This window comes from Streptomyces sp. PTY087I2, assembly GCF_001687325.1.
Taxonomy (GTDB): Bacteria; Actinomycetota; Actinomycetes; order Streptomycetales; family Streptomycetaceae; genus Streptomyces.
The window spans coordinates 1-109,838 of record NZ_LZRD01000010.1; the positions used below are offsets into that span (position 1 = coordinate 1).

General features: G+C 71.3%; 114 protein-coding genes and 2 rRNA genes (1 of these 116 running past the window's edge). 62 read left to right on the plus strand and 54 right to left on the minus strand.

From position 1 onward, the window contains the following. The 3 genes from A3Q37_RS12555 to A3Q37_RS12565 all read left to right on the plus strand — a co-directional run. Positions 1-202, plus strand: a 23S ribosomal RNA gene (locus tag A3Q37_RS12555); the annotation flags it as partial. An 80-nt stretch (positions 203-282) separates the two neighbouring features. After that, a 5S ribosomal RNA gene (gene rrf, locus A3Q37_RS12560) occupies positions 283-399 on the plus strand. Positions 400-504: 105 nt separating this feature from the next. After that, complete coding sequence (locus A3Q37_RS12565) at positions 505-1,065, plus strand: GNAT family N-acetyltransferase (RefSeq protein ID WP_065482616.1); 561 nt, start codon at positions 505-507, stop codon at positions 1,063-1,065. Here A3Q37_RS12565 and A3Q37_RS12570 read toward each other — a convergent pair. The 5 genes from A3Q37_RS12570 to A3Q37_RS12590 form a co-directional block, all read right to left on the minus strand. Further along, positions 1,062-2,573 carry a type IV secretory system conjugative DNA transfer family protein gene (locus tag A3Q37_RS12570; protein ID WP_065482618.1) on the minus strand — a complete coding sequence of 504 codons (1,512 nt, stop codon included), beginning with the start codon at positions 2,571-2,573 and terminating at the stop codon, positions 1,062-1,064. The two genes, A3Q37_RS12565 and A3Q37_RS12570, sit on opposite strands and share 4 nt — an antisense overlap. 1 nt (position 2,574) lies before the next feature. Continuing rightward, the gene (locus tag A3Q37_RS12575) at positions 2,575-4,005 is read right to left on the minus strand and encodes an ATP-binding protein (protein WP_065482621.1); all 1,431 of its coding nucleotides are present in this window, start codon (positions 4,003-4,005) and stop codon (positions 2,575-2,577) included. A gap of 115 nt (positions 4,006-4,120) precedes the next feature. Next, positions 4,121-5,671 (minus strand): SCO6880 family protein, encoded by a 1,551-nt coding sequence (locus A3Q37_RS12580; protein WP_065482624.1) that lies wholly within the window; start codon positions 5,669-5,671, stop codon positions 4,121-4,123. Continuing rightward, positions 5,668-7,068 carry a hypothetical protein gene (locus A3Q37_RS12585; RefSeq protein WP_065482627.1) on the minus strand — a complete coding sequence of 467 codons (1,401 nt, stop codon included), beginning with the start codon at positions 7,066-7,068 and terminating at the stop codon, positions 5,668-5,670. Before A3Q37_RS12585 ends, A3Q37_RS12580 begins: the two co-directional genes overlap by 4 nt. Continuing rightward, positions 7,058-7,762: a hypothetical protein gene (locus tag A3Q37_RS12590; RefSeq protein WP_369691449.1), complete on the minus strand. Its 705-nt coding sequence runs from the start codon at positions 7,760-7,762 to the stop codon at positions 7,058-7,060. The genes A3Q37_RS12585 and A3Q37_RS12590 overlap by 11 nt, the downstream gene beginning before the upstream one ends. On the opposite strand from A3Q37_RS12590, the gene A3Q37_RS38330 reads away from it, so the two are divergent. After that, positions 7,746-7,904 carry a hypothetical protein gene (locus A3Q37_RS38330; protein WP_369691450.1) on the plus strand — a complete coding sequence of 53 codons (159 nt, stop codon included), beginning with the start codon at positions 7,746-7,748 and terminating at the stop codon, positions 7,902-7,904. The genes A3Q37_RS12590 and A3Q37_RS38330 overlap by 17 nt on opposite strands. 204 nt (positions 7,905-8,108) lie before the next feature. On the opposite strand, the gene A3Q37_RS12595 is transcribed toward A3Q37_RS38330, so the two are convergent. Together A3Q37_RS12595 and A3Q37_RS12600 are read right to left on the minus strand one after the other, a co-directional pair. Continuing rightward, the gene (locus A3Q37_RS12595) at positions 8,109-8,417 is read right to left on the minus strand and encodes a hypothetical protein (RefSeq protein ID WP_003968086.1); all 309 of its coding nucleotides are present in this window, start codon (positions 8,415-8,417) and stop codon (positions 8,109-8,111) included. 262 nt (positions 8,418-8,679) lie between these two features. Further along, a complete protein-coding gene (locus tag A3Q37_RS12600) occupies positions 8,680-9,219 on the minus strand; it encodes a hypothetical protein (RefSeq protein WP_255311793.1) in 540 nt (179 codons plus the stop codon). A gap of 357 nt (positions 9,220-9,576) precedes the next feature. On the opposite strand from A3Q37_RS12600, the gene A3Q37_RS12605 reads away from it, so the two are divergent. The 7 genes from A3Q37_RS12605 to A3Q37_RS12635 all read left to right on the plus strand — a co-directional run bounded on the left by A3Q37_RS12605 (position 9,577) and on the right by A3Q37_RS12635 (position 17,746). Beyond that, positions 9,577-9,975 carry a hypothetical protein gene (locus tag A3Q37_RS12605; protein ID WP_065482637.1) on the plus strand — a complete coding sequence of 133 codons (399 nt, stop codon included), beginning with the start codon at positions 9,577-9,579 and terminating at the stop codon, positions 9,973-9,975. Continuing rightward, positions 9,972-11,786 carry an alpha/beta hydrolase gene (locus A3Q37_RS12610; protein WP_065482640.1) on the plus strand — a complete coding sequence of 605 codons (1,815 nt, stop codon included), beginning with the start codon at positions 9,972-9,974 and terminating at the stop codon, positions 11,784-11,786. Before A3Q37_RS12605 ends, A3Q37_RS12610 begins: the two co-directional genes overlap by 4 nt. 218 nt (positions 11,787-12,004) lie before the next feature. Continuing rightward, on the plus strand, positions 12,005-12,328 hold the full coding sequence (locus tag A3Q37_RS12615; protein ID WP_255311794.1) for a hypothetical protein: 324 nt from the start codon (positions 12,005-12,007) through the stop codon (positions 12,326-12,328). 233 nt (positions 12,329-12,561) lie between these two features. Then, positions 12,562-14,931 carry an alpha/beta hydrolase gene (locus A3Q37_RS12620; protein ID WP_065482646.1) on the plus strand — a complete coding sequence of 790 codons (2,370 nt, stop codon included), beginning with the start codon at positions 12,562-12,564 and terminating at the stop codon, positions 14,929-14,931. After that, a complete protein-coding gene (locus A3Q37_RS12625; protein ID WP_065482649.1) occupies positions 14,928-15,515 on the plus strand; it encodes a hypothetical protein in 588 nt (195 codons plus the stop codon). Before A3Q37_RS12620 ends, A3Q37_RS12625 begins: the two co-directional genes overlap by 4 nt. Positions 15,516-15,651: 136 nt before the next feature. After that, on the plus strand, positions 15,652-16,662 hold the full coding sequence (locus tag A3Q37_RS12630; RefSeq protein ID WP_304364741.1) for a bifunctional lytic transglycosylase/C40 family peptidase: 1,011 nt from the start codon (positions 15,652-15,654) through the stop codon (positions 16,660-16,662). Between the two features lie 352 nt (positions 16,663-17,014). Then, positions 17,015-17,746, plus strand: coding sequence for a phosphatase PAP2 family protein (locus A3Q37_RS12635; protein ID WP_065482655.1), 732 nt, complete (start codon positions 17,015-17,017; stop codon positions 17,744-17,746). Positions 17,747-17,884: 138 nt separating this feature from the next. On the opposite strand, the gene A3Q37_RS35605 is transcribed toward A3Q37_RS12635, so the two are convergent. Next, positions 17,885-18,181, minus strand: a complete 297-nt coding sequence (locus A3Q37_RS35605; protein ID WP_079137768.1) for a hypothetical protein — start codon at positions 18,179-18,181, stop codon at positions 17,885-17,887. Between the two features lie 113 nt (positions 18,182-18,294). On the opposite strand from A3Q37_RS35605, the gene A3Q37_RS12640 reads away from it, so the two are divergent. Both A3Q37_RS12640 and A3Q37_RS12645 read left to right on the plus strand, forming a co-directional pair. After that, positions 18,295-19,176, plus strand: a complete 882-nt coding sequence (locus A3Q37_RS12640; protein ID WP_065482657.1) for a hypothetical protein — start codon at positions 18,295-18,297, stop codon at positions 19,174-19,176. Between the two features lie 201 nt (positions 19,177-19,377). Next, positions 19,378-19,581 (plus strand): hypothetical protein, encoded by a 204-nt coding sequence (locus A3Q37_RS12645; protein ID WP_065482660.1) that lies wholly within the window; start codon positions 19,378-19,380, stop codon positions 19,579-19,581. A gap of 114 nt (positions 19,582-19,695) precedes the next feature. Here A3Q37_RS12645 and A3Q37_RS12650 read toward each other — a convergent pair whose 3' ends face one another. Then, positions 19,696-20,100, minus strand: a complete 405-nt coding sequence (locus A3Q37_RS12650) for a metal-sensitive transcriptional regulator (protein ID WP_065482661.1) — start codon at positions 20,098-20,100, stop codon at positions 19,696-19,698. Positions 20,101-20,287: 187 nt separating this feature from the next. Here A3Q37_RS12650 and A3Q37_RS12655 point away from each other — a divergent pair, with 187 nt between their 5' ends. Together A3Q37_RS12655 and A3Q37_RS12660 are read left to right on the plus strand one after the other, a co-directional pair. Continuing rightward, the gene (locus A3Q37_RS12655) at positions 20,288-20,908 is read left to right on the plus strand and encodes a DUF47 domain-containing protein (protein WP_003968094.1); all 621 of its coding nucleotides are present in this window, start codon (positions 20,288-20,290) and stop codon (positions 20,906-20,908) included. A 5-nt stretch (positions 20,909-20,913) separates the two neighbouring features. Further along, positions 20,914-21,912, plus strand: a complete 999-nt coding sequence (locus A3Q37_RS12660; RefSeq protein WP_065482664.1) for an inorganic phosphate transporter — start codon at positions 20,914-20,916, stop codon at positions 21,910-21,912. A gap of 132 nt (positions 21,913-22,044) precedes the next feature. On the opposite strand, the gene pstB is transcribed toward A3Q37_RS12660, so the two are convergent. The 11 genes from pstB to mshD form a co-directional block, all read right to left on the minus strand. Beyond that, complete coding sequence (gene pstB / locus A3Q37_RS12665) at positions 22,045-22,821, minus strand: phosphate ABC transporter ATP-binding protein PstB (protein WP_065482666.1); 777 nt, start codon at positions 22,819-22,821, stop codon at positions 22,045-22,047. A 41-nt stretch (positions 22,822-22,862) separates the two neighbouring features. After that, the gene (gene pstA / locus A3Q37_RS12670) at positions 22,863-23,945 is read right to left on the minus strand and encodes a phosphate ABC transporter permease PstA (protein WP_065482669.1); all 1,083 of its coding nucleotides are present in this window, start codon (positions 23,943-23,945) and stop codon (positions 22,863-22,865) included. Continuing rightward, complete coding sequence (pstC, locus tag A3Q37_RS12675; protein WP_065482670.1) at positions 23,942-24,943, minus strand: phosphate ABC transporter permease subunit PstC; 1,002 nt, start codon at positions 24,941-24,943, stop codon at positions 23,942-23,944. Before pstC ends, pstA begins: the two co-directional genes overlap by 4 nt. Before the next feature lie 102 nt (positions 24,944-25,045). Continuing rightward, positions 25,046-26,182 carry a phosphate ABC transporter substrate-binding protein PstS gene (gene pstS, locus A3Q37_RS12680; RefSeq protein WP_065482673.1) on the minus strand — a complete coding sequence of 379 codons (1,137 nt, stop codon included), beginning with the start codon at positions 26,180-26,182 and terminating at the stop codon, positions 25,046-25,048. A 226-nt stretch (positions 26,183-26,408) separates the two neighbouring features. Further along, a complete protein-coding gene (locus tag A3Q37_RS12685) occupies positions 26,409-26,843 on the minus strand; it encodes an NUDIX hydrolase (RefSeq protein ID WP_065482676.1) in 435 nt (144 codons plus the stop codon). Next, a complete protein-coding gene (locus A3Q37_RS12690) occupies positions 26,840-28,030 on the minus strand; it encodes a CHAD domain-containing protein (RefSeq protein WP_065482679.1) in 1,191 nt (396 codons plus the stop codon). Before A3Q37_RS12690 ends, A3Q37_RS12685 begins: the two co-directional genes overlap by 4 nt. Continuing rightward, positions 28,017-30,266, minus strand: coding sequence for an RNA degradosome polyphosphate kinase (locus tag A3Q37_RS12695; RefSeq protein ID WP_065482682.1), 2,250 nt, complete (start codon positions 30,264-30,266; stop codon positions 28,017-28,019). The genes A3Q37_RS12690 and A3Q37_RS12695 overlap by 14 nt, the downstream gene beginning before the upstream one ends. 329 nt (positions 30,267-30,595) lie before the next feature. After that, entirely contained in the window at positions 30,596-31,603 is a 1,008-nt protein-coding gene (locus A3Q37_RS12700; RefSeq protein WP_065482685.1) for an ABC transporter permease, read from the minus strand. After that, on the minus strand, positions 31,600-32,511 hold the full coding sequence (locus A3Q37_RS12705) for an ABC transporter ATP-binding protein (protein WP_065482688.1): 912 nt from the start codon (positions 32,509-32,511) through the stop codon (positions 31,600-31,602). The genes A3Q37_RS12700 and A3Q37_RS12705 overlap by 4 nt, the downstream gene beginning before the upstream one ends. Then, a complete protein-coding gene (locus A3Q37_RS12710) occupies positions 32,508-32,990 on the minus strand; it encodes a GntR family transcriptional regulator (RefSeq protein WP_065483307.1) in 483 nt (160 codons plus the stop codon). Before A3Q37_RS12710 ends, A3Q37_RS12705 begins: the two co-directional genes overlap by 4 nt. 96 nt (positions 32,991-33,086) lie before the next feature. Continuing rightward, positions 33,087-34,010: a mycothiol synthase gene (gene mshD / locus A3Q37_RS12715; protein ID WP_065482692.1), complete on the minus strand. Its 924-nt coding sequence runs from the start codon at positions 34,008-34,010 to the stop codon at positions 33,087-33,089. Between the two features lie 271 nt (positions 34,011-34,281). On the opposite strand from mshD, the gene A3Q37_RS12720 reads away from it, so the two are divergent. From A3Q37_RS12720 to A3Q37_RS12735, 4 genes are all read left to right on the plus strand, one after another. Then, on the plus strand, positions 34,282-36,105 hold the full coding sequence (locus A3Q37_RS12720; protein WP_065482695.1) for a bifunctional UDP-sugar hydrolase/5'-nucleotidase: 1,824 nt from the start codon (positions 34,282-34,284) through the stop codon (positions 36,103-36,105). Between the two features lie 358 nt (positions 36,106-36,463). Beyond that, positions 36,464-36,598, plus strand: coding sequence for a hypothetical protein (locus A3Q37_RS37750; RefSeq protein ID WP_255311795.1), 135 nt, complete (start codon positions 36,464-36,466; stop codon positions 36,596-36,598). Between the two features lie 147 nt (positions 36,599-36,745). After that, positions 36,746-37,024, plus strand: coding sequence for a hypothetical protein (locus A3Q37_RS12730; protein ID WP_255311796.1), 279 nt, complete (start codon positions 36,746-36,748; stop codon positions 37,022-37,024). A gap of 116 nt (positions 37,025-37,140) precedes the next feature. Further along, positions 37,141-37,620, plus strand: coding sequence for a PH domain-containing protein (locus tag A3Q37_RS12735; RefSeq protein ID WP_065482704.1), 480 nt, complete (start codon positions 37,141-37,143; stop codon positions 37,618-37,620). A gap of 260 nt (positions 37,621-37,880) precedes the next feature. Here A3Q37_RS12735 and A3Q37_RS12740 read toward each other — a convergent pair whose 3' ends face one another. Then, the gene (locus A3Q37_RS12740; protein WP_065482707.1) at positions 37,881-38,915 is read right to left on the minus strand and encodes a hypothetical protein; all 1,035 of its coding nucleotides are present in this window, start codon (positions 38,913-38,915) and stop codon (positions 37,881-37,883) included. Between the two features lie 477 nt (positions 38,916-39,392). On the opposite strand from A3Q37_RS12740, the gene A3Q37_RS37220 reads away from it, so the two are divergent. Together A3Q37_RS37220 and A3Q37_RS12750 are read left to right on the plus strand one after the other, a co-directional pair. After that, the gene (locus A3Q37_RS37220; RefSeq protein WP_065482710.1) at positions 39,393-39,839 is read left to right on the plus strand and encodes a hypothetical protein; all 447 of its coding nucleotides are present in this window, start codon (positions 39,393-39,395) and stop codon (positions 39,837-39,839) included. Positions 39,840-39,859: 20 nt separating this feature from the next. Continuing rightward, positions 39,860-40,498: an HAD family phosphatase gene (locus A3Q37_RS12750; RefSeq protein WP_065482713.1), complete on the plus strand. Its 639-nt coding sequence runs from the start codon at positions 39,860-39,862 to the stop codon at positions 40,496-40,498. A 100-nt stretch (positions 40,499-40,598) separates the two neighbouring features. Here A3Q37_RS12750 and A3Q37_RS12755 read toward each other — a convergent pair whose 3' ends face one another. The 4 genes from A3Q37_RS12755 to A3Q37_RS12770 form a co-directional block, all read right to left on the minus strand. Beyond that, positions 40,599-41,987 carry an endonuclease/exonuclease/phosphatase family protein gene (locus tag A3Q37_RS12755; protein WP_065482716.1) on the minus strand — a complete coding sequence of 463 codons (1,389 nt, stop codon included), beginning with the start codon at positions 41,985-41,987 and terminating at the stop codon, positions 40,599-40,601. Positions 41,988-42,272: 285 nt separating this feature from the next. Continuing rightward, positions 42,273-43,403 carry a hypothetical protein gene (locus A3Q37_RS12760; RefSeq protein WP_065482719.1) on the minus strand — a complete coding sequence of 377 codons (1,131 nt, stop codon included), beginning with the start codon at positions 43,401-43,403 and terminating at the stop codon, positions 42,273-42,275. Positions 43,404-43,663: 260 nt separating this feature from the next. Then, a complete protein-coding gene (locus tag A3Q37_RS12765; RefSeq protein WP_107471527.1) occupies positions 43,664-44,410 on the minus strand; it encodes an isochorismatase family protein in 747 nt (248 codons plus the stop codon). Further along, positions 44,407-44,994 (minus strand): cysteine hydrolase family protein, encoded by a 588-nt coding sequence (locus tag A3Q37_RS12770; RefSeq protein WP_065482723.1) that lies wholly within the window; start codon positions 44,992-44,994, stop codon positions 44,407-44,409. The genes A3Q37_RS12765 and A3Q37_RS12770 overlap by 4 nt, the downstream gene beginning before the upstream one ends. Positions 44,995-45,151: 157 nt before the next feature. Here A3Q37_RS12770 and A3Q37_RS12775 point away from each other — a divergent pair, with 157 nt between their 5' ends. Continuing rightward, positions 45,152-46,147, plus strand: a complete 996-nt coding sequence (locus tag A3Q37_RS12775; RefSeq protein WP_065482726.1) for a GlxA family transcriptional regulator — start codon at positions 45,152-45,154, stop codon at positions 46,145-46,147. Positions 46,148-46,221: 74 nt separating this feature from the next. On the opposite strand, the gene A3Q37_RS12780 is transcribed toward A3Q37_RS12775, so the two are convergent. Next, positions 46,222-49,596, minus strand: coding sequence for a S8 family serine peptidase (locus A3Q37_RS12780; protein WP_107471528.1), 3,375 nt, complete (start codon positions 49,594-49,596; stop codon positions 46,222-46,224). Between the two features lie 143 nt (positions 49,597-49,739). Next, a complete protein-coding gene (locus tag A3Q37_RS12785; RefSeq protein ID WP_255311797.1) occupies positions 49,740-50,783 on the minus strand; it encodes a GlxA family transcriptional regulator in 1,044 nt (347 codons plus the stop codon). 71 nt (positions 50,784-50,854) lie between these two features. Between A3Q37_RS12785 and A3Q37_RS12790 the strand changes: the two genes are divergently transcribed. After that, positions 50,855-51,196 carry a cupin domain-containing protein gene (locus tag A3Q37_RS12790; protein WP_065482738.1) on the plus strand — a complete coding sequence of 114 codons (342 nt, stop codon included), beginning with the start codon at positions 50,855-50,857 and terminating at the stop codon, positions 51,194-51,196. A 210-nt stretch (positions 51,197-51,406) separates the two neighbouring features. Here the strand turns inward: A3Q37_RS12790 and A3Q37_RS12795 are convergent, their stop codons facing one another. After that, positions 51,407-51,880 (minus strand): spore-associated protein A, encoded by a 474-nt coding sequence (locus A3Q37_RS12795; RefSeq protein WP_065482742.1) that lies wholly within the window; start codon positions 51,878-51,880, stop codon positions 51,407-51,409. 269 nt (positions 51,881-52,149) lie between these two features. Between A3Q37_RS12795 and A3Q37_RS12800 the strand changes: the two genes are divergently transcribed. After that, on the plus strand, positions 52,150-52,791 hold the full coding sequence (locus A3Q37_RS12800; RefSeq protein ID WP_079137769.1) for a maleylpyruvate isomerase family mycothiol-dependent enzyme: 642 nt from the start codon (positions 52,150-52,152) through the stop codon (positions 52,789-52,791). A 109-nt stretch (positions 52,792-52,900) separates the two neighbouring features. Here A3Q37_RS12800 and A3Q37_RS12805 read toward each other — a convergent pair whose 3' ends face one another. Next, a complete protein-coding gene (locus A3Q37_RS12805; RefSeq protein WP_065482745.1) occupies positions 52,901-53,581 on the minus strand; it encodes a hypothetical protein in 681 nt (226 codons plus the stop codon). 365 nt (positions 53,582-53,946) lie between these two features. On the opposite strand from A3Q37_RS12805, the gene A3Q37_RS12810 reads away from it, so the two are divergent. From A3Q37_RS12810 to A3Q37_RS12820, 3 genes are all read left to right on the plus strand, one after another. Beyond that, complete coding sequence (locus A3Q37_RS12810; protein WP_065482748.1) at positions 53,947-54,879, plus strand: phosphatidylinositol-specific phospholipase C; 933 nt, start codon at positions 53,947-53,949, stop codon at positions 54,877-54,879. Positions 54,880-54,994: 115 nt separating this feature from the next. Then, the gene (locus A3Q37_RS12815; protein ID WP_065482751.1) at positions 54,995-55,441 is read left to right on the plus strand and encodes a helix-turn-helix domain-containing protein; all 447 of its coding nucleotides are present in this window, start codon (positions 54,995-54,997) and stop codon (positions 55,439-55,441) included. 32 nt (positions 55,442-55,473) lie between these two features. Next, positions 55,474-56,016 (plus strand): PIN domain-containing protein, encoded by a 543-nt coding sequence (locus A3Q37_RS12820; protein WP_065482757.1) that lies wholly within the window; start codon positions 55,474-55,476, stop codon positions 56,014-56,016. Positions 56,017-56,043: 27 nt separating this feature from the next. Here the strand turns inward: A3Q37_RS12820 and A3Q37_RS12825 are convergent, their stop codons facing one another. The 5 genes from A3Q37_RS12825 to A3Q37_RS12845 all read right to left on the minus strand — a co-directional run bounded on the left by A3Q37_RS12825 (position 56,044) and on the right by A3Q37_RS12845 (position 61,411). Continuing rightward, a complete protein-coding gene (locus A3Q37_RS12825; RefSeq protein WP_255311807.1) occupies positions 56,044-57,417 on the minus strand; it encodes a HAMP domain-containing sensor histidine kinase in 1,374 nt (457 codons plus the stop codon). A 140-nt stretch (positions 57,418-57,557) separates the two neighbouring features. Next, the gene (locus A3Q37_RS12830) at positions 57,558-58,298 is read right to left on the minus strand and encodes a response regulator transcription factor (RefSeq protein WP_030582061.1); all 741 of its coding nucleotides are present in this window, start codon (positions 58,296-58,298) and stop codon (positions 57,558-57,560) included. A 71-nt stretch (positions 58,299-58,369) separates the two neighbouring features. Continuing rightward, positions 58,370-59,422, minus strand: coding sequence for a S1C family serine protease (locus tag A3Q37_RS12835; protein WP_065483323.1), 1,053 nt, complete (start codon positions 59,420-59,422; stop codon positions 58,370-58,372). Positions 59,423-59,527: 105 nt separating this feature from the next. After that, positions 59,528-60,568, minus strand: coding sequence for a LacI family DNA-binding transcriptional regulator (locus A3Q37_RS12840; protein WP_065482760.1), 1,041 nt, complete (start codon positions 60,566-60,568; stop codon positions 59,528-59,530). Positions 60,569-60,592: 24 nt separating this feature from the next. Beyond that, positions 60,593-61,411, minus strand: coding sequence for a response regulator transcription factor (locus A3Q37_RS12845; RefSeq protein ID WP_065482765.1), 819 nt, complete (start codon positions 61,409-61,411; stop codon positions 60,593-60,595). 344 nt (positions 61,412-61,755) lie between these two features. On the opposite strand from A3Q37_RS12845, the gene A3Q37_RS12850 reads away from it, so the two are divergent. The 8 genes from A3Q37_RS12850 to A3Q37_RS12880 all read left to right on the plus strand — a co-directional run bounded on the left by A3Q37_RS12850 (position 61,756) and on the right by A3Q37_RS12880 (position 67,280). Continuing rightward, complete coding sequence (locus tag A3Q37_RS12850; RefSeq protein ID WP_065482768.1) at positions 61,756-62,631, plus strand: alpha/beta hydrolase; 876 nt, start codon at positions 61,756-61,758, stop codon at positions 62,629-62,631. Positions 62,632-62,693: 62 nt separating this feature from the next. Then, positions 62,694-62,948, plus strand: coding sequence for a MoaD/ThiS family protein (locus A3Q37_RS12855; RefSeq protein ID WP_030808526.1), 255 nt, complete (start codon positions 62,694-62,696; stop codon positions 62,946-62,948). Between the two features lie 10 nt (positions 62,949-62,958). Further along, positions 62,959-64,389, plus strand: coding sequence for a hypothetical protein (locus A3Q37_RS12860; RefSeq protein ID WP_065482771.1), 1,431 nt, complete (start codon positions 62,959-62,961; stop codon positions 64,387-64,389). A 150-nt stretch (positions 64,390-64,539) separates the two neighbouring features. Continuing rightward, a complete protein-coding gene (locus A3Q37_RS12865) occupies positions 64,540-65,229 on the plus strand; it encodes a DUF2993 domain-containing protein (RefSeq protein WP_065482776.1) in 690 nt (229 codons plus the stop codon). Positions 65,230-65,459: 230 nt separating this feature from the next. Continuing rightward, positions 65,460-65,540, plus strand: a complete 81-nt coding sequence (locus tag A3Q37_RS38335; protein WP_350310325.1) for a putative leader peptide — start codon at positions 65,460-65,462, stop codon at positions 65,538-65,540. A 172-nt stretch (positions 65,541-65,712) separates the two neighbouring features. Next, positions 65,713-66,552, plus strand: coding sequence for a sulfurtransferase (locus tag A3Q37_RS12870; RefSeq protein ID WP_065482779.1), 840 nt, complete (start codon positions 65,713-65,715; stop codon positions 66,550-66,552). Positions 66,553-66,591: 39 nt separating this feature from the next. Then, on the plus strand, positions 66,592-66,879 hold the full coding sequence (locus tag A3Q37_RS12875) for a DUF1416 domain-containing protein (RefSeq protein ID WP_065482780.1): 288 nt from the start codon (positions 66,592-66,594) through the stop codon (positions 66,877-66,879). A 143-nt stretch (positions 66,880-67,022) separates the two neighbouring features. After that, on the plus strand, positions 67,023-67,280 hold the full coding sequence (locus A3Q37_RS12880; RefSeq protein ID WP_065482782.1) for a DUF3099 domain-containing protein: 258 nt from the start codon (positions 67,023-67,025) through the stop codon (positions 67,278-67,280). A 4-nt stretch (positions 67,281-67,284) separates the two neighbouring features. On the opposite strand, the gene A3Q37_RS12885 is transcribed toward A3Q37_RS12880, so the two are convergent. Continuing rightward, positions 67,285-67,647: a DsrE family protein gene (locus tag A3Q37_RS12885; RefSeq protein WP_030590567.1), complete on the minus strand. Its 363-nt coding sequence runs from the start codon at positions 67,645-67,647 to the stop codon at positions 67,285-67,287. 106 nt (positions 67,648-67,753) lie between these two features. Here A3Q37_RS12885 and A3Q37_RS12890 point away from each other — a divergent pair, with 106 nt between their 5' ends. The 6 genes from A3Q37_RS12890 to A3Q37_RS12915 all read left to right on the plus strand — a co-directional run bounded on the left by A3Q37_RS12890 (position 67,754) and on the right by A3Q37_RS12915 (position 72,628). Continuing rightward, positions 67,754-68,569, plus strand: coding sequence for a hypothetical protein (locus tag A3Q37_RS12890; protein WP_065482784.1), 816 nt, complete (start codon positions 67,754-67,756; stop codon positions 68,567-68,569). After that, entirely contained in the window at positions 68,566-69,351 is a 786-nt protein-coding gene (locus A3Q37_RS12895; RefSeq protein WP_065482785.1) for a hypothetical protein, read from the plus strand. The genes A3Q37_RS12890 and A3Q37_RS12895 overlap by 4 nt, the downstream gene beginning before the upstream one ends. Beyond that, positions 69,348-70,235 carry a hypothetical protein gene (locus A3Q37_RS12900; RefSeq protein WP_065482791.1) on the plus strand — a complete coding sequence of 296 codons (888 nt, stop codon included), beginning with the start codon at positions 69,348-69,350 and terminating at the stop codon, positions 70,233-70,235. The genes A3Q37_RS12895 and A3Q37_RS12900 overlap by 4 nt, the downstream gene beginning before the upstream one ends. 276 nt (positions 70,236-70,511) lie before the next feature. Beyond that, a complete protein-coding gene (locus A3Q37_RS12905; protein ID WP_065482794.1) occupies positions 70,512-71,084 on the plus strand; it encodes an FABP family protein in 573 nt (190 codons plus the stop codon). Between the two features lie 91 nt (positions 71,085-71,175). After that, positions 71,176-71,652 (plus strand): Fur family transcriptional regulator, encoded by a 477-nt coding sequence (locus A3Q37_RS12910; protein WP_065482796.1) that lies wholly within the window; start codon positions 71,176-71,178, stop codon positions 71,650-71,652. A 10-nt stretch (positions 71,653-71,662) separates the two neighbouring features. Further along, entirely contained in the window at positions 71,663-72,628 is a 966-nt protein-coding gene (locus A3Q37_RS12915; protein ID WP_065482797.1) for a folate-binding protein YgfZ, read from the plus strand. A gap of 36 nt (positions 72,629-72,664) precedes the next feature. On the opposite strand, the gene dtd is transcribed toward A3Q37_RS12915, so the two are convergent. Next, complete coding sequence (dtd, locus tag A3Q37_RS12920) at positions 72,665-73,114, minus strand: D-aminoacyl-tRNA deacylase (protein ID WP_065482799.1); 450 nt, start codon at positions 73,112-73,114, stop codon at positions 72,665-72,667. Between the two features lie 115 nt (positions 73,115-73,229). On the opposite strand from dtd, the gene A3Q37_RS12925 reads away from it, so the two are divergent. Genes A3Q37_RS12925 through A3Q37_RS12935 form a run of 3 tightly spaced genes read left to right on the plus strand, consistent with a single transcriptional unit; the run spans position 73,230 to position 76,202 of the window. Then, complete coding sequence (locus A3Q37_RS12925) at positions 73,230-73,883, plus strand: ABC transporter substrate-binding protein (RefSeq protein WP_255311798.1); 654 nt, start codon at positions 73,230-73,232, stop codon at positions 73,881-73,883. A gap of 51 nt (positions 73,884-73,934) precedes the next feature. Further along, complete coding sequence (locus tag A3Q37_RS12930; protein ID WP_065482801.1) at positions 73,935-74,921, plus strand: asparaginase; 987 nt, start codon at positions 73,935-73,937, stop codon at positions 74,919-74,921. Between the two features lie 24 nt (positions 74,922-74,945). Beyond that, on the plus strand, positions 74,946-76,202 hold the full coding sequence (locus tag A3Q37_RS12935) for a GNAT family N-acetyltransferase (protein WP_065482804.1): 1,257 nt from the start codon (positions 74,946-74,948) through the stop codon (positions 76,200-76,202). A 52-nt stretch (positions 76,203-76,254) separates the two neighbouring features. On the opposite strand, the gene A3Q37_RS12940 is transcribed toward A3Q37_RS12935, so the two are convergent. After that, a complete protein-coding gene (locus A3Q37_RS12940; RefSeq protein WP_065482807.1) occupies positions 76,255-77,097 on the minus strand; it encodes an ABC transporter permease in 843 nt (280 codons plus the stop codon). Beyond that, the gene (locus A3Q37_RS12945) at positions 77,090-78,091 is read right to left on the minus strand and encodes an ATP-binding cassette domain-containing protein (RefSeq protein WP_065482809.1); all 1,002 of its coding nucleotides are present in this window, start codon (positions 78,089-78,091) and stop codon (positions 77,090-77,092) included. The genes A3Q37_RS12940 and A3Q37_RS12945 overlap by 8 nt, the downstream gene beginning before the upstream one ends. Before the next feature lie 132 nt (positions 78,092-78,223). On the opposite strand from A3Q37_RS12945, the gene A3Q37_RS12950 reads away from it, so the two are divergent. Both A3Q37_RS12950 and A3Q37_RS12955 read left to right on the plus strand, forming a co-directional pair. Next, positions 78,224-79,006: a TetR/AcrR family transcriptional regulator gene (locus A3Q37_RS12950; protein ID WP_065483329.1), complete on the plus strand. Its 783-nt coding sequence runs from the start codon at positions 78,224-78,226 to the stop codon at positions 79,004-79,006. 19 nt (positions 79,007-79,025) lie between these two features. Beyond that, positions 79,026-79,721 (plus strand): TetR family transcriptional regulator, encoded by a 696-nt coding sequence (locus A3Q37_RS12955; protein ID WP_176711406.1) that lies wholly within the window; start codon positions 79,026-79,028, stop codon positions 79,719-79,721. A 63-nt stretch (positions 79,722-79,784) separates the two neighbouring features. On the opposite strand, the gene A3Q37_RS12960 is transcribed toward A3Q37_RS12955, so the two are convergent. The 6 genes from A3Q37_RS12960 to A3Q37_RS12985 all read right to left on the minus strand — a co-directional run bounded on the left by A3Q37_RS12960 (position 79,785) and on the right by A3Q37_RS12985 (position 85,491). Continuing rightward, positions 79,785-80,594, minus strand: a complete 810-nt coding sequence (locus A3Q37_RS12960; protein WP_065482811.1) for an aminoglycoside phosphotransferase family protein — start codon at positions 80,592-80,594, stop codon at positions 79,785-79,787. Further along, positions 80,584-81,318, minus strand: coding sequence for an HAD-IA family hydrolase (locus tag A3Q37_RS12965; protein WP_065482818.1), 735 nt, complete (start codon positions 81,316-81,318; stop codon positions 80,584-80,586). Before A3Q37_RS12965 ends, A3Q37_RS12960 begins: the two co-directional genes overlap by 11 nt. A gap of 145 nt (positions 81,319-81,463) precedes the next feature. After that, positions 81,464-82,495 carry a peptidoglycan-binding protein gene (locus A3Q37_RS12970; RefSeq protein WP_079137770.1) on the minus strand — a complete coding sequence of 344 codons (1,032 nt, stop codon included), beginning with the start codon at positions 82,493-82,495 and terminating at the stop codon, positions 81,464-81,466. A 157-nt stretch (positions 82,496-82,652) separates the two neighbouring features. Further along, on the minus strand, positions 82,653-83,507 hold the full coding sequence (locus A3Q37_RS12975; RefSeq protein WP_065482820.1) for an alpha/beta fold hydrolase: 855 nt from the start codon (positions 83,505-83,507) through the stop codon (positions 82,653-82,655). A gap of 74 nt (positions 83,508-83,581) precedes the next feature. Beyond that, a complete protein-coding gene (locus A3Q37_RS12980; protein ID WP_065482822.1) occupies positions 83,582-84,859 on the minus strand; it encodes an MFS transporter in 1,278 nt (425 codons plus the stop codon). Continuing rightward, the gene (locus A3Q37_RS12985) at positions 84,856-85,491 is read right to left on the minus strand and encodes a transcriptional regulator (protein ID WP_065482825.1); all 636 of its coding nucleotides are present in this window, start codon (positions 85,489-85,491) and stop codon (positions 84,856-84,858) included. The genes A3Q37_RS12980 and A3Q37_RS12985 overlap by 4 nt, the downstream gene beginning before the upstream one ends. Before the next feature lie 137 nt (positions 85,492-85,628). On the opposite strand from A3Q37_RS12985, the gene A3Q37_RS12990 reads away from it, so the two are divergent. The 3 genes from A3Q37_RS12990 to A3Q37_RS13000 all read left to right on the plus strand — a co-directional run bounded on the left by A3Q37_RS12990 (position 85,629) and on the right by A3Q37_RS13000 (position 87,328). Continuing rightward, positions 85,629-86,105, plus strand: a complete 477-nt coding sequence (locus tag A3Q37_RS12990) for a helix-turn-helix domain-containing protein (RefSeq protein ID WP_065482828.1) — start codon at positions 85,629-85,631, stop codon at positions 86,103-86,105. 34 nt (positions 86,106-86,139) lie between these two features. Beyond that, positions 86,140-86,814: a hypothetical protein gene (locus A3Q37_RS12995; protein ID WP_065482831.1), complete on the plus strand. Its 675-nt coding sequence runs from the start codon at positions 86,140-86,142 to the stop codon at positions 86,812-86,814. A gap of 178 nt (positions 86,815-86,992) precedes the next feature. Continuing rightward, positions 86,993-87,328, plus strand: coding sequence for a DUF2516 family protein (locus A3Q37_RS13000; RefSeq protein ID WP_030581978.1), 336 nt, complete (start codon positions 86,993-86,995; stop codon positions 87,326-87,328). Here A3Q37_RS13000 and A3Q37_RS13005 read toward each other — a convergent pair. The 3 genes from A3Q37_RS13005 to A3Q37_RS13015 all read right to left on the minus strand — a co-directional run bounded on the left by A3Q37_RS13005 (position 87,310) and on the right by A3Q37_RS13015 (position 91,072). Continuing rightward, entirely contained in the window at positions 87,310-88,662 is a 1,353-nt protein-coding gene (locus A3Q37_RS13005; protein ID WP_065482834.1) for a PP2C family protein-serine/threonine phosphatase, read from the minus strand. The genes A3Q37_RS13000 and A3Q37_RS13005 overlap by 19 nt on opposite strands. 300 nt (positions 88,663-88,962) lie before the next feature. After that, the gene (locus tag A3Q37_RS13010; protein WP_065482837.1) at positions 88,963-90,048 is read right to left on the minus strand and encodes a C40 family peptidase; all 1,086 of its coding nucleotides are present in this window, start codon (positions 90,046-90,048) and stop codon (positions 88,963-88,965) included. Between the two features lie 238 nt (positions 90,049-90,286). Then, on the minus strand, positions 90,287-91,072 hold the full coding sequence (locus tag A3Q37_RS13015; RefSeq protein WP_065482840.1) for a methylase: 786 nt from the start codon (positions 91,070-91,072) through the stop codon (positions 90,287-90,289). Between the two features lie 221 nt (positions 91,073-91,293). Here A3Q37_RS13015 and mshA point away from each other — a divergent pair, with 221 nt between their 5' ends. The 3 genes from mshA (at position 91,294) to A3Q37_RS13030 (ending at position 95,116) form a co-directional block, all read left to right on the plus strand. Further along, a complete protein-coding gene (mshA, locus tag A3Q37_RS13020; protein ID WP_065482843.1) occupies positions 91,294-92,646 on the plus strand; it encodes a D-inositol-3-phosphate glycosyltransferase in 1,353 nt (450 codons plus the stop codon). 51 nt (positions 92,647-92,697) lie between these two features. Further along, positions 92,698-93,210 carry a YbjN domain-containing protein gene (locus A3Q37_RS13025; protein WP_065482847.1) on the plus strand — a complete coding sequence of 171 codons (513 nt, stop codon included), beginning with the start codon at positions 92,698-92,700 and terminating at the stop codon, positions 93,208-93,210. Between the two features lie 145 nt (positions 93,211-93,355). Beyond that, positions 93,356-95,116: a glycosyl hydrolase family 28-related protein gene (locus tag A3Q37_RS13030; protein WP_065482850.1), complete on the plus strand. Its 1,761-nt coding sequence runs from the start codon at positions 93,356-93,358 to the stop codon at positions 95,114-95,116. 16 nt (positions 95,117-95,132) lie between these two features. Here the strand turns inward: A3Q37_RS13030 and A3Q37_RS13035 are convergent, their stop codons facing one another. Beyond that, positions 95,133-96,146, minus strand: coding sequence for a phosphotransferase family protein (locus tag A3Q37_RS13035; protein WP_065482852.1), 1,014 nt, complete (start codon positions 96,144-96,146; stop codon positions 95,133-95,135). Positions 96,147-96,364: 218 nt separating this feature from the next. On the opposite strand from A3Q37_RS13035, the gene A3Q37_RS13040 reads away from it, so the two are divergent. Continuing rightward, a complete protein-coding gene (locus A3Q37_RS13040) occupies positions 96,365-97,183 on the plus strand; it encodes a hypothetical protein (protein WP_065482855.1) in 819 nt (272 codons plus the stop codon). A gap of 66 nt (positions 97,184-97,249) precedes the next feature. Here the strand turns inward: A3Q37_RS13040 and A3Q37_RS13045 are convergent, their stop codons facing one another. The 3 genes from A3Q37_RS13045 to A3Q37_RS13055 all read right to left on the minus strand — a co-directional run bounded on the left by A3Q37_RS13045 (position 97,250) and on the right by A3Q37_RS13055 (position 98,251). Then, complete coding sequence (locus tag A3Q37_RS13045) at positions 97,250-97,492, minus strand: hypothetical protein (RefSeq protein WP_065482858.1); 243 nt, start codon at positions 97,490-97,492, stop codon at positions 97,250-97,252. Next, positions 97,489-97,737: a hypothetical protein gene (locus A3Q37_RS13050; protein WP_010063563.1), complete on the minus strand. Its 249-nt coding sequence runs from the start codon at positions 97,735-97,737 to the stop codon at positions 97,489-97,491. Before A3Q37_RS13050 ends, A3Q37_RS13045 begins: the two co-directional genes overlap by 4 nt. Before the next feature lie 124 nt (positions 97,738-97,861). Further along, positions 97,862-98,251, minus strand: a complete 390-nt coding sequence (locus A3Q37_RS13055; RefSeq protein ID WP_065483339.1) for a hypothetical protein — start codon at positions 98,249-98,251, stop codon at positions 97,862-97,864. Between the two features lie 162 nt (positions 98,252-98,413). Here A3Q37_RS13055 and A3Q37_RS13060 point away from each other — a divergent pair, with 162 nt between their 5' ends. After that, positions 98,414-99,157 carry a class I SAM-dependent methyltransferase gene (locus tag A3Q37_RS13060; RefSeq protein ID WP_065482860.1) on the plus strand — a complete coding sequence of 248 codons (744 nt, stop codon included), beginning with the start codon at positions 98,414-98,416 and terminating at the stop codon, positions 99,155-99,157. Between the two features lie 122 nt (positions 99,158-99,279). Here A3Q37_RS13060 and A3Q37_RS13065 read toward each other — a convergent pair whose 3' ends face one another. Further along, entirely contained in the window at positions 99,280-100,038 is a 759-nt protein-coding gene (locus A3Q37_RS13065) for a phosphoglyceromutase (RefSeq protein ID WP_065482863.1), read from the minus strand. A gap of 225 nt (positions 100,039-100,263) precedes the next feature. Between A3Q37_RS13065 and A3Q37_RS13070 the strand changes: the two genes are divergently transcribed. Next, positions 100,264-101,592 (plus strand): MFS transporter, encoded by a 1,329-nt coding sequence (locus A3Q37_RS13070; RefSeq protein ID WP_065482866.1) that lies wholly within the window; start codon positions 100,264-100,266, stop codon positions 101,590-101,592. A gap of 484 nt (positions 101,593-102,076) precedes the next feature. Here the strand turns inward: A3Q37_RS13070 and phoU are convergent, their stop codons facing one another. Beyond that, positions 102,077-102,754, minus strand: a complete 678-nt coding sequence (gene phoU / locus A3Q37_RS13075) for a phosphate signaling complex protein PhoU (RefSeq protein ID WP_065482868.1) — start codon at positions 102,752-102,754, stop codon at positions 102,077-102,079. Between the two features lie 198 nt (positions 102,755-102,952). Here phoU and A3Q37_RS13080 point away from each other — a divergent pair, with 198 nt between their 5' ends. Beyond that, positions 102,953-104,215: a cell wall metabolism sensor histidine kinase WalK gene (locus tag A3Q37_RS13080; RefSeq protein WP_006125648.1), complete on the plus strand. Its 1,263-nt coding sequence runs from the start codon at positions 102,953-102,955 to the stop codon at positions 104,213-104,215. Further along, positions 104,212-104,892: a response regulator transcription factor gene (locus tag A3Q37_RS13085; protein WP_003968183.1), complete on the plus strand. Its 681-nt coding sequence runs from the start codon at positions 104,212-104,214 to the stop codon at positions 104,890-104,892. Before A3Q37_RS13080 ends, A3Q37_RS13085 begins: the two co-directional genes overlap by 4 nt. Before the next feature lie 89 nt (positions 104,893-104,981). On the opposite strand, the gene A3Q37_RS13090 is transcribed toward A3Q37_RS13085, so the two are convergent. After that, a complete protein-coding gene (locus A3Q37_RS13090) occupies positions 104,982-105,674 on the minus strand; it encodes a DUF461 domain-containing protein (RefSeq protein ID WP_065482870.1) in 693 nt (230 codons plus the stop codon). Positions 105,675-106,354: 680 nt separating this feature from the next. Between A3Q37_RS13090 and A3Q37_RS13095 the strand changes: the two genes are divergently transcribed. The 5 genes from A3Q37_RS13095 to A3Q37_RS13115 form a co-directional block, all read left to right on the plus strand. Beyond that, on the plus strand, positions 106,355-106,837 hold the full coding sequence (locus A3Q37_RS13095) for a CarD family transcriptional regulator (RefSeq protein ID WP_003953493.1): 483 nt from the start codon (positions 106,355-106,357) through the stop codon (positions 106,835-106,837). Between the two features lie 322 nt (positions 106,838-107,159). Beyond that, a complete protein-coding gene (gene ispD, locus A3Q37_RS13100) occupies positions 107,160-107,927 on the plus strand; it encodes a 2-C-methyl-D-erythritol 4-phosphate cytidylyltransferase (protein ID WP_065482873.1) in 768 nt (255 codons plus the stop codon). Then, on the plus strand, positions 107,917-108,441 hold the full coding sequence (gene ispF, locus A3Q37_RS13105; RefSeq protein ID WP_065482876.1) for a 2-C-methyl-D-erythritol 2,4-cyclodiphosphate synthase: 525 nt from the start codon (positions 107,917-107,919) through the stop codon (positions 108,439-108,441). Before ispD ends, ispF begins: the two co-directional genes overlap by 11 nt. 129 nt (positions 108,442-108,570) lie before the next feature. Then, positions 108,571-109,209, plus strand: a complete 639-nt coding sequence (locus tag A3Q37_RS13110) for a GNAT family N-acetyltransferase (RefSeq protein ID WP_065483342.1) — start codon at positions 108,571-108,573, stop codon at positions 109,207-109,209. Positions 109,210-109,240: 31 nt separating this feature from the next. Beyond that, positions 109,241-109,838: the 5' end (the start) of an ABC transporter substrate-binding protein gene (locus A3Q37_RS13115; protein WP_065482879.1), read on the plus strand. It continues 926 nt past the right edge of the window; only the first 598 of its 1,524 coding nucleotides appear in the window; it begins with the start codon at positions 109,241-109,243; its stop codon lies beyond the right edge, outside the window.

Consider the following 109,838-nt stretch of genomic DNA (forward strand, 5'->3'; position numbering starts at 1 on the left):
TCTGCCAAGGGCATGGCTGGTTGGCTACGTTCGGAAAGGATAACCGCTGAAAGCATCTAAGCGGGAAGCCTGCTTCGAGATGAGTGTTCCCACCCCCATGAGGGGTTAAGGCTCCCAGTAGACGACTGGGTTGATAGGCCAGATGTGGAAGCCCGGTAACGGGTGGAGCTGACTGGTACTAATAGGCCGAGGGCTTGTCCTCAGTTGCTCGCGTCCACTGTGTTAGTTCTGAAATAACGAACAGCCGTGATATTACCGGTTGGTTTGATTGTTTCATAGTGTTTCGGTGGTCATTGCGTTAGGGAAACGCCCGGTTACATTCCGAACCCGGAAGCTAAGCCTTTCAGCGCCGATGGTACTGCAGGGGGGACCCTGTGGGAGAGTAGGACGCCGCCGAACAATCTTTGTGGGGAAGCCCCGCACCGTTTTGGTGCGGGGCTTTTCTGCGTTCCGGGTGCGGGTTACTCGGTTGAACGTGCGGCTGGTGGGGGTGAGGATCGCTGTATGGACTATGTGATGCGTGTGGTGCGGGCCGACGAATGGCCGCAGGTCAGGCAGTTGCGGCTGGACGCTCTGAAGGACCCGGCGGCTCCGGTGGCGTTCCTGGAGTCGTACGAGGACTCCGCTGCGAAGCCGGATGTGTTCTGGCAGCAGCGTGCCGCCGATGCCGCGGAGGACGGGCCCGGCCGGGTACGCCAGTTCGTCGCGGAGTCGCCCCAGGGGGAGTGGGTCGGGTCGGTCACCGTACTCGTCGAGAGCCCGGACGACGAGGTGCGCTTCGGGGAGGCCTCGCCGGTGCACCAGGCGCACCTGGTCGGTGTGTTCGTCCGGCCCGAGGTGCGGGGGACCGGGGTGACCGAGGCGTTGTTCCGGGAGGCCGTCGCGTGGGTCTGGTCGCTGTCCGCGCCCCGGATGGAGCGGGTACGCCTCTACGTGCACGAGAAGAACCCGCGGGCCGCCGCGTTCTACCGGAAGTTCGGCTTCGTACCCTCCGGCCAGTGGATTCTCGCCCCGGGCGACCAGGGCGAGCGGGAGCTGGAGTACGTCCTCGGGAGGGCGAGCTAGCTGATGCCCGGGGCCGGCGCGTGCAGCTGTTCGCGCCAGCGGGCTCGGCCCTGTTCCTGGGAGCGGAGCAGCACCAGGGCGGGCATGCCCCGGGTCTCGCCGGTCGCCAGCAGTTCCGGGAGCTGGGGAAGCGGTGCCACGGCCGCGACGTCGTCCAGGACGAGCGTCATTGGTGGGTCGAGCCGACCGTCGGTTGACCGTGCGGCCATGCGGCGGCCGTGCTCGACCACGTCTGCGGCGAGCGCGGTGAGGAGGGGCATCGCGCCCGGGCGTGAGCGGGGATCCTCGATGGGGTCGCCCACCAGGTAGAGCGTTCCCCCCTCGCGGGCAAAAGATTCCAGCGCGGCCGTATCCGATCGGTTGGCCGTGCAGGCCTCGCGGATGTGCACCGAGGAGAGCGCCGAGAAGGCCCGTACGTTCAACTCCTGTGCCACCTCGCGCCGTTCCGGGTAGGCCGTGAGCGCGGACTCCAGGAGCCCGGCGAGTCCGGACGCGGCCTTGGGGTGCGTACGGAGGAGGCGTACCGGTTCGTGGGCGGCGGCCCCCGACGCCCAGCGGGCGACCTGGCGGAACGGCCGGCCGTCCACCGCCGCGGCGTGCAGCCAGCACTGGAGGAGCGTCTGCGCCGTGTCGGCCACCGCCGCGTCGATCCTGGCCTGCGGGCGTACCGGGGCGAGCAGGGCGGCGGCCCGTGCGGCGGCGGTGTCGGGGTGCTCGCAGCCGGCGGTGGGCGACCAGTGGAGGCGGGCCGGGGTGTCGCAGAGGTGGCCCGGGTCGTAGACGAGGACCGGGCCGAGCTTGGCCCGGGCGTCCTTCGTCTCGGCCCAGACCGTGGGGTCCGACGTGACGACCAGGGCGGGGCCCTCGGCGTCGTGGATCGCCTGGACGACGGTGGGGCGCCGGGCGGGTGCCGGGGCGTAGACGAGGAGGGGAGTGCGGGGGGAGGGGAGAAGCGCCGCGCTTGATTCGAGGGGAGTGGGCGTCTTCTCGGTCGGGGGTGGGGTGTGGGTTGTTGATGATGGTGTGGGTGGGGCTTGGGTTGGTGCCTGTGCTGGTGGCTGTGGCTGCGGCTCCTGTGCCTTCAAGGACCGTTCCTCGCGGCGCCGTTCCCGTACCGCACGGCCACGGGACACGACTCCGAGCGTGAACACCGTGAGCACCAGCAGCACCATCAGTTCGCCGATGAACAGGCCCCAGAACAGGCCGTATCCGGAGAGCTGGGCCGGGGGTGTCTCCGGCCAGGCGGCGGTGAGGTCCTGGGGTGCGGTGGCCAGTTCGCGCAGGGCGAGCGGGGCGCGGATGAACGTCACGCCGGCCGGCCAGGATCCGTGGGCCAGGAGCCCGGCCAGGCCGGTGGCCGTCCAGGTGACCAGGGTGGCCGCGAGGAGCAGGGCCAGGACGCCGATCAGCAGGCCGTCCGGGATGCCGCCGCTGCCCTGGGGCCGGTCGTCGTAACCGTCGTGACGGGCGGAGCCGTTGCTCCGGCCCCGCGGTGTCTGGCGTGCCATGTCAGGCCACCGTTGACTCTGACGACTCGTTCATCCGTTGTTGGTGCTCGATCCGGGCCGCCCGTTGCTCCGCCTCCAGATCGGCGGCGCGGATGTCCTCGGGGAGCAGGTCGTCCGGGTCCGTGACCGCTGAGCCCTCGGTCATGGCGCGGTCGGTGAAGACCAGGGGGCGTTCGGCCTCGGTGATCAGGTGTTTGACGACCTGGACGTTGCCGTTGACGTCCCAGACGGCGATGCCGGGGGTGAGGGTCGGGATGATCTCGACGGCCCAGCGGGGCAGGCCGATCACCCGGCCGGTCGCTCTGGCCTCGTCCGTCTTCTGGGCGTAGATCGTGCGCGTGGAGGCCATCTTGAGGATGGCCGCTGCTTCCTTCGCCGCGGCCCCGTCCACGACGTCGCTGAGGTGGTGGACGACGGCGACGAACGAGAGCCCGAGGCGGCGTCCGAACTTCAGCAGGCGCTGGAAGAGCTGGGCGACGAAGGGGGAGTTGATGATGTGCCACGCCTCTTCGACCAGGAAGATGCGCTTCTTGCGGTCGGGCCTGATCCAGGTGTGTTCCAGCCAGACGCCGACGATGGCCATCAGGATCGGCATCGCGATCGAGTTGCGGTCGATGTGCGAGAGGTCGAAGACGATGAGGGGCGCGTCGAGGTCGATGCCGACGGTGGTGGCGCCGTCGAACATGCCGCGCAGGTCACCGTCGACGAGCCGGTCCAGGACGAGGGCCACGTCCAGGCCCCAGGCCCGTACATCGTCTATGTCGACGTTCATCGCCTCGGCGGACTCGGGCTCGGGGTGGCGCAGCTGCTCCACGATGTCCATCAGGACCGGCTGGCGGTCGGTGATGGTCGTGGTCACGTAGGCGTGGGCGACCTTGAGCGCGAAGCCGGAACGTTCGTCGAGGCCGTGGCCCATCGCGACTTCGATGATCGTGCGGAGCAGGGCGAGCTGGCCGGTGGTGGTGATGGACGGGTCGAGGGGGTTGAGGCGGATACCGCCGTTGAGGGCTGCGGTCGGGTCCAGGCGGATGGGGGTTATGCCCAGCTCCTGGGCGATGAGGTTCCACTCGCCGACGCCGTCCTCGCCCTGGGCGTCCAGGACGACGACCTGGCGGTCGCGGAAGCGGAGCTGGCGCAGGACGTACGTCTTCTCCAGCGCGGACTTGCCGTTGCCGGACTCGCCGAGGACCAGCCAGTGGGGGGCGGGGAGCTGTTGCCCGTACAGCTGGAAGGGGTCGTAGATGTAGCCCTTGCCGCTGTAGACCTCGCGGCCGATGATCACGCCGCTGTCGCCGAGGCCGGGGGCGGCGGTGGGGAGGTAGACGGCCTGGGCCTGGCCCGTGGACGTACGGACGGGGAGGCGGGTCGTCTCCACCTTGCCGAAGAGGAAGGAGGTGAAGGCATCCGACAATGCGGACAGGGGGTCTCGCATGGTGGGGGTGCCCTCTCTTGTCGCGGGTGCGGTGCAGTGCGGTGCTGTGTGTGCGGTGCGTGTTCGGTGGCGGGGGTGGCTGCGTCGGGTTGCTGCGTCGGGGGTGGTGGCCGCGTCAGCGGCGGATGCCGGTGGCGAACGGGAGCGTGTTCACGAAGGCGCGGTGGTGTTCGCGGTCGCACCACTCCAGCTTGAGATACGACTTGCCGGCGGAGGCGCGGATCGTGCGCTTGTCGCGGGCGAGCGCTTCGGGTGAGCGGGACGACACCGTGATGTACCCCACCAGGTTCACTCCGGCCGCACCGCTGGCGAGATCTTCACCCCGCTGGTCGAGCCGGCCGTGGGCGGCGATGTCGCGGGGGTCGACGGTGCGGTTCATCTTGGCCTGGCGGCTGGCCTCGGCGTCGTCGTTGGTCTTCTCGGTCAGCATGCGTTCGATGGCGACCTCGGTGGGTTCGAGGTCCATGCAGACGGCGACGGTGCGGATGACGTCGGGGGTGTGGACGAGGAGCGGGGCGAGGAAGTTGACGCCGACGGGGGTCATCGGCCACTCCTTCACCCAGGCGGTGGCGTGGCACCAGGGGGCGCGGGTGGTGGACTCGCGGGTCTTGGCCTGGAGGAACGTGGGCTCGACGGCGTCCAGTTCGGCGGGCCAGGCATTGCGCTTGGTCATGGCCTGGATGTGGTCGATGGGGTGGTCGGGGTCGTACATGGAGTGCACGAGGGAGGCGACGCGGCTCTGACCGAGCGGCTGGCGGACGCGGATGTCGGCCTCGGCGAGGCGGGCGCAGATGTCGGTGAGCTCGCGGGCCATGACGACGGCGAGGCCGGCGTCGCGGTCGAGCTTGCGGCCGCCGTGGGGGCGGGCGGCGCGGGCCATGGCGTTGGCCTCGGCGGCCAGTTCGCGGCTGTAGTGCATGCAGGCGACGAGGTAGGCGCGGTGCTGCTCGCTGGAGGTGGAGACCATGGACTGGAGCTGGTCGTAGGAGTCCTGGAGCCAGGCCGGGGACGCCTTGTCGCCGCGCTGGGCGACGTCCTTGGCGTGGGCGTCGGGGTCGGCGGGGAGGGTGCGGGCGAGCATCTGGAGGCGGGTGACGAAGCCGTCGCCGTTGGCCACGTGCTTGAGGAGGGTGCCGAAGCGGTCGACGAGGGCTTCCTGGTCCTCGCTGTCGCGGAGGCCGACGCCGGGGCCCTCGATCTCGATGGCGGCGGTGACGGTGCGCCGGTCGGCGTGGAGGAGTACGGCGATCTCGTCGGGGCCGAAGGGGGCGGCGAGCCAGCTGATCCGGCCGATGCCGGGGGGCGGGCCGATCTCGACCTCGCGGCCGTCGGCGCTGACGCCGGCTTCCATGGCGCCCGAGCGGTAGGCGGTGCCGCGGCGCAGGGAGCGCTTGAAGGTGCGGTTGATCTCGAACCACTTGTAGAAGGTGCGGCCCTTGTAGGGGACGTACACGATGGCGAGGGCGAGCATCGGGAAGCCGACGAGGCAGACGATGCGGAGGGAGAGGAGGGGGACGAGGAGTCCGCTCATCATGCCGAGGAACGCGCCGACGATGATCAGGGCGATCTCGCCGGTCTCGCGGTTCTTGCCGACGATCGCGTTCGGCCGGGCGCGGCCGATGAGATACGTGCGGCGGGGCGTCATCGTGTGGGACTGGGTCGTCAACGCCCTCCACCTCCTGTGCTCGAGTTACCTGTGGTGCCGAAACCGCCGCCGCCTCCGCCTCGGGAGGAGCGGCTGCTGTGGGGGGTGGCGGAGGTGGGGGCGGAGCCGCTGCGGGGCGAGGGTGCGGCGGAGGGGACAGATCCGCCGCCGCCCCCGCCGCCTGCGCCTCCGCTTCCGCCGGAGGTGCGGGAGCTGTGGGCGGCGACGCCGCCGCTGGCCGGGTTGGCGGGGCGGGCGCCTCCGCCTCCGCCGCTGTTCTGGTCGTTGCGGCCGCTGTGGGTCTTGATGCCCTGGGAGACGAGGGCGGCCGGGGAGCTGATGAGGGCGGCGGCCTGGGAGCCGTCGGTGGCCTGCTTGCGGTTGGTGCGGGCGCCCTGGATCTCGTCGCCGAAGCCGGGGACGAAGCGGTAGATCATGGCGGAGGCGAAGATGGCCAGCAGGATGATGGAGAGGCCGGAGACGACGGCGGAGAAGGCGTCGGGTCCGTCGCCCGCGGAGAGTGCGCCGGCGAGGCCGAGGACGATGACGATGACCGGCTTGACCATGATGACCGCGATCATGATGCCGGCCCAGCGGCGGACGTGGCCCCACATGTTCTTGTCGACGAGGCCGGAGTAGACGACGATCCCGAGGAGCGCGCCGACGTAGAGGAGGGCGGCGCGGATGACGAGCTCCAGCCACAGGATGCCGGCGGCGAGGATCGAGACGAGCGAGACGACGATCAGCATGATCGGGCCGCCGCCGATGTCCTCGCCCTTCTTGAGGGCTTCGGCGAACGAGCCGAAGAAGACGTCGGACTGGCCGCCGGTGGCGGAGGCGATGATGTCGGTGACGCCGTCGGTGGCGGAGACGATCGTGTAGAGGATCAGCGGGGTGAACGCCGAGGCGAGGACGGTGAGCCAGAGGAAGCCGACGGCCTCGGAGATCGCGGTGGTGAGGGGGACGCCGCGGATGGCTCGCTTGGCTACGGCGAGGAGCCAGAGGACGAGGGTGAGGATGGTGGAGGCGGCGAAGATGACGGCGTACTGCTGGAGGAACTTCTGGTTGGTGAAGTCGACGTTGGCCGTGGACTCGACGGCCTCGCTGAGCTTGCCGACGATCCAGGAGGCGGCGTCGGCGCAGCCTCGGGCGAGGGAGGAGAGGGGGTCGAGGGACTCCGAGGGGTCGGGAGACCCCGGCACGCTGCCGGGATCGCTCGCGCCGTCTCCCTCCTCGCAGAACTTCTTGACCTCGCCGAACAGCAGACTGCACTCTTCGTTGGCGCTCGGTGACGGCGTCGGGGTCGGGGTAGGTGTCGGGTCCGCGGCCGCGCGCCCGGCGAACGCGAGTGCGGCTGCATGCAGTCCGATCAGCGAGGCTGCCACCGAACGGAAGCGGTACTTGGGGTCACCTGGCATAAGTGAAGCCTCCGTACTCCTCTACGGCCTTGCTGATCGTGTCGGACTTCGAAGCCGCGACATCGCCGGGGACGGGGGCCGGGCCGTCGCTCTCGGAGGCGCCGGTCACCTTCCAGTCACCGTCCGACCATGACATCTGAGCCGTCCATGTCTTCCAGGTGGTGCTCACGGGCTTGGCGGAGTCCTGGCCGGACATGCCGATGAGGCCCGTGTACCAGACAGCTACCTCTGCGGTGTCGCCGTCGAACGCCAGGACCTTCGTGCCCACCGGAACGGTCCGTGAGATGAAGGTGCTGCCCTTCGGGGCATTGCCGTCGGGGTCGAGACCGAGGCGTGAGAGGAACTCGGCCGAATAGGCCCGGTCTTGAGGTGCCCGGAGTTTGTCGGCTGCCGCGGGCGAGTAGACCGTGTCGAGGATCTGGTGGCGGCTCTCCTTCGTGAACATCTCCGCCGACCCCAGCGCCACCGCATAGTTCGCCGCCGCGCTCTGCGCCCCCTGCTCGTCGTGGGCGAAACCGGAGGGGATCGTGCCGTTCTTGCCCGGGACGGGCTTGGTGCCGGTGGCTGCGGTGGGGGCACTTCCCGCGGCTCCGGAGCGCTTGGCGCCCGGGGAGGCGTCGTCGTCGCTGCCGCCGCCCCGGTTGGCGAAGGCGATGGCGGCGACGAGGAGCACGACGATGCCGGTGATCGTCACGAGGGAGCGGGAGTTGCGGGCGGGGCGGCGCGCGTTGGGGTTGCCCGGGTCGCCGTCGGGGAGGCGGGTGCGGGTCTGCCGGGTGCCGCCGAGCGTGCTGTACGGGTCGTCCCCGCGGCCCCCCTGGTCCTTGCCGCGGTAGTCGTGCTCGTCACCGGGACTCATGCCGCGTTCGCTCCCTCGGTCGTGTGCAGATCCGCGCAGGACGACGGTAGCTGTGCTGGTTGCCGCTTGAACGCGGTGTGGTGACTCGACATCAGGGAAACGCAACCTCAGCCGGTGGGCGCGACGGGCGGATGGTGGGGAGCGGGCTGGGACGGCCCGGTGGGAGCCGGCCGACGGTGGGTCAGACGGCCATTCCGTACACGATGGTGAACAGGGTCCCCAGGGAGCCGATGATGAAGACCCCTGTCAGCCCGGCCACGATCAGGCCCTTGCCCTGCTCCGCGCTGAACGTGTCGCGCAGCGCCGTCGCTCCGATGCGCTGCTTCGCGGCACCCCAGATCGCGATGCCGAGGCAGAGCAGGATGGCGATGGCCATCACCACCTCGATCATGATGCGCGCCTCGTTGCCCAGCGTCCCGAACGGCCCCCAGTCCGGAGCGATTCCGCCGATGATGGTGGTGATGTCGCCCTTCTCTGCTGCCAGGATCATGTAAGTCACCGCCCCTGTTGGGTAGTTCGCTGCCCGTGCCGTCCGGCACGGGTCGCCTTCTATCTTCGCTGATGAAACCGTGCTCGCACGACGCCTTCCCGGGTCTCTTTACCCGGATCTCGCACGTTTGACCGGTGCCGCCGCCCTGACCTGCGGCTCGTCCGCTCCTCGCGCATATGCCTGGTTACTCTGTGTATCACGCGCTGTGACCAGGAGCAACGACGGTGGCCATGGGTTCTGATGCGGTCGCAGCGTTCGCGGGTCACGGCGTGTTCGTATGCGCCGTTCGAGAGCCGCGTGTGCGCCGGTAGTAGGAGACGGTGACGGCCCCGAGGAGCGGCCCCCAGAGGACGAGCGGCTGGTAGATGACACCGACCAGCAGACGGCCGGCGGGGGTCATATCCGGGTGGGGATACGTCCACCACAGGGGCATGGCGGCCAAGATCGCCGTCAGCGCGAGGGCCCCGGCGGCGGCCGGTACGACGGCGGCCAGGGGGCGAACGGGGCGGCCGCCGATGACGGGTATCCGGCGGGGCACCGTCTCGCCCCACGGCCGTACCAGGCCGAGGGAGAGCAGGGCGAGCAGCTCGCACACGACGCTCAGGGTCAGCATCCACAGCTTGGAGCCGAGGGTGTCGAACGGTACGAAGCCGGCCTCGGTGTACCCGGACGGGAACCCGCACACCATCGTCAGCCGCCACAGCCCGGTCGGCAGCGCGAGCAGCGTGATCAGTTGCGCGGCGCGAACCGCCCACCGAGGGGGCGCGGATGTCGGGACGGGGCGTTCCTCTCGGGGTCGCATGCGTTCCATCGTGGTACGTGGGGCGTGGCTGGGCGTCAGCTTCTGTTCCTGAGTGGTCGGTTCCGCGGTACGAGGTCGGGGGCGCGGGCCTCCGCCGTGCGGCGGAGAGGGTCTCGGCCGGGCGTGCTCCGTGTGAGCGGCCGCCCTGTGCGCCGGTGTGTGCGCCGGTGTCCGCCTCCCCCTTCGTTCGGGTGAACCGGGCGGGCTCCGCGGGAACGGGAGCGCTGCTTCGACCGGCCGGGAATCACGGGGAGCGGGTGCGCAGGGGGCCGGGGTGCCGCGTGCTGACGTACGGCATGTCGCGTACGGCGGATTTGGCACAGTGCCGCTCCACGATCAGGCGAACGGGGTGAACGGGTGAGCGGTGTGGGCGGAGTGACCGTGGTCGGGCAGCCGGGCGACAGCCGGGACGGGGCGGGGGCGGCCGCCGAGGGAGGGGATCTCCGGCACAGCCGTGGTCCGTGGTTGCGGGCCGCCGGCGGGGCCGACCAGCTGGTCACGCTCCTTGGCCCCGTGAAGAGCGAACTGGAGGCGGCGCACCAGGGCTTGACCGCTGGGGCCGGAGCGCTGTCCGCGCTGGCGGAACTGGGTGCCGTACGGGCCTCGTGGGAGCGCCGGATCGCGGACGCCCGTAAGGAGTGCGGGAGCCTCGGCGGGAAGATGCGGGCGGTCGTCCAGAGCCAGACGCAGGCCAACGAGGCGGTGAAGAGCGGCTTCGACGGGGTGAAGACGCCGAGCGTCGGTGGCGTGCGGTGAGCGGACGGAACGGTGGGGCGGGTTCCGCCCTGACATGGTCGGCGTTACGTGAGGTGAAGTGCGGCGAACTGGAGCAGGCGGCGGACGGCTGGGGGCGGGTCAGCAACCGGGCGGACGCGGCCCGGGACCGTATCGAGGGCGAGCTCCTGCCGGGGCTGCGCGATACGCAGAAGGGGGAGGCGCCGGACGCGGCTGTGCGGGGGTTGCGCCGGCTGGGGACGAACTTCCAGTACATCTACACGGAGTGCGGGCTGCTGCGGACCACGCTGAACAGCCTGGCCCACGAGATCAGGGCCCAGCAGCGGGTGTTGCAGGGGGCGCTGGACGATGCGGCGGCGCTGGGGTTCACGGTGCGGGCGGACGGTTCGGTGACGTATCCGGCGGCGGGCGAGGGGCTGATCGACGGGAAGCCGTTGGCGGGCGGGACGGCGTCGGGGGTGCCGAACCCCGGCATGGCCCCGCCGACGGGCCTCGTCGCGCCCAATCCGAACGCGGGCAAGGCGCAGGACATCGCGGACCGGGTGGCGCGGGCGGTCCGTGCGGCGGCCGATGCGGACTGGCGGTACACCAGGATTCTGCGCTCGCTGAAGGCGCACGAGGGGCTGGGCGTTCCGGTGGCGACGTGGACGGACGCGGCGGCCGATGCGGCGGCGGTGCGGGATGCGGCGCGCGGGTATTTGAAGGACGCGATCCCGCACGATGCGAGTCCGGCGGAACGCAAGGCGTGGTGGGCGGGGCTGACGGACGAACAGCGCGAGGAGTACCTCGCGGTGTACCCGGACCAGATCGGGAACCTGGACGGGATTCCGGCCCTGGTGCGGGACGCGGCGAACCGGGACAACCTCCAGTTGCTGATGGGGAAGCTGGAGGGGCGGGACGACGGCGATTCGGCGACGAAGCTTGCGGCGCTGCGGGAGATCGACCGGCAGCTGCGGGCGGTGCCGGAGGCGGGGCAGCCGCCGATGTACCTGCTCGGGATCGGGGATCAGGGGAACGGGCGGGCGATCGTGTCGTACGGGAATCCGGATACGGCGCGGAATGTGGCGGCTTATGTGCCGGGGTTGAATACGTCGTTGGACGAGGAGTTTGCTGTTGGTGATTTGAAGCGGGCGCGTGACACCTCCTTGGCGGCGAGGGAGATTGACGATTCCACTGCGGCGATTGTCTGGTTGGGCTACGACGCGCCTCAGAGCCCGGACGGGATGAGCAGCTTTGCTGTTGCAGGAACGGAAAGAGCGGAGGTCGGCGGGCGGGCATTCAACGAGTTCATGTCCGGGCTGAATGTATCGAATGACCACAGCGATCCGCACATGACGGCTATTGGGCACTCGTATGGTTCGAGAACGGTTGGAGCTGCCACACAGCAGGGTGATGGGATTCCCGGGGTCGATGACATCGTCCTGGTCGGCAGTCCGGGACTCGGAGTGGACCGTGCGGAGGATCTCAAAGTGGGAAGAGATCACGTATTCGTTGGTGCCGCTGAGAATGACGTGGTGACTCACCTGCCATCCAAGAAAAATGCGTTGCTTGCTGCAGCCGGGAGCGCGCTCGGAGAGGCGGGATCACTGGCGGTAGATCTGGTTCATCAGGGAGATGGTGGCCTGTGGTTCGGAGAAGATCCGGCGAGCGAAGAGTTTGGTGCGCGGCGCTTCGCAGTGGATCCGGGGCCGCCATTGATCGGTCTTGGTCGCCCCTCGATCGACGCGCATTCGCAGTACTTCGACCCGGAGCTGGATTCTTCGTCGGCCGACAGTATTGCGATGGTTGTTGCGGGGGCTGGCCATAAGGTCAAGCAGGAGGGAGCCCGTTGAGGTGTCCGATTCTTCCTGTGGTGGTCGCCGGATATATTGCTCTGGCGACAGTAATCGGTTGTTCGGCAAATGAGGATTCAAGTATGGATATGCAAGCTGCTGCGGAACGGTCTGATGAGATTCTGGATTCAGTTCTCCAGGAGATTCGGCCGGAGTTGCGGTGGGCGCATGGGCCCACGACTGTGGGTGGTTGCGATGTGTCACGTAGGCGCGTCGTCATGACGGAAATCTCCGCCGAAAGAAGGGGGAATCTTTTAGGAGTGGTGGATCGGTTCTGGCGTAAGAGGGGGTATCACATGACGGCTATCAATAATGATGTGGATTATCCGGCCATCTATGCTCGGACTCGGGATGGTTTCGGTGTGAGGCTCCGCATCGGAGGAAAGGGGCAAGCCTTCTTTCAGGTAGACACCCCATGCGTCCGCCACTCCGAGGTCGCCCGCTCCACCAGCCCGGCCACCGCGTTCCTCGAGCCCGGGGTGGAGATCATCCCCCGCCCCAACATCCACTCCGACTTCTGGTCGGCGGGGAGCGGGTCGTGATCGGGCCAGGGTGGCTTAACTCGGTTGGTACGCAAGGGGTTTGAGCCCTGTATTGGGTCCTGGGGCCCATGTCGTGCCCCCGCCCCCTGTGGTCGCATACGTGGAGTGACCGACCTGTCGCCCGTTCCGCCCACTCACGAGGTAGGGGACTGCTCTTGTCCGGCATACGAAGAAGCGCGGTCCCTGTTGGCGTCGATGTAAGCGCTGCCGTAGCGGGTTCGGGTGGGCGGTTGATGCCCCGGCCCTTGCAGGCCACGCTGATCCTTCTTCACGTTCTCTTCGTGGCCACCCTGGTGGGTGCGATCCGGGCCCTGTCGACCGCCTCCTCGGTGGACGCGGTCGACGGGTACCTCCTCGGGTTGCTGCTCTACGCCGCGTTACCCGGGGTCGCCGTCTTCGTACTCTCGCTGTACGTCCGTCACGGCGGCGTTCGCGTCCGGTACGGGCTCCTCGCCGTGCTGGCCTGGATCGTCCTCGGCGCCCTCGCCGAGCTGAGCGGCGGGGCCGAGGGGCAGGGCATCGCGCGGCTGGTCCTGCCGGTGGCCGCCATCGTCCTGCTGTGCCGGCCCGAAAGCCGCCGGTGGTTCCGCAGCGGACCGGACCAACGCGCCGAGCAACGGCTGTTCAGCTTCGCCCGGATGATGAAGTTCCGGCGCGACGGTGGGCAGACCGCGCTGGAGTACCTCGGCCTCGTCCTGGTCGTCGTCGCTCTCGTCGGCGGGCTCATGGCCACGGGGACCGGGCAGCAGCTCACCGCGGAGATCCGCAGCGCGATCTGTGAACTGACCGGCAGTTCTTGCCCGGCCCCGGGGCGCGACGTCGTGGCCGGTGACGGCAGTGCGAGCGGGAGCGCCGGCGGGAGCGCCGGCGGCCGTGGGGACTATGGCTCCCCTGGCGCCGGTGCCGACGGCGGTGGTGGGGAAGGCGGTGAGTCCAGCCTCACCGGTGGTACCGGCAGCACCGGTACCAGCGGTGAGAACGGCACCTCCACCGGCACCTCCACCGGAGCCCCCGGCACCAGCGGCTCCACCGGCTCCACCGGAGCCCCCGGCACCACCGGTTCCACCAGCTCCACCGGAACCCCGGACACCACCACCGGAGCCCCCTCCGAAACCGCCTCCTCCGAAACCTCCCCCCAAACCGACCTCCTCACGCCGGTTGACGCGGGTAGACCCCCCGGCCCCAACGGCGGCGGCTTCCTCGACGGGTTCCTGGGGGACGGGCTGGGCGGTGACGTCCGCGGGGTCGTCGATGCTGTTCTGCGGCCCGGGGAGACCGGGCAGCGCATCGTCGATCAGTGGGCGCGCGACACCCGTGGCGCGGAACAGAAGTGGGCGCGGGGTGACTTCATCGGCGCGGCCTGGGACTGGAACAAGGCCGTCGGCGGGGCCGGCGCCGGGCTGGCGATACCCGGGTCCGGGGCGCGGGTCGACGCCGAGGTGCGGGACGCCGAGCGCGCCCACCTCAGCGCGCGGATCCCGCAGAACGCCACGCCCGCCCAGCGCAAGGCCTGGTGGGACGGGCTCTCGCCGGAGGAGCGGGAGCGGTACATCGAGCTCGTCCCGGAGCGGATCGGCAACCTCGACGGCATCCCGGTCCTCGCCCGGGACGCCGCCAACCGACGTAACCTTCCGGCCCTCATCGACAAGCTGGAGGGCGTCGACACCGACAAGGCCCGCGACCAGCTGGCCGGGCTGCGCGAGATCGAGCGGCAGTTGAACGAGAACGGGAAGCCGCCCATGTATCTCATCGGGATCGGGGACGAGGGGAACGGGCGGGCCATTGTCTCCTTCGGGAATCCTGACGTGTCGCAGCATGTGTCCGCTTACGTGCCCGGGCTCAACACCTCCCTCGACGAGGAGTTCGCCAAGAACGACCTCGGGCGGGCCCGCGACACCGCGATCGGGGCTCAGGGGTACGACGAGTCCACGGCGTCCATCGTCTGGCTCGGGTACGACGCCCCGCAGCTGCCGGACAAGGACGGGGTGGCGGGCTACTTCGCCGTCATGGGGACCGGGCGCGCCGAGAAGGGCGGGGCCGCCTACCGCGACTTCATGGACGGGATCTCCGTCACCAACCAGAACAAGGACCCGCACCTCACCGCCATCGGGCACTCCTACGGGTCCCGGACCGTCGGCGCCGCGGCCGCCCGGCCCGGCGGGATACCCGGGGTCGACGACATCATCCTCGTCGGCAGCCCGGGCGTCGGCGTCGATCACGCCGTGGACCTCGGCGTCGGCAGTGAGCACGTCTTCGTGGGGGCCGCCGCCAACGACCCGGTGACCAAGCTGCCCTCGAAGACCCAGGTCGTGGTGGGCGGGCTCGGGCTGGTCCTGGGCGGTCCCGGCGGGGCGTACATCGCCGGGGATCTCGCCGATCCGGGTGACGACGACCTCTGGTTCGGGAAGGATCCCGCGAGCAAGGCGTTCGGGGCCCGGCGCTTCCCGGTGGCCGACGGGCCGCCCCTCGTCAGCGGGAGCGGCATCAGCCTGGACTCGCACTCGAACTACTTCAGCCCGGAACGCGACGCCGTGTCCGCGGACAGCATCGCCCTGATCGTGTCGGGCAACGCCGACCGGCTCAAGATGGAGGAACCGAAGTGAGGCGAGCGAAGCGGGCCCTGCCCCCCGTCGCGGTGGTCCTGGTCCTGGCCCTCGGGGTTCCGCTGGCCGGGTGCGGGAGTGAGAGCGGTTCGCGGGGGGACACCACCAGTGCCGGGAAGGAGGAAGGCATGGACATGCAGGAAGCCGCCGAGCAGTCCGACGCCATGCTCGATGCCGTCCTGGACGGCATCGATCCCGATGTGCAGTGGGCCCATGGGCCCACCACCACCCGCGCCTGCGGGGTGACCCGTCGGCGTACCGTCATGACCATCGTCTCCGCCGAGCGCCGGCAGACATTCCTCGATCGGGCGGAGAACTTCTGGCGGAAGAACGACTACCGGATCAAGGCCGTCAACAAGGACGAGAAGTTCCCTGCGGTCTACGCGGTCACCAAGAGCGGATTCGGTGTCAGCGTCTCCTTCCGGGGGAAGGGGCAGGCCTTCCTGGAGGCCGACAGCCCCTGTGTGAAGGAGTCGAAGGTCGCCGCCCCCACCTCCGAACCGAACGGTCCCGCCTACAAGGACGTCTATCCGCTGCCCCGGCCCAACGTCCGTTCCGACTTCTGGTCGGGGGAGGGGGAATGAGACCCCGTCAGCTCTGTTACCTGTGAGCCGTCGGCGCCCCCGTGTGCTTCGGGTGCGCCGGTGGTGTGCCGCGTATGACTCGTACACACCGTCGAAAACATCCCTGAAGCGTGCCCCGATGGGGGATGGTTGAGGGGTGCGGAAATTCTGGGTGTTCGGTGGCATCGGCGTCGGCATGGTCATGTGCTTCCTGGCGCTGCTCGTCGTCGGTACGTACTCCGCCGCCGCCGGGCTCGCCGGGTCGGGGGGCGGCGGCGCCGTCGCCCTGGCCAAGGGGGCCGTGCCCGCGCGTTTCCAGCCGCTGGTGCAGAAGTGGGGCAACCTCTGTCCCGCCATCAACCCGGCCCTGCTCGCCGCGCAGTTGTACCAGGAGAGCGGCTGGAACCCGCGGGCGCAGAGCCACGCCGCCGCGCAGGGCATCGCCCAGTTCATCCCCGGCACCTGGGCCACGCACGGGATCGACGGCAACGGCGACGGCAAGCGGGACGTGTGGGACCCCGCCGACGCGATCCCCTCGGCCGCCTCGTACGACTGCGAGCTCGCCGGGTACGTGAAGAAGGTGCCGGGCGACCCGACGGACAACATGCTCGCCGCGTACAACGCCGGCGCCTACGCCGTCATCAAGTACGGCGGTGTGCCTCCTTATAAAGAGACGCAGAACTACGTCAAGATCATTCGATCCCTGGAGAAGAGCTTCGCCCGGCCCGTCGGCCGGGTCGCACCCTCCCGGCAGGCCGCCGGGGCCATCTACTTCGCCCAGAAGAAGCTCGGCACGCCGTATCTGTGGGGCGGCAACGGTACGCCCGAGCAGCAGGGGCGGTTCGACTGTTCCGGGCTGACCCAGGCCGCGTACCGGACTGTCGGGATCGAGCTGCCGCGCGTTGCCAACGACCAGTACAACGCCGGGCCGCATCCCTCGCGGGACGAGCTGCTCCCGGGCGATCTCGTGTTCTTCTCCGACGACCTCACCAATTCGCGGGCCATCCGGCACGTCGGGTTGTACGTCGGGGGCGGCTATATGATCAATGCGCCGTTCACCGGGGCGGTCATCCGGTTCGACAAGATCGATACGCCGGACTACTTCGGTGCGACCCGGGTCACCAAGGACGGAGCCGCCGCCCTGCCGACCGATCTGCCCACGGGGTGACGTCTGCCCACGGGTGACGTACGTCTCGCGCGGGCTTCCGGAGCGGCGAAGGGTGCTGACGGGCAGTCGGCCCTGGCGGGAACTCTCCGTTAAGCCTGGGCCCTGAGCTGCGACGACGAGTCACTCTTCGATAACGTCATAGTGATCATTCGGTGGAGAGCGGAACGCGCGCGACGCCCGGGCCGTTCCCTGGACAGGGAACGGGAACGCCATACGCACTGACCATGCGTCGCAGTGAAGCTGTGCGGTGCAGTGCGGTAACGGATCGCACCGGATACGGGGGTTCGACCAGGGCGGCGCGCAAGGACGCGCGTCGTAGCAGAGAAGCAGACAAGGCAAGGGGCCGCAGCAGATGGCTGGACTCGAACTCGACGGGTCGAACCCGGACGTCAGTCTGCTCTACGACATCAACGGTCTCGCGAAGGCCGCTCCCACCTGGTTCGACCGGGTCATGGAGTACGTCGGCGAGTACGGGATCATGGTCGGCCTCGTTCTGGTGGGCCTGTGGTGCTGGTGGAGCATGCGGGGGCGCGGGACGGCCGAGGACGCCGTGACGGCTGCCGCCGCCATCGTCTGGGCGCCGCTCGCCGCCGCCATCGCCATCCTCATCAACATCCCGATCCGCGGCTTCGTCGAACGGCCACGCCCCTTCAACGACCACGACGGCCTTGAGGTCCTGATCCACGGCAAGACGGACTTCTCGTTCGTCAGCGACCACTCCACCCTGGCCATGGGCATCGCCGTCGGCATCTTCGTGGCGAACCGGAAGTTCGGCTTCTATGCCATCGGCCTCGCGCTCTTCGCCGGGTTCAGCCGGATCTACATGGGCGTCCACTACCCGACCGACGTGATCGGCGGCTTCGCCCTCGGTACGGCCGTCACCCTGCTGCTCGCCCCGCTCGCCATGGCGCTGCTGACCCCGCTGATGGCGGCGGTCGCCCGCTCGCCCCGCGTCGGCTGGTTCGTCCGGTCGAAGAGCGCGGCCGTCGCGTACGCGGACGAGCGCGGCGAGGCGGTCGGCATCCCCGAGCCGCGGCCCGGCTCCCGGCGCGGCGACCCGGGGGAGAAGGATCTGGCCGCCTGAGCCTCCCGGGGGCCCTGCCTTCCCCTTCCGCTCGCTTCATCCGCTGCCTTTGTTTCCCCCAGGTGCTTCCGGCGCCTGGGGGTTCGTGCTGTACGGGCCCGGGCGCGGCGCAGCCGTACGGCGGACCCGCGCGGGGGATCAGGGCGCGGCGAGGTGTTCCGCTGCGTCGGTGCGGGCCCGGTCGCGGGATCTGCGTGCCGGGCCCGACCAGCCGCAGCTGCACCGGGCCAGGCAGAACGAGCCTCGTTCGATCGTCGTGGCGCTGTGCCCGGCGGGCGGGCCCGGAGGGGGCGCTTCCGGCAGGGGTTCGGACAGCGATGAAGACAGCGATGAAGACAGCGGTGCGGGCAGCGGTTCCGCGAGGGCGGGGGCGGTCCGGACGGGGGTGCGCGGGGCGGCGGTGGTGCGGGCCGCGGCGGGGGAATCCTCATGCACCCGTCCACGGTACTGGCCGCAGCGCCCCCGTGGCGTGACGGGGGACGGCGGCGGTCGTTATGCGGAGCGGGTCAGGGCTCGGCCGGGCGGCAGTCGTTGGGGGTTGGCAGGCGATGGTGGTGCAGCAGTACAGGGACGGAGGCGGGGCCCGTGCTGTCCGCGCCCTCGCCGCGGCCGGGGTGATCGCGGTCACCGCCGGGTGCATCGGCGGGGACGGGGGCGGCGGCGCGGGCGACGGATCCGGGCAGCGTTCCGTGGCCGCCGACCGGCCGCTCGATCTGCTCGGGCAGGCGGCGGACGTCCTCGTCGAGGCGGGCGGCGCCGAGACCCGTACGTCGATGGAGACGGCGGCCGGCGGCACGCGGGTGACGATCCGGGGGCAGGGCACGTACGACTTCCGCAAGCAGATGGGGCGGCTCCGGGTGGTGCTGCCCAAGGACGCCGCCGGCAAGGACGTCGCGGGTACGGGCAGCCACCGGCCGATCACCGAGCTGCTGGCGCCCGGGGCGCTGTACATGAAGAACCGCGGGGCCGGGGTGCCCGACGACAAGTGGGTCAGGATCGACACGACCGGGCTGAAGGACGGCAACCTCGTCACCGGCGGGGTCACCGACCCGATGGCGGCGGCCGAACTGCTGCGCGGCGCGGCCGATGTGACGTACGCGGGAAAGACCGAGCTGGCCGGGGTGACGGTGTATCACTACCGGGGCGTCGCCGACCTGGGCCGGGCCGCCCGCGCCGCCTCGCCGCAGTCACGCGGGGCGCTGAGCGCGGCGGCGAAAGGGTTCAGCAAGGACGCCGTCCCCTTCGACGCCTACCTCGACGAGGACGGCCGGCTGCGGAAGGTCCGGCACCGCTTCACCTTTTCCTCCGACGCCCGGGGCCCGGAGGTGTCGGTGGTCTCGACGCTGCTGCTGTACGGGTTCGGGCTGCCGGTCACGGTGAAGCTGCCGGACGAGGACGCCATCTACACCGGCGAGATCCGGCAGGGCTGAGGGGTGCCGGATCTCGCCGAGGCGCCGGGGCGCGGGCCGGGTGGGGGAGGCGTGGGTACCGGGACGGGCCGGGTGGTGGGGCCGGTTGGGAGGGGGCTCAAAATGGTCCGTCCGTGCCATGCGCGGCACGTGTCGCGCTCCCTAGGCTGGGATGTCGGTGTTGCCAGAGGCCGGGGACGGCCGGGAGGACGGCAGGGAGAGGTGACGCAGGTGGTGACGCTCAGCGCTCCGAACGCTCAGGACCGTGTGGCCCTCGCCGAGATCGAGCTGTGCGGCGAGCTGATGATCGCCGCGTCGGCCGCGGGCGAGGAGCGCCTCAGTCCCGACCGTATCGACGAAGTGCTCGACGTCCGGGGCGCCGAGTCCTGGGCGACGGTCCCCCGGCAGGCCGCCCGCCGGGGATGACGCCCGCCGAGGGTGACGCCCGCACCCAGGCCCGTACTCCTCCCGCGCCCGTGCCCCTCCCGCCGTCGGAACCGCCGTCGGAATCTCCGCCGGTACCGCCCGTGCGGTCGCGCATCAGGTACGGAGCAGCCGGGCGATCGCCTTCGTGGCCTCCTCGACCTTCGCGTCGATCTCCTCGCCGCCCTTGACGGCCGCGTCGGCCACGCAGTGGCGCAGGTGCTCCTCCAGCAGCTGGAGGGCGAAGGACTGGAGCGCCTTCGTGGACGCCGATACCTGGGTGAGTATGTCGATGCAGTAGACGTCCTCGTCGACCATGCGCTGGAGGCCGCGGATCTGGCCCTCGATCCGGCGCAGGCGTTTGAGGTGCTCGTCCTTCTGGTGGTGGTAGCCGTGGATGCCGCGGTCGTGGTCCGTGACGATGTCCACAGGCGCGGCCGTCCCCGTGTCCGGAGCCGCCGCGTCAGCCGTGCCCGCCGCGTCCGTCCCCGTGGTTCCGGCCCCGGTCCCGGTCGTGGTCATCTGCGTCCTCCCGTTGTCCTGATATACCCCTGCCGGGTATATCGTAACGAATCCTGCCGAAACGTGACCGGGGGTCCGTGTTGATCGCCCTGTCCGATGGGCGACACTGAAGAACGCCGGTTAGCCGTGGCCGGATGATGCGCCTAGCATCAGCCTGACCGAATCCAAAGCATCCCGAGGACCCCACGTGCGCTTTCGTCTGACCCCCAGGGAGACGAGCTTCTACGACATGTTCTCCGCCTCCGCGGACAACATTGTCACGGGCTCGAAACTCCTGATGGAACTGCTCGGGGCGGATTCTGCCTCCCGAGTCGAGATCGCGGAGCGTATGCGGGCAGCGGAGCACGCGGGGGACGACGCGACCCACGCGATCTTCCACCAGCTGAACTCCTCCTTCATCACGCCGTTCGACCGCGAGGACATCTACAACCTGGCGTCCTCGCTCGACGACATCATGGACTTCATGGAGGAGGCCGTCGACCTGGTCGTCCTCTATCAGGTCCAGGAGCTCCCCAAGGGCGTCGAGCAGCAGATCGAGGTGCTGGCCCGGGCGGCGGAGCTGACCGCCGAGGCCATGCCGGGGCTGCGGACCATGGACAACCTCACCGAGTACTGGATCGAGGTCAACCGGCTGGAGAACCAGGCCGACCAGATCCACCGCAAGCTGCTGGCCCACCTCTTCAACGGCAAGTACGACGCCATGGAGGTGCTGAAGCTCAAGCAGATCGTGGATGTGCTGGAAGAGGCGGCTGACGCGTTCGAGCACGTCGCGAACACCGTGGAGACCATCGCGGTCAAGGAGTCCTGAACCTCGTGGACACCTTTGCGCTGATCGTGACCATCGGTGTCGCGCTCGGCTTCACCTATACGAACGGCTTCCACGACTCCGCGAACGCCATCGCCACCTCGGTCTCCACCCGGGCGCTGACCCCGCGTGCGGCTCTGGCGATGGCGGCGGTGATGAACCTGGCCGGCGCCTTCCTCGGCCAGGGGGTCGCCAAGACCGTCAGCGAAGGCCTGATCGCCACGCCCGTCGGGCAGAAGGGGATGGGGATCCTGTTCGCGGCGCTGGTCGGCGCGATCATCTGGAACCTGATCACCTGGTACTACGGCCTCCCCTCCTCGTCGTCGCACGCCCTGTTCGGCGGCATGGTCGGGGCGGCGCTGGCCGGCGGCACGGATGTCATCTGGTCCGGCGTGCTGGAGAAGATCGTCATCCCGATGTTCCTCTCCCCGATCATCGGCCTGGTCTTCGGCTATCTGGTGATGGTCGGCATCATGTGGATGTTCCGGAAGGCCAACCCGCACAAGGCCAAGCGGGGCTTCCGGATCGCGCAGACGGTCTCGGCGGCGGGCATGGCGCTCGGCCACGGCCTCCAGGACGCGCAGAAGACGATGGGCATCGTGGTGATGGCCCTGGTCATCGCCGACATCGAGGGCCCCAACGACGAGATCCCCGTCTGGGTCAAGATCGCCTGTGCCGTGATGCTCTCGCTGGGTACGTACGCGGGTGGCTGGCGCATCATGCGTACGCTCGGCCGCAAGATCATCGAGCTGGACCCGCCGCAGGGTTTCGCGGCGGAGACCACCGGTGCCTCGATCATGTTCGGTTCGGCGTTCCTCTTCCACGCGCCGATCTCGACCACGCACGTCATCACCTCCGCGATCATGGGTGTCGGCGCCACCAAGCGGGTCAACGCCGTGCGCTGGGGCGTCGCGAAGAACATCATCCTGGGCTGGTTCATCACCATGCCCGCCGCGGCCCTGGTCGCCGCGCTGAGCTACGGGGCCGTCCTGCTGCTCTTCGGCTGAGCGGTTCCGGCCGGTTACACGTGTGGGTCCGCCCCCGTACTCGTACGAGCACGGGGGCGGACCCTTTCGCCTTGTGGTGGCACCGCCATGCAGCACCGCAAGGCCGTATCGGGGGCGTGGAGCCGGGGTGGCTCAGCCGAAGCGGCCGGAGATGTAGTCCTCCGTGGCCTGGACCGACGGGTTGGAGAAGATCCGCTCGGTCTCGTCGATCTCGATGAGCCGGCCGGGCTTGCCGACCGCCGCGAGGTTGAAGAACGCGGTGCGGTCCGAGACACGGGCCGCCTGCTGCATGTTGTGCGTCACGATGACGATCGTGAACCGTTCCTTCAGCTCGCCGATCAGGTCCTCGATGGCGAGGGTCGAGATCGGGTCGAGCGCCGAGCACGGCTCGTCCATCAGCAGGACCTGCGGCTCGACCGCGATGGCGCGGGCGATGCACAGACGCTGCTGCTGGCCGCCGGAGAGGCCGGAGCCGGGCTTGTTGAGCCGGTCCTTGACCTCGTTCCAGAGGTTCGCGCCGCGCAGGGACTTCTCGACGATGTTGTTCAGCTCGCTCTTGCGGTAGCTGCCGTTCAGCCGGAGGCCCGCCGCCACGTTGTCGAAGATCGACATGGTGGGGAAGGGGTTCGGGCGCTGGAAGACCATGCCGACCGTGCGGCGCACGGTGACCGGGTCGACGTTGGAGGCGTACAGGTTCTCGTCGTCCAGCAGCACCTTGCCCTCGACGCGGCCACCGGGGGTGACCTCGTGCATCCGGTTCAGGGTGCGCAGGAAGGTGGACTTGCCGCAGCCGGACGGGCCGATGAAGGCCGTCACGGAGCGAGGCTCCACGGTCATCGAGATGTCCTCGATGGCCTTGTGGCTGCCGTAGTAGGCGGTGAGGCCGCTGATGTCGATGCGCTTGGCCATGGGAAATCACTGCTTCTTTCGGGAGGTCGCTGATGGCCGCGTCAGCGACCGGTCTTCGGGGCCTTCCAGCGGGCGATGCCGCGGGCCACGAGGTTGAGGATCATGACGAAGGCGATCAGCACGAGGGCCGCTGCCCAGGCGCGGTCGTACGAGGCGGCCTCGCCGATCTTGTACTGCTCGTAGATGTAGAACGGCAGCGAGGACTGGGCGCCTTCGAAGGGGTTCGCGTTGATCAGCTGGCTGCCGAAGACCAGCAGGATGATCGGGGCCGTCTCACCGGCGATACGGGCGATGGCGAGCATGACGCCCGTGGTGATGCCGCCGATCGCGGTCGGCAGGACCACCTTCAGGATGGTGCGCCACTTCGGGATGCCGAGGGCGAGGGAGGCCTCGCGCAGCTCGTTGGGGACGAGCTTGAGCATCTCCTCGGTGGAGCGGACCACGACGGGGATCATCAGGATCGTCAGGGCGAGCGCGCCCATCAGGCCGGAGGGCTCCAGATTGGCGATCAGCATGATCGACAGGATGAAGAGACCGGCGACGATGGACGGGATGCCCGTCATCACGTCGACGAAGAAGGTGACGGCCCTGGCCAGCGAGCCCTTGCCGTACTCGACGAGGTAGACGGCGGTCAGCAGGCCGAGCGGGGCGGAGATCACCGTGGCGATGCCGACCTGCTCCAGGGTGCCGATCAGCGCGTGGTAGACGCCGCCGCTGGCCTCGGAGCCGAGCACACCGGCCATCGAGTGGGTGAGGAAGTAGCCGTCGAGGCGCTCGGCGCCGCGGACGATCGTCGTCCAGAGCAGCGAGGCGAGCGGGACGACGGCGACCAGGAAGCAGACCCACATCACGCTGGTGGCGAGGCGGTCCTTGGCCTGGCGCTGGTTCTCGACGACGGTCGTGGCGACGTAGGAGATCGCCAGGAAGAACAGGGCCGAGATCAGGCCCCACTGGATGCGGCTCTCCCAGCCGGCGGCCAGCGAGAGGCCGACGCCGAGCGCGACGGAGACGACGGCGAAGCCGAGCGGCGCGAAGCGGGGCAGGGAGCGGCTGCCGAGGCTGCTCTTCGGGGAGGGCGAGGCGGGCGACGGGCGTTCCATGACGCCGGTGGGTGCGTGGCTCATGCGTTGGCCCCCGAGTACTCCTTGCGGCGGGCGATGATGAGCCGGGCCGCGCCGTTGACCAGCAGGGTGAGGACGAAGAGGACGAGCCCGGAGGCGATCAGGGCGTCCCGCCCGAACGCGTCGGCCTCGCCGAACTTGGCCGCGATGTTCTGGGCGAACGTTCCGCCGCCCGGGTTGAGCAGGTGCAGCGAGATGAGGAAGTTCGGGGAGAGGACCGTGGCGACGGCCATCGTCTCGCCGAGCGCGCGGCCGAGGCCCAGCATCGAGGCGGAGATGATGCCGGAGCGGCCGAAGGGCAGCACGGAGAGGCGGATGACCTCCCAGCGGGTGGCGCCGAGCGCGAGCGCGGCCTCCTCGTTCATCTTCGGGACCTGGAGGAAGACCTCGCGGCTCACGCTGGTCACGATCGGCAGGATCATGATCGCGAGCAGGATGCCGACGGTGAAGAGCGAGCGGGCGACGCCGACCTCGGTCTTCTCGAAGATGTACGTCCAGCCGAAGAACTGGTCGAGCCAGAGGTTGAGGCCCTCCAGATACGGCACGAGGACGAGGGCGCCCCAGATGCCGTAGACGATGCTGGGCACGGCGGCCAGCAGGTCGACGACGTACGCGATCGGGGCGGCCAGCTTGCGCGGCGCGTAGTGCGAGATGAACAGGGCGATGCCGACAGCGATCGGAACCGCGATGACCATCGCGATGATCGAGCTGACGACCGTGCCGAAGAGCAGGACCGCGATGCCGAAGACCGGGGGGTCGCCGGCCGGGTTCCAGTCGAAGGTGGTGAGGAAGTTGCCCTCGTCCTTCGAGATGGCGAGCACCGAGCGGTAGGTGAGGAACACGGCGATCGACGCCATGATCACGAGCAGCAGGATGCCCGAGCCGCGGGAGAGGCCCAGGAAGATCTTGTCGCCCATGCGCCCGGTGGACTGGGCGCGCCCGGCCCGTTCGGGCGGGGCCGGCGGGGCCGGTGGCATGTCTATGGGTGTGGTGGAAGCCATGGTCTTTCCGGTCTGTGTGGGGGAGCCGTGGCTCCCCTGGCGGCGGTGCACCGGATGGTCGGGGCGGCCGGGCCCGGGTGGGGACCCGGCCGCCCCGGGGTGTTACGAGAGGGAGCCGATGGTCTCGCGGACCTTGGCGTTGATCTCGGCCGGGATCGGGGCGTAGCCGGCGTCGGTCAGGATCTTCTGGCCGTCGTCGGAGGCGGCGTAGGAGAGGAAGGACTTGACGGTGTCGAGCGTCTCGGGCTTGTTGCCGCTGTCGCAGACGACCTCGTACGTCACCAGGACCAGCGGGTAGGCGCCCTCGGCCTTGGTGGTGTAGTCGAGGTCGAGCGCCAGGTCCTTGCCGGTGCCCTTGATCTTGGCGGCGGCGATGGCCTTGGAGGCGTTCTCCGAGGTGGCCTGGACGGGGGCGGCGCCACCGGTGTTGATGTCCACCGTGGAGATGTTCTGGGACTTGGCGTAGGAGAGCTCGAAGTAACCGATCGCGCCGTCGACCTGCTTCACCTGGGCGGCGATGCCGGACGAGTTGGACGCGGCCTGGCCACCGGGGGCCGGCCACTTCTTCTCGGCCTCGTACTTCCAGTCGTTCGGGGCCGCGGCGCCGAGGTACTTGCCGAGGTTCTGCGTGGTGCCGGAGTCCTCGGAGCGGTGGAAGGCCTGGATGGCCTTGTCCGGGAGGTCGACGCCGTCGTTCAGCTTGGCGATCGCCGGGTCGTTCCACTTCTTGATCTTCGTGTCGAAGATCTTGGCGAGGGTCGGGGCGTCCAGCGTGAGCTTGTCGACACCCTCCAGGTGGTAACCGATCGCGACCGGGCCGCCGACCATCGGCAGGTTGATGCCCTGGCCGGTCTTGCACATCTTCTTGGAGTCGGCGACCTCTTCGGGCTTCAGCGCCGAGTCGGAGCCGGCGAAGCCGACGGTGCCCTGGTTGAAGGCGACGATGCCCTCGCCGGAGGAGGACGAGTTGTAGTTGATCTCCACGCCGGAGCAGGCGGCCATGTAGTTCTTGACCCAGAGGTCCATGGCGTTCTTCTGCGCGCTGGAGCCGGAGGCACGCAGCTGGCCCTTGGCCTTGCCGCAGTCGACGTTCGACGCGGCGGTCGTCTTCTCGCCGGTGCCGGCCGTGCCGCCGCTCGCGTTGTCGTCCGAACCGCACGCCGTGAGGACCAGGGCGCCGGAGACGGCGAGGGCACCGAGCGCGGTGGCACGAAGCCGGTTCTTGCGCTGAAGCTTCACTTTCGGGTGTTCCTTCCAGGAGCCGCCGTGGTCGTTTCGTTCTACGACGGCGTGCGATGAGGAGGGGTGCTGTGGCTTGTCGCCGCGCACCTTGTACGTCCGAAATTAGGCAGAACAGGTGAAGCCGTCGACGGGGGAGAGTGAACGGCAGGTGAACCGTGTCGGGCAGGCGGGTGCGGGGATGGTCCGCAGCGGTGGTCAGGGCGTGATCAGGTCGGTGCGGTGATCAGGGCCTGGGCAGCGCGTCCAGGAACGCGGTCAGCTGCCGTACGTCACGGGGCTGGGTGAGCCGGGCGCGGGCGGCGTCGGGGGCCAGCCAGAGGATGCGGTCCACCTCGTCGTTGGCGGTGAACGAGCCGCCGGTCGCCTCGGCCGCCCAGTAGTCGACGACCTTGGGGCGGCCGTCCACCACGTAGTGGGAGGTGGGGAGGCGGGGGCCCGGGGCGCAGTGGTGCCCGGTCTCCTCCAGCACCTCCCGTACGGCGGCGGCGAGCGGCTCCTCGTCGCGCTTGAGTTTGCCCTTCGGGAAGGAGAAATCGCCGTACTTCGGGCGGTGCACGAGGCACACCTCCACGCCGATCCCGGGTCCGGTCCCGTCCGGGGTTCGGCGCCACAGCACGCATCCCGCGGCGCGGATGAGGCCCTGCGGGTCCCCGTTCATGGGGCCGTCAGGGCCGTGGCGTACGGCCAGGTCTCGCGGAACACCGCCCGTGCCGCCTCCACCTCGTGGCGCTGGTCCGCGTGGAGCACGCCCAGGGCGTACGCCGTGGCCGGGGCGATCCGGGGGGTGCGGGCCGCCGCTGCCGCCGCGGCGGCCGCCTCCACCGCGTCCCGGTGCAGGTCGAGGGCGTGCCCGCAGGCGGCGAGGGCGGGGGCGGCGGAGCCGAGGACGACCTCGTGGGCGTACCGGTGGAGCCGCAGCAGCAGGCGGGCCTGGTGCCACGCCGCGTCCTGCGCCTCGTTGTACGGCTCGGAGTCGGCGGGCGGGAGGGCGGCCACCGCGGCGAGGAGGCGTTGCTCGGCGTGTTCGGCGGGTTCGAGGAGGGCCTCGGCGGTCCGGCTCGCGGTGCCGGGGGCCAGCGGTACGTCGGAGGCCAGGAGCGCGACGGCGTCGGCGACCGCGTGGAACCGGGAGGAGCCGAGCGCCTGGAGGGCCGCGGAGTGCGACCGGGTCCGGGCGAGGGTGAGGCGGCGTTCCAGCAGCGCCCCGGCGCGCGCGGCCCCGACCCCGAGGGCGGCGCGGCCCTGGGCGTCGGACGCGGCGGCGTCCCCGGCGGCCCTGGCCCCCCGGGCGGCGGGGACGGCGGGGCCGGAGAGCTGGTGCAGGGCCTCGCCGAGCCGGGTGAGCCGGTTCGCGTAGGCGTGTTCGCGGGCGAGTACGCCGGAGAGCCAGGCCAGCTCGGCGCGGAGCTGGTCGGCCCAGTGCGGGTCGAGGGCGCCCCGGAAGGTGTGCAGGGAGCCGCTGATCCGGCGGGCCGCGCGGCGCAGTGCGCGGGTGGCGGCCGCGGCGTCGTGGCCGCCGGATTCGGCGGGGGCGCTGTGTTCGTGGTGCAGGCGCAGGCTGCGCAGGAAGTCGGCGGCCTGCCCGCGGAGGTAGGGCGCGAGGACGGCCTCGGTGGTCAGGTCGCCGGAGGGGTGGCCTTCGGCGGCGTGGGCTGCGGTGAGGTGGCCCTCGGCGGCGCGGGCGGCGGTGGGGTGGCCTTCGGCGGCGCGGTGGACCTGCTCTTCGCCCCCGTCCGGCGGCGCGCCCGCCGTGGCGTCGGCGGCCTGGGTGTCCGCGGCGGCGTCGGTCTCCGGGGCGGGACCCGTGGTCGGCCGGGTCGTCGTCTGCTGGTCAGGGCGTCGCACGCCTGCGCCTCCGGGCGTCGATGAGCATTTCCTGGACGTGCCGCAGCGGCTGGCCGTCCGCGTCCGTGGCGTGCCGGGTCCAGTCCCCGTCGGGGCCCAGGTGCCAGGAGGAGGTGGTGTCGGCCATACCGGTCTCCAGGAGTCGGCTGAGTGCGGCGCGGTGGGCGGGGTCGGTGACCCGGACCAGGGCTTCGATCCGGCGGTCGAGGTTGCGGTGCATCATGTCGGCGCTGCCGAACCACACCTCGGGCTCGCCGCCGTTGCCGAAGGCGAAGATCCGGGAGTGTTCGAGGAAGCGGCCGAGTATGGAGCGGACCCGGATGTTCTCGGAGAGCCCGGCGACCCCGGGGCGGATCGCGCAGATCCCGCGCACCCAGATGTCGACGGGGACGCCCGCCTGGGCCGCCCGGTAGCAGGCGTCGATGATCGCTTCGTCGACCATCGAGTTGACCTTGAACCGGACGTAGGCGGGGCGGCCGGCCCGGTGGTGGGCGATCTCCTTGTTGATACGGGCGATCAGCCCGTCGCGCAGGGACTTCGGGGCGACCAGGAGGCGGCGGTAGGTCTCGCGCCGGGAGTAGCCGGAGAGCCGGTTGAACAGGTCGGAGAGGTCAGCCCCGACCTGCGGGTCCGCCGTGAGCAGGCCGAGGTCCTCGTACAGCCTGGCGGTCTTGGGGTGGTAGTTGCCCGTGCCGACGTGCGAGTAGCGGCGCAGGGTGTCGCCCTCCTGGCGGACGACGAGCGAGAGCTTGCAGTGGGTCTTCAGCCCGACGAGGCCGTAGACGACATGGCAGCCCGCCTCCTCCAGCTTGCGGGCCCACTTGATGTTGGCCTGCTCGTCGAAGCGGGCCTTGATCTCGACGAGGACGAGGACCTGCTTGCCGGACTCGGCGGCGTCGATCAGGGCGTCCACTATCGGGGAGTCGCCGGAGGTGCGGTACAGCGTCTGCTTGATGGCCAGCACGTCCGGGTCGCCCGCCGCCTGCTCCAGGAAGGCCTGGACGGAGGTGGAGAACGAGTCGTACGGGTGGTGGAGCAGCACGTCCCGCTCGCGCAGGGCGGCGAAGATGTCGGGCGCGGACGCGGACTCCACCTCGGCCAGGTCCCGGTGGGTGCCCGCGATGAACTTCGGGTACTTCAGCTCGGGCCGGTCCAGCGAGGCGATCGCGAAGAGCCCGGTCAGGTCGAGCGGGCCGGGCAGCGGGTAGACCTCCGCGTCGGACACCTTCAGCTCGCGGACCAGCAGGTCCAGCACGTACGGGTCGATGGACTCCTCGACCTCCAGCCGCACCGGCGGGCCGAACCGGCGGCGCATGAGCTCCTTCTCCAGCGCCTGGAGCAGGTTCTCCGCGTCGTCCTCCTCGACCTCCAGGTCCTCGTTCCTGGTGACCCGGAACATGTGGTGCGCCAGCACCTCCATCCCCGGGAACAGCTCCTCCAGGTGCGCCGCGATGACGTCCTCGATGGGGACGTACCGCTGCGGGGACGCCTCCAGGAAGCGGGTCAGCAGCGGCGGGACCTTGACCCGGGCGAAGTGCCGGTGGCCGCTGACCGGGTTGCGGACGACGACGGCGAGGTTGAGGGAGAGCCCGGAGATGTACGGGAAGGGGTGCGCGGGGTCGACGGCCAGCGGGGTCAGGACCGGGAAGACGCGCTGCCGGAAGAAGGTGAACAGGCGGGCCTGCTCCTTCTCGGTCAGGTCCGGCCAGCGGATCAGCTGGATGCCCTCGTCGGACAGGTCCGGGGCGATGTCCTGCTGGAAGCAGGCGGCGTGCCGGGCCATGAGCTCGCGCGAGCGGGTCCAGATGAGGTCCAGGACCTCGCGGGGCTGGAGGCCGGAGGCGGAGCGGGTGGCGACGCCGGTGGCGATGCGGCGCTTGAGGCCGGCCACCCGGACCATGAAGAACTCGTCCAGGTTCGAGGCGAAGATGGCGAGGAAGTTGGCCCGCTCCAGGATGGGCGTGGCCGGGTCCTCGGCCAGCTCCAGGACCCGTTCGTTGAACGCGAGCCAGCTGCGTTCGCGGTCGAGGAAACGCCCCTGGGGCAGCTCGTCGCCGTCCCGGTCGGGCTCGTAGGCGTCCGCGTCGGCGTCCAGGTCGGGATCCAGGTCGGCGGCGGTGGAGAAGCCGACGCCGCTGGACGCGGCGGTGACGTGCGGCCGGTGCGCGGCGAGCGAGCCGACGGACGGCTGGGCGGCGGGCTGGACGGGGACCTCGGAGCTGGGCTGCTGGCTCATGGACCTATTGTTCCGCGCGGAGCGCTCCTCGGGCGCGTCGGAGCCCGGAAAGATCGCGGAAGGTCCGGGAAACCCCGGGTCAGGGGTTTTCCCGTTGCGGCGGGGGGCGGGCACAGCTGGCTGCATCCCGCGAGGGTCGCAAGAGCGTCTGAATGGCCGGTAACGGCGACATGACGTACAGGAAGCGGTGTGCCTGCGGGTGTGCCGCGACGGACCCTCGCGGTCACTGTACGTGTGCGCGGTGGCGGGCCGGCGCCGGGGCCGGCGCGTACGTCTTCGTCGTCCGGGCCCACCCCTCGTGGGGCCCGGACGACGGCTTTTGGGGGGCCTCAGCCGTGCAGGCGGCGCAGGACCCGGAAGGCGGCGAACACGGCGAGGGCGGCGAGGGCGAGGAGGATGCCGGTCTCGACGAGCTGGAGGGGCCAGTAGTGGGAGGCGGGGTGGACCTCGGTGAAGTGGGTGACTCCGCCCCGGGCGCGCATACAGGCCCTGGCGTCCTCCGCCATGCCGTCGCCGAAGCAGTCCTGCCAGTACAGCCTGTGGCCCGATGCCGTGAGCATGCCGTAATCGAGGTGCCAGTCGACCGGGCTGACCGCCTGGGGGCCTTGCCCCTGACGGAGGACGTGCGGCCACAGTTCGTAACGGCGTTTGCCCAGGCCGAGGGCCACCACCCCGAGGACGAGCCCGGTGAGGGACATGGAGAGCAGCGTGCGGCGGACGAGCACCGCGCACAGTCCGCCCACCGCCACGGCCAGCAGCGCGAAGCCGAGGAGGGCGGGACCGGTGCCGGGGAAGATGCCGGACGCGTGCCAGGGGGTCAGGTGGGAGTACGGGTATCCGCGGAGCGCCCAGAGCCCCCAGCGGTAGACGGCGATCAGGACCGTCAGGCCGATGACCGCCAGCGCGGCGGGCACGGCCAGCCGGGCTGCGAGCCAGTGGGCGGGGGAGACCGACTGCGCCCAGGCCAGCCGGAAGGTGCCGCTCTCCAGTTCGCGGGCGATCAGCGGTCCGGCCACGAAGACACCGATGAGCCCGGCCAGCAGGAGCAGCACCGTGCCGCCGTCGGACAGGTAGAGCTCGGAGGACGTACGGGCGTAGCTGGGCAGGTAGTCGCCACCGCACGGGGTCATGTCGCCGTCGGAGCACAGCTCCTTCGCGGAGGCCATCCAGACACGGAGCGCGACGACGATGCCGATGCCGATGACCAGCAGACCGCCCGCCGCCCAGAGGGCCTTGCGGTGCACGCGGAGCAGGACGCGGGCGGACCCGCGCAGGGTGACGGGGGGCGGGGCGACGGCGTCGGACTTCGGGGCCGACGGAGGCGTGAGCGTGCTCATGCCGACGTCACCCCCGCCCGCGCCCCGCCCGCCGAAGCGCTCGGCGTCAGCAGTGGTGGTGCGTCCGGGGAGCGGAGGTGGGCGAGCAGCAGCTCCTCCAGGGAGGGCTGGGTGACGGCCCAGGCGGCGGTGTCCACGGGGCCCTCCTTCCTGACGAGGACTGTGAGTTGACGCCCCGTCGTACGGGATTCGACGACGGTGTGCGGGGCCGGATCGCGGGCCTGGCCGGTGAGCAGGGCGTGCGCGGCGACGATGTCGTCGGCCTCGCCGCCCAGCCGGACGTGCCCGCCGTCGACGAACAGCAGGTAGTCGCAGGCGCCCTCCAGCTCGGTGAGGATGTGCGAGGACATCACGATCGTGGTGCCGTGCTCGGCGGTCTCCGCCATCAGGACGCCCATCAGCTCGTGCCGGACGAGGGGGTCGAGGTCGGCCATCGGCTCGTCCAGCAGCATCAGTTCGGGCCGCTTGCCGAGCGCGAGGGCCAGCGCGAGCCGGGTGCGCTGCCCGCCGGAGAGCGTACGGACGCGGGCGCTGCGCGGCAGCGTCCCGGCGATCCGGTCGGCGGTGGCGCCGTCCCAGCGCCCGGGGTTCAGCTCGGCGCCCGCCCACAGCGTGTCCGCGACGGTGAGCTGCGGGTACAGCGGCTTGTCCTGGGCGACGAAGGCGATCCGGTCGCGTACGGCGGCGGGCTCGGTGGATCCGAGGACGGCGAGGGACCCGGCGCCGGGGCGGTCGAGACCGGCCGCCAGGTTCAACAGGGTCGACTTGCCCGCGCCGTTGGGGCCGACGAGGGCGCAGACGCGTCCGGCGGGCAGCCGGAACGAGCAGTCGTGCAGGGCGCGATGGCCGCCGCCCCTGCGCCCGTAGGTCTTTCCGAGGCCGTGTGCCTCGATCGCGACGCCGGTCATCGTTCCTGGTCCCCCTCGTGTGAACGGCCCGCGGAATCGGTGCCGTTCGTGCCGTTCGTGCTGTTCATTCCGTTCGTGCCGTACGTGCTGTCCAGTACGGCGGTGAAGAGCGCGCCGACGTCGTCCCTCTCCAGCCCGGCCGCCCGGGCCCGGCGGGCCCAGTCGGCGAGTTCGGTGCGCAGGGGCGCGTCGGCGGCGGTCGCGTCGGGCGCGCCGCCCAGCGTCCGGCGGACGAAGGTGCCGAGCCCGCGGCGGGCCTCGACGAGGCCTTCGCGCTCCAGCTCCCGGTAGGCCTTGAGGACGGTGTTCGGGTTGATCGCGGTGGCTTCCACGACCTCGCGGGCGGTCGGCAGCCGGTCGCCCGGTTCGAGCACGCCCAGGCGCAGGGCCTGCTTCGTCTGCTGGACGATCTGGAGGTAGGTGGCGACGCCGCTGCGCCGGTCGATGCGGAACTCGACCGCTGCGGACTCGGCTGCCATGCTCAGCACCACCCTTTCACTAATTGAGTAGTGAAAGGGTGGTGCAAAAGAGGGGCGACGTCAAGTGACGCCGCCCCTCGCGCACATGGCGCAGTGTCAGGACTCCGTGCGGTACATCAGATCCACCTCGTGCGTGGCGAAGCCCATGCGCTCGTACACCGTCACGGCCGCCGTGTTGTCCGCGTCCACGTAGAGCATCGCGGTGGGCAGGGCCTCGGCGGCCAGGTGGTGCAGGCCGACCGAGGTCAGCGCCTTGCCGAGGCCGCCGCCCTGCGCCTCGGGCAGGACCCCGACGACGTACACCTCGCCGATCTGCTCCTCGGCGTGCACCTTCGTCCAGTGGAAGCCGACGATCTCCCCGTCCCGCTCGGCCAGGAAGAAGCCCTTCGGGTCGAACCAGGGCTCCGCCTTGCGGTCGTCCAGGTCCTGTTGGGTCAGCGACCCCTGCTCCGGGTGGTGAGCGAAAGCGGCGCGGTTCACGGCGAGCCAGGCGGCGTCGTCCCGCCCCGGCTCGAAGGTCCGTACGGTGACGCCCTCGGGCAGGACCGGCTCGGCGAGGTCGAGCGGGATCAGGCTCCGCCGCAGCTGGCGCAGTTCGCGGAAGAGGGAGAGGCCGAGGACCTGGGCGAGGTGGCGGGCCGCGGAGGTGCCGCCGTGCGCCCAGACCCGCAGCCGCTTCCCGGTCGCGGCGAGGAGCGCGGCGCCGAGCGCCCGGCCGTGTCCGCTGCCGCGCCGGTCGGGGTGGACGACCAGCTCGGCGGCCGGGGCCTCGACCGGGTCGGTGTCCTCCAGCTGGGCGTACCCGGCGAGCGTGCCGTCGACGGAGAGCAGGAAGTGCCGTACGCCGTCGCGGTGTCCGCCCCGGATCCGGAGCCGGCCCTGCTCGGAGACCGCCTGCCGGCCGTCGGACGCGGCCGCCTCGGCGAGCAGGGCGAGGACGGCCTCGGCCTGTGCGGGGTCGAGTGCGTCGAGGGCCTGAATCTCGCGTCCGGGAGCGGGGAGGGGTGCGTCAGTCGTCATGCCTCCGAGCGTACGGCGAGGGGTGCGCCGGGTGGCGACGCGGCGGGGCGGATACGCGGCCGCCCCGTCCGTACCGGTAGAGGCGCAGCAGGAACCGAAGGAGCCATGTGGCCGGATGGCAACCAGTCCGTAACCCCGAACACCTGTTGCGCTACGCGCGTTGACTCTAGGCTGCGCACGCAGGATCAGGATGCAGACATGTGGAACCAGCGGCACCACCGACTGACCGCCGGGGCCACTGACTGATGACCACTGACACACAAGGGGACCGATGTCAGCGACTCCACAGAAGAACCGCGCGTCCCGGCGGGTGCTCGCCGCCGCGGCCGGTCTGGCCACCGTGGGCGCGCTCGTCGCCGCGATGCCGGCCGGGGCCCATGACCGGGGCCACGGGCACGGCCACGGGCACGGGCACGGCCACAAGCCCCGTACCGTCGACGTGCAGTTGCTGTCGTTCAACGACCTGCACGGCAACCTGGAGCCACCGGCCGGTTCCGCCGGTACGGTCAACAAGACGCACGCGGACGGCACGGTCGAGGCGATCCCGGCCGGTGGCGTCGAGTACCTGGCGACCTCGCTGCGCAAGGCGCGCAAGGGCAATCCGTACTCCGTCACGGCGGCCGGCGGCGACATGGTCGGCGCGAGTCCGCTGCTGTCGGGCCTCTTCCACGACGAGCCGACGATCGAGGCGCTGAACGGTCTCGACCTGGACGTCACGGCGGTCGGCAACCACGAGTTCGACGAGGGCGCCACCGAGCTGGCCCGCCTCCAGAACGGCGGCTGCCACCCGGTCGAGGGCTGCTACGAGAAGGGCAAGAAGTTCAAGGGAGCGGACTTCCCCTACCTCGCGGCCAACGTGACCAAGGAAAAGACCGGCAAGCCACTGCTGAAGCCGTACACCGTCTGGAAGAAGAACGGCGTCAAGATCGGCTTCATCGGAGTGACCCTGGAGGGCACCCCGGACATCGTCACGGCCAACGGCGTCAAGGGCCTGAAGTTCCACGACGAGGTCGAGACGATCAACAAGTACGCCAAGGAGCTGGACCGCAAGGGCGTCAAGTCGATCGTGGCCCTGATCCACGAGGGCGGGGCCCCGGCCTCCACCTCGTACAACTACGACTGCGACAGCCCCGGCGCGGGCGACGGCATCTCCGGCCCGATCGTCGACATCGCCAAGGGCATCACGCCGAAGGTGGACGCCCTGGTCACGGGCCACACCCACCAGGCGTACGTCTGCACGGTCCCGGACCCGTCCGGCAAGCCGCGCATGGTCACTTCGGCGTCGTCGTTCGGCAAGCTGTACACGGACACCACGCTGACCTACGACCGCCGCACGAACGACATCGTCCGTACGTCGGTGAAGTCGGCGAACCACGTCGTGACCCGGGACCAGCCCAAGGCCCCCGACATGACCCGCCTGATTGACCGCTGGAACAAGCTGGCGGCCCCGATCGCGAACAAGGCGCAGGGCTGGATCAGCGCGGACATCAACGGCCGCGGCTCCACGGACCCCGAGAAGCCGCTCGGCAACGTCATCGCCGACGCCCAGCTGGAAGGCCTCGCCCCGGCGGACAAGGGCGGCGCGGAAGTCGCGTTCATGAACCCGGGCGGTATCCGGGCGGACCTGGTGTACAAGGCGTCCGGCAGTGAGGGCGACGGGGTCGTCACGTACGGCGAGGCGTTCACCGTGCAGCCGTTCACGAACATGATGAACGTCGTCGACCTGACCGGTGCTCAGCTGGTCTCCGCGCTCCAGCAGCAGGTCAGCGGCCCCAACGAGGCCGCACCGAAGATCCTCCAGGTCTCCAAGGGCCTCACCTACACCCTGGACCTGACGAAGAGTGGCGCGGACCGCGTGGTCGCCGACACCATCAAGCTGAACGGTGAGGCGATCGACCCGGCGCGCACCTACCGTGTCGCGATGAACGAGTTCCTCGCGGGCGGCGGCGACGGCTTCCCGGCCCTGGGCGAGGGCACGAACAAGCTGGTCGGCGCGTCCGACCTGGACCTGTTCAACGCTTACCTGGCGGCCCACTCCACGGCCACGGCCCCGCTGGCCCCGCCGGCGACGGACCGGATCACGGTCATCCAGTAGCAGCGGCGTGAGTTGAGTAGGGGCGGCGGGCCTGCGGGCCGGCCGCCCCTACTCACGGATCAGGGACGCACAGCGTGGTGGCCCGCGTCGAGCGCGAACTGCCCCCGGGCGGCATCCCCGTCTACCTGGAGGCCCGCAGGACCGGTGCCCGCTCCTTCGTGCTGTGGTCCGACGAGCACCGCCGGGAACGGGTGGCGACCGTGGTGACCCGGTCCGCCGACGGCGGGGTCGCCACCTTCCAGGTACTGGGCCCGCAGGGCGAGTTGATCGGCACGATCGTGCGCGAGAAGGCGCTCCGGGGCCGGGGCCTGCGCACCCGCTGGACCCTCGGCGCATCCGTTGGCGTGCGGCCGGGCGGATGCCGCTGGAGTTCCGGTCGGGGGGCGACAAGCTGCATCTGCACGCGCCGGAGGTGGACTGGCGGCTGGGGGCGGCGCTGGTCGCCCTGGTGCGGAGCTTCAGCGCGGTGAACTGGGACGGCCACAAGGTGTGACCCGTGACGGGGTGGTGTTCCGGGGCGGCGCGGCGTAGAACTGGCCCCATGTCCGCCCAGCAGCCACCGCCCCCGCACCGCCCCCACCCGCCTGGCACGCCCGGCGCGCCCGGTGTTGCCGGTGCACCCGGTGTTCCGTGGGGGTTCGTGCAGCCCCAGCCCCGGGAAGTGACCGCCGACTACCGCCGTAAGGCGGCAATCCTCACCTGGTCCGCGATCGTCGTGGGGACCCTCATGGCGGTGGCGCTCGTGGTGAGCGTCGTCTTCCTGATCCGGGCGGACCAGGACACGAGAAACGCGGCCTACGGCTACCTCGCCCTCGTCCTCTGGGTCGGCATCGCCGCCGGGATCCCCGTCCTGCTGGCTCTCGCGATCCCCGTCGCGCGCATGAGGCGGCGGGTGCGGGAGTGGCAGCCCGATGTATGAGCCTGCGCCATCTTGAAGTTGCTGGTGAGCGGGGTGGTGTGATCGTTGAGGGCCGTACTCACCCAGGTCGTGGGAAGCCCGTAAGCGCGGGCCTGGCCGACCCTTAGAATCCCACGGTGCACGACATCGAATACATTCCGGCGCAGAAGCGCACATGGTGGATATGGTCGGGAGTGGCCACAGTCCTGGCGCTCTACACGCTCTACGCCTCGACCGTGGGGAGGCGGCCGGACACCAGCATCGGGTCACTGCTCGTCGCACTCGGCTGGATGGCCATACCGGCCGCCCCCTGGCTGGCCTGGATGGCCCTCGGACGCACCCGCATCAACACCGACGGCATACAGGTGGTGCGGCCTCTGCGGTCCCGCACCGCCCGCTGGCACGAGATCTCCGCGATCGACGTGGACCAGGTCGGCGGCTACGGAGGGCGTTACGACTACTGGATCAGGATCAGCTGCCACAGCGGCACGTCGTTCCGGCTGCCCGCACCCATGACCTCCCACGCGGGGCGGGACCCGCTGTTCGACGAGCGGCTGCAAGAGATCAGACACCGGTGGAGCGAAGCCCACGGGCCCACTGCCCGAGAGCCTGAATGAACGCGCGCGGTCACTCCCCGGCAGTGGCCTTGGCTGGACCCCGTGGGCCTCGTACGCGCCCGACTCCGCTACCGCCACCGGCGGCTTACGTCTCCAGCCCCCTCAGCAGAGCAGACCGTTCTTCCTCCTCCCGTTCAAGGACCGCCTCATACACGGCCATGTCCAGGCGCTCCTCGACGGCCGCGCGGACGATGCCGGCGAGCTGGTCGGGTGGCAGCGCCTCCAGCTGGGTGGTCCCGCCCGCGGTGAAGGAGCGGCGGTCAGGCCGCGACGGGCACGCCCTCGCTGCGGTGCTCGTGCTGCGCGCGGGTTTCGCGGCAGTCGCGGCAGTGGCCGGGGGTGGGGGAGCGGAAGGCCCGGTCGCAGTCGTCGCAGGTCTGGAAGGGCGTGACGGCGACGCGGGGCCGGGCGGGGGCGACGAGGTCGTGTGCGCCGGGGAGCGGTGGGGGCAGCAGGGCGGTCAGCCGGTGCTTGAGGAGTTTGACGGGGTGGCGGAGGGGCTGGGGCGGGTCGTCGGTGAGGGCGCGACGGATGGTGTCGGGGTCTGCGTCGCGTTCGAGCCAGGTGGCGACGGCGGGGACGAGCTGACGGATGTGGTCCTCGGAGAGGGTGAACTGCGGTGCGTGGCGGCGGAGATCGCTGAGGAGGGCGGTGGCGGCGCGGTCGAGCTCGGGGGTGAGGAGGCTGGGCTGAGGGAGGGGCGGGCGGGGCGGCTTGGGAGCGGTGGGGGGCGGGACGAGGGGCGGAGCCTGCGGCGCGGGCGGCGCGGCGGTCGGTACGGGGGCGGGCGCCTGGATGGGTACGGGGGCGGGCGCGGGCACCTGGATGGGTACGGGTACAGGCGCGGGCACCTGGATGGGTGCGGCTACAGGCGCGGGCACCTGCACGGGCGCGGGTGCTGTCGCTACCGGGCGACGGGGGCGCACCAGCGCAGCAGGCTGGTTGCAGAAGACGGTGCGGGTGATGACCTTCTTGCCGGAGAGCCGGTGGCGTAGGCGTTGCAGGTAGCCGTGGGCTTCGAGTTCGCGGAGGGCGGCGGCGATGCGCTTTTCGCCTTCTTTGCAGCGGGCGGCGAGGGCCTTGATGCTGATTTCGGCCCCTTGGGGCAGGGACTGGATGAGTACGGCAACCCCGATGGCGGTGCAGCTGAGATCAGGATGCTGGGCCAGATGGTTGCCCACGACGGTGAAGCGCTCGGTGTGCGGGATGGTGATGTGGATGACGCCGGAGGTGGGAAGAGGTCCGGGAACCTCCGCCAGGGCGCGGGCGAGGGCAGTACTCTGCTGGGTATCCATCGGGAAGCTACTTCTTCCTTGTTGGCTAGGCCCTCGATCGGGATTGCAGTCCCGGCCGGGGGCCGAAGTGTGTGTGGGACGTGGTCTGGCGTGAGCATATGCCGGGCAACCCACGCAAAAGCGAGCTGAGTTGGGAAATGTCACCCGTGCGAGTGACGGACCTCGCGGAGGCTGCCAAACCCGCCCAGGCACCCGGGGACCCGTCAGGTTCCCACCGGGTGGGTGGGGTTGGGTTGGGTTTTTTCTCTTGGTTCTTTAGTAGTTGACGTCGTACGCCCGTGGGTCGCGCCGCCGCACGATCCGGTGGGGGCTTCCGGGGGCCTTCCGGGGGCTTCTGCGGCCCGTCACCGGGTCGCGGCGGAGCACGACCCGGTGACGGCTTCGCGCGCGGCGGGCCGAGATCCGTCGGCCTTATAGGGTTGCCCGGGAAATCTTGGCGGGCCGGGTACCGCCGGAAATGCCCAGCACGGGGGAATCATGCGCAAGATACGTATCGGGGCGAGCTTCGCCATGGCCGCGATCCTGCCGACGGGATGCGGTTCGGAGGAGCCCGCGAAGGACAGCAAGGCGGAGGCCCCGGCCGCGGAGGCCACCACCGGGACGCCGAAGGCACCCGGCGGAAGCGGTGAGGGCGAGGGCACGCCGCATGAGGTGACGATCGAGGTCGAGGGCACAGGCGCGAGCACCGTCATGTACACCCTCGACGACTCCGACTTCGAGCAGATCACCCTGCCCTGGAAGAAGACGGCCACCATCGCCGCACGGGGCGCGGAGCGCGAGGTGGGCCGGCTGGTGATTCTCACGCCCGGCCACATGACCCTGCCGGACGGCAAGCTCGGCGCGGCACCGTGCTCGATCACCGTCGACGGCAAGAAGGTCGTGGAAAGCAAGGAAGGCAAGCCCTGCTCGTACAAGCTCAAGTAGACCTCTGCGAGCATGCATGTATGAAAATCTCTGCGGTGCTCTTCGATGTGGACGGGGTCCTGCTGGATTCGGCGGGCGCGCACCGCAGGGTCTGGGACGCGTGGTCGGCGGCGCGGGGCCTGGACCCGGAGAAGGTGTGGGAGCTGACGTTCGGGCGGCGGCCTGAGGACACGGTCAGGGATGTGGCCGCCCATCTGGACCCGGCGACCGAACGCAAGACGCTCGACCGTCTGCTGGCCGAGGAGATGGGCAGCATCCAGCCGATCGAAGGAGCCGCCGACCTCCTGAATTCGCTGTCCGGCGCCCCGTGGGCCATCGTGACTTCCGGCGCCCGGGATTTCGTGGAGGCCAGGTTCGCCGCGACGGGCCTGCCTCTCCCCGCCGTACGGGTCTACGCCAGCGACGTACGCCACGCGAAGCCCGCCCCGGACTGCTTCACCCTGGCCGCGTCCCGTCTCGGGGTCCCGGCATCGGAATGCCTGGTCGTGGAGGACGCGCCGGCGGGTATCCAGGCGGCGGTGGCGGCCGGCTGCATCGCCGTCGGCCTGACGACGACGCACACGGAAGACGCGCTGGCGCAGGCGCGCGTGTGCGTCGCATCCCTTGCGGACGTACGAAGTCTGCTGACCGCGTACGGGGTTGGGGCCGGCGGTTCGTGAGGTGAGGCACGGGTGCCGGCCCCATCGTTGGCCATCGGGGCAGAAGGCCCCTGCCGTGCTCGCGGCAGGGGCCTTCTCGTCGTTCGGAACAGCCCGGTGCTCAGCGCGCGGGCAGGGTCACCGTGCCCCAGACGGGCTTGTGGTCCGAGGGCACGGCTGTCGCTCCAACGGTGCAACCGGACCAGGTCGCGGAGGGCGGGACGAAAAGGTAGTCCAGCTTCGAATTCCCCGCAGTGGTGCGATTGAGGGGGTCATCGCACTCTTTGTGTGTCTGGTACAGCGACAGAAGAACCGGCAGATCGCTGCCCTTCGGCGTCACGGTTGGGGTGGCGTTCAGATCGCCGCCGAAGACGGCCCGGTAACCGGTGTATCCGACCTTCCTCGCGAGGAAATCCGCCTGAGCTTTCTGCTGGTTTCGGTCTTCGTCGTCGTAGCCTTTACCGCCGGTGCTGAAATGGGCCGTGCAGCTCATGACCGCCCAGGACGGGATCGCAGCGCACAGAGCGGTGCGGCGCTCGGTGTTCTTGGGAGAGTCCAGCTCCAAGGCCTTGTACCAGGTGTTCTCGGCGGGCACGGCGATGGCGACGCCATAGGCTCCGCGGTTCTTGGCACACGACTTCTGGGCCCAGTGCTCGGTTGTTCCTATCTGGTGCTGGATGGGGGCGAAACGCACGTCCCAGGCGTCCGCTCCACCGTTGAGGTCCGCCTCCAGCTTCTTCTCCAGCGGCTTGGCGAGCTTCTCGCAGAACTCCTGAAGCAGGATCACCTCGGCCTTCGCCTGCTTGGCCCGGTCCGTGACGGCTTTGGCGAAACTGTCGACCGAGTACTCGTAGATCGCGCAGTCGCTGTTGTTGCCGCAGGCGTTCCACGTCAGGACGTTGATCTTGCGCTCCGGCGTGGACGCTGCGTCCGGCGGCGACGACGAGGAAGGGATCTCGACAAGCTTGAACTGCTCCCAGGAACCGGGTGTACCAGTCGCACGGGCTCGCAGGAGTCCCTCGTCCGAGCCGGTGCTGTTGATCTCGGCGGAGACGAAATAGTCCTTGGACGTGCCCCCCTCGGTGAAGTTGTACTTCAGCGAATACCAGCCGTCATCTCGGGACTCCAGTTCGAACCGTTCCCAGTTGCCGATGGCGCCGGCCTGCCGGGCACGCAACATGCCCGTGTGGGAGCCCGTGTCGTGGAACTCGGCGGACACATAGAGGCCGTTGGCCTCGGATCGCAAGGCTGCGCGCGAGCCCTTGTCGTTGGTGTGTAGCGTAAAGGTCTCCCACGACCCGAGACTGTCCAGACTTTCGCAGTTCGTCCGGGCGCGGAGCTTGCCGGCCTGGTTGCCGGCGTCGTTGATCTCCGCCGAGACGCACATCTTCTTGCCGGCGCGCTCGGAGGCCGCCCTCGACTGGAGCGCGTACTTACGGCCCGCGGACTTCTCCGTGAGGGGGTCACCGGCCTGAGCAGGCGGCGCTATGAACAGCGCGAGGAGCGTCATCAGGAACCCGCACAGGACTCCAGTACGGATTGTTCGTATGGTCAAAGAGAGCTCCGCTTCATATGGACCTTCTGAGTTGAACAGGACGAATCATAGGGTCTGGCGATTATCGGGCCAGACGTGAACGATTGGCCGCCGACAGGCTCTCGGCGTACAAGTGCGGCAGGCAGCCGGCGCACAGGTGCCCGGGCGAGGGCTGCGGATCGTCGAGTCGCTCGCTCAGGACGGGGGCGTCGTGCCAACCAGGACCCACGTTTCGAGGAGTCGCGGCCTAAGCCACCACGGTCACTTCTTGATCGGGCATACCGCGCCCGCCGCCATGTTGTACGTCGGGGCGGACTTCGTCACGCCGCGGGCGGTGCCGAGCTGGATGAGGATCTCGTCGGAGAGCAGGTCCTCCTTGCCCTTCAGGGCGTCCGCGACCTTGGTGTCCTTGGGGAACACCATCTCCGCCGCCACGTTGTCCTGCACGATCCGGGCCAGGTTGTCGAGGGCGGTGAACACCGGGTCGACCGGGTTCTCCAGGCCGGGCAGGTCGATCAGGTGCGTGGCGACCTTCGCCGGGTTCATGCAGTCCTTGATGATGATCGTGTTCTGGTTCAGGACGCTCGTCGTCCACTGCGAGATCACCACGCAGTACAGATCGGCCCAGCCCGTCTCGCCGACCTTCCTGCGCCAGGCCGTCATCTGGTCCTGCACGCCCTTGATCTGGGCCTGCGCCGCGTGCTCCATGTTGGTGCGGATGTCGGGGTAGACGCTGCCGGAGAAGTCCTCGAAGGACTTCATGTCGAACGACTGTGTCGTCACCGAGGTCTCGATGAACCGGAGCGCGGCGTCCAGGATGTTGCCGCACGACGTCGTCAGCGCGGCCGGAAGCCCGGCGTCGGGCAGGTTCTGGCGGGCCGTCGTCAGCGTGGCGGCGTACGCCTGGAGGGGCGGGATCCACGCGGTGGACGTGTGGTCGTCGAACGCCACCATCAGCAGGTCGTGCGGGTCGATGCGGTCGGCGTTCGGGAGGTTGGGGATGTGGTCCGCCAGGTACGAGGCGATCACCGAGAAGATCCCGAGCGGTACGTGAGCGATGGACTTCGCCAGCTCGAACGTCTCCGAGACGGGGTTCGCGCTCTCCTGGCCGTTCTCCGTCACCAGCGTGAAACGGCCGCCCTTGGCGTCGTTCTGCACGACGATCACCGGGGAAAGGTGCTTGATCAGTTCTGCCTTGAGCACGGCGTAATTGGTGCGCATGCCCGCGTTGACGGCCAGGAGCGAGTCCTTCGCCTGCTGCGGCGAGACCTTCGCCGCGCCCGCCGCGCCGTCGGCGGTCGCCGCCGCTGCCTGCGGGGCCGCCGCGTAGCCCAGGAGGGCCGCGGTGCCGATGCCGGAAGCGCCGGTTATGAAACCTCTACGGGTAGCCATCTTCGTGTTCTCCGTTGGGGATAGTGGTGCGATCTCTGGCGGAGTGGGGGGATCGGGAAAGTCGGGAAATTCGGGGTGAAAGTGCTCATGGGGTTCACTTCCAGTGGGGGAGTGGGGGAGTGGGGGAGGGGGGAGGGGGGAGGGGGGAGTGGGGAGTGGGGGGAGAGGAACGTGTGCGGGTGTGCGTGCTTCGGTATGCCGGGGTGCGGGGCGCTCGCTCCTCGGCGCGCCGCCCCGCACCAACCGTCCTGGCAGCAGCCCTACTTCAGGGACTTCTGCGTCGGGACCACCACCCCGTACAGGTCCTGCACCGTCGCCAGCGCCGACTCGTGCAGCTGCTGTGCCGGGATCCCGTTCGGGTTGCCGTTCAGCGGCAGCGGGCGGGTCGCGGACGCGTCGGCGACGACCGTCGGGCTGTTGCCGTTGATGAACGCGCCCTGCGTGGTGAACAGCGTGCACATGTTGGTCATGAACCCGGCGATGATGACGTTCTTGCGTCCGGCCTTCTTGACCTCATCGGCGAGGTTCGTGCCGTGGAAGCCGTTCGGCACGCTCTTCTCGACGACCGGCTCGCCCTTGACCGGCTTCACCGCCGGGATGATCTGGCCGGCCTCGGACTTCAGGTCGTAGCCCTTGTCGACGATGTGGATGACCGGCGTCTTCGCCGCGCGGGCGCGCTTCAGCAGGGCCGCGGTGTTCTCCACGGCGGGCTTCCAGCCGTCGAGCTCCATCACGCCTTCGGTGTAGGTGTTCTGGTAGTCGACGAGGATCAGCGTCGCGTCGGCGAGCGTGGCGGGGGTCTCGTCGAGTTTGTTGAGCGTCCGCAGGGTCGTCGTGTCCTCCGCGACGTTCCCCGAGGTGTTCTTGGCTGCGGCGCTCGGCGCGGCCGATGCGCCGGCACCGCCGTCCTTGCCGGTCGCGGCCTCCGAACTCCCGCCGCACGCGGTCACGGTGGCGGCGAGGACGGCGGCGACGCCGATCGCGGTGGTGGTACGGAGCAGCTTCATCGGGCGATCTCCTTCTGGGATGCGACGACGACCCCGTACAGGTCGCCGATGGTGGCCAGCGCGCTGTAGTGCACCTGGCAGGCGTCGAGGTCCGTCCCGGCGACCGGCAGGGACCTCGTCGCGCAGGCGTCGGCGACGACCGTGGGGCGGTTGCCGCGCAGGAACGCGCCCTGCGCCGTGAACGCCACGCACATGTGCGTCATCCAGCCCGCGATGATCACGTCCTGGCCCTCGGGCACGTGCTCGCCGAGGTCCGTGCCGTGGAAGGCGTTCGGGACCTGCTTGACGACGACGGCCTCTCCGTCGACCGGGGCGACCGCCGGGTGGATCCGTCCGATCTCGGCCCGGATGTCGTACGGGGTTCCCTCGCCGCCGTCGTTGATGACGTGGACGACCTTCGTCCCCGCCTCGCGGGCCCGCTCCAGCAGTTGCGCGGCGGCGTCCAACGAGGCCTGCCAGCCGTCCAGTTCCATCACGTCACGGGTGTACGTGTTCTGGAAGTCGACGAGGATCAGCGTCGAGCCGGTCAGCGTGGCCGGGGCCGCGTCGAAGCCGTTGAGTTCGCGCAGGGTGGTTCGGGACATGGGTGTACCGCCTCGGGGGGTCGTGCGTCGGGGAGTGCTCGCCCTTTCCGTGCGGCGAGCTGTTCTCCACGCTATGAGCCGCCCCGCATGTCCACAATGACGTCTAGCATGCAGATACCGACATGGGTCGGGTGTCGGCTTCACGGGAGGGTCACCCATGGACATCGTTCGACGGCTCGTCGTCATCGTGCTCTTCGACGGCGTCGACCTGCTCGACGTCACCGGGCCCCCGGAGGTCTTCTCGCTCGCCCGCCGCGAGTCCGACGACGCCGCGGGGTACGAAGTCGTCCTGGCCGCCGAGACGTTGGAGCCCGTCACCACCGGGGCCGGGGTCCGCATCCTGCCGGATCTCACGTTCGACGAGGCCGCCGGGCGGAGCATCGACACCCTCATCGTGCCCGGCTCGGTGGAGGTCGACAGCGAGCGGCGGGTGCACGCCCTCGTCGATCCCGGGCTGGTGGAACGGGTGAAGGCGCTCGCCGCCCGGACCCGGCGGACCACCTCCGTCTGCGTCGGGGCGCATCTGCTGGCCGCCGCCGGGCTGCTCGACGGCAAGCGCGCCACCACGCACTGGTCCACCGCGCGTCAACTGGCCGACGACCACCCGGAGATCGAGGTCGACGCCGACCCGATCTTCATCCGCGAGGGCGATGTGTGGACCGGGGCCGGGATCAGCGCCTGTCTCGATCTCTCGCTGGCCCTGATCGCCGACGACCTCGGTGAGGCCGTCGCGCTGCGCGTCGCCCGGCAGCTCGTGATGTACCTGAAACGGCAGAGCGGGCAGAGCCAGTTCAGCGTTCCGCTGGAGCAGATCTCGGCGACGCGGCGCATCGAGGATCTGCGCCACCACATCCTGCGCAACATCGGCCGCCGGCTCACCGTCGTCGACCTCGCGGAGTACGCGCACGTCAGCGACCGCCACCTGACCCGGATCTTCAAGACCGAACTCGGCATGACCCCGCACGCCTACATCGAGTCCGTACGGGTCGAAAAGGCCCGTAACGAGCTGGAGTCCTCCGACGCCACCCTTGAACGCATCGCGTCCGTCTGCGGGTTCGGGACCGTGGACACGCTGGTACGGGCGTTCCGGCGGCGGTTGAACGCGACGCCGACGGAGTACCGGAGCCGGTTCCGGGCCTTGCCCGTTGAGTGAACCCGGGGGAGGGGCAGCGGGGACCCCCCGGTCCCCGCTGCCCCTCGGCTCAACCCGAGACCTCCGCTACCTCGTCAGCGGGCCAGAAACGCGTCGTGGAACGTCAGCACCGACGTGTTCCCCTGCCGGTCCACGATCTCCGCGCGCAGCGTCACCGCCTTGCCCTTCGCGGGCGTCTTCACGAGCGCCCGGCCCAGGAGGACGGGGACCCGCTGCCAGCTGACAGCGTTGTCGTACGACGCATCGATCCGCAGCGACCTGAGGTTGCCCTGCGCCGCCGCGCCCTGGATCTCGACCGGTACGGAGGTCAGCCATCCCGCCCGGACCTGCGAGGACAGGTCGACGTCGGGGCGGAAGCGCACCACGGACGCGGGCACGGCCCCCTGGTCGTCGGCGCCGGAGCGGAACGTCCACGACGCGTCGATCCGGGTGCCCGCGCGGGCGATCTTCGGGCTCCGGGCGACCGAGGTGCTCAGGGTGTACTCGGCCTCCTCGGCCGGGACCGTGAAGGACGCGAAGCTCAGGTCGCTGTCGTTCTCCGCGATCTTCTCGCCGTCGCGGTGGAGGGTGGTGCGGGCGCTCTCCAGAGTGGTGAAGCCGTCGTGGTCGTGCCCGTCCGCGAACATGCTCAGGAACGCGTAGAGCGTGTCGCCGGAGCGGTCGACGCGCTTCTGGCCGTTCAGCACCGGACCGTAGACCCCGGTGTTGATCGCCGTACGGTAGGTGCGGCCCGGGCGGTAGGCCTGGTCGTTCAACGAGTAGCGGCTGTCGGTGAGTTGCCAGCCGTTCGGCAGCATGTCTCCCAGCTGCTCGAAGCCGATGTACCAGGTGGCCCCGGCCGACCCCGCCAGATACAGCGTCTGCGTGCTCGGGCTCTGGAGCGTACGGCCGGAGGAGAGGCCGAAACCGGCCGCCGGCAGATGGCCCAGCGGGGTGAGGAAGGCGTCCTTGCCCGCCACCGGCTCGCCGAGCCCCGTCACCAGGCGTGCGAAGTCCCGGCTGGCGGGGTGCTGCGTGTAGCCGGTCGCGGGGCGGGTCACCGGGCCGCCGTGGATCTGCGAGTACTGCGTGTCCTCGCCGACCGCGAAGTGCGCGTCCCAGATCTGCTGGAGGGATCCGTCGGTGACGTCCGGGCCCAGTCCGGCGGAGCGGACGTTCTCGAAGGACGGCAGCCGCCAGCCGAACTTCAGGTCCGAGTGGCCGACCTTCAAAAGGTAGGCGGCGTGGGCCTGTTGGGCCTTCGCCCGGCGGTCCGGGACGGTGATGTCCACCGGCTTCGCCGTGCGGGCGTCCAGGGTGACGTCCCGCGGGCCGTCGACCTTCAGCTTGGGCTGCGCGATCCAGTCGATGCCCCGGGCGGGGTCCGAGCGGTCCGCCAGGACGATTCCCTGCACGCTGTATTCGCCTACGGGCAGCCGCAGTTCGGTGGAGTCCGTCGCCTCGTCGAGCGCGAACTCCTGGCCCGCCGCGTCGCCGGTCAGCCCGGTCACGTACGTCTGGAACGCGGCCGCGTCCTTGCCCTCGCGGCCCAGATGCTTCAGCTGTACGGGGTACGCGGCGCCTTCCCGCTCGACGGCGGCGGCACTGCGCACGCTCTGCCCGCCGCCGGTCGCGATCACGGCCGCGCTGTACTGCCCGTCGGGGGCTTCGACCGTCGTGTCGGCGGTGACGGTCACGTCTGCGGTTCCGCCCGCCGGGACGGTGACCTCGGCGGCGCTGACGGTGAACATGCCCTCGGGGGCCGCAGCCCCGTCCGGTCCCGTGCCCCTCGCCGTGACGGCCAGCGTGACGTCGGTGTCGGAGGAGTTGCGGTAGGTGAGGGTGCGCTCGACCGGGCGGTCGTCGTCGTGCGGCCATTCGGCGGTGCCGAAGTTCAGCGAGACCGGTTCGGCGTACACCGTCTGCTCGACGGCCCGGTCCGCCTGGATACGGCCCGAGCCCTGCTCGAACGCCGGAAACCCGGTGTCCTTGGTGGAGGCCGTCAGGGCGCCCTTCAGCTCGGCCGCCTTCCAGCCGGGGTTGCGCTGCTTCAACAGGGCGGCCGCGCCCGCCACATGGGGCGTCGCCATGGAGGTGCCCGAGATGGTGACGTACCCCTCGGGGTTCTCGCCGTACTGCTTCGCGATCGTGCTGCCGGGCGCGGACGCGGCGGTGATGTCGACGCCCGGGGCCGTCACGTCCGGCTTGATCGCGCCGTCGCCGACGCGCGGGCCCCGGCTGGAGAAGTCCGCCGTCCGGTCGTCGCCGTCGACCGCGCCGACGGTCAGCGCCCCGTCCGCCGCGCCCGGCGTGCCGACGGTGCTCGCGCCCGGGCCCTCGTTGCCCGCGGCGATGGCGAAGAGGACGCCCGCGGTGTCGGTGTAGTGGTTCACCGCTTCTTCGAGGGGCTCGACACCGGGCGAATCGGGGCCGCCCAGGCTCATGTTGACGATGTCGGCGCCCTCGCCGACCGCCCACTCGATGGCGGCGATGATGTCGGACTCGTTGCCGCTGCCGGAGTCGTCGAGGACCTTGCCGTCGAGCAGCCGGGCCCCGGGCGCGACCCCCTTGTACGTCCCACCGCCCTTGGCCCCGGTGCCCGCGACGGTGGACGCGACGTGAGTGCCGTGGCCCTGGCGGTCCTTGGCGTCGGGGGAGGCGGAGAAGTTCTTCTCGGCGATCTGTCGGCCCGCGAGGTCGGGGTGGGTCTCGTCGACGCCGGTGTCGAGCACGGCGACCTTCACGCCCGTGCCGTCGTAGCCGGCCTCCCACACCTTGTCCGCGCCGATCTGCGGGACGCTGACGTCGAGTTGGGCCGAGACCGTGCCGTCCAGCCAGACCCGGTCGATGCCGGACGCGGCGGTCCGGGCGGCCGTTCCGCTGCCGTTGTTGCCGCCGCTGTCGCCGTCCGGCTGGGTGAGGGCCTTCCACAGGCGCGGCAGGTCCTGGCCTGGCGTGGTGACCGCCTGCGCGTTCAGGGGCTTGAGGGTGCGGCGTACCTCCGTGCCGCCCGCCGCGCCCACCGCCGCGCGGGCCGAGGCGGCCGTGCCCCGGTAGCCGACGATGATCCGGAGACCGTCGCGGTAGGCCTTGCGCGCCGCCGGAGTGTCCAGACCCGTTACCTCGAAGAGACGTTGGTCGATCGTTCCGTCGGCTATCAGCCGCTGGGCGTCGAGCGGGACGACGACACTGCGGTCCCCGTCCTCGCGCAGATGGACGGGGATGTTCTCGCGGCCGGGCGCGGGGTGGAAGCCGGTGACGCGGCCGGAGGTCATCTCGACCACGTCGCCGGTGATCAGCTGTACGCGGTGCGGTGCGGCGTCCTTCGAGGGTTTCGCCGTCTTCGCGGGTGGCTGCGGGGCTTTCGGGGCCGTTCGCGGGCCGGCGGTGGCCGGTACGGCGGCGGCGGTCGTCGCCAGGGCCGCGATCACGGCTACGGCGACGGCACGTCTTCTTGCTTGGCTTGGCACGTCAGTCCTCTGGATAGTCCGACAGGTCGGGCCGTGCGGGCGGGGACCCGAGCGCTTTCGGACACCTGAAGGCGCGACACATCGCCAACACCATCAGTCACATGTGGCGCTTCAGCACCACGGGCCCCGTGGGGGTGCAGTATTCAGCCACTGATCGGTCTGGACAAGGGGCAAGCGGCGGGAGGGGCGGACGACGGGAGGGGCTTCGCCGTTGCCGCTTCGCCGAAGAGACGGCGGTACGCGCCGGGCGTTGTGCCCACAGCGGTACGGAACCGTCGTCGCAGGTTGACCGCCGACGACAGGCCCACCCGGGCCGCGACCGTCTCGACGGGCAGGTCGGTCTGCTCCAGCAGGGACCGGGCCGCGTCGATGCGCTGCTGGAGCAGCCACTGCCCGGGGCTGACGCCGACCTGGCGGACGAACCGGCGGGCGAAGGTGCGCGGGGAGAGCCCGGCGTACGCGGCCAGCCGGCCGACGGAGAGGTCCGCCGCCAGCCGGGTCAGGGCCCACTCCAGGACGGGGGCCAGCGACGCGTCCGTGCCGGGGGCGGGGTCTCTGCCCGTGCGGGTGGGCGGGGGCGCGTACGGGAGCTGGCTGCCGTCCCGGTGCGGCGGCAGCACCATGCTCCGGGCCACCTGGGCGGCGTAGGCGGAGCCCAGGTCGGACCGTACGAGGTGGAGGCAGAGGTCGATGCCCGCGCCGCTCCCCGCGCTGGTCGCGACATCGCCGTGGTCGACGTACAGCACGTCCTCGGCGACGCTCACCTCGGGGAAGGCGTCGGCCAGTTGGCCGGTCCGCCGCCAGTGCGTGGTCGCGCGCCGCCCGTCCAGCAGCCCGGCCCCGGCGAGGACGAAGGCGCCCGTGCAGATGGACACGATGCGCGCCCCGCGCCGGTGGGCCGCCCGCAGCGCGTCGAGGACGTCGCCCGGCACCGGGCCGCCGGGCGGCAGCCAGCCCGGTACGACGACGGTGTCCGCCCTCCGCAGGGCGTCGAGGCCGCTCTCGACGAGCAGCGGGTACCCGGCGGTGGTCGGCAGGGGGCCGGGCCGCCGCGCGCAGATCTCGAACGTGTAGTGCGCTGGCAGGTTTGTGTGGACGCCGAACACCTCGGCCGCACAGGCGAGTTCGAAGGGCGACTGCGGGTCGTTGAGCAGCGCCACCACGTGATGAGGCGGGGATGGGGGCATGGCAGGAAAGTACCCGAGGATGTCAGGACGGACACTCGCCCCGGGTGATCGTTCCGCGCGACGGTGGAGCCATGAGCGAGGACACGCGAACGAACGCGGCGGGCGGCCTGAAGACCGTCGTCCAGGTCGACGACGTCGAGGCGCACGAGGTGGCCCCGGGCATCGTCCGCCGAAGGCTGCCGGCCACGGCGTACGCCCGGGGCTGGCTGATCGACTTCGCGGCGGGCACGGAGTGGCCGGAGGTCGACCAACACGCCACGGAGGAGCGGTACTTCGTCCTGAGCGGCGAGGTCATCGACGGCGGGGAGCGCCATGGTCCGGGGGCGTACGTCGTGTTCGCGCCGGGCAGCGAGCATCGGCCGCGTACGGAGAAGGGGGCGCGGATGCTGGGTATCTCGCTGATGAGCGCCTGAGTGCCTGAGTGCCTGGGTGTGCGTGAGCGCCGGGGCGCCTTCTGAGCGCCTGGGGTCTGGGTGCCCTGAGCGCCTGAGCCCGGGGGCCGTCCCGTCCGCCCGGAACAGGGGACCGGGCGGACGGGACGGCCCCCGGGTGTGACCCGCTGCGGCCCGCTGTGTGGTGTGCGCACACCACACAGCGGGCCGCCGACGTTCAGTGCGGGACCGTCACCGGTTCGCGGCCAGGGAGCCGCAGTTGGTGCCGTTCTTGCCCGCGACCTCGCCGGAGATCTCGCCGCGCCACGTCACGCACAGGCCGCGCGCGTCGAGGTAGACCGGGCCCGCGTACGTGGTGAAGTACCCCGTGTCCGTGACCGTCGTGGTGGGCGAGGCGAAGCCGAGCGAGGCCGTCATGTGTACGGCCTTTCCGGGCGTGGTGCGGATGGTCACCACACAGTTCTTGCCGGTGGCGGAGTTGTACGTGAGGAAGACCGTGCCCTTGGTGCCGATCTGGGCGGAGTTCACCACGGCGTAGCCGCTGCCGCAGACCCCGTTGTACTGCGCGGCGGCGGCCTTCGGTGCCGCGGTGGCCCGCTGGGCGGTCGGCTCGGCCGCGACGGCGGCCGGTGCGAGCGCGACCGCGGCGCAGGCGGTGGCGGTGACAGCGGCGCCGATGGCCGACGCACGTCGGATGTTGATCATGTTGTTCCCCGGTTTCTCGATGCGTTCACTGCGCGACGCCTGGTCGGGCGCCCGGCTCCTCACCCCTCGAAGTGGTGTGAGTCACACCCTGTCGGACAGGTCGTGACGCGCAGGAGTTGTGCTGTTTGCGCGCTGTTACGAATTCATGACACATGGGGGCAAGATCACCTTTATTGATCACATGCCCCGTGTCCGGTGGCGATGAGTATCGGGCGCGTCCGGGGTCTCATACGGCAGACCGGTCATGACGCAGTCGAGTGGAGGCAGCCGTGAAGAGCGACGAGAAGCGCGGGATCTGGCGCATGGTGCACGCCGAGCGCGCGGCGCTGGCCGACGACCTCGCGCGGCTGGAGGCCGACCGGTGGGCGACGCCGTCGCTCTGTGCGGGGTGGACCGTGCACGATGTGGCCGCCCATCTCGTGGACACCGCGCTCACGACCCGTATCGGCTTCGTCGCCGGACTCGTGCGGGCGCGGTTCGACTTCGATCTGCACAACGCGCGCGGGGTGGAGCTCCGGCGCGGGGCGTCGCCCGCGGAGACGCTGGAGCGGCTGCGGAGCGTGGTGTCGCGGACGACGACGCCTCCGGCCCCGCTCGACACCCGGCTGGTCGAGGAGGTCGTGCACGGCGAGGACATCCGGCGGGTGGTGGGCCTGGTCCGCCCCTATCCGCAGGAGGCGGTGGTCCGGGCGCTGCGCCTCCAGGTGCGGACTCCGGCGTCGTTCGGCGGGGCGAAGGAGGCGGTGGCGTCCGTCCGGCTGACGGCGACGGACGCCGACCTGTCGATCGGGGAGGGGCCGGAGGTGGCCGGCCCCGCGCTGTCCCTGCTCCTGGCCGTGTCCGGCCGCCGGGTGGCGCTCGACGACCTGGACGGGCCGGGGGCCGGGCCGCTCGCGGGGGCCGTGGCCTGAGGTGTCGCGGGGCGCCGGGCGGTGGCCCTTGGGTGCGGCGTACGGGCGTGCGGCCGGGCGCGCCCGCAGTACAGCCGGGCCCGCCCGCCGTACGCCCCCCCCGCCGGGGTCAGCCCTCGATCTCGTACAGCTCGAACTGCTCCCAGGAGCCCGTGACGTCGAGGGACCGGGCGCGCAGCACGTACTGGAGCGACCCCGTGTAGCTGTTCTCCATGGCGACGAAGCGGCCGTTCAGCGCGGACTGGAGCGCCCAGCGGTCCGCGCCCTCGTTGTAGTAGAGCGTGAACCGCTCCCAGGTGCCCGTGCCGGTTGAGCGGGCGCGCAGGACGTTCTGCGAGGTGCCGGTGTAGTTCCGCTCGACCGCGACGTAGCGGTTGTTCGCCAGGGACTTCAGCGCGTAGGTCCGGGTGGCCTCGTGCCATTCGAAGGCGAAGCCCTCCCACCCGCCGGTCACCACGGTCGAACGGGCGCGCAGGACACCGGTGTTGGGGGAGGCGTAGTTCTTCTCGGCGGCCGTGAACTTTCCGTTGCGGACCGACTTGAGCGCGAACGTACCGGAGTCGTCGTCCTGGGCGGAGGCGCTGAGGTCCGTGGCGCTGCGCCCGGCGGCGGCCGAGGCCCGGTCTCTCCCGTCGCTCCCGGCGATTCTCGCCGGCTCGGACCCTTCCACCCTCTCCCATCCTGCGGGTACGGCGGCCGGCCCACCGTCCTGCGGGGCGGCGCCCGCCACGGGGGCGGCGAGCACGGAGGCGGTCAGCAGGGCGCTCAGGGAAAGGAAAGCGGAGGTCATACGTCGCACAGGTCTTCCTCGCGTTCTGTCCGGTGGATTCCGCGACGGAGGGAAAGGGGCGCCGGCCGCTGTTGGTGAGCGCGCCGGTCATTGCCTTTTCTCTCGGGGTCGCGACGGGCCGAATGGGCCGGTCAAGTGGCCCCAGAATAAAGACCTTTCGTCAATCTCAACCATCCATTTATGCGACTTCGGTAATTCCGTTCGGCGACATGTTGAATATTTCATTCCGCGGTATTTCGTTAACGTTCACGCGGCTCCCCGTCGTGGAGGCGGGGGCGCGTGCCCTCTTTCCTGTATGACGTGTACCCGACAGAATCCAAGGGTTCGCCCGGTCCGACTCCCCACGGCCCTTGGAGGCACCCCCCATGTCCACCCCCGCGCGCACACCCGAGTCCTCGTCCCGGCCCTCCCGCAGAGGCTTTCTGGCCGGTGCCCTCGCCGTATCCGCCACCGCGATCGTGGGCGCGGCGCCCACCGCCGTCGCCGCCGCACGGGAGAAGGCCCGGGCGGTCCGGGGGACGCAGGACTGGATGGCCGGCCTGCCCGACGGCACCGCGCTCCGGCAGCTGACGATCCCGGGGACGCACGACTCGGGGGCCCGGTTCGGCGGGCCCTGGTCGGAGTGTCAGAACACCACGATCGCCCAGCAGTTGACCAGCGGCATCCGCTTCCTCGACGTACGGTGCCGGCTCATCGACGGCTCGTTCGCGATCCACCACGGGGCGTCGTTCCAGAACATGATGTTCGGCGATGTCCTCATCACCTGCCGGGACTTCCTCGCCGCGAGCCCGGCCGAGACCGTGCTGATGCGGGTCAAGCAGGAGTACTCGTCCGAGAGCGACGCCGCGTTCCGGGCGGTCTTCGACGACTACCTGGACCGGCGGGGCTGGCGGTCGCTGTTCCGCCTCGACTCCACGCTCCCCGACCTCGGCGGGGCCCGCGGCAAGGTGGTGCTGCTCGCGGACAACGGCGGGCTGCCGGGGGTGCGGTACGCGGACCCGGCGCTCTTCGACATCCAGGACGACTACATGGCGGAGCCGTTCGCCAAGTACCCCAAGATCGAGGCCCAGTTCCGCAAGGCGGCCTCGCAGCCGGGCACGTTCTACATGAACTACGTCTCCACCGCCGCCCTGATGCCGCCCCGCTGGAACGCCGACCGCCTCAACCCGCAGGTGCACTCCTTCCTGGAGCGCGCGGAGACCGCCGGGTGGACCGGGCTCGGCATCGTCCCGCTGGACTACCCGAACCAGCGGGCCGGCCTCGTCGAGTCGCTGATCCGGCACAACCCGACGGGGTGAGCGAGGGGGCCGGAGGGCCTGGGGCCTCCGGCCCCAGGCGCCGCGCCCCACACCGGCGGCTTGCGTTTCTTTCGAATTCTGCGATGCTTGGTTCACTCTCAAAGGAGACAGAGCTATGCACAGCACCGCGGAAGACCGCACGCTTCTGCCCGAGCACCGTGAGGAAGTCGCCGAACTCAGGGCCTTCCTCGACCGGACGCCGGCGGCTGCCGAGCCTGCTCTGCTCCGGGGCCCCGACGGCGCGACTCACAGCCTCCCCCCGGAGGTCTACGAGGCGCTGATGGTCGTCGTGCGCGCCCTGGCGGAGGGCAAGGCGGTGACCGTCGCGCCTGTGAATACCACGCTGACCACGCAAGAGGCCGCCGACCTGCTCGGAGTCAGCAGACCGACCTTCGTCAAGATCCTGGACGAGGGAGGCTTGCCGTTCAACCGGCCGGGACGGCACCGCAGGGTCCTCCTGGCAGATGTCCTGGACTACAAGGAGAAGCGGCGCACACAACGTCGCCGAGGGCTGGACGAGCTGGCCGGACTGACCGAAGAGTCCGGCCTCTACGGTGACTGACCGCCCGAATCCGCCGAGCTGACTGGAGCGATGTGCAGCGCGTCGTCCTGGACACTTGTGTCCTGTACCCGAACTACCTCAGGGACACTCTGCTCCGGCTCGCAGAGGCCGAGCTCTACGAGCCGCTCTGGTCGGCCGACATCCTGGACGAGCTGACCAGGAATGTCGCTGAGCGGATCGGGGACCAGAAAGCGAAGGGACTCGTCGACGTCATGGCGGGTGCGTTCCCTGAGAGCCTGGTTTCCGGGTACACGGCGCTCATACCCGCCATGACGAACGACCCCAAGGACCGGCATGTCCTGGCAGCGGCGATCGGCGGGCACGCCCATGCTGTCGTCACGCTGAACCTGAAGGACTTTCCCTCTGCGGCGGCCGATCCGTACGGGATCGAGGTGCTGCACCCCGACGAGTTCCTGCTCGACATGCTCGACCTCGCTCCGGTCGAGGTCGGCATCGTCCTTCGTGCGCAGGTGAACAGTTACCGGCGTGAGCCCCGCGATCTGCATGGCCTGCTCGACCGGATCAGCGCCGGCGGAGCGCCCCAGTTCGCCGCCGAGTTCCGCCGCCGTCTCTGAGAGGAGCGGAGGGCGCCCCGGCAGCCCTCACATCTCCGGCGGCGGCGTAGGTGCTCCCGGCAGCGTCAGCGTCGCCACCGTGCCCGGGCCTCCGTCCGGGGCCGGGCGGAGGGCGATCGTGCCGCCCGCCTGGTGCACCGTACGGGCCACGATGGACAGGCCCAGGCCCGAGCCGGGGAGCTGGCGGGCGGTCGGGGAGCGCCAGAAGCGTTCGAAGACGTGGGGGAGTTCCTCGGCGGGGATGCCGGGGCCCCGGTCCCGTACCGTCAGCTCGCCCCGGTGCAGGCGCACGTCGATCGTGGCGTGCGGCGGGCTGAACTTCACCGCGTTGTCCAGGACGTTGACGATCGCCCGCTCCAGCGCCGCCGGCTCCGCCCGTACGTACCAGGGGGCCAGGTCCTCCGTGATCGTCAGCTCCGGGCCGCGCAGCCGGGCGCGGCGCAGGGCGGTGCGGGCGATCTCGTGCAGGGCCACCACCTGGAGCGGGCCCGGCTCGGCCGCGTCCGGGCGGGCCAGCTCCTGGAGGTCGCCGATCAGCGCGGCCAGCTCCGTCATCTGCGCCTTCACCGACGCCATCAGCGCCTTGCGGTCCTCCGGCGGGATCACCCGGCCCGTCTCGTCGCTGCGCGCCAGCAGCTCCACGTTCGTCCGCAGCGAGGTCAGCGGGGTGCGCAGCTCATGGCCCGCGTCCGCGATCAGCTGCGACTGGCGGTCGCGGGAGGAGGCGAGCTGGGCGGCCATGGAGTTGAAGGAGTTCGACAGGCGGGCGATCTCGTCCTCCCCGTCGACCGGGATCCGTACGGTCAAGTCCTCGGTGCGTGCCACGTGTTCGACGGCTTCCGTCAGCTCGTCCACCGGGCGCAGCCCCGCCCGCGCCACCCACAGCCCGGCCGCGCCCGCGCCGACGACGCCGATGCCGCCGACCAGGGCCAGCACCCAGGCGAGCGTGGACAGCGGCGCGTCGATCTCGCTGAGCGGGCGGGCCACCGAGACGGCGAGCTCGTTGTTGGCCTGGCCGGAGCTGACCACCGGCGGCAGCTTGCGGGTGTAGACGCGCATCTCCTGTCCGGCGTCGTTCGCCGTCGTGTGCAGGGCGTCGGCCTCCCGCCCCGCCGCCACCGCGATGTCGCTGGGCTGGGCGGGCACGGGCGTCGTGTTCGGGGCCGTGCAGTAGTCGCCGTTCGCCGCGACGATCTGCACGGTGTACTGGCCGGGGAACTCCTGGGCGGGCAGCTGTCCGCCGCTCAGGCACGAGGACAGCAGATCGCGCATCGGCGCGTTGTCCATCTTCGCGTTGCGCAGCGAGTCGTCGAGCTGGTCCTCCAGCTGCTCCCGGGTCACGAACCAGCACGCCGCCGCCACCGCCGCGACCGCCACCGCGACCGCCGTGGCCACCAGCATCGCCAGCCGGGAGCGCAGTGGCAGCGCCCGGAACCGGCGCAGCGGACGCAGGCCCCGCCGCCCCCGCCCGTCCGTCGCGACGGCCGTCGACCCGCTCGGGCCACTCCGGCCCTGTGCGTCCGCGTCCGGCGTCGGCCCGCTCACGCCTCCCCGCTCCCGCCCGTACGCAGCGCGTAGCCCACCCCGCGCACGGTGTGGACGAGACGCGGCTCGCCGCCCGCCTCCGTCTTCCGGCGCAGGTACATCACGTACACGTCCAGCGAGTTGGAGCTCGGCTCGAAGTCGAAGCCCCAGACCGCCTTGAGGATCTGCTCCCGGGTCAGCACCTGGCGGGGGTGGGAGAGGAACATCTCCAGCAGCGTGAACTCCGTACGGGTCAGCTCCACCCGCCGCTCGCCCCGGGTGACCTCGCGGGTGGCCAGGTCCATCCGCAGGTCCGCGAAGGACAGCACGTCGTCGTCGGGGGCCTCCGCGCCCGCCGCCGCTGCCGACGCGTAACTGCTGCGGCGCAGCAGGGCCCGGATCCGGGCGAACAGCTCGTCCAGCTCGAACGGCTTGACCAGGTAGTCGTCCGCCCCCGCGTCCAGGCCGGTGACCCGGTCCCCGACGGTGTCGCGGGCGGTGAGCATCAGGATGGGCGTGGTCGAGCCGGTCGCCCGGATGCGGCGGGCGGCGGTGAGCCCGTCCATCCGGGGCATCTGGATGTCCAGGACGATGAGATCGGGGGCGTACGCCTCGGCCATCGCCAGGGCGTCGTACCCGTCGACCGCGACCTGCGTGCCGTACCCCTCGAAGGCGAGGCTGCGCCGCAGCGCCTCGCGCACGGCCGGCTCGTCGTCGACGATCAGGATGCGCTGGGGATCGTCTTCGGCGGGGCTCATCGCTGTCTCGTCCTCTTCTCGTGTCGACCTGGGTCCGTCCGCCCTGCTCGGGCGCTCTCAGCCTCGCACGGTCAGGAGCCGTTCCCCGCGCGCAGGGTGTCCAGGTCGGCCTTGAGCGTGTTCACCGGGATCGCGAAGCCGAGGCCCACGCTGCCCGCCGAGGAACCGCTGCCGGACGCCGAGGAACTGGGCGAGTACATCGCCGAGTTGATGCCGATGATCTCCCCGTCCATGTTGATCAGCGCACCACCGGAGTTGCCGGGGTTGAGCGAGGCGTCGGTCTGGAGCGCCTTGTACGTGGTGGTCTCCTCGCCCGTGTCGCCGTTGAACTGCTGCCCGCCGAACTCGAACGGCCACTCCTGGCCGCCGCCCTGCCGGCCCTGACCCTGCCCGGAGCTGCCGGAGTCGTCCTTCGCCACCGTCACGTCCCGGTCCAGCGCGGAGACGATCCCGCTGGTGACCGTGCCGGTCAGGCCCTCGGGCGAGCCGATCGCCACGACCTCCTCGCCGACCTTGACCTTGGAGGAGTCGCCCAGCGTCGCCGTCTTCAGCCCGCTCGCGCCCCGGAGCTTGATGAGCGCCAGATCCTTGTCGGGGTCGGTGCCCACGACGTCGGCCGTGTACGTCTTGCCGGTGGAGAGGGTGACCTGAATCTGCTGCGCGCCGGAGATGACGTGGTTGTTGGTGACGATCTCGCCGTCCTCGGTGATCACGACACCCGATCCGGTGGACTTGCCCGCCGACGAGGAGGCGCCGATCTCCACGATCGCGGGCGAGACCGCCTCCGCGACGCCCGCCACGGTGCCCTTGCTGCTCTGTGAGACGGTGGTGCCGTTGACCGCGCCGCCCGAACCGGTGGCGGCGGAGTTCTGGCCGTTCAGCTGGCCGACGAGGGTGGCGGTGCCGCCGCCGATCACGCCCGCCGCGATCGCCACCGCCGCCAGCAGCGCGACGGGCCGCTTGGCCTTGCGACGGCCGGTGGAGGGGGTGGGGGCGTACGCGGGCGGCGGCGGGTATCCGCCCGTTGCGCTGTTGTACGCCGTTCCGTAGGAGGAGGCGTACGGGTACGAGGTCGGGTCCTGGTCCGTCGAGTGCGCGCCGCTCGGGCGAAGGTTCTCCGTCATGTCCACCAGGCTGATCGGCGAAGATGAGAGCCGCCTGAGCGCGTCCTGAGAAGCCCGGAAGAACCGCGTATGCCCGCTGTAAAGCCGAAAGCGGGTCGGAGCGGCTCAGGCGGACGCGGAGGGCTCCCCGCAGCCGCACGAGCGCCGGACCACCAGCGCCGAGGGGAACTGCTTCAGCCGCTCGCGCCGCGATCCGGAGACCCGCAGGGCGTCGTCCAGGACCAGGTCCACGGCCGCCCGCGCCATCGCCGGACGATCGGAGTAGACCGTGGTCAGCGGCGGATCGGTGAGACCCGCCTCCTTCACGTCGTCGAAGCCCGCCACCGCCAGCTCGCCCGGCACGTCGATGCGCAGCTCACGGGCGGCCCGCAGCACACCGAAGGCCTGGTCGTCCGTGGCGCAGAAGATCGCCGGCGGCCGGTCGGGGCCGGAGAGAATCCCGAGGGCCACCTGATAGGCGTCGTAACGGTTGTACGGGGCCTGGAACAGCCGGCCCTCCGTGGAGCGGCCCGACTCGTGCATCGCCCGCCGCCAGCCCTCGACGTGGTCGGCGACCGGGTCGCCGACCGACGGGGTCTCCTCCGTACCGCCGAGGCAGGCCACGTACGGATGGCCGTGCTCCAGCAGATGGCGGGTGGCGAGCTGCGCGCCGCCCACGTCGTCGGTGACCACGGCCACGTCGTCGATCGCCTCGGGGCGCTCGTGCAGCAGGACGACCCGGGCGTCCCAGGCCTCGATCTCGGCGGCGGCGCGCTCGCTGGGGCCCTGGCTGACCAGGATCAGCCCGGAGACCCGCATCCCGAGGAAGGCCCGCAGGTAGTGGACCTCGCGCTCGTCGCGGTAGTCGGAATTACCGACGAGCACCATTTTCCCGCGTTCGGCGGCGGCCTGTTCGACCGCGTGTGCCATCTCCGCGAAGAACGGCTGCCGGGCGTCCGGCACGATCATGCCTATGAGGTCCGTGCGGCGCGAGGCCATGGCCTGGGCGACCCGGTCGGGCCGGTAGCCCAACTGCTTGATCGCGGCGAGCACCCGCTCGCGCGTGGCCGGGGCGACCGGCCGGGGTCCGTTGTTGATGACGTAGCTGACGACCGCGGTCGACGTCCCCGCCAGTCTCGCCACATCGTCCCGCGTCACCTTGGCCACGCGCGGCAGTCTACGCGGATGGACCTATCCCTTGGCAGCCCGGACCGGGGCTTCTTGCTCCGCCGTGGCCGAAGAGGACTGCTCCGAACGGGCGACAGGCCGGGCGTCGGAGCCGTCCGCCTTCTGCCGGGTGGCGGCCCGCTCCTTCGCCTCCTCCGCCGCGCGCTCGACCTTCTCCGGCACGACGAAGCGGTAGCCGACGTTACGGACGGTCCCGATCAGCGACTCGTGCTCGGGGCCGAGCTTCGCGCGCAGCCGCCGTACGTGGACGTCGACCGTCCGCGTACCGCCGAAGTAGTCGTACCCCCAGACCTCCTGGAGGAGCTGGGCGCGGGTGAAGACCCGGCCCGGGTGCTGGGCGAGGTATTTCAGCAGTTCGAATTCCTTGAAGGTCAGGTCCAGGACCCGGCCCTTGAGTTTCGCGCTGTACGTCGCCTCGTCGACGGAGAGATCACCGTTGCGGATCTCCATCGGGGAGTCGTCCGAGGTGATCTGCTGGCGGCCCATGGCCAGCCGCAGCCGCGCCTCGACCTCCGCCGGTCCCGCCGTGTCCAGCAGGACGTCGTCCACGCCCCAGTCGGCGGTGACGGCCGCGAGACCGCCCTCGGTGACGACGAGGATCAGCGGACAGCCGGGCCCCGTGGACCGCAGCAGCTGACAGAGCGAGCGGACCTGCGGAAGGTCGCGCCGCCCGTCGACGAGGATCGCGTCGGCGCCCGGGGTGTCCACCAGGGCCGGGCCCTCGGCGGGGGCCACCCGCACGCTGTGGAGCAGAAGACCGAGGGCGGGAAGCACCTCCGTCGACGGCTGGAGTGCGTTCGTGAGGAGCAGCAGTGAACTCATCGCCGCCCACCTGCCTGGTTCGGTCGATCGTGTTGCACGGTTCGCTCGCCCATTACGTCGGTCCTCCTCGTTCCCTGCGAGAGGGGCACTCCCGGGCCTGACCCGGGGGAGTATGCGGCACTGCTTCGTACGTCAATCGGGTATGGCGTGCGGTCCCGCGCCCCGGGGACCGCTGAGCTTGTGGAAACGTCGTCGTAACAACGCCCGTAAAGCACAAAAGGACCCGGGGGCTGCATTGCCCGGATCCTCTTCGCAGCAGAATAGCCCACATGAGTTCCGTCTCCGAGGGTCGATTCCGGGGTTCCTCTGTTCCCTTGCTCACGCCACCCCCACGATTCGCCACATTGCTGACGGATGACGGCGTGCCGGTCGAGGCGGTGTACGAACCGTGTACGGCGGGGTTCGGAGCGCCGGGCGACGGGGCGGCCGGGGCCCTCGCCGCGACCCCGGAGGAGACCCCCGCGATCGTGGTCGCGCACGGGTTCACGGGGTCGGCCGACCGTCCCGCCGTACGCCGTGCCGCGCGGGCGTTCGCCCAGCGTGCGGCCGTGATCACGTTCTCGTTCCGGGGCCACGGGCGGTCCGGCGGACGCTCCACGGTGGGCGACCGCGAGGTGCTGGACCTGGCGGCCGCGGTCGCCTGGGCGCGGCGGCTCGGGCACACCCGGGTGGTCACGGTCGGGTTCTCGATGGGCGGCTCGGTGGTGCTCCGGCACGGCGCTCTGTATACGGCGGAGCCCGTCGCCGGGGGTGCGGAATCCGCAGCAGGGGATACGCCCGTTCGCGTGCAGGAGCGCGAGGGGCGCATACGGCGCACAGGGGCGCACTCGGACGCGGTGGTCTCCGTCAGTGCGCCCGCCCGTTGGTACTACCGGGGGACGGCCCCGATGCGCCGGCTGCACTGGGTGGTCACCCGCCCCTCGGGCCGCCTCGTCGGCCGCTACGGATTCCGTACCCGTATCGCCACCGAGGACTGGGACCCCGTCCCGCTCTCCCCGGTCGCCTCGGTCCCGCTCATCGCCCCGGCCCCGCTGCTGCTCGTGCACGGCGACCGGGACCCGTACTTCCCGCTGGACCATCCGAGGATGCTGGCGGATGCGGCCGGTCCCGGCGGCGCGGAGCTGTGGGTGGAGCGGGGGATGGGCCACGCGGAGAACGCGGCGGACGACGCCCTCCTGGCCCGTATCGCCGACTGGGCGACGGGCGCACCGCCCGCGTGACCCATCATGGAGAGCTGACGCACGAGGCGTCCGACGAACCGACCGACCGAAGGAGTGGCGCCATGGCAGCGGGGACGATCCGCTACTGGGCCGCGGCGAAGGCCGCCGCGGGCACCGCGGAGGAGCCGTACGCGGCGGCGACCCTCGCCGAGGCGCTCGACGCGGTGCGCGAGAGGCACCCCGGCGAGCTGAGCCAGGTGCTCCGGCGGTGCTCGTTCCTCATCGACGGGGACCCCGTGGGGACCCGCGAGCATGAGACCGTACGCCTTGCCGAGGGCGGCACGGTCGAGGTGCTCCCGCCGTTCGCAGGAGGGTGAACCGCAGGCCATGAGCAGCAGCGATCAGCAGTACCCGTATCCGTACGACCCCGAGCAGCGGCAGCCCGCGCCGGCGCAGTGGCCCGACGGGACGGCCGGACAGCACGCCGGACCCCAGGACCCGGCCGCCTTCGACCAGGGCGGCACGCAGACCTGGCAGGCGCCGACCTGGGACACGCAGTACCAGCCGACGATCCGGCCGGAGGGGGATGCGGCGCAGGCGCAGGGGCAGGGTTACGGGGAGGGCCCCGGGCACGCGCAGGGTTACGGCCGGCCGCAGCAGCCGGAGCCGTACGCGCAGCAGCCGCAGCAGCCGCGGCACTCGGAGCCGTACGGACAGCAGCAGCCGCAGCAGCCGCGGCACTCGGAGCCGTACGGACAGCAGCAGCCGGGGTCCGATCCGTACGGGGCCCCTCAGGCTCAGCCGCACTCTCCGTACCAGCAGCCTTACCAGGGACAGCAGCAGCCGCAGCAGGCGTACCCGTCCTCGGCCGCCGACACCGCCTATCTGCCGCCCCAGGGCGCCTCGGGCTCCTACCCGCTGCCGCCCGAGGTCCCGGCCGAGCCCGCCGCACCCGCTCCCGTACCCGTACCCGAGCCGGTGACCGCGCCCGCGCCCGCCGCCGCGCAGTCCGGGCCCGGCGACACCGGCTACAGCGCCCCCACGACGCTCGGCAACGCCCGGATCACCGACGCCCAGCGGGCCCGTGCCGAGGGGCGCTCGCCGATCATCGCGCCGGGGATCCAGCCCGCGGGGCTCACCGCCGCACTCGGCCTGCTGCTCGCGGGCGGCGCGGCGATCGGGACGTACGCCCTGCTCGTCCCGGTGGTGCTCCTCCAGGCGGTGACGGCCGCCGGCTGGTTCCGGCTCAACGGCATGTGGCCCGCCCGCCAGGGCATCGCGCTCGCCTTCGCCGGGGGTCTGGTCGCCGATGCCGTCCTGCTCACGGCGGGCCGGGAGCACGGTCCCGCCGCGCTGCTGGGCACCCTGGGCGTCTGGGTGCTGCTCACCGTGGTCCTCCAGCTCCGCAGCCACGCCGGGGCGGACGAGCGGATGTACGGCCTGATGGCCACCGTCGTCTCCGCGTCCCTCGCGGTGCTCGCGGGCGGATTCCTGGCGGCGGACCCGGACGCGGTGGTCGTCGGCGGGGCGGCCGTCGCGGCGGCCACGCTCGTCCGCGCCCTTCCGCTGCCCGCCGCGGCCTCCCTCGGGGTGGCCCTGCTCACGGGCGTGGGCGCGGGCCTCGTCTTCGGCAACACGACCGGCTTCGGGCCGCAGGGCGCGCTGCTCGGTCTCGCCGCGGCCGGCTGCGCGCTCATCGGGCTGCGCGCGGCGAGCTACGACTACCCGTCGCGGTTCGTGCACATGACCGCCGGGGTGGCGCTGCCGCTGACCCTGGCGGCCCCGGCCGTCTACCTGGTCGGCCGCGCCCTCCTCTGACCGCCCGCCTCTCCTTCGTAACGGATGCTGACGGCCCCTCGGGAACCACCGGGGGGCCGTCGCTCGTCGATCATCCAGGGCGTCCACTCCTGCCGCAGTAGGCTCACGGGCGCCAGGGGGACCGATCGGCTCAGGGTGGGGAATCGAGACATGCGCGCACTGCGAATACTGCTGGTCCTGGTGGTGGTGCTCGGCGGCCTCTTCCTCGCCGTCGACCGCGCGGCCGTCTGGTTCGCCGAGTCCGAGGCCGAGGACCGGGTCACGATCAGCGGCGGCGGCCCCGCCACGACGGAGATCTCGATCAAGGGCTTCCCCTTCCTCACCCAGCTCGCCGGATCGAAGCTGGACCGGGTCGACGTCAACCTCACCGGCATGAAGACCAGCGCCGCGGGCCGCACGATGCGGGTCAGCGAGGTCCGGGCCCAGCTCCACGACGTGAAGCTCGGCTCCGGCTACCGCACCGCGACCGCCACCCGCGCCACCGGCACCGCGCTCGTCAGCTACGAGGACCTGACGGCGGCGGCCAGCGACGGCGTCGTCGTGGAGTACGGCGGCAAGGGCAAGGCGAAGGTGACCGGCACGGTCGAGGTCCTCGGCCGGCCGATCTCGCGGAGCGTGCTGTCCACCGTGACCCGTGTCGACGGCCACACGATCAAGGTGCGCGCGGACGAGGTGCCGGGCTCGGGGATCCCCGGGGTCGAGGAGCTGGTCCGCGGCAAGACCGACTTCGAGGGCGACATCGACGGGCTGCCGAAGGGCCTGGAGCTCCAGCAGGTCAAGGTGACCGAGAAGGGCCTGGAGATCTCGGTGACCGGCTCGGACGTCTCCCTGACCAGCTGACGGGCCGACCGGCCGACCGACAGATCCGCCGTCCCGGCGGGCTGGTCCGACCGCCCGATCCGGATGGTGAGACGCCCGCGTCCGGTCCGCAGATACGGGGAAGGCTCCGGGCGACCCGGCAGCGGATCCCGGGCCGGTCGCCGCTCTCCCGTCTCGCATCACGGATGATCGTGTCTCACCATGCGACACGACGGTGACATCTCCGTCCGTACCTCCCTACGATCGGACGCATGAAGCGACAGGCGGACCTCACGAAGCGGCGGGCAGTAGACCTGTGCCGCGTCGCCGCCATGCTCTGTCGCACTTTCTGAGCGGGACGCTCGCACCGCCGCAGCAGCCCCGCTTCCCCCGGCCCTCCGACCGTCACCAGGGCCGACCCCGTGCCCCGTACGCGCCGCGTTCCGTGCCTCCGCGCGTACACGCGCACCCAGCAACTCCGCATCTCGCACCACCCCGCCGCAGACTGCCCCGGAGGAGAACAACATGAGCCGCAGCGACGTCCTGGTAGACGCCGACTGGGTCGAGGCCCACATCGACGACCCGCAGGTCGCGATCGTCGAGGTGGACGAGGACACCTCGGCGTACGAGAAGAACCACATCAAGAACGCGATCCGGATCGACTGGACCAAGGACCTCCAGGACCCGGTCCGCCGTGACTTCGTCGACCAGGCCGGCTTCGAGAAGCTGCTCAGCGAGAAGGGCATCGCCAACGACACGCTGGTCGTCCTCTACGGCGGCAACAACAACTGGTTCGCGTCCTACGCCTACTGGTACTTCAAGCTGTACGGCCACGAGAACGTCAAGCTCCTCGACGGCGGCCGCAAGAAGTGGGAGCTGGACTCCCGCGACCTGACCGACGTCGTTCCCACGCGCCCGGCCACCCAGTACACGGCCAAGCCGCAGGACGAGTCGATCCGCGCCTACCGCGACGACGTCGTCAAGGCCATCGGCAGCCAGAACCTGGTCGACGTGCGCTCGCCCGACGAGTTCAGCGGCAAGCTGCTCGCCCCGGCCCACCTCCCGCAGGAGCAGTCGCAGCGCCCCGGCCACGTGCCGAGCGCCCGCAACATCCCGTGGTCGAAGAACGCCAACGACGACGGCACCTTCAAGTCGGACGACGAGCTGAAGGCCCTCTACGAGGCTGAGCAGGTCGACCTGTCGAAGGACACCATCGCCTACTGCCGCATCGGTGAGCGCTCCGCGCTCACCTGGTTCGTGCTCCACGAGCTGCTGGGCCAGGAGAACGTCAAGAACTACGACGGTTCCTGGACCGAGTACGGCTCCCTCGTCGGCGTGCCGATCGAGCTCGGCGCCAACAAGTAACCCACCGACCAGCACCACGACGACCCGAAGGACAGAACCATGTGTGGAGCACAGGCCGGTGGCCCCGACGCTTCGACGATCAAGCCCGGTGAGACCACCATCCAGGGCAGCGTGACCCGCGACGGCGAGCCCGTCACCGGCTACGTGCGCCTCCTGGACGCGACCGGCGAGTTCACCGCCGAGGTCCCGACCTCGGCGACCGGTCAGTTCCGGTTCTACGCCGCCGAGGGCACCTGGACGCTCCGCGCCCTGGTTCCGGGCGGCAGCGCCGACCGCACGGTCGTCGCGCAGACGGGCGGACTCTCCGAGGTCGCCATCGCCGTCTGATCCTTCACGGATCACGGCACGCCGGGGCTTGCTCTCCCGGCACACCGAACGGCCGGAGGGCCGCACCCCAGGGGGTTGGACGCCACCTGACGCGGGGTGCGGCCCTTCGTGCCGTCCGGCGGCCGGAGTCCTACGCTGGAAGCATGTACGCCCGACGCAGGAGGAACTACTTCCTGATGATGGGCGGATGCATCGTGCTCTTCGTGTCCGCCTGGGCCGTGGTGCGCCTGTGGTCCATGCCCGTCGCCATCGCCATGTGCGTCGTCGCCATGGTCATCCCGCCGATCGCCGCGATGATCGCCAACCGGCGGGGCCCGGAGGACCGTTGGTGGGACGACCCCTCCGGCGACCCGAAGTCCGACGAGTGGTGGGACGAGCTGGACGGCAAGAAACGCCGCTGAGGGCTCAGTAGACGAGCGCCTGCGTGCCGTCCGCCATGGCCTCCTGCACGAAGACCTGCGCACCCGCGATGCGTACGCCCTCCAGCACGTCCTTCTCCGTGATGTCCCGCCGGGCCGCGCACTGGGTGCACAGGGTGATCCGGCCGCCCGCCAGGATCGAGTCCAGCAGATCGGGCAGCGGGGCGGCGTGCGGCAGTTCGAACTCGGCGGCCCGGCCCGGCAGCGCGAACCACGAGGACTCCCCGGTCAGCCAGAGCGAGACCTCCACCCCGCTGGCGACGCCCACGGCCGCCACGGTGAAGGCCTGCGAACAGCGCTCGGCGGCCTCGGGCCCGGCAGTCACCTTGATCACAAGCTTCTTAGGCATATGCCGAACTGTAATCGTCCGGCAGGTAACCTCCTTGCCTGCCTGGGGGTCACTTGTGCGCGCAGGTAAGGGAACCCGCGCTTCAGGTCGCATGGGGGGACCCCTTTTGGAACCGAACGACACCATTCCTGCCGCACAGTCAGGTGTCGGCGAGCTCGCCGCCCCGCCCGCCCCGCCCGTACGCCGTCGGGCGCGCGGCCGTACGACGCTGATCATCGCGGCGGCGGCGCTGCTCGGGATCGTGGGCGGGGTCGCCGTGGGCTACGGCATCCAGGCGGAGCGGGAGCCGACGCCGCTGGCCGCCCTGTCGCAGCCCGGCCTCGGCTACCCGGCGAAGCCGCTCGCCGCCGACCGGGTCCCGGCCCCGCTGCCCGCCGCCCAGGACCGCCGGGTCAGGACGGACGGAGACCTGCGCAAGCTGCTCGTCGACCGGCCCAAGGGCGCGCGGAAGACGCTCATCGACGAACTGGGCCTCGGCGACGGCTGGGAGCCGTTCGACCAGTACGTGGAGACCTACTACGAAGACCCGCAGTACATGTTCGAGTCGCTCGCCGGGGCGGGACTGCGCCGGGTCGCCTCGGTCTCGTGGGCGCAGGGGAAGTACCGGGACACCACGGTTCAGCTGATCCAGTTCCGGTCCGGCGACACGCACGGCGCGGAGGATCACTTCGCGGAACAGATGGGGTACATGCCCGGGGCCACGGGGGGCGCGGACGACCTGGGGGACCCGGTCAAGGGCAGCTCCGACGGCCGTTACTTCCTCTACCCGGTCGAGCGGAAGGCGGGCTACCTCCCGTCCTACCGGGCCAGGGCCCTGGCCCGGCGCGGCGACATCATGCTCGACATCAACATCTTCGACACCGTCCCGATCAGCAAGAAGGACATCCGGACGCTGGCCGAGCGACAGCTGGAGCGGCTGTGAACGACGAGACGACCCCTGCCCCTGACCCTTCTCCCGCCCCCGCTCGCCGGGTGCGTCGGGTGCTGCTGACCGCGCTGCCCGTCGTCCTGGTGCTCGGGGCGATCGGCGGCGCGGCCGGCTGGACGAAGAACACCGTGGACGCCGCCGACCGTACGGTCACGACGACGATCTGGGACGAGGACCACGTACCGAAGGGCAAGGACCCGGCGGGCGATCCGTCCCGGGGCCGCCACGACACCGAGCTGACCAGGCTTCTGCTCCCGGTGCCGAAGGGCTACCGGCTCGGCCCGGACATCGGTGAGATCGGCAACGACGCCGAGACGAGCGGCGCGAAGGCCACCGCCGCGGTGAAGGAGATGGGGCGCGGGCTGGCGGGGAAGGAGCGCCGGGAGCTGAACAAGCTGGTCGAGCGGCTCCGTATCCAGGGCGTGGCGCAGCGCTCGTACACCTCGGAAGCGAACGACATCGTCGTGAACGTCCAGATCGTGAAGATGCGGGACAAGGGGGCCGTGCGCCGGACGTACCTGGACCGCAAGAAGCTGCTGGACTCCTTCGACGTCTTCCGCAAGGGCCCGTCGATCGACGGCCACAAGAAGGTGACCTGCTACCGCCTGCCCAAGGGCGACAAGAAGACCCTCGACGGCGTGAGCTGCATCGCCTACGACGGCGAGGTCTCGGTGAGCGTCGAGGCCAACGGCAGCAAGCCGTTCAGCCCGTCCGCCGTCAGAGACCTGGTGAAGGACCAGCTCGACCACATCGCATCTCCGGGGGAGTACATATGAGCGAGCAGACGGTGACCCCCGAGGAGGCCGAGGCGACGGCTGCCCCCGCCCCGCGCCCGCTGCCCGACGGCGCGCCCCCGCTGCCCGACGCCCCGCCCGCAGCGCCCGCCGACGTGGTGCCCAGGCCGCCCCGGCGGGTCCTGCGGGCCGTGGCGCGGTGGACGGCCGCCGCGCTCGCGTTCGGGGTGCTCGGCACCGGTACGGCCTTCGGGATCGCCTCGCTGGAGCGCACCGACGTCCCCGGGCTCGCCACCGAGGGCGACGGCCGCTGGGACTACCCGGAGCTGTCCCTGCCCGCGCTCCCGGCCGGCTCGCCCCGGCCGTTCTCGCCCGGCAACCCGGCCGAGATCCACCACGCCGACCTGCGTGAACTGCTGCTCCCGGCCCCCGCCGGAGCGAAGCCCGACAAGAAGCTGACCGGCGGCTGGATCTCCACGGAGACCTTCCTCGACGCCTACCGGGAGCAGGACCGGCGGTCGGTGGCCCAGGTCCTGAAGGACGGAGCCCCGCGCCACATCGCGGCCCGCGGCTGGACCATGCCGGACGGCACGACGTCCCGGATCTACCTGGTGCGGTTCAACTCGACGGCGTTCGCGAGCGGCATGATCGACGCCCTGAACGTGGGATCGTCGGCCGGTACGCCCCTGGCCCGTACGGACACCACCGACCTCGACACCACCTGGGGCTCGGCCAACGACATCGAGAACCTGTCCTCGTTCGTCTTCGCCGAGCAGGCGCCCTTCGGGGCCGAGCACGTCCGGCAGGCGTACACCCTGGCGGGGGACACGGTGGCCCTCGTCGTGCACGAGCGTCCCGGAAAGCGGGAGACGGCCCTCATCCCCTTCCAGCAGACGCTGATCCTCCAGAACCAGCTGCTCGCCTGAGGCGCGCGCGGGAGCTGCCCGCGACCGGCACCTGAACGAGAAGACCGGGCCCCCACCCATTAGGCTGGGGGCCCGGCCATGCCGCCGCCAACCGCTCGTCACGAGGAGCCCCCTGTGCTTGAGGCATTCTTCACCGCCCTGCTGGTCCTGGTCTGCGTGGGCGTCACCGCCTTCGCCGCGCTCACCGTGAAGAAGCTGTACCAGGGCCAGCGCTGACCCTCGTCGCGCAACGGTTCCCCGCCCACCCCGCACCCTCACAGATCGTCTGAGCCGCTCATGATCGAGATTCCGTCCGACCTCCACCCGGACCTCGTCCCGCTGGCCTTCCTCCTCGGCAACTGGGCGGGCGCGGGCGTGTCCGACTTCCCCGGCGCCGAGAAGTGCAACTTCGGCCAGGAAGTCACGTTCAGCCACGACGGCCGGGACTTCCTGGAGTACGTCTCCCACACCTGGGTCCTGGACGACGAGGGCAAGCAGGTCCGGCCGCTGGAGACCGAGAGCGGCTACTGGCGCATCGACAAGGACCGCAAGGTCGAGGTCGTCATGTCCCGCGACCAGGGCGTCATCGAGATCTGGTACGGCGAGCTGGCCGACCAGAAGCCGCAGATCGACCTGGTCACCGACGCGGTCGCCCGCACCGCGGCCTCCGGCCCGTACAGCGGTGGCAAGCGGCTCTACGGGTACGTCAACAGCGACCTGATGTGGGTCGGCGAGAAGGCCACCCCCGAGGTCGAGCTGCGCCCGTACATGTCGGCGCACCTGAAGAAGGTCGTCACCCCCGAGGAGGTCGCCGAGATGGCGCGCAACCTTGAGGACATGCCCGACGACGGCATCGCCTTCTTCAAGTAGAGCGCCCTCTTCACGTTGAGCGCCTTCTTCAAGTAGAGCTCAGGAACCGCGGAACCGGCCGGGGTTTGACCGCACGCCCTAGACTGGGCGTGTGGTGACCACGGACTGGAAGACCGATCTTCGGCAGCGCGGCTACCGGCTGACGCCCCAGCGGCAGCTCGTCCTGGAGGCGGTCGACGCCCTGGAGCACGGCACTCCGGACGACATCCTGTGCGAGGTGCGCAAGACGGCGTCCGGCGTGAACATTTCCACCGTGTACCGGACCCTGGAGCTCCTGGAGGAGCTCGGGCTGGTCAGCCACACGCATCTCGGCCACGGCGCCCCGACGTACCACCTCGCCGACCGGCACCACCACATCCACCTGGTCTGCCGGGACTGCAAGGACGTCATCGAGGCGGACCTCTCCGTCGTCGCCGAGTTCACGAAGAAGCTGCGCGCCGACTTCGGCTTCGACACCGACATGAAGCACTTCGCGATCTTCGGCCGCTGCGCGGACTGCACGGCGGCGAAGGCGAAGGCGACGGGGAAGGCGCAGGACGCCGCGAAGGACGCCGCCGCCAAGTCGTAGGCTGGGCGGCATGAAGAGCCCCCTGCTGTCCCTGCCCGGCGCCGTCCCCGCCGAAGGCCGCGACGAAGGTGTCGCCGCGCACTACGGCGACCTGTTCCGCGAGCAACGCGCCCTCGCCGACGGCAACGGCTTCGTCGACCTCTCCCACCGGGGCGTCGTCACCGTCACCGGCGACGACCGGCTGAGCTGGCTGCACCTGCTGCTCACCCAGCACGTCAGCGATCTCGCCCCGGACCAGGCGACCGAGGCCCTCATCCTCTCCGCCAACGGGCACATCGAGCACGCGATGTATCTGGTGGACGACGGCACGACGGTGTGGATGCACGTCGAACCGGACACCCAGGCCGATCTGATCGCCTACCTGGAGTCGATGAAGTTCTTCTACCGGGTCGAGGTCGCCGACCGCACCCCGGACATCGCCGTCGTGCATCTCCCGGCCGGCTCCATCGCGGAGGTCCCGGACGGGGTGACCGTACGGGAGACCCCGCAGGGCCGGGACCTGTTCCTGCCGCGCGAGGGGCTGGAGGCGTTCGCCGCTGCCCACGGGCCCGCCGCCGGGATCCTGGCGTACGAGGCGCTGCGCGTCGAGGGGCACCGGCCGCGCGTCGGCTTCGAGACCGACCACCGCACCATCCCGCACGAGCTGGGCTGGATCGGCACCGCCGTCCACCTCCAGAAGGGCTGCTACCGGGGCCAGGAGACCGTGGCCCGCGTCCACAACCTGGGGAAGCCGCCGCGCCGGCTCGTCTTCCTGCACCTGGACGGCAGCGAGGTGCACCTGCCCGGCCACGGCACACCGGTCCGGCTGGCCGCCGACGGCCAGGAGGGCCGCCAGCTCGGCTTCATCACCACCTCGGCCCGCCACCACGAGCTGGGCCCGATCGCCCTGGCCCTGGTCAAGCGGAACGTGGCCGTCGACGCGGAGCTGATCGCCGGGGACACGGCGGCCGCCCAGGAGACGGTCGTCGAGCCGTAGGCGCCCTGTTCCGACGGCGTACGGCTGCCCGTACGGCTACACCTCGACGATCACCGTGAACGGGCCGTGGTTCGTGAGCGAGACGCGCATGTCCGCTCCGAACCGGCCCGTCTCCACGTGCGCCCCCAGCGCCCGCAGCCGCGCCACCACCTCGTCCACCAGTGGCTCGGCGACCTCGCCCGGCGCGGCGGCGTTCCAGGTGGGCCGGCGACCCTTGCGGGCGTCCCCGTAGAGAGTGAACTGAGAAATCACCAGGAGGGGCGCGTTCACGTCCGAGCAGGACTTCTCGCCCTCCAGGATGCGCACCGACCAGAGCTTGCGGGCCAGCTGGGCCGCCTTCTCGGGGGTGTCGTCATGGGTGACCCCGACCAGCACACACAGGCCCTCGCCGACGATCTCCCCGACGACTCCGGGAGCCGAGGGGGCATCCGTCGCACCGGCGACGGAGACGCTCGCGCCATCCACTCTCTGTACCACTGCACGCATACAGACCAACCTATCTTGGGCTGAACGGGTACAAGACGTCAGCGGGGGCACGGGCAGGGGTGGCACGATGCACGATGTCGGTGTGCCGACGCACCGGTCGAGGGGACAAAACAGCATGAGCACATATGGAGCCGGACAATCTCCCGGTGTCGTACCGGGGGCCCGCACCAGCGCCCTGAGGTCACCCGTACAGCGCAGTCTGCCCGGACAGGGTCCCGTGCTGCCACCCGCCACGCCCGCCAACGCCACCGCGACCGTGCCGGAGCAGGCCGGCGGCGACGCGGGGTTCGGCGGGCTGCGGCTGCCGGAGCTGCGGACGCTGCGCCGGGAGGCCCAGCGCGACGAGGCCGATCTCAGTTACGTACGCCGGCTGGTGCAGGGCCGGATCGACATCCTCCGGGCGGAACTGGCCCGCCGCCGGGACCCGGAGGCGCCGGTGGAGGACGCCGGGGTGGTCGACCGGCTCTCGGAGATCCTGGCCGACACCCCGTCCCGGCACCGCTCCTCCGCCCGGCACGTCACGCTGACGACGCCGCGCGGCGACGAGTTCCGGCAGCTCGCCGCCGAGAACCTCGCCGAGGTCGAGCTGTCCGACCTGGACGCCCGTACGGACGAGGAGCTGCACACGGCGATGGGCCGGCTCGTCCGCTACGAACAGCAGGTTTCCCGCCGCCGTCACGAGCTCCAGCGCACGGCCGACGATTGCGGCGCGGAGATCGCCCGCAGGTACCGTGACGGGGAAGCACAAGTGGACGACCTGCTCGCCTGAAGCGATCCTTCCGGGCGCGGGTCCCGCACCCCCGTCCCCGGAAGGTCACCCATGACGTCGACCGACGCCCCGTCCGCCATACCCTCCGCCCCGGCACCCGCCCCGCCCGTCCTGGCCGAGGTCGTGCGCTCCGGGTTCACCGAGGGCCACCACCGGGGGTCGCTGGTCCTGCTGGCCGCCGACGGCAGCGTGGAGCGGGCGATCGGCGATCCGGCGGCACCGGTCTTCCCCCGGTCCTCCAACAAGCCGATGCAGGCCGCCGCGATCCTGCGGGCCGGGCTCGACCTGTCGGGCGAGCGGCTGGCGCTGGCCGCCGCGAGCCACTCCGGGGAGCCCTTCCACCTCGACCTCGCGCGGAAGATGCTCGCCGAGCACGGACTTGAGCCCGCCGACCTGCGGACCCCGCCGGACCTGCCGCTGGACCCGGTGGAGGCGGAGACGTACCTCGCCGCCGGGCACGTACGCGAGCGGATCACGATGAACTGCTCCGGCAAGCACGCCGCGATGCTCGCCGTCTGCGTCCGCAACGGCTGGGACACCGCCACCTACCTCGATCCCGCGCACCCCCTCCAGCAGCTCGTCGGCCAGGTCGTCGCCGAGGCCGCGGGCGAGCCGGTCGCGGCGGTCGGCACGGACGGCTGCGGGGCGCCGCTGATGGCGATCGGGCTGACCGGTCTGGCCCGCGCCTTCCGCTCCTTCGTGCTCGCGGAGCCCGGGAGCGCCGAGCGCCGGGTCGCCGACGCGATGCGCGCCCACCCGGAGTACGTCGCGGGCACCCGGCGCCCCGACACCTGGCTGATGCGCGAGGTGCCCGGGACGCTCTCCAAGATGGGCGCCGAGGCGGTCCAGGCGGTCGCCCTCGCCGACGGGCGGGCCCTCGCCTTCAAGATCGACGACGGGGCGGGCCGGGCGCTCGGCCCGGTGCTTGCCCGCGCCCTGGAGCTGCTGGGGGTGGACGCCCCGGTGGTCGCCCGGATCGGACGTTCGCCGCTGCTCGGCGGGGCGGCCGAGGTCGGGGAAATCCGCGCGACATTCTGAACCGTGCCCGCCTAGCGTGGAGGAATGAGCCTTGATGTCCGCCCCGTCACTCCGTCCGAGATCGCCGACTGGATGAAGGCGGTGGGCACCGGCTTCCTGACCCCCTCCGCCGAGAAGCCGGGTGAGGAGCTGGTCGCCGACCGGTTCGGCGACACGGACCTCTCCCGGATGCAGGGCGTCTTCGACGAGGGGCGCTGCGTGGCGACGTTCCGCTCGTTCGCCCAGCAGCTGACCGTGGTCGGCGGGGCCACCGTGACGGCCGACGCGGTCACCGGTGTGACGGTGTCGCCCACGCACCGCCGGCGCGGACTGCTCAGCCGGATGATGGCGACGGACCTGGCGGCGGCCAAGGAGCGCGGCGAGGTGGTCGCCTCGCTGATCGCCGCGGAGTACCCGATCTACGGGCGGTACGGCTTCGGCCCCGCCGCCTGGTCCGCCGAGTGGGAGATCTCGGTGGACCGCGCCGGGCTCGACCCGCGCCGCTCCGGGCAGCCGGCGGACGGCGGCCGGATCGAGCTGGTGGACGGCGCCGACGTCCGCAAGATTGGCCCCGAGGTGCACGCGGCGCTGGCGGCCCGGCAGCCCGGCCTCGTCGGCCGGGGCGAGCGCTGGTGGCGGGTGCGTACGGGGGTGGCGCCCCGGGCGGCGCACGAGACGTGGACCGAGCCGTTCTACGCCGTGCACCGCGCCGCGAACGGCGAGGCCGACGGCCTGCTGGTGTACGGCGTGGACGACAAGTGGAGCGACGCCAAGCAGCCCCTGAACACCGCTTCCGTACGGGACATGATCGCGCTGAACCCGGCGGCGGAACGGGCCCTGTGGCACTACCTCTGCTCGGTCGACTGGGTCACCACGGTCCGCTCGGGCTACCGCGCCCCCGACGACCTGCTCCCGCTGCTGCTCCCCGACCCGCGTGCGGCCCGCATGGTCACCCACGCGGACTGGCTGTGGCTGAGGCTGCTGGACGTGCCGCGCGCCCTGGAGACCCGGACGTACGCCGTCGAATCCTCGCTCGTCCTCGACGTCCGGGACCCCGCGGGCCTGGCCGGGGGCCGCTTCCTGCTGGACGTCTCGGACTCCGGCGCCCGCTGCACCCCGACCACCCGGAGCGCCGATCTCGCCCTGGACGTGGCGGAGCTGGCCACGCTGTATCTGGGCGACGAGTCGGTGCGGCGGCTGGTGGACCTGGGCCGGGCGGAGGAGCTGCGGCCGGGTGCGGCGACGACGGCGGACGCGGTGTTCCGCACGGGCCGGCGGCCGTGGTGCCCGGACGTGTTCTGACCGGTCACCGTGGTGCCCTGATGTGTTCCGAGCCGTCCGGGTGTGGTTCCGGTCAGCGCGTCCGGATCCGGAACAGCGTCCCCGAGGCGCCGACCGCCACGGTGAGCAGCCCCGCCGCCCAGGCGAGCGCGATCCAGGGGGTGTTGCCCACGTCCTGGCCGAGCAGCAGCCCGCGCAGGGACTCGATGGCCGGGGTGATCGGCTGGTGGTCGGCGAAGCCGTGCAGCCAGTCCGGCATGTTCTCGGTCGGGACGAACGCGCTGCTCGGGTAGGGCAGGAACGACATGAAGAACGTGAAGCCGCTGGCCGCCTCGGGGGTCCGGGCCAGCAGGCCGATCGCCGCCGAGATCCAGGACAGGGCCACGATGTAGGCCACCAGCACGACGGCCACCACGAGCCAGCCGCTCCAGGTGGCGGCGGGCCGGAAGCCGATCAGCAGCGCGACGCCGAGGACCAGGGTGGTGGCGCAGAGATTGCGGACGGTGCTGGCCGCCACATGCCCGGCGAGCACCGGCGTACCGCTGACGTCCAGGGAGCGGAAGCGGTCGATGATGCCGCCCTTCATGTCCTCGCTGACGGCGGTGGCGGTGGTCGCGGCGCCGAACCCGGCGGACAGGAGCAGGACGCCCGGGACGACGTACATGACGTACGAGTCGTAGTCCGTCCCGGTGTCGATGGCGCCGCCGAAGAAATAGACGAAGATCAGCATCAGCATGATCGGCAGGGCCAGGGATGTGATCAGCGCGTCGATGTTGCGGCTGCTGATGCGCAGGGCGCGGGCGGCCATGACGGCGGTGTGGGTGAAGGGACCGGGCCCGCGTCCGGGGGCATGGGCCCGCTCGGCCCGCTCGGAGTGCCGGTCCGGGCTTCTGTGCTGAACGGCGGTGTCAGACATGGGCGGATGCCTCCGGGGTCGTGGTCGCGTCCGTCGTGGATGCGTTCGACGTCAGGGCCAGGAAGACGTCGTCGAGGGTCACGCTGTGCAGGCTGAAGCGTTCGATCTCCCGGCCGGCCGGGTCGATCTCGTCGAGCAGGGCGCGCACCTGGGCCGCCGAGCCGTCGGTGGGGATGCCGAGCGTCAGGGTCTCGGGGGAGTGGTGGACGGCCCGGCCGGCGAGCTTCAGATAGGCCTCCTGGCTGGTGAGGACCAGATCGAGGCGGTGTCCGCCGACGCGGGACTTGAGGTCGGCCGCGGTGCCCTCGGCGGCGATCCGGCCCCGGTTCAGCAGGGCGATCCGGCCGGCGAGGCGGTCGGCCTCCTCCAGATACTGGGTGGTGAGCAGGACGGTCGCCCCGCGTGCGGCCAGCTCGCGGACGGCCTCCCAGAGCTCCTGGCGGCTGCGCGGGTCGAGGCCGGTGGTCGGCTCGTCCAGGAAGAACACCCCGGGCTCGGGTGAGCCCACCAGCCCGGCGGCCAGATCGAGGCGGCGGCGCATGCCTCCGGAGTACGTCCGGACGGGGCGACGGGCGGCCGCGGTGAGGTCGAAGCGTTCCAGGAGCTCCGCCGCCCGGTGTCGGGCGGCGGCCCGGGACTGCCCGGTGAGCCGGGCCATCATCCGCAGGTTCTCCTCGCCGGTCTGGGTCTCGTCGACGGCGGCGAACTGGCCGGTGAGGCTGATGGAGCGGCGTACCGAGCTCCGGTCGGCGACGACGTCGTACCCCGCGACCCGGGCGGTGCCGGAGTCGGCCTCGGTCAGCGTCGCGAGGATCCGCACGGTGGTGGTCTTGCCCGCGCCGTTCGGCCCGAGCAGGGCGAAGACGGTGCCGCGTCCGACCTGGAGGTCGATGCCGTCGAGCACCCGGACGGCGGGCTTTCCGTAGGACTTGGTGAGGCCGTACGCCTCGATGGTGACGGCGGAGTCTCCGCCCTGCCGGATTGGGTCGGTCATGTCCGGACCCCCTTCTGCGTATGATATACGCGTTACTGCGTAAGCATTACGCATCCCTAGGATGGGGTCAAGGCGTACGGGGGCGCGGGACGCGGCGGCGGCGTGGACGAGACGCCGGGCGAAGGGGATGCGGTGACGGAGAAGAGCGGCTCGGACGGCGGCGATCTGCCGGCCAGCCTGGAGGCGGCCTGGGGGCTGCGGGACCGCCCGGCCAAGGGCCCGAAGCCCGGCCTGAGCCTGGAGCGGATCGTGGCCGCGGCGGTGGGCGTCGCGGCGGCCGACGGGCTCGGGGCCGTGTCGATGGGCCGGGTCGCCCAGGAGGTCGGCGCGTCCACGATGTCCCTGTACCGGTACGTCTCCGCCAAGGACGAGCTGTACGTCCTGATGCAGGAGGCGGCCGTCGGCCCGCCGGAGCCCCTGACCGCGCTGGAGACCGGAGCGGGCTGGCGGGCGGCGCTGACCGAATGGGCCTCGGCGCAGCGCGACCGCTACCGCGCGAACCTCTGGGCGCTCCGGATCCCCATCGGCGGCCCGCCCGCGACGCCGAACTCGATCGCGTGGTGGGAGCAGGGGCTCCAGGCGCTGGGGGACACCGGTCTCGCCGAGGGCGACAAGACCTCGGTGATCCTGCTGATCTCCAACTTCGTCCGCAGCGAGGCGCTGATGATGAGCGACCTGGCGGCCGCCGTCACCACGCGCGGGATCACGCCCGAGGAGCTGATGGCCTCCTACGAACGCACCCTCAAGCGGCTCGTCGACCCCGAGCGGCACCCCGGGATCACCCGGCAGCTGGAGACCGGGGTGATGAGCGAGCCGGACGAGGCGGACTACGAGTTCACCTTCGGCATGGAACGCCTGCTGGACGGGGTGGAGGCGCTGGTCCGGAAGACGGCCGGCGGCGCCAAGTCCACTTGAGTTCAGGCGCGTACGCTTCATGGTCATGAACGGAGAGAACCCCGCGAACGGCGACCGCTCCGATGCGGATTCCGGTCCCGGTCCCGGTTCCGGCGACGGACCGGCGCCGCTCGGTCTGCGGGAGCGCAAGAAGCGGCTGACGTACCAGGCGGTCTCCGACGCCGCCATCGCGATGTTCCTGGAACGGGGCTTCGACAAGGTGTCGGTGGCGGAGGTGGCGGCCGCGGCGGACATCTCCAAGCCGACGCTGTTCCGGTACTTCCCCGCCAAGGAGGACCTGGTCCTGCACCGGTTCGCCGACCACGAGGACGAGTCGGCGAGGGTGGTCACGGCCCGCGCCCCGGACGAGACCCCGCTGGACGCCCTGCGCCGCCACTTCCTCGACGGCCTCGACCGCCGCGACCCGGTGACCGGCCTCTGCGACGTACCACAGGTGCTGGCGTTCCTGCGCCTGCTGTACGGAACACCGTCCCTGGTCGCCCGCCTCCACGCCTACCAGGGCCGCTCCGAGGCGGCCCTCGCCCGCGCACTCGGCGGCACGCTGCCCGACCGGCTCGCGGCGGGGCAGATCGTCGCGGCCCTGCGCATCCTGGCCCTGGAGAACTGGCGACGGATCGACGCGGGGGAGAGCGCGGACCGGGTGTACGCGGGGGCGGTCCAGGCGGCCGAGGAGGCGTTCGTACAGCTGCGGACGGGGTTGGAGCCGCGGGGCTGAGGGGCGGGGAGCGGCGGGGCCGTGGTCGGTCGGTGAGCAGGCGTGGTGAGTAAGGGGCCGTGGTCAGTCGGCGAGCAGTGCGGTGGTGAGTACGGGACGGTGGTCGACCAGCCAGTCCTGGTGCCTGTCCCACTCCGTACGCCCGCTCCGCTCGTACGCCGCCGTGTACGCCGCGTCCCCCCGCTCCACGCGCCGCTCGACGAACGCCCGGCACACCGCGGTGGCCTGCTCGATCACTTGGGGTAGGACCGCCCGGTCCGCGCGCCCCAGTCCGTAGCCGTCGGCCAGGACGCGCAGGCGGTACGCCGGGTCGAGAGCGGGGCGGCCTCGCATCGGGACCCAGTAGCGCGCCGCCATGGCCACGTCCCACACCGGGCGGCCGGGCGCGGCCAGGTCGAAGTCGATGAGGGCGGCGGCGCGACCGTCCCGGAAGACCACGTTCTCCAGACACGCGTCGTTGTGGCAGACCACCGTGCCGGGAGCCGTCGCCCCTTCCGGATCGGCCAGATCGGCGGGCCAGCCGGCCGAGTGGTCGAACGGTACGCCCGCCGCCGCGTCGTGCAGGCGCCGGAGCAGCGCCCCCACGGAGCGCAGGGCGTCGTCCGTCCAGGCCCAGTCCGGATAGGGAGTGACGGCGACCTCGCCGGGAACGTACGAGAGCCGCTCGCGACGCCCGGAGGCGGAGACCCCCAGGGGCACGGGCACACCGTCGAACCCCTGCCCGCGCAGCACCCGGAGGTGGGCGTGCAGGACGGAGACGTGGGGTGGAGCGGGGCGTTCGACGGTGTCGCCGTGGCGCAGGACGGCCCCGGCGTTGGCCATGCCGCCGGTCAGCACTTCCGCTTCACGGTCCACTTCCGGTTCACGGTCCATGGGGCTCACGGCTCCCGCCGGTGCGCTCCGCTCCCACCACTGCTTCCTCCGCACAGGGGCCCAACGCCCGTCGCAGGTCGGCCGGTTCGCGGTAGAGGGCTGTGGTCATGCCGAGGGCGGTGGCCGCGTCGATGTTCTCCTGGCGGTCGTCCACGAACAGGCACCGGTCCATCGGTACGCCGGCCCGCTCGGCCGCGATGCGGTAGATGGCCGGGTCGGGCTTGGCCACCTGCTCCACCGCGCTGCTCACGACCGCGTCGGCGAGGTCGGTCAGGCCCAACAGTGCGAGGTCCGCCTCCAGTTGGAGGGTCGCGTTGGTGACGAGGACCAGCGGGACATGGGCCCTGGCCCGGCGCAGCAGCGACACCACCTCCTCGTCGGCCCGGAACGGCGCGTCCGCGAGCGCCCGGCCCAACTCGTTGGCCCGCGCCGCGCCCACCCGCTCCGTGAGCCCGGCGGCGATGGACTCCACCCAGGCGTCCGGGGTGATCCGCCCGAGCAGCAGCGGGAGGTCGATCTCGGGCGCGTAACCGATGTCGGTCGTCGTGCCTTCCGGCAGTCCGGCGGCCCGCTCCAGGGCGGCGAGAGGGGCGGTGTCGTAGAAGCGGATGACGTTGTCGAGGTCGCAGAGCACGGCGTCGAAGGCGCGGCCGACGGGGGACGGTGCGGCGGCGGGGGTGGCGGTCGGGGTGCGGTCGTCGCCCGGGGCGTATCGCGTGTTCATGCCTGGTCTCCTGCGTGGCCTTTGGCGGGGTGGTGCGTGGTCGACCATAAGCGGCCGCCGGACCGTTCATGGCCGACCACTACCGCCCTTTCGGGCGGCCCGCGGGACAGCACGCGTCACCGTGTGTCCCACACTCGGCGGCGGGTCAGCCGGTCAGGGCCCGCCAGGTCACCGGGCCCGCCTCGCCGTCGGCCACCAGCCGGTTGGCGCTCTGGTAGGCGCGGACGGCGCTCGTGGTGACGGATCCGAATCCGCCGTCGACCGCCAGCCCGGCGCTGCGTTTGTTCAGCGCGGTCTGTAGGGCCCGGACGTGGTCCCCGCTGCTGCCCTGCCGCAGCGTGTACACGAGCGCGGGCCAGGTGGCCGGGCCGACCTGGCCGTCGGCCACCAGCCCTTTCGAGCTCTGGAACCGCTTGACGGCGGCGACCGACACGGAACCGTACTGTCCGTCGGCGACCAGCGTGTGGCCTCGCCGGGTCATCAGGCGCTGGATCACGACGACCGTGGCGCCGCTCGCGCCCGGGTCGATCCGCGACCAGCCGCCGGACAGGTCCACACCCCGGGCGGCCAGGAAGCCGACCGGGTTCACCGTGCTGCCGAGGCTTCCCGTGTGCGTCTCGAAGTGGAGGTGCGGCCCGGTCACATTGCCGGTCGCCCCCATGTCGGCGATCCGCTGTCCGGCGGTGACCGTGGCGTTGAGGGCGACGCGGTAGGCGCTGAGGTGCCCGTAGTACGTGTACTGGTTGCCGCCGTGCGCGATCACCAGGGCGTTACCGGTCCGGCCGGGCAGGCCCCCGCCCCACGACCGCCGGACGACCGTGCCCGCGGCCGCCGCGTGGACGGCGGTGCCCGTGGAGTTGCTGACGTCCTGGCCGGCGTGGGAGGCGCCGCCTCGGGGCGCGCCGTAGTGGCCGCCGGCCGGGAACCGGCCCAGGGCGGGATTCGCCCACGCCCCGTTCTTCGCGGCCGCCGCTGCCGCTGCTTCCGCCGCTGCCGAGGCCGCCGCTTCCGCTTCCGCCGCTACGGCCGTGGACGCCCCGGCCGACAGGTTCACGGCGAGCGCGCCCAGTCCCAGGCCGGCCAGCAGCGCTCGACGGGACAGTCCGTGGACCGGGCCGCCCTCCTCGTCCACCGGCGTTTCGGCCGGTACGGCGGTGGTCGCGCAGGATCGGCACATCGTGTCTCCCTCGAAGCGGGCGGGCGAGCTGGGTGCGAGGTTCTACCCGCATAGACGCTAGGGTCGGCCGACCGTCCTGTCAGGGGTCCACGGGCCCACAACGGGGCCCAACGTGCGGAGCGGCAGGCCGTGTTGGCCGACCGCCCCGCACGGGATGTCAGAGCGCGGCGAGTTCGGCGAGCAGCTCCGCGGCCGGCTTCGGGCGGACGAGCCAGCGCAGATGGCTGCCTTCGAGGGTCCGTACGTCGAAGGGGTTGTCGGGCGTGAGCGCGTCGGCCTCGCGGATCATGCGGTCCTGCACGGCGGGCGGAAGGCTGGTGTCGGCGGCCAGGCGCACGTAGGTCCGGGGGATCCGCCCCCAGGTCGCGGCCTGCGCCCGGTCGGCCGACGTACCGACGTCCAGATTCTCGTCGGGCTGGAAGGAGTTGAGGAAGGTCCGGAACTCGTCGTCGGTGAGGTCGGCGGCGAACGCCTGCTTGAACGCGGCGAGCGCCGCCGGGTCGGCCGTACGGAAGTTGACCCGCAGCAGCCCGAGTTCGGCCGGGTTCCCGACGAGCGCGAGGGCCAGGGCTCCCGCGTCGACGTCGGCCATCTCCGGCTCGGCGTAGTAGTCGTTCACGTCCAGATCGACGGGGCACCAGGCGGAGACGTAGACGATCCGGTCGATCAGGTCCGGCCGGGCGTTGGCGACGGCGGTGGCCGTGGCGCCGCCCCGGCTGTGGGCGACGAGGACGGTGGGCCCGTTCCGCTTGGCGCGTTCCAGGACCTCGATCACATGGGCCACGTTGTCCGCGAGGGTGACGCCCTTGATGGCCCCCGGTTCCGCGGCGAGCGCGCCGAGATCCTGGGGCGTCTGGTAGGCGGCGGGGTACGTGGCCCCGAATCCGTGCCCCGGAAGGTCGACCGCGGCCGATCGGTGCCCGAGCAGGGCGAGTTCGGCCTGGAGCGGGGCGAAGGAGAACGAGTTCGCGAAGGCTCCGTGAACGAGGACGAAGGTCGGAAGAGTCGGCATGCTCCCCAGGTTCCACCGGAATGATCTTCAGGGGCAAGGCCCGGGAGGCGAGGTTCTCGGTTTCCGGAGTCCTGTCACCGCTTGGACGAAGGCGACAGTGACGATGCTGGTGGAGGGCCGGGGGTCTGGAGCTCGGCGCGTCGCAGCACCGGGACGGCGATACCGAACACCGCGGCGAGCAAGCAGATTCCCCCGCACACGGTGAAGAACATGGCGGCGCCCCACACCGCCACCGTGACGCCGACGACGGGGAAGAACACCGGGGCGAGGCCCAGCGCGCACAGGGTGGTGACCGACGTGACCCGGCCCAGATACCGCGGGTCGGTCTCCGTCTGGACCAGGGCGCCGGTCACCGCCGCGGTGATTCCGCTGGTCAGCCCGATCAGCGCGCCGAACACGACGGCGTACGGCAGGGATCGCGTATGCCCGAGGGCGACCGCTCCTACGGCCGTGATGAACAACGCGCCGGACATCGCCGGCCCGGCGCGTGGGACGCGGGCCCGGACCGCGAGCAGCAGGGCGGCGGCCCCGGCGCCGATGCTGAACGCGCTCGCGATCCACCCCATGCCCGTGGCGCCCCAGCCGCGTTCGTCCGCCAGGAGCACCAGGCCGGCGGCGACCGGACCGCTGAAGCACATCTCGCTCAGGCCGATCACCGTGACCAGCGGTGCGAGCATCCGGTGCCGGCGGATGTAGCGCAGCCCGTCGATCAACTCGCTCCGGGCAGAGGCGCGTTGAGGTATCGACGGCAGAGGCGAGACACGCACGGCGAGCAGGAGGGCCAGCGAGACGGCGAACAGCGCACCGGCGGCCGCGAGCGCGGCGGCCGCACCGCCCGTCGCGAGGACGACTCCCGCCAGGAGAGGGCCCACGGCGTTGCTCAGCCGGATCGAGAGGCCGCGCATCCCCTGGATCCTGGCGAGTTGTTCCGGGGCCGTGATGCGCGAGGGAAGGGCGCCCACGGCCGGCATGAACACCGCGTCGACCACGCCGAACACCAGGGCCAGCGGGATGAGCAGCCACAGATTCGACGCGATCAGCAGCACCGCCGCCGCGGCGGCGAGAATCACGACGCAGCGGGTCGCGTCACTGGCGACGGCGACCCGGCGCGGCCCGAACCGGTCCGCCACGACGCCTCCGCCGAGCATGAGCACCGCCCGGGGTAACGCCCCGGCGGCGATCACCAGACCGACCTGCGACGGCCCGGCAGCCCGCGTGGCGGACCAGGAAAGGGCGAGGAAGTACACGACGTCACCGGTGACGGACGCGGTGTGGGCGGTGAGCCAGCGCAGGACGTTCAGGTCCCGGTACGCGGGCAGCCCAGGCGGCGGCGCCATGCCGTACGAGGTCATATGCCGCCACCACCCACGTCGAGGTCCACGGTGCCGGGCACGGGAAACGCCTGCACCTGCAACGACACCGGGGCGGCCCCCTGCGGAGCCTCGGCCTCACCGCGCCGGTAGCGGGAGATCACCTCGAACATCTCGGCCCGCATCCGGTCGACCTCCTCCGGAGTCAGCCACAGCGCGAAGTCGCCGTACACGCTGGCCTCGTACCACTCGGCCGGAAGCAGCGGCACCTCCTGGGCGGCCTTCCGCAGCCGGTCGACGCAGGCCAGGGCGACGGCCTGCGCATAGGCGCGCCCCGCTTCGCGCTGCTCGGCGGGCCCGGCGGCCGGGTCATGAACCGACTGGCGGTGCGCGGACTCCCACCACCGCTCACGTCCCGTGCCCCGTTCCGGAGCCTCCACGATGAGCCCGCCCGCCGCGAGACGACGCAGGTGGTAGCTGGCCGAACCCGGGTTGATGCCGAGCTCGTCGGCGATCCGGGTCGCCGTCGACGGACCGCGCTGACGCAGCAGGGTCAGCACGTTCACCCGCAACGGATGAGCGAGCACGCGCAGCCTGGCGGTGTCGAGCTGGATGTCCCGCTCCGTGGCGGGCTCGTCGGACGGGGAAGGGGAGGCCGTGGACGAAGAGGTCATGGACGCAGAGACTAGACCTGCAACAGTTGTGTCGAAAGAGATGTTGTGAACGGTGGAAGGGCCGACCGGCCGTGGCGCGCGACACTTTTGCAAGCACGTGCTTGCAAAAGTTAGCAAGAGTGTTGCACTATCGAGTCATGGCATCACTCAACGTCGGCAATCTCGGTGAGTACCTGCGGGAGCAGCGCCGTGCAGCGCAGCTCTCGTTGCGGCAGCTCGCCGATGCCACCGGGGTGTCGAACCCGTATCTCAGCCAGATCGAGCGCGGTCTGCGCAAGCCCAGCGCGGATGTGCTCCAGCAGGTCGCCAAGGCGCTGCGGATCTCGGCCGAGACCCTGTACGTCCGTGCGGGGATCCTCGACGAGCGGGAGCGGGAGGAGCTGGAGACGCGGGCGGTCATTCTGGCCGATCCGTCGATCAACGAGCGGCAGAAGAACGTTCTGCTCCAGATCTACGACTCCTTCCGCCGCGAGAACGGATTCGCGCCCGGGCCCGACGCGGACGTGAAAGATGACGCGGATGCCGGGCCCCGTAAAGGCGACGAGGCCGGGACGGCCCGTAACGGCGACGACGCCGGTGCGGGTGCCACCGAAGACCAAGACCCTCACAGCTAGCAGCTGGTTCTGATGATCCGGGAGGACCACAGTCATGGCCATCACCGATGACCTGCGCAAGACCCTCACCGACCCCACCCCCCTCTACTTCGCCGCCGGTACGGCCGACCTGGCCGTCCAGCAGGCGCGCAAGGTTCCGGCGCTGATCGAGCAGCTGCGGGCCGAGGCGCCCGAGCGGATCGACGCCGTGCGCAACACCGACCCCAAGGCCGTGCAGGAGAAGGTGACCACGCAGGCCAAGGAGGCCCAGGCCACCGTGCAGGCGAAGGTCACCGAGGTCTTCGGTTCGTTCGACGCCGCCGACCTGAAGAAGCTCGGCGAGAGCGCCCAGGACCTGGCGCTCCGCAGCGTGGGCGTGGCCGCCGAGTACGCGATCAAGGCCCGTGAGACGTACGAGAGGGTCGCCGAGCACGGCGAGCAGACCGTACGGACCTGGCGCGGGGAGACCGCGGAGGAGATCGTCGAGATCGCCGCCGTCGTCGAGGCCGAGCCGAAGGCCACCACCGTCAAGACCGCTCCCAAGGCCACCAAAGTTGCGCCCAAGGGCGAGGCCAAGAGTGCGCCGGCCGCCGGTGGCTCCGTCAAGGCCGCCCCGGCCAAGCCCGCCGCCCCGGTGAAGTCCGCCGAGGCCAAGGCCGCGCCCGCCAAGAAGACGCCCGCGCCGCGCAAGCCCGCGGCCAGGAAGACCCCGCCGGCCGACGGCAAGTGACCCTCACGGGTCCTGGCCCGACGCGGGACCCGTACGCGGGGCCTTGACGCGGGACCCGTACGCGGTACGCGTGACCGGGGCGCGGGGCGGGCACCTTTACGGGTGGCCGGTTCGTTGTCCCGGTACCTTGGCCTTCTCGGCCGCAGGGCGCTCATCCACTCACTAGGCGGTACACAGCATGTTGCTCTCAGGATTCGGCACGATTCTCCAGCTGCTCTATCTGGCGATGCTGGTGCTGGCCGTGGTCGCGTTCGTCTTCGCGGCGACCGCCCGTGAGGACGCCTACCGTGCCGCCGACAAGAAGAAGAAGTCGTTCTGGCTGATCATTCTCGGCATCGCCGTCGCCGTGAACCTGCTCATCCCGATGCTGTTCCTCCAGCTCGCGGGCGTCGTCGCGTCGATCGTGTTCATGGTCGACGTGCGCCCCGCGCTCAAGGAGGTCTCGGGCGGCGGTGGCCGCAGGGGCGGCTCCAGCAGCGACGGCCCGTACGGTCCCTACAACGGCGGGCGCTGAACGCCCAGGGGGCGTCCGACGACGGGTGACACGGGGCGGGAGCGCGGTGCGCTGCCGCCCCGCCGTCGTATCCGCTCCGGATCGCGGCCCAGCAGCAGGACCGCCACATCGTCGGTCAGCTCGCCGCCGTTCAGCTCCCGCACCTCGGCGACCGCCGCCTCCAGCAGCTCCTCGCCCGCCAGGCCCTGTTCCAGCCGGCCGTTGACCATCGCGACCATGCCGTCCTGGCCGAGCCGCTCGCTGCCGCCGGTCCCCACGCGCCCCTCGATGAGCCCGTCCGTGTACATCATCAGGCTCCACGCGCCGCCCAGCTCCACCTGCCGGCGCGGCCACCTCGCCCGCGGCAGCAGCCCCAGCGCCGGGCCGCCGTCCTCGTACGGGAGCAGCCGGGCCGGCCGGCCGTGGCGGGCGAGCAGCGGCGCGGGGTGTCCGGCCAGGCAGAGTCCGGCCCGCCGCCCGTCGGACGCGATGTCGACGGTGCAGAGCGTCGCGAAGATCTCCTCGCTCTGCCGCTCGTGCTCCAGCACCTGCTGGAGCGTGGACAGCAGCTCGTCCCCGCACAGCCCGGCCAGGGTCAGCGCCCGCCAGGCGATCCGCAGCTCGACGCCGAGCGCCGCCTCGTCCGGGCCGTGGCCGCAGACATCGCCGATCATCGCGTGCACCGTGCCGTCCGGGGTGCGGACGACGTCGTAGAAGTCACCGCCGAGAAGGGCGCGGCTGCGGCCGGGCCGGTAGCGCGCGGCGAAGCTCAGGTCGGAGCCGTCCAGCAGCGGGGTGGGGAGCAGGCCGCGTTCCAGGCGGGCGTTCTCCTGGGCGCGCAGCCGGGACTCGGTCAGCTGGTGCTGGGCGATGTCGGCGCGCTTGCGCTCCACGGCGTACCGGATGGCGCGGCTCAGGACGCGGGCGTCCAGCTCGCCCCGAAAAAGGTAGTCCTGCGCCCCGACGCGTACCGCCTCGGCCGCCAGCTCCGTGTCGTCCTCGGCGGTCAGCGCGAGGACCGCGTGCAGCGGGGCGATCCGGAGTACGTGGGTGAGCGCCGCCAGCTCGTCGGCCCGGCCGGAGACGACGGGGCCGTCGCCGGGGCCGCTGTCGGAGCCGGTGACCGGCAGGGCCAGGTCCAGCAGGATGCAGTCCACGTCGTCGGTGAGCAGCCGCGCCGCCTCGGTGAGGTTGCGGGCGGTACGGACGCGGACCCGGGTCCCGGCCGCCGCCGAGAGTTCGGGGACGGTGATGGTGGTGCCCGCCGGGTCGTCCTCGATCACCAGCAGGGTGAGGCCGCCGTGGGAGGTCTCCGCAGCGGGCACGGAGCGCTGCTGCGGTACGGGTACGGGCATCGGTTCTGGTTTCCTTCCCTCCCCCCGAGGGCGCGGCGGGTCGACGATCGACGATCCGCCAGTCGGGGACGATAGCGGTCCGCGGTGGGGGAACGGAATGGCGCGCGGGGAACGGCCCCTGTCATATGCGCCGTCATAAGCCGCGTCCCGACACGGATCCGGCGCGCTGGGCGGCCGTACGGGTGCGGAAGCGCCCATGACAAACATCACGCACCCCCGGACGGCGGCGTGGCCCCGCTCACAGGTGTCGGACCATCACCCGACTCGCCCCGGTGAACCCCGACTCGCCCCGGTGAACCCCTACTTGTCCGGGCGGACCACGCCGAGGATCTTCATCGAGCCCGCGCCCGCCAGCGTGACGTTGCGGCCGGGGCGCGGGGCGTGAACGATCGCGCCGTCGCCGACGTACATCCCGACGTGGCTCGCGTCGGCGTGGTAGATGATCAGGTCGCCGGGGCGCATGTCCCGGATGTCGATGCGCGGCAGCAGCCGCCACTGCTCCTGCGAGGTGCGCGGGATCGGCCGCTTCGCCGCCAGCCAGGCCTGGGACGTCAGGCCGGAGCAGTCGTACGAACCGGGGCCCTCGGCCCCCCACACGTACGGCTTGCCTATCTGCGCCGTCGCGAAGGCCACCGCCGCCGCTCCGGCCTTGCTCGCCTCACCGCTGACGTCCTTGATCGCGCCGGAGGAGAGCCAGGCGGTCTGTGCCTCGTTCGCCGCGTCCTGCTCCAGTTGGCGCAGCCGCTCGCGCTCCTTCTTCTCCAGCTTCGACTCGAGCTTCTCCGCCGCCTTGATCTGCGCGTTGATCTTCTTCTTGGCCTTGGCCTGCTTGACCCGGTTCGCTTCCAGCTTCTCCCAGTTGGCGCTGGCGTCCTGGGTGTACGTCTCCAGGTCCTGCTGCGTCTGGTTCAGCTCGGCCAGCAGCGACTTGGAGGCCTGCTGGCTCTGGCGGACCTTGTTGATCCCGTCCAGGAAGAGCTTCGGGTCGTTGCTCAGGGCCAGCTGCGCGCCGGGCGGCAGGCCGCCGTTGCGGTACTGCTCGCGGGCCTGGGCGCCGGCCCGGTCCTTCAGCGCGGCGATGCGCGCCTGGCCGTCGACGATCGCCTTGGCCAGCTTCACGATCTCGCCGGACTGCTTCTTCGTCTGCTCCTCGGCGAGGTTGTACGCGTCGGTCGCCGCGCCCGCCTTCCGGTACAGCGTCTCGATCTCCTCGCGGACCTTCTCCAGGTCCGCGTTGGAGTAGCGCTGCGGCCCGTCGGTCCGGGCGGAGGACGAGGAGGGCGAGGGCTCCTGAACCGGGGCGGCCGAGGCCTGGCCCGTGGACGTCAGCAGGGCCAGCGCACAGACCAGCGTGATGGCCGCCGTGGCGCAGTGGCGTCGGTTCACGGGCTCCCCCTCCGGGCACATACCTGACTTACCGTCAGTAACTTTTCGGCAACGTCGCGATCGTGCCATGTCGTCCTTCAAAGCAACAGAGGCCGACGGCACCCGGCGCGTCACATATCGCCCGCACGGGACCAGTTCGCCAGGAACCCCCCCGGCTGCGTCCTCCCCACCCACAGGGACGAACGACGCCCCCGTGGCGTTCCCGGAGCGGGCGATCTCCGCCCGTGAGAGGGAAAGTTCAGCGGGAGCCGGGGCGCAGCGCGTCCCACTCCACCGTGATCTCGCCCTGCCGCCACCGACGTACCCCGTCCACCACCGGCCAGTCGGCCGCCACCGCCCGCACCGCCGCGATCCAGCGCTGCCGCGCGCCCAGCGAGGCGTACGGGGAGGCCGCCGCCCACGCCCGGTCGAAGTCCCGCAGGAACGCGTGGACCGGCTCGCCCGGCACATTGCGGTGGATCAGCGCCTTCGGCAGGCGTTCCGCCAGGTCGGACGGGCGCTCCAGCGAGCCGAGCCGGGTCGCGAAGGTGACCGTGCGCGGCCCCTCGGGCCCCAGCGCCACCCAGACGTGCCGGCGGCCGATCTCGTCGCAGGTCCCCTCCACCAGGAGCCCGTCCGTGTCCAGCCGGGCACACAGCCGCGCCCAGACCTCGGCGACCTGGTCCTCGTCGTACTGGCGCAGCACGTTCGCCGCCCGGATGAGCAGGGGCCGCACCGCCAGGGGCACCTCGAAACCGCCGTGCACGAAGGTGAGCCCGTCACGCTCGTACGGCTTCGCCGCCGCGACCCGGTCCGGGTCGATCTCGATCCCCGTCACCTCGGTGCGCGGCTCGGCGGTACGCAGGCGGGCCAGCAGCTCGACGGCGGTCCAGGGGGCCGCCCCGTACCCGAGATCGACGGCCACGGGCGTCCCGGCGCGGCGCAGCGCGGGGCCGTGGGCGTCGGCGATCCAGCGGTCCATGCGGCGCAGCCGGTTGGGGTTGGTGGTCCCGCGGGTGGCGGTGCCGATGGGGCGCTGGCGCATGGGTCGAGCGTATGCGACGCGGTGCGGGGTACCCGGTCCCACCTGGTCCGGTCCGGCCCTTCAGGCCCAGCCCGGTCCCGCCCGGGTGTGCGTGCGACGCGCCGTGGGCCGCGTAATGATTTGGCAAAGCGGAAATGAAAGACGGCATTCCACTGTTTCGACCTTCGGAGGGACCGCACGCCCTCTCCCGCAGCATGCCCCTATCGAGGAGGACCGACGAGGTGAGCCAGTACGTCTCCCGGCTCGGCTCCACCCGGACGGCCGCGCGCCTCAGGTTTCCCGGAGGCTTCTCCGGGGCGTCCCGCAAGCCGCGCCGCATCGCGATGCTCTCCGTGCACACCTCCCCGCTCCACCAGCCCGGTACCGGCGACGCGGGCGGGATGAACGTCTACATCGTCGAGCTGGCCAAGCGCCTCGCCGCGATCAACATCGAGGTCGAGATCTTCACCCGGGCGACCACCGGCTCCCTCGCCCCCGCGGTCGAGCTGGCCCCCGGCGTCCTGGTCCGGCACGTCGACGCCGGACCGTACGAAGGTCTCGCCAAGGAGGACCTGCCCGCCCAGCTCTGCGCCTTCACCCACGGAGTGATGCAGGCCTGGGCCGGTCAGCGCCCCGGCTACTACGACCTCGTGCACTCCCACTACTGGCTCTCCGGCCAGGTCGGCTGGCTCGCCGCCCAGCGCTGGGGCGTCCCGCTCGTGCACGCCATGCACACCATGGCCAAGGTCAAGAACGCCGCGCTCGCCGAGGGCGACACCCCCGAGCCGCCCGCCCGGGTCATCGGCGAGACCCAGATCGTGAACGCCTCCGACCGGCTGATCGCCAACACCGCCGAGGAGGCCGACGAGCTCGTCCGCTTCTACGGCGCCGACCCGGCCGCCGTCGCCGTCGTCCACCCCGGCGTCAACCTCGACCGCTTCCGCCCCGCCGACGGCCGCGCCGCCGCGCGCGCCCGGCTCGGCCTGCCGCAGGACGCGCTGATCCCGCTCTTCGCGGGCCGCATCCAGCCGCTGAAGGCCCCGGACGTGCTGCTGCGCGCGGTGGCCGTGCTGCTGGACCGGGACCCGTCGCTGCGCTCGCGCATCGTGGTGCCGGTGGTCGGCGGGCCGAGCGGCAGCGGGCTCGCCAAGCCCGAGGGGCTCCAGAAGCTGGCCGCGCGCCTCGGCATCGCCGACGTCGTACGGTTCTGCCCGCCGGTGGGCCAGGACCTGCTGGCGGACTGGTTCCGGGCCGCTTCGGTGCTGGTCATGCCCTCGTACAGCGAGTCCTTCGGCCTGGTCGCGATCGAGGCCCAGGCGACCGGTACGCCGGTGGTCGCCGCGGCCGTGGGCGGGCTGCCGGTGGCGGTGCGCGACGAGGTCAGCGGCTTTCTGATACCCGGGCACGAGCCGGAGGCGTACGCCCGCGCGCTCGGACGGTTCGCGGACGCGCCGGAGCTGGTCGAGCGGATGGGGGAGGCCGCCGCGGCGCACGCCCAGTCCTTCGGCTGGGACACGGCCGCGTCGGCGACCGCCGATGTGTACACGGCCGCGCTCTGCGACCACCGCCGCCGGGCCCGGACGCACCACGGCTGATCGCCCGAGGCCCCTCCTGCCGCCCGCCCCCCGCTGTCGTACGCTCGCTGCATGGCTGACGCACCCGACGAGACAGCAGCGGCCCAGGTCATCGAGGCGACGCTGAACGATGCCGGGCTCGTATGGGAGAGCCCGGAGCGCGGCAACTACGTCGTGACCCTGCCGGGCACCCGCAAGCTGTCGACGACCTGTTCCCTGATCGTCGGCAAGCACTCCCTCTCCCTCAACGCGTTCGTCGTCCGGCACCCGGACGAGAACGACGCCGAGGTGCACCGCTGGCTGCTGGAGCGCAACCTCCGCCTGTTCGGGGTGAGTTACGCGATCGACTCGCTCGGCGACGTCTATCTGGTCGGCAAGCTCCCCCTGGCGGTGGTCACCCCCGAGGAGCTGGACCGGCTGCTCGGCGTGGTCCTCGAAGCGGCCGACGGGGCGTTCAACACCCTGCTGGAGCTGGGGTTCGCGAACTCGATCCGCAAGGAGTACGCGTGGCGGGTGGCGCGCGGTGAGTCCACCCGCAACCTGGAAGCGTTCAGCCATCTGACCCGGGATACGTCCGACAGCTGACGCTTACCTCCACTGCCTCCACGGCTTTCTCTCGGCGGCGCACGGGTCTTTCCCTGCGCCGCCGAGGCATGCCATGCTCGCCGCCAACGCACACATGAACGTCATTCATATACATGAAAGACCTTCCATGAAAGGCGGATCGGGTATGGCGACGCATCAGGGGACGGGAAGCGGCGGGAGCGGCGGGGGCGAGGTCGCCAGGCGTACGGTCCTCGGCGGCGCCGTGGCCGTAGCGGCGGCCGCCGCGACCGGAGCCGCCACGGCCGGGTCGGCCCACGCCTCGGCGGCCCGAGAGCCGGCGGCCCGAGCCTCGGCCGCCCGCCCGGTCCGGGAGGCCGCTCTGTGGCGGGAGTTCGCCGCCGCCCCCTTCACCCACCCCCAGATCCCCTACGTCGGCCGCGCCGGCCACCGCGCGGGATCCGGCCTCCCGCGCGGTGGCCGGCGTGGCCTCGTCATCGACGTCGTACGCGACCACGGAGCCCGCCCCGACGGCTCGGCCGACGCCGCGCCCGCGATCAACCGTGCCGTCGCCGCCGCCGGAGAGCGCGGCGGCGGCACGGTGACCGTCCCGGCGGGGACGTACCGCATCGACGACATCATCCGCATCGGCCACAGCGACGTCGTGGTGCGCGGCGCGGGCAGCGGGGCGACGACGCTGTACGCGACCCGCAGTCTCACCGAGCTGATCGGGGCGTACGGCAGCCGTTACGGCGGCGACAAGTCCAGCTGGTCCTGGGCCGGCGGCCTCATCTGGCTCTGCCCCAAGGACCGTTGGGCCTCGCTGACCGACGCGATCCGCGCCCGGGAATGGCCCTTCGAGGGCTGGACCGGCAACCGCCGCGACGCCTGGCGCACCCTCGCCGTCCCGGCCCCGGCCCGCCGAGGCGACCGTACGATCACCGTCCCCGCCGCCGACGCCCGGAATCTGCGGCCCGGACAGCTCGTCCTCCTCCGCCTCGCCGACGACCCCGGCCACACGCTGCTCCAGCACATGGCGGGCGACGGCGAGGGCGCGCGGGCGTACACCTGGGCCGACAAGACCAAGCTGACCTCGTACGTTCCCTACGAATGGCCGGTCCGCGTCACAGGCGTACAAGACCGCCGGATCACCCTGGAACGACCCCTTCCGCTCGATGTGCGCCCCGAGTGGGACCCCCGGCTGACCACCCTCGTCACTCCGCTCACCGGGTCCGGCGTCGAGGGCCTCACCCTGGAGGCGGTCGAGAAGCCGCAGGCCCCGCACCTGCTCGACCAGGGGTACAACGGGCTCGCGTTCCAGTGCGCGTACGACTGCTGGGCCGACGACGTCACCGTCCGGCACGTCGACAACGGCTTCGGCCTGATCGGCGCGTCCGCCTGCACCCTGCGCCGTACGAAGGTCGAGGGGCGCGGCGCGCACCACCCGTACTACTGCCGCGAGGGCTCGCACGACAACCTGATCGAGGACTTCACCATCGCCGCCCGCACCACCCCCGCGCCCGTCGGCACCCAGCTCCACGGCATCAACGTCGAGGGCCTGTCCAGCTACAACGTCTGGTCGCGCGGCCGGATGGAGACGGGCACGTTCGACTCGCACCGGGGGATGCCGTTCGCCAACGTCCGCACCGACATCACGGTGAACAACGACGGCGTCCACGGCGGCGACGCCAGCGCGGGCCCGCTGTTCGGGGCGCGCTTCACCCACTGGAACATCCGGGTCACCAACGAGCGGGCCGGGCTGATGAAGATCGACGGCCTCGCCCCGTACAGCGCGACCGTGGGCATCAACGAGGTACGGGAGTTCGGCCAGATCGACGTCCCCGACTTCACCGGCGACCTGCACACCCGCCTGGAGACGTACGGGAGTCCGGAGACGGTCCGGCCGGCCAACCTGTACGAGGCGCAGCGGGGTGTACGTCTGCGCTGACGTACTTCCGGGGTGCTCAGCTACCGCGCTTCCGGACCGCGTCCAGGGCGTCGACGAGATGGGGAGCGACCAACTCCCAGGTCTCGTCGGCGGCTTCGGGCCCGACGGCGCGGGGCACGGTCTCGACGAGCATGATGAGGTACAGATAACTCCGGTACAGGGCATAGCGGGTCCGGAGTGTGTCCGTGAACTCCACGCTCCCGCCGCTCGATTCGGCGTACCCGGCGAGGAAGTCCCGGTCCCGCTCGATGTCGTCGAAGAGCGCGAGTGAGACGAAGTCGGCCACCGGGTCGCCCCAGAACATCCGCTCCCCGTCGATGACCCCGCCGATCGTCCGCGCGCCCGGCTCGCCCGTGACCAGCAGGTTTCCCGGCCACAGGTCGAAGTGCACGAGGGTGGGCCGGGTCACCTCGTCCAGGACGTGGGCCGCGCCCGCCAGCACCGTACGGATGTCGCCGACGGGGTACGGCAGCCGGGCCCGGTAGGTCTCGGCGTCGGCGAGCACGGCCTCGGTCATCGCCGTGAACGCGGTACGCCACGTGGGGGCGAGCGGCCCGAACGGCTCGGCGGGGTAGCCGAATCCGGACCCGGCGGGCCCGGTCACGGTGTGCAGGCGTCCGACGAGCCGCCCGAGTTCGGCGCGCAGCCGGGGTTCGTCGCCGTCGTCCGCCGTGGGGGCCGTCTCGTGCCAGGGGCGGCCGGGGCGGGCGGTCATCACCAGGTACGCGCCGGTCGGCGCGGCCGGATCCGCCTCGCTGCGGACGACCCGGGGGACCGCGGGGCCGCCGGCCCGCGCGGCGGCGGTGCAGAACGCGACCTCGTTGACCAGGAGGTCGCGTTCGTAGCGCAGGGCGGCGGTGTGCGGCGGGGGCGTCTTGACCACCCAGTCGCGGCCGTCGGCGAGCGTGACGCGCGTGACGGTGTTGTACGTGCCGCCGGTGAGCGGGACGATCGACGCGATGTCGCGCTCACCGACCCCGAGGGCGTCGAGAACACGCAGGAGAGGGGCAGCGGGGGCCTGGTCGGACATGCGGATGACGTCCTTTCGGGAGGGTTGTAGAGCCCTTCCGCACAGTACGTTCACAGGGTGATCACAGCAGAATCACGATCATGGAAGGGCGTTGCCGGACCGGTCTTCGATCGCGGGTTCGATCGTAAGGTGTGGATCACTGCGACGGCCCGTCCCAGGCGGCGTCGAAGTGCCGTACGGAAGAGGGGCGGTTGCTCATCGAACCGGAGAGAAGAACCATGCGCGCCACTGCCGTACGACGTACCGCCCTCGCCGCCTCCGCGGCCGCCCTCGCCCTGCTGGCCACCGCATGCAGCGGCTCGTCGGACGCCGACGGCAAGGACGGCAAGGACGAGAAGGGCGCCGCGAGCGGAAGCAGCTCGGCCCCGAAGGCGCCGAAGGCCCCGGCCAAGGCGCTCACCGCCGCCGAGTTGGAGAAGGCCACCCTCGCCCAGGGCGACGTCGAAGGCACCCGGATCACCAAGACGGGTCCGGCCGACGAGGTCGCGGCGGACGGCGTCAAGGTCGACAAGGAGGCCTGCCTGCCCGTCGCCCACGCCATGTACGGCGTGGCGCAGAAGGGGGCGGTGGCCACCACCAAGCGCAAGGTGATCGACGAGCCGAAGGCCGGCGGCAAGAAGTCGCTGGAGGACGTGGCGAAGGGCGAAGGCGCCGACGCGTTCAAGGACGCCTTCAACCTGACGTCCACGTCAATCGCGCTGCACTCGTACGAGGGGACGGCCGGCCCGGACGCGTTCGCCGCGCTGAAGAAGGCCGCGGCGGACTGCGCGGGCGGCTTCACCGCCACGGTCGCGGGGACGCCGACGAAGGTCGTCTCGATGACCGAGGAGAAGGTCACCGGCGGCGACGAGGCGGTGGCCTGGACGGTCACCACCGAGGACGAAGGCGCCACCGCGCCGGTCAAGCTGGTCGCGCTGCGCAAGGAAAGCAGCGTGGCGACGTTCTTCGCCTTCAACCTGGCGGCGGCGGGCGGCGGCGACGTGAAGTTCGAGCTGCCGACGGCGGTCGTCGCGGCGCAGGACAAGAAGCTCGCCTGACGTACGCCCGCGGCGCCTCTGTCCTGATCCACCACGGGGCAGGGGCGCCGCCGCGGTCGTGGGGGATCAGGGCAGAGGCACGAGCCGGACGACGGTCACGGTCAGCACGGACCTGGAGACGTAGTAGAGGACGATGGCCCCGGCGACGGTCGCCTCACGCCGGTCCTGTTCGCTCTTGACGGCGGTGGAGGCGTGGCCGTACGGCTCCTCGCCGAGCGTGCGGGCCATCTCGTCCCGGAAGGACTCGCCGCCGCGCATCTTGGCCAGGGTGTCGTCGGCGGGCGGTGCGTAGGAGATGCGGAAGCTCAAGCGACGCTCCGCCTCTCGGCCTCGTCCCGCGCGAGCCGGTCCAGGATCTTCTCGGCCTCGGGATCGGGGACGGCCTCCAGCATCCAGTGCCGCATGACGGCCTGGATCTCGTGCACCCCCGCCTCGTTGATCGCGAGGTCGAACTCCTCGCGTCTCTCCTCGGGGAGCGTGGCCCGGATGTCCGGGATGCTGTTGGGCACCTCGACCTCGGTACCGCCGACGAAGGTCTTCAGAGACTCACCCATGATCGCTCTCCTCGATCTCCTTGCCCTGGAGGGTGCCGTCACGGACAGCGCGACGGCATGGGCTCACCGTAGTGCGTACGAGGGGTGTTTCGGCCGATCCGACCGGGCACGGATCGGCCACGGATCACGGGACAGCCCTGAGCCTCGCCTCGACCCGGTCGCGCAGGAGCGCGTACTCCTCCTGGAGCCGCGGCAGCTCGCCGGGCGGCCGGACGACGACGTCCCCGCCCACGACGACCTCCTCGGGCCCGAACTGCTCCCGGGTCAGATCGATCTCGACGCCCATGCCCAGCCGGTTCCACCAGTGGAAGTCGGTACGCACCCCGTCGACATGGACCTCGCCCCGTACCAGCTCCCCACCGAGCAGATCGTTGAGCACCATGGCGGTGACCCCGCACTGATCCCGCGCCGGATTGTCCGGAGTCCAGCGGTCGCGGTACTCCGGGGTGCAGGTCTCGGCGCTCCAACTGCTGCGCAGGGCCTGTTCGATGTCGCTGAGGAGATGGACCGTCATGCAGACCATCGTGGCAGGCGGCACTGACAACAGGGCCGCTCCGCTGCCACCCCCACTTCTTCGGCCCGCCGTCCGGCGGCGCCAACCGCCCCCCTCCATTGTCCCCTTGCCCCCGGGAATTACGTCGACAGGGGCCGCGGGCGCCCGGCAGAGTGGTCGCCCGTGACCAGCAGCGAACTGTGGACCCGTGAGACCGCCGACCGCTACGACGCCGAGGAGGCCGAGAACTCCTCGCCCGCCGCCCTCGAACCGACCCTCGACTTCCTCGCCGAACTCGCCGGGGACGGCCGGGCCCTGGAGTTCGCCATCGGAACCGGCCGCGTGGGCGTGCCGCTGCGGCAACGCGGTGTACCGGTGACGGGCATCGAACTCTCCGAGCCGATGGCGGCGGTGCTCCGCCGCAAGGCCGACGAGAAGACCCTCCCGGTGGTGATCGGGGACATGGCCGCCACGGTCGTCCCCGGCGAGTTCACCCTGGTCTACCTCGTCTACAACACCATCGGGAACCTGCTCACCCAGGACGAACAGGTCGCATGCTTCGAGAACGCGGCCCGTCATCTGGCCCCCGGCGGCCGCTTCGTCATCGAACTGTCCGTACCGCCACTGCGGTTCCTGCCGCCCGGCCAGGTCGCGGTGCCGTTCGACGTGTCCGAGCGGCACCTCGGCTTCGACACCTTCGATCTGGTCGAGCAGACCCTCGTCTCGTACCACTTCACCCGCGACGGCGACGACGGCCGTTACCGCCGAGGCACCTGCCGCCAGCGCTACGCCTGGCCGGCCGAGCTGGACCTGATGGCCCGCATCGCGGGGCTGGAGCTGGAGAGCCGGGCCGCGGACTGGGACGGGACGCCGTTCGGCCCGGACTCCGGCAAGCACATCTCTGTGTGGCGCAAGCCGGCTGTCTGAGCCGGAGAAGGCGAGCCCGACCGGACGGACCGAGCCCCCAGCCCGCGGAGAAACGGACCGAGCCCCCCGCCCGCGGAAAAACCGCCGGCAGGGGGCTCGGGAGATGAGCTAGGTGCGGGCTACTACTTCTTGCCCTGGTTCTTCACGGCCTCGATCGCGGCCTTCGCCGCGTCCGGGTCGAGGTACGTGCCGCCCGGCTTCAGCGGCTTGAAGTCGGCGTCGAGCTCGTAGGAGAGCGGGATGCCGGTCGGGATGTTGAGGCCCGCGATGTCCTCGTCCGAGATGCCGTCCAGGTGCTTCACCAGGGCGCGGAGGCTGTTGCCGTGCGCGGCGACCAGGACCGTGCGGCCCGTGAGGAGGTCCGGGACGATGCTGTCGAACCAGTACGGGAGCATGCGGACGACGACGTCCTTCAGGCACTCCGTGTCCGGGCGCAGCTCCGGGGGGAGGGTCGCGTAGCGCGGGTCGTCGAACTGGCTGTACTCCGCGTCGCGGGCCAGCGGCGGCGGCGGGGTGTCGTACGAGCGGCGCCACAGCATGAACTGCTCCTCGCCGAACTCGGCGAGCGTCTGCGCCTTGTCCTTGCCCTGGAGCGCGCCGTAGTGGCGCTCGTTCAGGCGCCAGGAGCGGCGGACCGGGATCCACAGGCGGTCGGCGGACTCCAGGGCCAGCTGCGCGGTGCGGATCGCGCGGCGCTGGAGGGAGGTGTGCAGGACGTCGGGGAGCAGACCGGCGTCCTTGAGCAGCTCACCGCCGCGGACTGCTTCCTTCTCGCCCTTTTCGGTGAGGTTGACGTCCACCCAACCGGTGAACAGGTTCTTCGCGTTCCATTCGCTCTCGCCGTGGCGGAGGAGGATCAGCTTGTACGGTGCGTCGGCCATGAGCCCGAGCGTAATCGAACCCGTGCGGCCCCCGCGCGCCCGCCCGTAACGCGGACAGCGCCGGGCCGCGAGCGCCCGGGCCTCGGACGATTGACGGGGGGCGTCAATCCAGTGGCGGGCGGGGAGCCGGGCTTCGTAATGTCTCGGTCGGGGTCGGGGGTGTTACCCGAGGCCCGTTCCGCGTCGCATCCGTATCCGTCCGTACGTCCCGTGGGGGGAATCCTTATGTCCGTCGCCGGTCTGCGATCAGCCGCCCGCGAGACCGTCTCCGGGATGCCCCGCGAGTTCTGGTGGCTGTGGACCAGCACCCTGGTCAACCGCCTCGGCGCGTTCGTCGCGACCTTCATGGCCCTCTACCTGACCCTGGACCGGGGCTACTCCGCCTCGTACGCGGGGCTCGTCGCCGCCCTCCACGGGCTCGGCGGGGTCATCTCCTCGCTCGGCGCGGGCGTGATGACCGATCGCCTCGGGCGGCGGCCCACCATGCTGATCGCCCAGACGTCGACCGCCGTGTCCGTGGCGGTGCTCGGGTTCATGCATCACCCCTTCGCCATCGCCGCCGTGGCGTTCTTCGTCGGCATGGCGAGCAACGCGTCCCGCCCCGCCGTCCAGGCGATGATGGCGGACATCGTGCCCCCGAAGGACCGCGTCCGGGCCTTCTCGCTCAACTACTGGGCCATCAACCTCGGCTTCGCGATCTCCTCCGCCGGGGCCGGTTTCATCGCCGAGTACAGCTACCTCGCCGGATTCATCGGCGAGGCCCTGATGACACTTGTCTGCGCGATCCTCGTCTTCCTGAAGGTCCCGGAGTCACGGCCCGAGGAAGCGGTGGTCAGGACCGTCGGCGGCAAGGGGCCCCAGGACGAGGTGCGGCTCACCACCGTCCTGCGCGACGGGCGCTTCATGGGCGTCGTGGGGCTGTCGTTCCTGGTGGCGCTGATCTTCCAGCAGGGGTACGTGGCGCTGCCGGTGGCGATGGGCACGGACGGGCTGTCCAGCTCCGACTTCGGTACCGCCATCGCCGTCAACGGCGTGCTGATCGTGGTCCTCCAGATCCCCGTCACGCGCTTCATCCAGAACCGCGACCCGCGCCGGCTGCTGATCCTCTCCTCGCTGCTCGCCGGGTACGGCTACGGGCTCACCGCCTTCGCCGGGTCGGTCGGCGCGTACGCCCTGACGGTGTGCGTCTGGACGCTGGCCGAGATCGTGAACGCGCCCACCCAGACGGGCCTGGTCGTTCAGCTGTCGCCCGCCCGGGGCCGGGGCCGCTATCAGGGCATGTACACGATGTCCTGGTCGGTGGCCGCGCTCGTCGCCCCGCTGATGTCCGGCTTTGTGATCGACCACTACGGCGCGTCCTGGCTCTGGGCCCTCTGCGCCGTGATCGGCACCGTCGCCGGCTTCGGCTACTGGCTGCTGATGCGCAACCTGCCGCGCGAGGAGCACGCCGCGGCGGACACCCTGCCCGAGCCCGCGCCCGTCCCGGCCGAGGCCCGCCCGGACCAGGCCGAACCGGAGGCCGCACCCGCGGCGGCGGTGGAACGGGCCTGCTGAACCCTCGGCGCCCACCCGGGCCTCGCACCGGGTGGGCGCCGCGCGTTCGCCATCCGTACGGGGACCTGTACGGGTCAGCCGCAGCAGCCGCCGCACTGGCACGGGGCACCCGACTGGCAGCCGCACCCGCAGCCCGACCCGCATCCGCAGGCGCCGAGCAAGGTCAGGTGCACCACTTCGGTCGGGGTCTCCTGCTGGGGTTCGGTCGTGGGGGAATCGGCCATGGTCCCTCCTCAGGGCATACGGCTGGGCGGCGGACGCCGGTGCGCCGCCGCCGGGGACGTACGGCATGGCCCACCGCGTACGGCCATGGCGCCGCCCCCGCCCCATTGCATGCCCATCCCGGCGGGCGCATCAACGGCGCACACGCGCAGGAACGTATGTGCGACATGCGTACGCCGGTGGAGCGCCGGTGGTACGCGGAAGGCGCCCCCGCCCGTCCCCCGCGCGCCCCGGCCAAGAGCCCCCGGCCAGGAAACCCCGGCTACGCGCCCTCGACCGGGGCCGTCGACTGGATCTCGTCCGCGTGCTCACCCGTCACCAGGTAGACCACGCGCTTGGCGACCGACACCGCGTGGTCGGCGAAGCGCTCGTAGTAGCGGCCCAGCAGCGTCACGTCGACGGCCGTCTCGATGCCGTGCTTCCAGCGGTCGTCCATCAGGTGCTGGAACAGCGTGCGGTGCAGCAGGTCCATCTCGTCGTCGTCCTGCTCCAGCTGGAGCGCCAGATCGACGTCCTTGGTGATGATGACCTCGGCCGCCTTGGCCATCAGGCGCTGGGCGAGCTGGCCCATCTCCAGGATCGTGGCGTGCAGGTCGTGCGGGACCGCCGACTGCGGGAAGCGCAGCCGGGCCAGCTTCGCCACATGCTGGGCGAGGTCGCCCGAGCGCTCCAGGTCGGCGCTCATCCGCAGCGAGGTCACCACGATGCGGAGGTCCGTCGCCACCGGCTGCTGGCGGGCCAGGAGCGCGATGGCGCGGGCCTCCAGGTCGTGCTGGAGGTCGTCGACCTTCTGGTCGCCGGCGATCACGTTCTCCGCCAGCGTCAGGTCGGCGTCGAGCATGGACGTGGTCGCCCGCCCGATCGCCGAGCCGACCAGCCGGGCCATCTCGACCAGGCCTTCTCCGATCGAATCGAGTTCCTCGTGGTAAGCGTCGCGCATGGAAGTCCCTCTCCAGTTCCAGACTGAGGCCGGGGTCTCGGACCGACCCCCACGGTGCCACGGTGGGGCCGTAACGCGTCCGGATCCGGCCCCCTAAGTGAACCGACTCCTACCCCTCGGTGAACTCTGGGCGACGAGTGTTCGAGATGGCACTCGGACGGCTGGGAGGGACTCGTCGCACCCGCATAACCTTGAAGCATGGACGTGAACGCGGCGGTCGCCGCAGCTGCGGCGATCGCCGGTCTCCTGACCGGTGTGATCGCCATGCTGGCGTTCCGCTGGAGCGAGCGCGACCTGAAACGGCCCACGCGCACCTCGCTGCGGCCGGACAGCAACGCGGCTCTTCCCCCCGGAGTGGACACCGTCCTCTCCGTCCTCAGCTCCTCCGCCGTCGTCCTCGACGAGAGCGACAGCGTGGTCAAGGCCAGCTCCGCGGCGTACGCCCTGGGCCTGGTGCGGGGCGGCCGGCTGGCCGTCGAGCCGATGCTCAACATGGCCAGGGACACCCGGCGGGACGGCGAGATACGACAGGTCGAGCTGGACCTGCCCCGGCGCGGCACGGGCCGGGGCGACACCCTCGCCGTCTCCGCCCGGGTCGCCCCGCTGGGCTCGCGGCTGGTGCTGCTGCTGGTGGAGGACCTCACCGAGGCCCGCCGGATAGAAGCGGTACGGCGCGACTTCGTCGCCAACGTCAGCCATGAGCTCAAGACCCCGACCGGAGCGCTCTCCCTGCTCTCCGAGGCGGTCATGGACGCCTCCGACGACCCGGAGGCGGTGGAGCGGTTCGCCGGGCGGATGCAGATCGAGGCGACCCGGCTCACCAACCTCGTACAGGAGCTCATCGACCTCTCCCGGGTGCAGAACGACGACCCGCTGGAGGACGCCGAGCCGGTCAAGGTGGAGACGCTGGTCGCCGAGGCGATCGACCGCTGCCGCCAGCAGGCCGGCTCCAAGCAGATCACCATGGCCTCCGCGGGCGCCGAGGGCCTCACGGTCTGGGGCAACCGCGGCCAGCTCGTCGGCGCGCTCGGCAACCTCGTCGAGAACGCCGTCAACTACAGCCCCGCCCACACCCGCGTCGGCATCGCCGCACGCCGCCTCGCCTCGCCGGGCGGGGACCTCATCGAGATAGCCGTCACCGACCAGGGCATCGGCATCTCCGAGAAGGACCGCGAACGGGTCTTCGAACGCTTCTACCGCGTCGACCCGGCCCGTTCCCGGGCCACCGGTGGCACCGGTCTCGGCCTCGCCATCGTCAAACACGTGGCCGCCTCGCACGGCGGGGAGGTCACCGTCTGGAGCTCCGAGGGACAGGGCTCCACCTTCACCCTCCGGCTGCCCGAAACGGGCGCCACGAGGGAGCGCACCACCGGCGGACCGCTTATCGTCAACGGCGACGACGAGGGGCCGTACGAGACCGACACCTTTGACCCCTTTCCCGCCCCGGAGGCTCTTCCGTGACCCGAGTGCTTGTCGTCGAGGATGAGGAATCCTTCAGCGACGCCCTGTCCTACATGCTGCGCAAGGAAGGTTTCGAGGTCGCCATCGCGGCGACCGGCCCCGACGGGCTGGACGAGTTCGAGCGCAACGGCGCCGACCTGGTCCTCCTCGACCTGATGCTGCCCGGCCTGCCCGGCACCGAGGTGTGCCGCCAGCTCCGCAGCCGCTCCAACGTCCCGGTGATCATGGTCACCGCCAAGGACAGCGAGATCGACAAGGTCGTCGGGCTGGAGATAGGAGCCGACGACTACGTCACCAAGCCCTTCTCCTCCCGCGAGCTCGTCGCCCGCATCCGTGCCGTCCTGCGCCGCCGCGGCGAGCCGGAGGAGGTCACCCCGGCCGCCCTGGAGGCGGGCCCGGTCCGGATGGACGTCGACCGGCACGTCGTCACCGTCTCCGGTGGCAAGGTCGACCTCCCGCTCAAGGAGTTCGACCTCCTGGAGATGCTCCTGCGCAACGCGGGCCGCGTGCTCACCCGTATGCAGCTCATCGACCGGGTCTGGGGCGCGGACTACGTCGGCGACACCAAGACCCTCGACGTCCACGTCAAGCGCCTGCGCGCCAAGATCGAGCCCGACCCGGGCGCCCCGCGCTACCTCGTCACCGTGCGGGGCCTGGGGTACAAGTTCGAGCCGTAAACCGCGGGCTGCTCAGTCCTGCTGTACGCCGAAGGGCGCTTCCCGGCCGGGAAGCGCCCTTCGGCGTGTGTGCTGCGGGCGCTGCCGCGTCAGTGGGCCGCGGGCACGTCGTCGCCCGTGCCCTGCGCCGCCGCCTCGCCCTGTGCGCCCGGCTCGCCCTCGGCGGCCGCGCCGCCCGTCGCGCCCTCGGTCGCGGCGGGGGTCTCGCCGTTGCCGGTCGCTTCGCCGGACGGCGTCGGGCTCGGCTTCGGGGCGGGCGCCTCGGCCTGCGGGCTGGGGCCGAAGTCCTTGAAGAAGCCCTCGGCCGGGAAGACGCTCGCGCCGAGGCCGACGTCGCCGGTCCGGCTGAGCTTGAAGACGACCTGCTGAACGTCGCCGTTGCGCGCGGCCTCGCCGCTGTTCTCGATCACGGCAGCGGCGTTGCCCTTGCCGCCGATGATGACCTGGCCGCCGGCCGGGACCACGATGGGGCCCGTGCCGCCGGCCGCCTGGAGCTTCACCTCGACGTTGCTGCCGGGCAGCGTGATCGCCTCCAGCACCTCGCGCTCGGTGCCGTCGTTGAACAGCGTCGCGGCCACGACGGCGGGGCCGTCCGTGCCGGCGCCGGGCTGCGTGATCACGTTGACGTTCTGGACCTTGATGTTGCCCACCGAGGTGGCCGGGTTGTCCGGCCGGATCTTGAGCGTCTCGGCGTTGTTGCCCGCCGCACAGGCGGACAGGGAGAAGATCGAGAGCGCGGTGGCGGTGGCGGCGAGAGCGCCGTGTCGAAGGCTGCGGCTCACGGCGGCGGCAACTCCTTGAACGTTCGGACTGCGGGCTTCGGACGTCGGGCGCCGGTGTAAAGCCGCCCTAAGGGTGTGTCAGCGGCCTTAGGCTACCGAGCCGCCGTGCCCGCCCTGCACCCGACCCGCCTCTACGCGGTGTCTCGTCGGTGTCTCGTCGGTCGGGGGTGGGTCCTGGGCGGGACCTGGGCGGGTCCGGGGCGGCACCAGGGGGTTCTACCGGTCGGTAGGTCATGTGCCGTTCACATAATCCGCGTGATCAATTCTTCCGGGCGTTCCGCCGCTTCTTCGCCCCTTTTCCGCCGCGCGCCTTCTTCGCCTTCGCGTTCGGGGGCGGAAAGCGCCGTACGACGCTTGGCTTGATCAATTTCATTGCGGCCGGGCAGTTACGCCCGTACGAGTGAGCGATCACCGAACGGAGTAGGGAATGATCGCCATCTCGAAACCGACAAAACGGGACTTTCGCCCTCTTCTGTAGGGCTTCCGGGTCGTGTGACGTGGATGTTTCGCCCCGGGCGCACAGCGGCTCCGACCTGCGAATACCGTCCTCCGGATACCTTCCGCAGCACGTTCGTGTTGCTGTTGTCAAGCCCCGAGATATGCCCTGACCTGCGAAAACGCCATTCAGGAGAGTCGATTCTCGTGTTACTCTGGATAGCCACGGAAGGGGTACCTGTCACATGACGTTCAAGGTTGGCGACACCGTGGTCTATCCCCATCACGGGGCCGCGCTGATCGAGGCTATCGAAACTCGCCAGATCAAAGGCGTGGACAAGACCTACTTGGTGCTCAAGGTCGCCCAGGGCGACTTGACGGTCCGTGTGCCGGCGGACAATGCGGAGTTCGTAGGCGTGCGCGACGTGGTCGGGCAGGACGGGCTGGACCGGGTCTTCGAGGTGCTGCGCGCACCGTACGCCGAAGAGCCGACGAACTGGTCCCGGCGTTACAAGGCAAATCTCGAGAAGCTCGCCTCCGGCGATGTCATCAAGGTCGCGGAAGTCGTCCGTGACCTGTGGCGTCGGGAGCGCGAGCGCGGTCTCTCCGCCGGAGAGAAGCGCATGCTCGCCAAGGCCCGCCAGATCCTGGTGAGCGAGCTCGCCCTCGCGGAGAACACGAACGAGGACAAGGCCGAGGCCCTGCTCGACGAGGTCCTCGCGTCCTGAAACCGGATCACACCGGTCGTATGAATGTGCCGCGGTGCCCGCTGACCAGTCGTTTTCACACTGTGTCGTCGGGCGCTGCGGCATGTTCGGACCCGAATCCGCGTATCCCGAATCCGTGATCAACGATCAACGCGCATCCGTGGACACACGCACCGCGTCCGCGTACGCACGTACTGCGTGAGCGCCCGTCGCGACCTGTGCTCGACCGGGCGGGCGGTCACGGAAGGGGCCCGGTGCGAGTCAGGGCGTCACGCCCGGCTCGCTGGGCCCCTACCCATGTCGGTCGTGGAAACAAACCTGCCGAACCTTCGGAGTGCAATCGATGTCATCGACGCCACCCCCGACCGACCGGCCGCGCCCTCCCCGTACCGCCGCGGTGATCCCCGCGGCCGGGCGGGGCGTGCGGCTCGGTCCGGGCGCGCCCAAGGCCCTCCGGGCGCTCGGCGGGACGCCCATGCTGATTCACGCCATTCGCGCCATGGCCGCGTCCCGCGCCGTCTCCCTCGTCGTGGTCGTCGCCCCGCCGGACGGCGCGCCCGAGGTGAAGCGCCTCCTCGACGAGCACGCGCTGCCCGAGCGCACCGACTACCTGGTGGTGCCGGGCGGTGAGACCCGCCAGGAGTCCGTCCGCCTCGGCCTCGAAGCGCTGCCCGAGGACGTCGCCGTCGTCCTGGTCCACGACGCCGCCCGCCCGCTGGTGCCGGTTGACACCGTGGACGCGGTCGCCGCCGCCGTACGGGACGGGGCGCCCGCGGTCGTTCCCGCGCTGCCGCTCGCGGACACGGTCAAGGAGGTCGAGCCCGCCGCGAAGCCCGGGGAGCCGGAGCCGGTGCTCGCCACTCCCGTACGGGCCAGGCTGCGCGCGGTGCAGACGCCGCAGGGCTTCGACCGGGACACGCTGGAGCGGGCGCACGCCGAGGTCGCGGTCGACGGCGAGGGCGCCACGGACGACGCGGGCATGGTGGAACGCCTCGGCCGGCCCGTGGTCGTCGTCCCCGGCCACGAGGAGGCGTTCAAGGTGACCCGGCCGCTCGATCTCGTGCTGGCCGAAGCGGTACTCGCCCGGAGGAGGGCCAACGATGGTTTCTGACACGTCCGCGACCACCTCTGCGGCGGGGCCCGCCCCCGTCATCCCGCTCGTCGGCATCGGCACCGACATCCACGCCTTCGAGGAGGGCCGCGAGCTGTGGTGCGCGGGCCTGAAGTGGGAGGGCGAGGGCCCGGGCCTGGCCGGTCACTCGGACGCCGACGTCGTCGCGCACGCCGCCTGCAACGCGCTGTTCTCCGCCGCCGGCCTCGGCGACCTCGGGCAGCACTTCGGCACGGGCCGCCCCGAGTGGTCCGGGGCCGCGGGTATCACCCTGCTCACCGAGGCCGCCCGGATCGTCCGCGCCGAGGGCTTCGAGATCGGGAACGTCGCCGTCCAGGTCGTCGGCCTCCGCCCGAAGATCGGCAAGCGGCGGGACGAGGCGCAGAAGGTGCTGTCCGCCGCGGTCGGCGCCCCGGTCTCGCTCTCCGCCGCCACGTCCGACGGGCTCGGCTTCACCGGCCGCGGCGAGGGCATCGCGGGCATCGCCACCGCCCTGGTCTACCGGACGCGCTAGCCGTACGTCCCCGCCTGCTGCACATCACTTGCACGTACGCTGAAGGTGCAAGCGATGTGCAGTACGTGCGGTACGTAGTGCGAGGCAGGAGCGGCGGGAGTGGCACCGGTGACCAGTGCGACCACGGTGATGACGGGGGCGCCGGTCGACGGGGCCGGCCGGACCGGCGAAGGCAGCGGCCACGAGGACCCCCGCTACCTCCTGCGTACCGCCACCGCCGACGACCTCGGCGGCGCCCGCGCCGTGATGCTCGACACCGTCTACCGCGACCTGAAGTCCGGCTACGTACCCCGCTGGCACGCCGACATCATCGACCCCGAGGCCGCCTACCTCCGCCCGGAACGCTGCACCCTGCTCGTCGTCGAGCACCGCGGCGAGATCGTCGCCACCGGGGCCGTACGCGACCGGGGGCCGCAGGCGCCGCCCAATCCGCAGTGGGTCGCCGACCGCTTCCCCTCCGGGTCCACCGCGCAGCTCTGCCGGATCTATGTGCGCCCCGAGCACCGCAGGCACGGGCTCGCCCGGCAACTGGTGCGGGAGCTGGGGGAGTTCGCGGCGCGGGCGGGCGGCTACGCGGCCCTCTACCTGCACACCGACCCCGCCGTGCCGGGCGCCGAGCCCTTCTGGCGCTCGCTGGCCCGCGAGGTGTGCGACGAGCGGACACTGCCCGGGGGCGGGCAGGGGATCGTCCACTTCGAGCTGCCGATGCCGGTCCCGGGTGCGGCCCCGGTCCCGGTCCCGGGTGTGGTCGGTACCCCCGCCGGTTAGATGACAATCGTTTTCATATAGGGTCTCTCCCATGCTCACGCCCCGCCGTCTTCACCGCGCCGCCCTGCCGCTGGCCGCGACCGCGCTCCTCGCCACCGCCGCCACCGCCTGCACCTCCTCCGGAGGCTCCGGCTCCGGCGGCGATCAGCGGCTGAAGGTGGCCCTGGCCTTCCCGCCCGCCCAGGCCATGTCCCCGTACGGCGACGACGCCGTCATCCTGAGCCGGCTCGCCGTCGTCGAAGGGCTCACCCGGCTCGACAAGAACGGCGAGGCCAAGCCCGCGCTGGCCACGGCATGGAAGCGCGACGGCGAGACGGCCTGGGAGTTCACCGTCCGCCGGGGGACCGCCTTCCAGGACGGCACGAAGCTCGACGCCACCGCCGTGGCCCGCTCGCTCACCGCCGCGCAGAAGGCCTCCCCGAAGCCCCGGGTGCTCTCCGACACCACCCTCACCGCCACGGCCGAGGGCGCCGGCACCGTACGGATCACCACGAAGGACGCCGACCCGCTGCTGCCCCAGCGGCTCGCCAACCCCTCGCTGAGCATCCTGTCCGCCGCCGCGTACGGAAAGGGCGGCGCCCAGGTGAACCCCGCCGGGCACGCCACCGGACCCTTCACCCTCACCGAGG

Excerpts from the sequence above, each read along its gene's own strand:
- A3Q37_RS12970 (WP_079137770.1), bottom strand. The coding sequence starts at position 82,495 with ATGTGCCGATCCTGCGCGACCACCGCCGTACCGGCCGAAACGCCGGTG.
- A3Q37_RS12935 (WP_065482804.1), top strand. The coding sequence starts at position 74,946 with ATGAGCCTTGATGTCCGCCCCGTCACTCCGTCCGAGATCGCCGACTGG.
- A3Q37_RS13050 (WP_010063563.1), bottom strand. The coding sequence starts at position 97,737 with ATGGGTGAGTCTCTGAAGACCTTCGTCGGCGGTACCGAGGTCGAGGTG.
- A3Q37_RS12860 (WP_065482771.1), top strand. The coding sequence starts at position 62,959 with ATGAGCAGCAGCGATCAGCAGTACCCGTATCCGTACGACCCCGAGCAG.
- A3Q37_RS13000 (WP_030581978.1), top strand. The coding sequence starts at position 86,993 with ATGTTGCTCTCAGGATTCGGCACGATTCTCCAGCTGCTCTATCTGGCG.
- A3Q37_RS12635 (WP_065482655.1), top strand. The coding sequence starts at position 17,015 with ATGGCTGGACTCGAACTCGACGGGTCGAACCCGGACGTCAGTCTGCTC.
- A3Q37_RS12985 (WP_065482825.1), bottom strand. The coding sequence starts at position 85,491 with ATGACCTCTTCGTCCACGGCCTCCCCTTCCCCGTCCGACGAGCCCGCC.
- A3Q37_RS13070 (WP_065482866.1), top strand. The coding sequence starts at position 100,264 with ATGTCCGTCGCCGGTCTGCGATCAGCCGCCCGCGAGACCGTCTCCGGG.
- A3Q37_RS12770 (WP_065482723.1), bottom strand. The coding sequence starts at position 44,994 with ATGTCCCGAACCACCCTGCGCGAACTCAACGGCTTCGACGCGGCCCCG.
- A3Q37_RS12640 (WP_065482657.1), top strand. The coding sequence starts at position 18,295 with ATGGTGGTGCAGCAGTACAGGGACGGAGGCGGGGCCCGTGCTGTCCGC.
- A3Q37_RS12965 (WP_065482818.1), bottom strand. The coding sequence starts at position 81,318 with ATGAACACGCGATACGCCCCGGGCGACGACCGCACCCCGACCGCCACC.
- A3Q37_RS12905 (WP_065482794.1), top strand. The coding sequence starts at position 70,512 with ATGATCGAGATTCCGTCCGACCTCCACCCGGACCTCGTCCCGCTGGCC.
- A3Q37_RS12805 (WP_065482745.1), bottom strand. The coding sequence starts at position 53,581 with ATGACCTCCGCTTTCCTTTCCCTGAGCGCCCTGCTGACCGCCTCCGTG.
- A3Q37_RS12595 (WP_003968086.1), bottom strand. The coding sequence starts at position 8,417 with ATGATCCTGGCAGCAGAGAAGGGCGACATCACCACCATCATCGGCGGA.
- mshD (WP_065482692.1), bottom strand. The coding sequence starts at position 34,010 with ATGACGACTGACGCACCCCTCCCCGCTCCCGGACGCGAGATTCAGGCC.
- A3Q37_RS12755 (WP_065482716.1), bottom strand. The coding sequence starts at position 41,987 with ATGACGCTCCTCGCGCTGTTCATAGCGCCGCCTGCTCAGGCCGGTGAC.
- A3Q37_RS12775 (WP_065482726.1), top strand. The coding sequence starts at position 45,152 with ATGGACATCGTTCGACGGCTCGTCGTCATCGTGCTCTTCGACGGCGTC.
- A3Q37_RS38330 (WP_369691450.1), top strand. The coding sequence starts at position 7,746 with ATGCCGGTGATCGTCACGAGGGAGCGGGAGTTGCGGGCGGGGCGGCGC.
- A3Q37_RS12955 (WP_176711406.1), top strand. The coding sequence starts at position 79,026 with ATGGTCATGAACGGAGAGAACCCCGCGAACGGCGACCGCTCCGATGCG.
- phoU (WP_065482868.1), bottom strand. The coding sequence starts at position 102,754 with ATGCGCGACGCTTACCACGAGGAACTCGATTCGATCGGAGAAGGCCTG.
- A3Q37_RS13030 (WP_065482850.1), top strand. The coding sequence starts at position 93,356 with ATGGCGACGCATCAGGGGACGGGAAGCGGCGGGAGCGGCGGGGGCGAG.
- pstB (WP_065482666.1), bottom strand. The coding sequence starts at position 22,821 with ATGGCCAAGCGCATCGACATCAGCGGCCTCACCGCCTACTACGGCAGC.
- A3Q37_RS13110 (WP_065483342.1), top strand. The coding sequence starts at position 108,571 with ATGACGGGGGCGCCGGTCGACGGGGCCGGCCGGACCGGCGAAGGCAGC.
- A3Q37_RS12855 (WP_030808526.1), top strand. The coding sequence starts at position 62,694 with ATGGCAGCGGGGACGATCCGCTACTGGGCCGCGGCGAAGGCCGCCGCG.
- A3Q37_RS13080 (WP_006125648.1), top strand. The coding sequence starts at position 102,953 with ATGGACGTGAACGCGGCGGTCGCCGCAGCTGCGGCGATCGCCGGTCTC.
- A3Q37_RS13055 (WP_065483339.1), bottom strand. The coding sequence starts at position 98,251 with ATGACGGTCCATCTCCTCAGCGACATCGAACAGGCCCTGCGCAGCAGT.
- A3Q37_RS12815 (WP_065482751.1), top strand. The coding sequence starts at position 54,995 with ATGCACAGCACCGCGGAAGACCGCACGCTTCTGCCCGAGCACCGTGAG.
- A3Q37_RS12990 (WP_065482828.1), top strand. The coding sequence starts at position 85,629 with ATGGCATCACTCAACGTCGGCAATCTCGGTGAGTACCTGCGGGAGCAG.
- A3Q37_RS12790 (WP_065482738.1), top strand. The coding sequence starts at position 50,855 with ATGAGCGAGGACACGCGAACGAACGCGGCGGGCGGCCTGAAGACCGTC.
- A3Q37_RS12845 (WP_065482765.1), bottom strand. The coding sequence starts at position 61,411 with ATGAGTTCACTGCTGCTCCTCACGAACGCACTCCAGCCGTCGACGGAG.
- A3Q37_RS13065 (WP_065482863.1), bottom strand. The coding sequence starts at position 100,038 with ATGGCCGACGCACCGTACAAGCTGATCCTCCTCCGCCACGGCGAGAGC.
- pstA (WP_065482669.1), bottom strand. The coding sequence starts at position 23,945 with ATGAGCCACGCACCCACCGGCGTCATGGAACGCCCGTCGCCCGCCTCG.
- A3Q37_RS12650 (WP_065482661.1), bottom strand. The coding sequence starts at position 20,100 with ATGACCACGACCGGGACCGGGGCCGGAACCACGGGGACGGACGCGGCG.
- A3Q37_RS13005 (WP_065482834.1), bottom strand. The coding sequence starts at position 88,662 with ATGCCCGTACCCGTACCGCAGCAGCGCTCCGTGCCCGCTGCGGAGACC.
- A3Q37_RS12880 (WP_065482782.1), top strand. The coding sequence starts at position 67,023 with ATGTACGCCCGACGCAGGAGGAACTACTTCCTGATGATGGGCGGATGC.
- A3Q37_RS37750 (WP_255311795.1), top strand. The coding sequence starts at position 36,464 with ATGCCGCTGGAGTTCCGGTCGGGGGGCGACAAGCTGCATCTGCACGCG.
- A3Q37_RS12695 (WP_065482682.1), bottom strand. The coding sequence starts at position 30,266 with ATGAGCCAGCAGCCCAGCTCCGAGGTCCCCGTCCAGCCCGCCGCCCAG.
- A3Q37_RS13025 (WP_065482847.1), top strand. The coding sequence starts at position 92,698 with ATGGCTGACGCACCCGACGAGACAGCAGCGGCCCAGGTCATCGAGGCG.
- A3Q37_RS12615 (WP_255311794.1), top strand. The coding sequence starts at position 12,005 with ATGACGGAAATCTCCGCCGAAAGAAGGGGGAATCTTTTAGGAGTGGTG.
- ispF (WP_065482876.1), top strand. The coding sequence starts at position 107,917 with ATGGTTTCTGACACGTCCGCGACCACCTCTGCGGCGGGGCCCGCCCCC.
- A3Q37_RS12865 (WP_065482776.1), top strand. The coding sequence starts at position 64,540 with ATGCGCGCACTGCGAATACTGCTGGTCCTGGTGGTGGTGCTCGGCGGC.
- A3Q37_RS12930 (WP_065482801.1), top strand. The coding sequence starts at position 73,935 with ATGACGTCGACCGACGCCCCGTCCGCCATACCCTCCGCCCCGGCACCC.
- A3Q37_RS12685 (WP_065482676.1), bottom strand. The coding sequence starts at position 26,843 with ATGAACGGGGACCCGCAGGGCCTCATCCGCGCCGCGGGATGCGTGCTG.
- ispD (WP_065482873.1), top strand. The coding sequence starts at position 107,160 with ATGTCATCGACGCCACCCCCGACCGACCGGCCGCGCCCTCCCCGTACC.
- A3Q37_RS12785 (WP_255311797.1), bottom strand. The coding sequence starts at position 50,783 with ATGCCCCCATCCCCGCCTCATCACGTGGTGGCGCTGCTCAACGACCCG.
- A3Q37_RS12710 (WP_065483307.1), bottom strand. The coding sequence starts at position 32,990 with ATGGCAGCCGAGTCCGCAGCGGTCGAGTTCCGCATCGACCGGCGCAGC.
- A3Q37_RS38335 (WP_350310325.1), top strand. The coding sequence starts at position 65,460 with ATGAAGCGACAGGCGGACCTCACGAAGCGGCGGGCAGTAGACCTGTGC.
- A3Q37_RS12810 (WP_065482748.1), top strand. The coding sequence starts at position 53,947 with ATGTCCACCCCCGCGCGCACACCCGAGTCCTCGTCCCGGCCCTCCCGC.
- dtd (WP_065482799.1), bottom strand. The coding sequence starts at position 73,114 with ATGCGTGCAGTGGTACAGAGAGTGGATGGCGCGAGCGTCTCCGTCGCC.
- A3Q37_RS12705 (WP_065482688.1), bottom strand. The coding sequence starts at position 32,511 with ATGACCGGCGTCGCGATCGAGGCACACGGCCTCGGAAAGACCTACGGG.
- A3Q37_RS12960 (WP_065482811.1), bottom strand. The coding sequence starts at position 80,594 with ATGGACCGTGAACCGGAAGTGGACCGTGAAGCGGAAGTGCTGACCGGC.
- A3Q37_RS12825 (WP_255311807.1), bottom strand. The coding sequence starts at position 57,417 with ATGCTGGTGGCCACGGCGGTCGCGGTGGCGGTCGCGGCGGTGGCGGCG.
- A3Q37_RS12885 (WP_030590567.1), bottom strand. The coding sequence starts at position 67,647 with ATGCCTAAGAAGCTTGTGATCAAGGTGACTGCCGGGCCCGAGGCCGCC.
- A3Q37_RS12765 (WP_107471527.1), bottom strand. The coding sequence starts at position 44,410 with ATGAAGCTGCTCCGTACCACCACCGCGATCGGCGTCGCCGCCGTCCTC.
- A3Q37_RS12915 (WP_065482797.1), top strand. The coding sequence starts at position 71,663 with ATGAAGAGCCCCCTGCTGTCCCTGCCCGGCGCCGTCCCCGCCGAAGGC.
- A3Q37_RS12995 (WP_065482831.1), top strand. The coding sequence starts at position 86,140 with ATGGCCATCACCGATGACCTGCGCAAGACCCTCACCGACCCCACCCCC.
- A3Q37_RS12940 (WP_065482807.1), bottom strand. The coding sequence starts at position 77,097 with ATGTCTGACACCGCCGTTCAGCACAGAAGCCCGGACCGGCACTCCGAG.
- A3Q37_RS12570 (WP_065482618.1), bottom strand. The coding sequence starts at position 2,573 with ATGGCACGCCAGACACCGCGGGGCCGGAGCAACGGCTCCGCCCGTCAC.
- A3Q37_RS12750 (WP_065482713.1), top strand. The coding sequence starts at position 39,860 with ATGAAAATCTCTGCGGTGCTCTTCGATGTGGACGGGGTCCTGCTGGAT.
- A3Q37_RS13035 (WP_065482852.1), bottom strand. The coding sequence starts at position 96,146 with ATGTCCGACCAGGCCCCCGCTGCCCCTCTCCTGCGTGTTCTCGACGCC.
- A3Q37_RS12900 (WP_065482791.1), top strand. The coding sequence starts at position 69,348 with ATGAGCGAGCAGACGGTGACCCCCGAGGAGGCCGAGGCGACGGCTGCC.
- A3Q37_RS13015 (WP_065482840.1), bottom strand. The coding sequence starts at position 91,072 with ATGCGCCAGCGCCCCATCGGCACCGCCACCCGCGGGACCACCAACCCC.
- A3Q37_RS12830 (WP_030582061.1), bottom strand. The coding sequence starts at position 58,298 with ATGAGCCCCGCCGAAGACGATCCCCAGCGCATCCTGATCGTCGACGAC.
- A3Q37_RS12875 (WP_065482780.1), top strand. The coding sequence starts at position 66,592 with ATGTGTGGAGCACAGGCCGGTGGCCCCGACGCTTCGACGATCAAGCCC.
- A3Q37_RS12925 (WP_255311798.1), top strand. The coding sequence starts at position 73,230 with ATGAGCACATATGGAGCCGGACAATCTCCCGGTGTCGTACCGGGGGCC.
- A3Q37_RS12700 (WP_065482685.1), bottom strand. The coding sequence starts at position 31,603 with ATGAGCACGCTCACGCCTCCGTCGGCCCCGAAGTCCGACGCCGTCGCC.
- A3Q37_RS12600 (WP_255311793.1), bottom strand. The coding sequence starts at position 9,219 with ATGCGACCCCGAGAGGAACGCCCCGTCCCGACATCCGCGCCCCCTCGG.
- A3Q37_RS12720 (WP_065482695.1), top strand. The coding sequence starts at position 34,282 with ATGTCAGCGACTCCACAGAAGAACCGCGCGTCCCGGCGGGTGCTCGCC.
- A3Q37_RS12870 (WP_065482779.1), top strand. The coding sequence starts at position 65,713 with ATGAGCCGCAGCGACGTCCTGGTAGACGCCGACTGGGTCGAGGCCCAC.
- A3Q37_RS12760 (WP_065482719.1), bottom strand. The coding sequence starts at position 43,403 with ATGGCTACCCGTAGAGGTTTCATAACCGGCGCTTCCGGCATCGGCACC.
- A3Q37_RS12565 (WP_065482616.1), top strand. The coding sequence starts at position 505 with ATGGACTATGTGATGCGTGTGGTGCGGGCCGACGAATGGCCGCAGGTC.
- A3Q37_RS12945 (WP_065482809.1), bottom strand. The coding sequence starts at position 78,091 with ATGACCGACCCAATCCGGCAGGGCGGAGACTCCGCCGTCACCATCGAG.
- A3Q37_RS12975 (WP_065482820.1), bottom strand. The coding sequence starts at position 83,507 with ATGCCGACTCTTCCGACCTTCGTCCTCGTTCACGGAGCCTTCGCGAAC.
- A3Q37_RS13040 (WP_065482855.1), top strand. The coding sequence starts at position 96,365 with ATGCGCGCCACTGCCGTACGACGTACCGCCCTCGCCGCCTCCGCGGCC.
- A3Q37_RS13095 (WP_003953493.1), top strand. The coding sequence starts at position 106,355 with ATGACGTTCAAGGTTGGCGACACCGTGGTCTATCCCCATCACGGGGCC.
- A3Q37_RS12620 (WP_065482646.1), top strand. The coding sequence starts at position 12,562 with ATGCCCCGGCCCTTGCAGGCCACGCTGATCCTTCTTCACGTTCTCTTC.
- A3Q37_RS12980 (WP_065482822.1), bottom strand. The coding sequence starts at position 84,859 with ATGACCTCGTACGGCATGGCGCCGCCGCCTGGGCTGCCCGCGTACCGG.
- A3Q37_RS12585 (WP_065482627.1), bottom strand. The coding sequence starts at position 7,068 with ATGCCAGGTGACCCCAAGTACCGCTTCCGTTCGGTGGCAGCCTCGCTG.
- pstC (WP_065482670.1), bottom strand. The coding sequence starts at position 24,943 with ATGGCTTCCACCACACCCATAGACATGCCACCGGCCCCGCCGGCCCCG.
- A3Q37_RS12795 (WP_065482742.1), bottom strand. The coding sequence starts at position 51,880 with ATGATCAACATCCGACGTGCGTCGGCCATCGGCGCCGCTGTCACCGCC.
- A3Q37_RS37220 (WP_065482710.1), top strand. The coding sequence starts at position 39,393 with ATGCGCAAGATACGTATCGGGGCGAGCTTCGCCATGGCCGCGATCCTG.
- A3Q37_RS12740 (WP_065482707.1), bottom strand. The coding sequence starts at position 38,915 with ATGGATACCCAGCAGAGTACTGCCCTCGCCCGCGCCCTGGCGGAGGTT.
- A3Q37_RS12835 (WP_065483323.1), bottom strand. The coding sequence starts at position 59,422 with ATGACGGAGAACCTTCGCCCGAGCGGCGCGCACTCGACGGACCAGGAC.
- A3Q37_RS12575 (WP_065482621.1), bottom strand. The coding sequence starts at position 4,005 with ATGCGAGACCCCCTGTCCGCATTGTCGGATGCCTTCACCTCCTTCCTC.